This window comes from Pseudomonas sp. BF-B-26, from assembly GCF_019956495.1.
GTDB lineage: Bacteria > Pseudomonadota > Gammaproteobacteria > Pseudomonadales > Pseudomonadaceae > Aquipseudomonas.
Genome location: NZ_JAHBDP010000124.1, coordinates 1 through 115,343, shown reverse-complemented (window position 1 = coordinate 115,343; position 115,343 = coordinate 1). Strand labels below are relative to the sequence as shown.

Genomic DNA, 115,343 nt, shown 5'->3' with positions numbered 1-115,343 from the left:
GTGCGCGATGGGAAACAGGGGTAGAAGGCTGCTTTGTGGTGAGGGGATTTATCCCCTCACCACATTAGATTGCTTCAGCAGTTAATCAGCGTGCAGTCAGTTCGATCACGCAGCATGGGCCATTGCTGGAGACTTCCAGCAGGCCGGCGTTACCGTCGAGTTGCAGGCAATCATGGCGACCGAGTTGTGAGGCACTGTTACCGACCTTCACTTCAAGTTCGTCGGTGACACTGAATACGAGCACGGTGCCTGCCGAGCTGAAAAACCGCTGCTCGCCATCCAGCCACTGCAACCGCGCGCTATAACGCTGCGGTGCATAAATCAGGTTGAAGTCGCGGATCGGCCCACCGAGCAATGTGCAGGAAACCTGGCTCTCGCCGCTGAACGCAAAGGGCTCCAGCGGTAACAATGGCCGAGTGTCCTGACCATCAACCCGCAAGGTCATGCCGTCGCCTTGCAGCACAGTGATCACTCGCTCATAGCCGGCGAATGTCGAGAAGCCGCCCGACTCGCCGATGTCGGCAATCGACAGACGCCAGCCGAAACCCTCAAGGCCGGCACCTCCATCACGGGTGATTTCTTCAGTGCTGCCGCCGCCGTTTTTCCACGGCATGCGCGGGTAATCTTTTGCGCGTAGAACCTTTACTTGATTCATTTATGAAACCGACCTTCCAGACGATGACGGGAACCGGGGTGGATCAAACGGGCGGCGGTCACTGGCTGACGGCCGGACCAGGTGCGGCGGCGAATCAGCAGGCACGGCTCGCCCTTTTCAATCTGCAGCAACTTGCACTCGCTGGCTTCGGCCAGAATCGCTTCGACCACGTGCTCGCCTTCAGTCAGCGGCGCGACCTGGTTCAGATAGGCGTATGGCGTTTGCAGGGTGAAGTCCTGCTTGAGGTAGTCCGGTGCTACCAATGCGTTGACGAAACGGTCTTCGATTTGCACCGGGATATCATTTTCAAAATGCACGATCAACGAGTGAAAGACTTTCTGGCCTTCACGCATGTCCAGGGCCAGTGCCCGCTCGGAACCGGCAGCCTCTTCTTCGAGGGTAATGACCTTGCAGGTGTGGCGATGGCCACGGGAGGCGATTTCGTCGGCGATGTTGTGGACTTCAAACAGCGCGGACTGACTTTTCGGCTCGGCGACGAACGTGCCGACACCCTGCATGCGCACCAGCAGACCGTCGGCGGTCATCTCGCGCAGGGCGCGGTTGATGGTCATACGACTGAAGCCCAGCTGGTTGACCAGTTCGCTTTCCGACGGAACGCGGTAGTGCGGCGGCCAGTTTCCACTGTCGATTTGCTGGGTGATCATCTGTTTGACGCGGGCGTACAAGGGCGCCGGACTGTCGCCCAGATTGGCGCTCAGATTGGCATTCGGCGGCAATGTGGCAGACGGAGTTGGCACGGTTAATCCTTGTTCATTTGTTAGAGATTGCTAGCTTGCCGGAGTTTACCGAGCAGGCAAACGTCTGTATATGTATATACAAATAACACACGATGGGGTGCTGAACCATGTCCGCCTTCTTTGCCGAACGCGCGCTGCTGCCTAGTGGATGGGCCAACAATGTACGTCTTGAGGTCAGCGCCGATGGCGTGTTGACCCATATCCAGGCCGATTCCAACGCAAATGGCGCAGAACGGCTTAGCGGTCCGCTGCTGCCGGGTATGCCGAATTTACACTCCCACGCCTTCCAGCGCGCCATGGCCGGACTGGCGGAAGTGGCGGGTAATCCGAATGACAGTTTCTGGACCTGGCGCGATTTGATGTATCGCCTCGTCGGAAAAATCAGCCCGGATCAACTCGGCGTCATCGCCCGTCAGCTGTACATCGAAATGCTCAAGGCCGGTTACACCTCGGTCGCGGAATTTCATTATGTACACCACGACACCAACGGCCAGCCTTACGCGGACCCGGCCGAGCTGGCCCTGCGCATCAGCCAGGCCGCCAGTTCCGCCGGGATCGGCCTGACCCTGCTGCCGGTGCTCTACAGCCATTCCGGTTTCGGCGGCCAAGCCCCGAACGACGGCCAGCGCCGCTTTATCAACAGCACCGAAAACTACCTCAAGCTTCAGTCGCGCTTGCAGCCGATCCTGGCGCAGCAACCGGCGCAGTCGCTGGGTTTGTGTTTCCACTCGTTGCGCGCGGTAACACCGCAGCAGATCAGCGAAGTATTGGCGGCCAGCGACAAGCAGTGCCCGGTGCACATCCACATCGCCGAGCAGCAGAAAGAAGTCGATGACTGCGTGAGCTGGAGCGGCCGTCGTCCGCTGCAATGGCTGTACGAGAACACCGAAGTCGATCAGCGCTGGTGCCTGGTTCACGCCACCCACGCCAACCCGGAAGAAGTCACGCTGATGGCCAAGAGTCGCGCCATCGCCGGCTTGTGCCTGACCACCGAAGCCAACCTGGGCGATGGGATTTTCCCGGCGGTGGATTTCCTCGCTCAGGGCGGGCGCATGGGCATCGGTTCCGACAGCCATGTGTCATTGAGCGTGGTGGAAGAATTGCGCTGGCTGGAATACGGCCAGCGTCTGCGCGACCAACGCCGTAACCGTTTGTATGGCGCGGATCAGCCGATGGTCGGCCGCACGCTGTACGACGCGGCGCTGGATGGCGGCGCTCAAGCGCTGGGTCAGTCGATTGGCGCGCTGGAAGTTGGCAAACGTGCGGATTGGCTGGTGCTGGATGGCAACGATCCGTACCTGGCGACAGCCAGTGGCGACGGGATTCTCAATCGTTGGTTGTTTGCCGGCGGTGATCGCCAGGTGCGCGATGTGCTGGTCAATGGCCAGTGGGTTGTGCGCGACGGGCGCCATGCGGACGAAGAAGAAAGTAACCGCGCCTTCACCCAAGTCCTGCGCGATCTCTTGGGCTGACACAAAAAAAAATGTGGGAGCGGGCTTGCTCGCGAAGGCGGCTTAACAGTCAACGAATATGTTGAATGTGATGGCCTCTTCGCGAGCAAGCCCGCTCCCACATTTGTTATTCGCGAGCCATTAGTTCGAGGTCTTGGCCATCTGCGTATCTGTCGCGCGCCAGATCAGCCGCGTGGTGTCGTAACCTTGCTGACGCGCCTTGCTCAGCAGTTCCTCACGCACGACGCCATTGACCGTCGGGGTCCGGGACAGCAGCCACAGATACTTGCGGCTCGGATCGCCAACAATGGCGGTCTTGTAGTCATCACTGACGTACAACACCCAGTACTCTCCCTTCGCCGCACCCGGAATCAGCCGCGAAAACCAGGTATCGAACTCGACCCACAGCTTGTCGGTTTTGCCCGGTTCCTGTGGCCAGGCCACGCCTTTGGCCTCTTCCCATTGCCAGTCCGCCGTCAGGCAGCGATTGTGCACCAACACCGTGCCGTCAGGCTTGAGCGTGTAATGGGCTTCGGATTGCGCGCAGTTGCGCTGGAAATACATCGGCAGACGAGCCAACTCGTACCAGGTCCCTTGGTACTTCTTGAGATTGACGCTATTGGCAGTTTTCGGTGCCAACGGATCTACGCCAGAGGTGGCGCAGCCGGCCAAAACCAGGCCGGCTAAAAGGACTATCAGTAACCGCTTCATTGTTTTTCTCCCGTGGGCGTATAACCCCGGTTTACTTCAGGCCTTGGCCGGAAAACATCAGCACTTTGTCACCGGCGTACTGCACGCTGATAAAGCTGTTCTTGTCGCCCCAGGTACAGCTGGACATGCCGAGCGCGCCCGAGCAATCGGCGGGCTTGCCCAGCAAGGCTTCTACTTCGGCCTTGGGCATGCCTGACGACAGCTTCGAGTAGTTTTCCTGATTGATCTTGCTGCAAGCGGCCAACAACACGCAGAACGAAAGCAGGGCGATAGAACGCAGCGACATGGTGTAGCTCCTGGGGCGAAGGGGAATGGCATGGCTGCCAAGCTGAAGCTTAGAAGAGAAAACCCCTATCTGGTTCCCTGGGCGGCCGGCTATTTATCAGGCCGCTCGTCTGCCTTATTTGGAAAATCTGCAACTTTACTTTCGCTATTGGGTATTTCGTCGGTTTTCGCAAAAACCGCCTAATCTTTGGCGTCGGCCAGTCGACATAAAAGCAGCGCAACGCCCACGACTGTGGCAAATTGACGCCCCTTTGTTGACCAGCCCCTCCGCGGTAGCTCATTTAATGACCAGAAACATGAAGTTCAGCCACAAGATCTTGTTGGCTGCCGCCCTCGTGGTGGCCGTTGCATTCGCTTGTTTCATCCTCTTCAACGACTACCGCCAGCGGCAAACCCTGCGCAGCAGTACCGAATCCTCGATGCAGGAACTCGGCAGCCTGACCACCAGCAACATCCAGACCTGGCTGGAAAGCCGCATGCAGTTGCTGCAATCGCTGTCCCAGCAGATCGCCGTGGACGGTAGCGCCCAGGCCAACCTCAAACGCGCTATCGACCTGCCCGCCTACACCAGTAATTTTCAGTTGAGCTACTTCGGTGGCACCGACGGCGTGATGTTCTCGGTCCCGGCCGGCAATCGTGCAGCGGATTACGACCCCCGCGCCCGTGGCTGGTACAAGGCGGCCAACGGTGCGCAACAGACCATCGTCACCGAACCTTACATCGCCGCGTCGTCGGGCAAACTGGTGATCACCGTTGCCACCCCGGTGAAATATCAGAATCAAATGATCGGCGTCGCTGGCGCAGATATCGACCTGTCCAGCGTCAGCGCGATCATCAACTCGCTGAACTTCGGCGGCCACGGCCACGCGTTTATCGTCAGCGCCGACGGCAAGATCCTGATCCACCCGGACAGCAAACTGGTGCTCAAGAGCCTGACCGACGCCTACCCGAACGGCGCGCCGAAAGTCAGCCCGGGCATGAAAGAAGTCGAGATCGAAGGCAAACGTCAATTCATCTCCTTTACCCACGTCAACGGTGTGCCCTCGGCAGACTGGTACGTGGCGCTGGTGCTGGATCAGGACACCGCATTCTCGATGCTCAGCGAGTTCCGCACCTCGGCGATCATCGCCATGGTCATTGCCGTGGTGATCATCATCGCGCTACTGGGCATGCTGATCAGCTTCCTGATGCAGCCGCTGCTGACCATGGGCCGCGCGATGCATGACATCGCCGAAGGCGAAGGTGACCTGACCAAACGCCTGACGATTCACGGCCAGGACGAATTCGGTGCACTGGGCACCTCCTTCAACCGCTTTGTGGAGCGTATTCATACGTCGATTCGCGAAGTGTCCTCGGCCACCGGCCAGGTCAACGAAGTCGCCTTGCGTGTGGTGGCGGCGTCGAACTCGTCGATGTTCAACTCCGACCAGCAAGCCTCGCGCACCAGCAGCGTGGCCGCCGCCATCAACGAACTGGGTGCTGCCGCCCAGGAAATCGCCCAGAACGCCGCCCTCGCCTCTCAGCATTCGAGCGATGCTCGTGCATTGGCCGAGGACGGCCAGCAAGTCGTCGATAAAACCATTGCGGCGATGCAGCAGCTCTCGGCGAAGATCAGCGATTCGTGCGGCAACATCGAAACGCTCAACAGCAACACCGTGAACATCGGGCAGATTCTGGAAGTGATCACCAGCATCTCCCAGCAGACCAACCTGCTGGCACTCAACGCCGCCATCGAAGCGGCCCGAGCCGGTGAAGCCGGTCGCGGTTTTGCCGTGGTCGCGGACGAGGTGCGCAACCTCGCGCACCGGACTCAGGATTCGGCGCAGCAAGTGCAGAAGATGATCGAGGAGCTGCAAGTCGGCGCCCGGGAAGCCGTGATCACCATGACCGACAGCCAGCGTCAGAGCGAAAGCAGCGTTGGCATCGCCAACCAGGCGGGTGAACGTCTGGGCAGCGTGACCCAGCGTATCGGTGAGATCGACGGGATGAACCAGTCGGTGGCCACTGCGACGGAAGAGCAGACGGCGGTGGTGGAGTCGATCAATGTCGACATTACCGAGATCAACACGCTGAATCAGGAAGGCGTGGAGAACTTGCAGGCGACGTTGCGTGCGTGTGCGGATCTTGAGCAGCAGGCGGCGCGGTTGAAGCAATTGGTCGGAAGCTTCAGGATTTAAGCCATTCTTGCGGGCCCCTTCGCGAGCAAGCCCGCTCCCACAGTGGATTTGCGTCGATCACAAGTCCACTGTGGGAGCGGGCTTGCTCGCGAAGGCGGCATCAGCCGCGATGAAGATTTAGAACCTTGAACCAGGCGCTGAAAGAAACTCAATTTCCTCAGCCGTAGATTCGCGTCCCAACACCGCATTGCGATGTGGAAACCGTCCAAACCGCGCAATGATCTTCTGATGCCGCTCGGCATAATCCAGGTTGTCCGCAAACACCGCACGATCCGCCTCGGGTTGCTGTTCAACCAGCTCGATAAACCGCGAAACCGCTTCGTTCTGCACCGCCAGATTCTCGCAATGCTCAAACACCAGGTAGATGAATACCCGTTGGATCGGCTGCAACTGCCGATCGAAATCCGCAGCAATGCCTTGCGCCACCAGTGCCTGAGCCCTGAGGTCGCCTGAAAAGGATTTGGGAGTGTCGCGAAAGATCATTCGCGGGAGCTGATCGAGCAGCAGCACCAGGGCCAGCCAACCTTCGGGGCGTTGCGCCCACTCGGTCAATCCGCCGGCCAGTGCCTGCTCGACCCAGTCCCCGAAACGCGTCTGCGCTTCGAGGTCCTGGCTGTCGCGCTTGCCGAACCATAACTTGCCCTTGTCAGCCGCTATTTCGCTGGGGGATTCGAATGTTCCGAACCACCATTCGAGCAACGGCTGCCAGGGCGCGCTCATGGTTTATTCCTTGTGGTAAGCCGTGACGCGCTCGACTTCTTCTTTCGAACCGAGGAACACCGCGACACGCTGGTGCAAGCCGTCAGGCTTGATGTCGAGGATGCGCTGATGGCCATCGGTGGAAGCGCCGCCAGCCTGTTCAACCAGGAACGACATCGGGTTGGCTTCGTACATCAGACGCAGCTTGCCCGGCTTGGACGGCTCGCGGCTGTCGCGTGGGTACATGAACAAGCCACCACGGGTCAGGATCCGGTGCACGTCGGCGACCATCGCGGCGACCCAGCGCATGTTGTAGTTCTTTTTCAGCGGGCCTTCTTCGCCCGCCAGCAATTCGCTGACGTAGCGTTGTACCGGCGCTTCCCAGTGACGCTGGTTGGAGGCGTTGATCGCGAATTCCTGAGTGGACTGCGGAATCTTGATGTCCTCATGGGTCAGGACGAAGCTGCCCATTTCGCGGTCCAGGGTGAAGCCTTTTACGCCGTCGCCCAGGGTCAGGATCAACATGGTCTGTGGACCGTAGATCGCGTAACCGGCAGCCACTTGCTCAGTGCCTGGCTGCAGGAAAGCCTTTTCGTTCAAAGGCTCGTTTTGGCTCAGGTATTCGTTCGGGCAACGCAGCACCGAGAAGATAGTACCGACCGGCGCGTTGATATCGATGTTCGACGAGCCGTCCAATGGGTCGAAAACCAGCAGGTACGCGCCTTTCGGGTATTTGCCCGGGATCTGGTAGGCGTTGTCCATTTCTTCGGACGCCATGCCAGCCAGGTGACCGCCCCATTCGTTGGCTTCGAGCAAGATCTCGTTGGAGATCACGTCGAGTTTCTTCTGCACTTCGCCTTGGACGTTTTCGGTGCCCATGCTGCCCAGAACACCACCGAGGGCGCCTTTGGACACGGCGTGGTTGATCTCTTTGCAAGCACGCGCCACCACTTCGATCAGGAAACGCAGATCGGCAGGGGTGTTGTTGCTACGGGTCTGCTCAATCAAATAGCGACTCAGGGTAACGCGGGACATGGAAGGCTCCGGTGGAATGGGGGGCTAAAAACCCGCGCAGTTTAACGCGAGTCAGGGCGCATTTCCTCCTATCAGACGTGTTACATCCAATAGAGTTCATGCGCCCGGTTGAGCGTAGTTCGAATCCGGGTTCTTTACCGACCGATAAACCGCCTTCGCGAGCAGGCTCGCTCCCACAGGGTCCGCATTCCACTGTGGGAGCGAGCCTGCTCGCGATTGGGTGCGCAGCACCCGCCTTCAAGGCTTGACCGGCGGCTTGCGCAACAGACTGAACGCCATCGCGCCCAGGAACAAAACACTGAGCAGCAACACCGCCCACAGCCCGATTTTCTTCCAGTTTGTGTCGATCGTCGCAGCCGTTGTCACGGTCGACGCGGGTGTGGCCACCGCCCCGCCGTCCACCGTAGCCTTGCCCAATGTCGCCAACTTCGCAGCGCTGTAATCCGGAATCAACGTCGACAGCGGCAGGCTCGCCGCCTTCACCGTGGCACTTCCCAGCGCGAGCGTATAAGGCCCCGCCCCGCGCGCCAGGAACACCAATTGAATGGAGCGCACGGCGAATCGCACTGTCGGCGCCTCTGCCCCCAGACCGCCGCCGCGCTCGTCCACCGTCAGCTTCAACTGCTGAACGATTTGCCCCGACAGCTGCAATTCGTTCTGCACCACGTCCTGGCCATTCTGGGTCAAGCGATAGAGCAAACCGCTGCTCATCGGCTGCCACGGCAGGCTGCTTTCCCGACGACCGGACAAGGTCACGGGCGCCAAACTGTTGGGCTGACTCAACTCGACCTGCAAGCGCTCGACATTCAGTCCCATGGGTAATTGCCAGGTGTATTCACCGGCCTTTACGCTGCTGCCGGCCAGCGGTTGCGACCAGACAAGCGGTAACGGCAGATTGCGGGTCTTTGCGCTTTGCAGCTGCGCCGAAGTCAACGTCGGTGCCGATTGCGGCGTGCTCCACAGCAAGCGCAGATAGCGGGCCGACTGACCCGGCAGGGCGACTTCATGTTGCTCGACCTGTTCGTCAGCAAACGTCAGACGTGCCACCTGACCTTCACCCCAAGACTGCCAATGCTGCAAGTCGTCGCTGGCTTCGATGGTGAAACGCTGGAAGCCGTCGCGTTCGCTGGTCCAGTCGAGGATCAACTGCTGCAACGGAGCTTTGATGCTGCTGGCGTCGAGCAACCAGCCGCGCAGCATTTCTTCGCCCGCCTCCAGCTGACTGGACGGTTGTACTTCGACCAGCGTGCCGTTGGCGCTCGATTGCACCCGCACGCTCGGTGCATGCTCGGTGGAGTCTGCCGAGTTGTACAGCGGGAACCATTTCACGTCGGTCAGGGTACGGTTTTCGCTGGTCTGCGCCGGCGCGCGCGCCAAGGAATACGCCTGCGCCTCTCCGGCGGCATTGAACACGCGCACATCGCTGAGATCGGTTTGCCGCGCATTCAATTGCACGCTCAATGGCAATTCGAGGCGATACCACGGACCTTCGCCGCTGACCGACAACGGCACCTGCGTGGCGAAGTCCGCCAGTTTTTCCTGGGCACTGGCCGACAGCGCCACACCCAGCGCAACAGCGCCCAACCAGACCAGGTTCAGCTTCTGACTCAAGACGACACTCCTTCGGTTTGCGGGGCCGGTTTTTCAGCCTCCGGCTCAGCATCAAAGCGCTTGGGCGGCAACGGGGCGAAATAGCCCACCACCAACAACAACACGCCAACGCCGATAAACGAGACGATCCGGGCGAGTCCGCCGCGGTTACTCAATTCGACAAAGAACAGTTTGGCCACCACCACACCAATCAGCGCCGCACCGATCAGCCAGACTTCACGGCGATGACGCAGATGACCGCCGATCATCAGACTCAGCGCCATCAACGTCCAGACGATGGACAGACCGGCCTGCACCAGCATGGATTCGAGCAACGCATCCAGCTCGAACGGCACACCGCCCCAATGGTGGGCCGTGCGCATCACCAGCGCCGTGAAGAACACAAACAGCGAGGCGCCAGCGATCAGTTGCGTGGCGTGTTCAGCATAGTCCTTGCGAATCGCCAGTTGCGTCACGGCGCTGCGGGACCATACGTAGACGCCGAACAGCGCAAACAGCAGACCCAGCTCCAGCGGGTTGATCAGCGGTACGTAAGGCAACGGCTCGGCGGTGCCGTCGCTGACGATGTTCGCCAGCCAGAACCAGCCGAGCATGAGCAATGCCAATGGTGCGGCGGCATAGACACGGTATTCGCGGGTATAAGTCGACACCGGCCATGGCCAGGCACGAGGGGCCGCCGCGAGTACCAGATACAGGCTCGGCAGAATCGCCCAACCCAACCAGCGCCAGGCGTTGTACTGCTCGGACAACAGCAACAGGCCGTAACGCAGCTCCAGGGCCAACACACCGATCAACAGCCAGCAGCCGAGCACGTGCGCGGTACTGAGGGCGCGGGCCGGTAACATCGGCGCCAGACGCCGCAGGGAGATGAAGTGCACAACGAACACGGCCGCCCATACCAGCCAACCAAAATTGGCCGCCGGGTGATAACGCGAGTGCCACGCAGCCAATAACACCAAACCGGCCGCAGGCATCAGCAAGGTGCAGAGCAAGCCCAGCGACGACCATTTCAAACGCAACGCCAACACCGTCCACAGCGCCACGCTCAGCGCCGCAACGGCCAGCAACAACGTCGCTTGCAGATTCAACGGTGCGAAGCGCAGCACCTCACTGACCCACGCCAGCGCCCACCAACCCGCGCCCCACACCAGCAGCACTTCAGACAAACGCTGCAAACTCAGCCCATCGAAGGCCGACGCATGATTGCCGAGCTGCAAGCGCCAGGCGCCGACCATCGCAGCCAAACCCAACACCAGCGGCGTCCAGAAACCGCTGTGAGCCAGAGGCTTCAATCCTTCACTCGCCAGCGGGCCGAGCAAATCCGGCCCGGCCATCAGGAACGCCGCGCCACCGATCACCTGCAACAGCAAACCGAAGACAAAACTCACGCGCTGCTTCAGGTACAGACTCAGCCAGATGATGAACAGACCGCTGGCCGCCCATACTGCACTCGCCGTTTGCCAAGGCAGGACGAACAGCACCGCCAGATTGATCAACACCAGACCTGCCAACAGCACCACCGACAAGCCGCGCAGCAATCGCACGTCGCTTCGGACCATCTCATCGCGCGCCGCCAGCAACATGCCAGCGATCAGCGCCAGGCCGATCAACGACGCGCTCAGCAATCCGCTCCAACCCGCACTGAACACGGCGCCAGACTCACCGCTCGAACCTTGCAGCCGCAGCAGGAACAACGCACCACCAAGCAACTGCACGGCGAATGCGGTGAACAGGAAGGTGCGCGACTGCAGACGCAAGCCAACAAACAACGTCGCCAACCCCGCCAGCGCCCAACTGATCGCCGTACCGTGAGTGAAGAAGAACAACGGCGCCAGCAGATAAAGGAAGGTCAAACCGAGGCAGGCCAACACGGGCAGCCCTTTGCGCTCCCAGTCCGACGTCTGCTCGGGCAAGGCTTTGCGCAACTGGTAGAAGCTGAACAACAACGCCACGCCGAGCATCAACGCACCGAGCGGCGCACCGTCGAGCAGGCTGCTTTCGCCGATCCGCAGTTCACTGAGGAAGGCCAAAGCCGAGCCCAGTTGCAGCAGCAAGGCAAAGGCTCGGGCCAGCGGTCGTTGCTGACGCAGGCCCAGCCAGAAGATGCCGGCGCCTTCGACGGCCCAGGCAGCAGCGGTCCAGCGTGCATCGAGCCCCAACGGAATCGCCAGGCTGGCGAAGATCACCCCCAGCGCCAGGCAGGTTTCCGCCAACAGCAACGCTCGTCCGCCCATCAGCAGCCGCGCCAGCCCCATGTAAATCATGCCCAACGCCAACGCGCTGAAGGCTGCGGCGAATTCCAAGTGCTGGACCAACGCGAACTGCAAGCCGAAGCCCACCAACGGAGGACCGAACAACATCGTGCCGTCGACGTAATCGCCCTTGCGCGCCGACCAATGCAACAGCGCTTCACGGCTGTCGTCCTCGGGTGCATCGCTCATTTCCAGCAACTTGCGCCGGGCGAACAGCAGACCGATGGCCAGGTACATCAGGAAGAACACAATCAGGAACGGCTCGGTACTCCATAACAACTCCGGCGCATAGGAACGCAGGCCCCAGGCGAAACTGATGCCGAAGGTGCCGACGAAGCCGATCAGGTTGAGCAGCCGCCAGGCCTTGAACCAGGCGATGGCGAGGATGCCGGCGTTGAGTAAAGCGAAATAGCTGAACAATGCGACATGGTTGCCGGCGCCGGTGGAGGTCAGGATCGGCGCGGCAAAACCGCCCAACGCCGCAGCGGCAGCCAGGCCCAAGGCATCCTGAGTGATAGCGAGGATCGCCGAGAACACCGTCACCGCGACCAGCAGGCCTAACGCCGCCGTAGGGTCGAGCAGCGGATGCAGGCGCATCGCGGCAAACACGGTCAGGTACAGCACCGCGATCCCGGTGCCCTGCAACATCAACGCGAAATGGCTGTTGCGTGTTCTAAGCCACCAACCCAGCCCCAGAAGCCCCAATGCCGCCGCCGCAACACCGGCGTAACGCAACTCGATCGGCACCACCATGCCTTCGGTGGCGTAACGCAGCAGGAAGGCCAGGCCGAGAAACAACAGCACCACGCCGACCCGCAGCACCGTGTTGCCGCCGAACAGCCAGTTGCGGGCGCCACTGATGGCGCGATCGATGAAGTTCGGGCCACGCGGGATGGCGGGTTGTTGCGATTCGCGGGCGACCGGTTCGGGTTTCCAGGTATCGACGGGCACTGGACGACTCGCTTCGGCGGCCGCCGCGGTAATCGGTTCCAGTTCGGGAGGGAGTTCCCAGATCAGCTCCGGGGCTTCGACAATGGTTTCGTCGAGCGTGAATTCAGGAAGCGGCTCGGGTTCGTGGGATTCAGGCGTCTTGACGCCTGACACTTCCAGCAATGACAGTCGTTGCTGCACTGCATTCAGCGCGATCTGAGCCTGATCAAGTAGCTTACGTTGCTCGGCGGCCTGTGAACCCAGGCGGCCAATGCGAATGGCCTGGCCAATACCCAACCCGAGCAGCGCGCCCAGCAGCGCATCGCTGAACGACTCGTCGAGTACCCAGCCCAGCACCATCCCTATCAGCATGAACATCCATTGCATGGTCGATATCCCTAAGCGGCCCCGCTGCGGGGCGAATCCGGGCGATACAGCGTCTGGTTCAGTCTAGTGACCAGTCACCCGGAATCCAGTGTGAGAGCAGATTGCATCTGCACCACAAATCCAATGTGGGAGCGGGCTTGCTCGCGAAAGCGGTTGGTCAGTCAACATGAATGCTGAATGATCAACCGCTTTCGCGAGCAAGCCCGCTCCCACAAAGGGTCAAGTTGGCGCTTAGTATATCGGCCAGGCCCAACAACCGACGGGCCTTGCTCGCAATTATTGCTAAAAGTTACTCCAAAGCTTTCCAGATATCCGTGGCGTACTCGCGAATGGTCCGGTCGGACGAGAACCAGCCCATCCTGGAGGTGCTCAACACCGCCGAACGCCACCATTCCTTCGAATCGTGCCAATGGGCTTCTACCCGCATCTGCGCTTCCCAATAGGAGTCGAAATCGGCGCAGACCAGGAAGCGATCGTAGTCGATCAGCGAATCGATCAATCCTGTGTAACGGGAAGGATCATCCGGCGAGAACACCCCGCCGCGTATCGCTTGCAAGACGTCATTAAGCCGATGGGAGGCCGCAATATCCGGCGTCGCATTGAACTCATGGTTCTGCTTGCGCGCTTCAACCTGCTGAGCGCTAAGGCCGAAGATAAACATGTGTTCCACGCCGATGCGTTCGCACATTTCGACGTTGGCGCCATCGAGGGTGCCGATGGTCAGCGCGCCGTTGAGGCCGAACTTCATGTTGCTGGTGCCCGAAGCCTCGAAGCCTGCGGTGGAAATCTGCTCCGACAAATCCGCTGCCGGGATGATGCTTTCCGCCAGACTGACGTTGTAGTTGGGCAAGAACACCACTTTGAGCAAACCGCGCACCGTCGGGTCGTTGTTCACCACCCGGGCGATGTCGTTGGTCAGTTTGATGATCAGCTTGGCCTGGTGATAACTGGCCGCCGCCTTGCCGGCGAAGATCTTCACCCGCGGCACCCAATCGACTTCCGGCTCGGCGCGAATCGCCTGGTACAGCGCGACTGTGTGCAGCAGGTTGAGCAGCTGCCGTTTGTATTCGTGGATCCGTTTGACCTGCACGTCGAACATCGCGGCCGGGTTGACCGCGACCCCCAGCCGTTCGTGAATGATGTACGCCAGGGCTTTTTTGCTGTGCAGGCGCTGCTCGGCGAAAGCCTTGCGGAACGCGGCTTTCTCGGCGAATGGCTCCAGGCCGAGCAAACGCTCTTCGGCGTTGTCCAGCAGATCCGGGCCGAGGGCGTCGACCATCATCGAGGTCAGCTCCGGGTTGGCCTGGTAAAGCCAGCGGCGGAAGGTGATGCCGTTGGTCTTGTTGTTGATTCGGTCCGGGTAGAGCTTGTGCAGTTCGGAGAACACCGTTTTGCGCATCAGCTGCGTGTGCAGCCCGGACACGCCGTTGACGCTGTGGGAACCAAGGAACGCCAGGTTGCCCATGCGCACGCGGCGGCCGTTGTCTTCTTCGATCAGCGACACCGCGCGCAGGACCTCGAAGTCATGGATACCCTTGGCCCGCAGCGAATCGATGTGCTGGGCGTTGATCAGGTAAATGATCTGCATGTGCCGCGGCAGCATCCGCTCCATCAAACCGACCGGCCAGGTTTCCAGCGCTTCCGGCAGCAGCGTGTGGTTGGTGTAGGACAGCGTATCGACGGTGACTTGCCACGCGGCATCCCACGCGACGTCATAGACATCGACCAGTTGCCGCATCAGCTCGGCCACGGCAATCGAGGGGTGGGTGTCATTGAGCTGGATCGCGGCATGATCGCCCAGGGTCAGGACCGAGGTGTGCATGTTGCGATGGCGGCGCAGCAAGTCCTGCAAGGACGCGGCGACGAAGAAATACTCCTGACGCAGGCGCAGCTCCTGGCCCGCTTCGGTACTGTCCGCCGGGTAGAGCACCCGGGAAATGCTTTCGGCCCGGGCGACTTCTGCCACGGCGCCCAAGTGGTCGCCGGCATTGAAGCGTTCCAGGTGCAAATCTTCCATGGCCCGGGCGCGCCACAGGCGCAGCGTGTTGACGCTCGCCCCGCGCCAGCCGACGACCGGCGTGTCATACGCAATCGCGCGAACGGTTTCCGCTGGCGTCCAGACTTGCTTGGACTTACCGGTGTCGTCGGTGACGGTTTCGACACTGCCGCCGAAACCGATCGGGTAAACGACCTCTGGCCGTTCGAACTCCCAAGGGTTACCGAAATCCAGCCAGTGCTCGGTCTGCTCCTGTTGCCAGCCGTCGACGATGGCCTGGCGGAACAAGCCGTGTTCGTAACGAATGCCGTAACCGTGGCCGGCAATGCCGAGGGTCGACATGCTTTCCATGAAGCACGCGGCCAGACGACCGAGGCCACCGTTGCCCAGCGCGGCGTCGGGCTCCAGCAGGCGGATGCGCTCGAGGTCGACGCCGAGTTCAGTCATGGCCTCGCGGGCGACGTCCAGCAGGCCAAGGTTGCTCAGGCTGTCGTAGAGCAGACGGCCGATCAGGAATTCGAGGGAGAGGTAATAAACCCGCTTTTGACCTTTGCGGTAAATCTGCCGGGTGTGATCCATCCAGTGCTCGACCATGTGATCGCGCGCCGCCAGGGCAATGGCTTCGAACCAGTCGTGGTCGAAGGCGTGATCCGGGTCTTTGCCCACCGCGTAGGTGAGTTTGGTCAAGACGGCGTCGCGAAATGCGGCCACCTCTGCTTCGCGAACAAGTGGTTCTTGAGTCATTGATAGGACCTCGAGCGAGCGTGGAGTAGTTGAGCCTAGACGGTCTGACAGGCCGTTGGAACTCTGGTTCGGCAGTTTTTCCCGTTAGTGTGAGATAGATCGACATTACCTTGCCGCGCACCGGAAAGAATGCAGGGGCCGTGCCGGGTTACAGGTGTTATTGGGCGGAATACGAAAAAATCTGGCGAAAGGTTGTTCAAAAATCCACCAGTCCCGGTATGATCGCGCGCCCTGATGCACGCTGGTAACAACCGATGATGAAGTCCAACCTGATCGCCGCCGCGGAGATCGACCGCCTCGATACCTGGGCCAAGTACTCCGCCCCGATGTGTGGTTCGTGCGTTTCCAGCTGCTGCACCCTGCCGGTCGAGGTCAAGATCAAGGATCTGATCCGTATCGGCATCGTCGATGAATTCGAGCGCGGCGAGCCGCCGAAGAACATCGCCAAGCGTCTGCAGAAGGAAGGGATCGTCGAGCGTTACAACCAGAAGTCCGAGATCTTCACCCTTCAGCGCATGAGCAACAACGATTGCCTGTACCTGGATCGTAAGAGCCGTCTGTGCACTATTTATGAAAAGCGTCCGGATACTTGCCGCAACCACCCGAAAATCGGGCCGCGGCCGGGGTATTGCGCGTATAAGCCCAAAGAAGTGGCGCGCGAGACCAGCGAGAGCCGCCGCACCCTCGAAAAGTTCTGATCGAGGCTAAGGGCCGATTCTGCGTCGTTCTTGAGCCCCCCCCCTCACCCCAGCCCTCTCCCCAGTGGGGAGAGGGGGAAAGGGAGCAGATCTTCAAGCTTTTCAAACCTGAGTTCGACTCGATATTTCAGGTCGATGTATCTCGAAAGAACAACTCGGTCAGTCCCCTCTACCCCTTGGGGAGAGGGTTAGGGTGAGGGGTCGATCCCAAGTCATCCCAAGATTCTGAAAACTCCACCATCAATTTTCCCTTCCCCAAACAAACAAAAACGCCCCCGACCTTGCGGTCGGGGGCGTTTTTTTAGCAGTTAACTAAGTCGAAACTCAGTTACCGGCTTTCTTGGCAGCGCGGGTACGCTCGCTTTCACCCAGGATCTTCTTACGAAGACGGATGGACTTAGGAGTGACTTCGCACAGTTCGTCTTCTTGCACGAACTCAAGCGCTTGTTCCAGGGTGAAACGGATAGGCGGAACCAGAGCGATGGTTTCGTCTTTACCCGAGGCACGCATGTTGTCGAGCTTCTTGCCTTTGGTTGGGTTAACGCCCAGGTCGTTGTCGCGGCTGTTGATGCCGACGATTTGACCTTCGTACACGTCTTCACCGTGACCCAGGAACAGTTTGCCGCGAGCTTGCAGGGTTTCCAGCGAGTAAGTCAGCGCCTTACCGGTAGCAACCGAAACCAGCACGCCGTTCTGACGGCCGGACATGTCGCCGGACTTCATCACGTCGTAACGGTCGAAGATCGAGGTCAGGATGCCTGCACCGGAGGTCAGGGTCAGGAACTCGTTACGGAAACCGATCAAGCCACGAGCCGGGATGTTGTACTCAAGGCGCACACGGCCCTTGCCATCCGGAACCATGTTGGTCAGGTCGCCTTTACGGATACCGATCTGTTCCATGATTGAACCTTGCGATTCTTCTGGCAGGTCGATGGTCACGTTTTCGTACGGTTCGTGCTTTACGCCGTCAACCATGCGGATGATCACTTCCGGACGACCAACACCCATTTCGAAGCCTTCGCGACGCATGGTTTCGATCAGTACCGAGAGGTGCAGCTCACCACGGCCGGAGACTTTGAACTTGTCGGCGGTGTCGCCTTCTTCAACGCGCAGGGCAACGTTGTAGAGCAGTTCTTTGTCCAGACGTTCCTTGATGTTACGGCTGGTGACGAACTTGCCTTCTTTACCGCAGAAAGGCGAGTCGTTTACCTGGAAGGTCATGGAAACGGTTGGTTCGTCAACGGTCAGCGGCTTCATTGCTTCGACGTTCAGTGGGTCGCACAGAGTGTCGGAGATGAACAGCTGGTCGAAGCCGCTGATGCAGACGATGTCGCCGGCAGCTGCTTCTTCAACGTCGATACGGTGCAGACCGTGGTGACCCATCAGCTTCAGGATACGACCGGTACGCTTCTTGCCGTCGGCGTCGATAGCGACAACCGGAGTGTTCGGCTTGATGCGACCACGGGCGATACGGCCAACGCCGATAACACCCAGAAAGCTGTTGTAGTCCAGAGCGGAGATTTGCATCTGGAACGGACCTTCACGGTCGACTTTCGGCGCAGGTACGTTGTCGACGATCGACTGGTACAGCGGGGTCATGTCTTCAGCCATGTCGGTGTGTTCCAGACCGGCAATGCCGTTCAGGGCCGAGGCGTAGACGACTTTGAAGTCCAGCTGTTCTTCGGTAGCACCGAGGTTGTCGAACAGGTCGAAGATCTGGTCCAGAACCCAGTCCGGACGCGCGCCTGGACGGTCAACCTTGTTGATCACCACGATTGGACGCAGGCCGGCTTCGAAAGCCTTCTTGGTCACGAAACGGGTTTGCGGCATAGGGCCGTCTTGAGCGTCAACCAGCAGCAGAACGGAGTCAACCATCGACATTACGCGTTCAACTTCACCGCCGAAGTCGGCGTGGCCCGGGGTATCCACGATGTTGATGTGGTAGCCGTTCCAGTTGATGGCGGTGTTTTTCGCCAGAATGGTAATACCGCGCTCTTTCTCCTGGTCGTTGGAGTCCATCACGCGCTCGTCGTTGAGCTCGTTGCGCTCCAGGGTGCCGGATTGACGCAAGAGTTTGTCTACCAGGGTGGTCTTACCATGGTCAACGTGAGCAATGATGGCGATGTTGCGTAGATTTTCGATCACTTGTGTATCTCGATCAGAGGATTCGGTGTGCTGACAAGTCTTGGCAGCGATTTACAGTAGAGTCAGGCCTTGCCGTTACAGCTTGACGGCAGAGTCGGGGGGCCGGTGACGCAGGCCACAGGCGTACAGCCCCGGGCTCTTAGCTCGGTCGATAAACGCGCACATTGGCATGCCCCTCACTGAGCAAATGGTGGGCATGCAGGCGACTCATCACGCCTTTGTCGCAATACAGCAGGTACTGGCGAGTAGGGTCCAGTTCCTTGAAACGAGCGTTCAATGCATAAAACGGCATCGTTTGTACCTCAATGCCAACGAGGCTCAGCGGGTCGTCTTCAGCGGCATCCGGATGACGGATGTCGATGACGATCTGACCAGCCAGCGCTTCACTGACTTCTTCGATCTGCAAGTCCTGGCCCAATTCGTCGATCACGCGATCGATCGGCACCAGTTTGGCGTTCTCGAGCGCACGCTCAAGTACTGCCATGTCGAACTGTTGTTCTTCGTACTCCACGCGTGGACGCTTGGCGTGGGTCTTGGGGTTCACCGAGATGACCCCGCAGTATTCCGGCATGTGCTTGGCGAAGTCGGCAGTCCCGATTTCGTTGGCCAGGTCGATGATGTCCTGCTTGTGACTGGCGATCAGCGGACGCAAGACCAGCTTGTCGGTCACGCAGTCGATCACGGACAGGTTCGGCAGCGTCTGGCTCGACACCTGGGAAATCGCTTCGCCGGTGACCAGCGCTTCGATCTCCAGCCGATCGGCAATACGGGAAGCAGCGCGCAACATCATACGCTTCAAAACTACGCCCATATGACTGTTATCGACTTTCCCGAGAATTTCTCCCAGTACTTCCTCGAAAGGCACACTCACAAATAACACGCGTTGGGAGCTGCCGTACTTCTTCCAGATGAAGTGCGCGACTTCCATAACGCCCAGTTCATGGGCTCGTCCGCCCAGATTGAAGAAGCAGAAATGGCTCATCAGGCCGCGGCGCATGATCTGGTAAGCAGCAACAGTGGAATCGAAGCCGCCGGACATCAGCACAAGTGTCTGTTCCAGGGCACCCAGCGGATAACCGCCGATGCTGTTGTGCTGGTTGTGGATCACGAACAACCGTTTGTCGCGAATTTCGAGGCGAACTTCGATTTCCGGCTCTTTCAGCGAGATTCCGGCGGCGCCGCACTGACGACGCAGTTGGCTGCCGACATATTTCTCGACGTCCATCGAACTGAATTCATGCTTGCCGGCACGCTTGCAGCGCACCGAAAAGATCTTCCCGGCCAACGCATCACCAAAGTGCTGCTTGCACTTGGCGACGATGTCGTCGAAGTCACCCAACGGGTATTCGTCGACCTGAAGGAAATGCGCGATGCCCGGCATGCAGCTCAGGCGCTCGGTCATCTCCTTCAGGGCTTTGGGCTCGCTGACGCGGGTTTCCAGCTCGAGATTGTCCCACACACCGTTCACCACCACGGCCGGGTCCAGGTCGCGGAGCACGGTACGGATGTTTTTGGCCAACTGGCGGATGAAACGCATCCGTACCGGGCGGCTCTTGATGGTGATCTCGGGGAAGACTTTTACGATTAGTTTCATGAAAACAGCGCGCGCTGGGCCAGCCGAAAAAGGGGGGCGCGGATTATAGCGGAAATTGCTCAAGGTTTAACCAGTTAATGTGCAGAAGGTTTTTCGCGCACCAAAACAGGTCATTTACCGAATTTGACGCTACATTACGGGGCGCTATTTCCAGCTTTGCTGCGCTTTGCACCTTTATAAGCGTGAAATTGGGGCAAAAAACCCATGGTGGGGCACTGGCATGCAATTTGCTCCCTTGTGAGGCAGGTTGCCTTGGCAGAGTATTCGCGCCGGCATCACCCACATTCTAAGGGCATCCACTACTAAGCCCGAAGCCACCCGGAGGACACTATGTCGAAGTCGGTTCAACTCATCAAAGATCATGACGTCAAGTGGATTGATCTGCGCTTCACGGACACCAAAGGCACTCAGCACCACGTGACCATGCCGGCTCGCGACGCGCTGGATGAAGCTTTCTTCGAAGAAGGCAAAATGTTCGACGGTTCCTCCATCGCTGGCTGGAAAGGCATCGAAGCCTCCGACATGATCCTGATGCCGGACGACAGCACTGCCGTTCTCGACCCGTTCACCGAAGAGCCAACCCTGATCCTGGTTTGCGACGTGATCGAACCTTCGACCATGCAAGGCTACGACCGTGACCCACGTGCGATCGCCAAGCGTGCCGAGGAATACCTGAAGTCGACCGGTATCGGCGACACCGTATTCGTGGGTCCAGAGCCTGAATTCTTCATCTTCGACGAAGTGAAGTTCAAGTCCGACATCTCCGGTTCCATGTTCAAGATCTACTCCGAACAAGGTTCGTGGATGTCCGACCAGGACGTGGAAGGCGGCAACAAAGGCCACCGTCCAGGCGTCAAAGGCGGCTACTTCCCGGTTCCTCCGTTCGACCACGACCACGAAATCCGTACCTCCATGTGCAACGCTATGGAAGAAATGGGCCTGGTCATCGAAGTTCACCACCACGAAGTGGCGACTGCCGGCCAGAACGAAATCGGTGTGAAGTTCAACACCCTGGTTGCCAAGGCTGACGAAGTTCAGACCCTGAAGTACTGCGTACACAACGTTGCTGATGCATACGGCCGCACCGCGACCTTCATGCCTAAGCCTCTGTACGGCGACAACGGTTCGGGTATGCACGTTCACCTGTCCATCGCCAAAGATGGCAAGAACACCTTCGCTGGCGAAGGCTATGCCGGCCTGTCCGACACCGCCCTGTTCTTCATCGGCGGCATCATCAAGCACGGTAAGGCTCTGAACGGCTTCACCAACCCGTCGACCAACTCCTACAAGCGTCTGGTCCCAGGTTTCGAAGCTCCGGTAATGCTGGCCTACTCGGCTCGTAACCGTTCCGCTTCGATCCGTATTCCTTACGTGTCCAGCCCTCGCGCTCGCCGTATTGAAGCCCGCTTCCCGGATCCAGCAGCTAACCCGTACCTGGGCTTCGCTGCACTGTTGATGGCTGGCCTGGACGGTATCCAGAACAAGATCCACCCTGGCGATGCTGCTGACAAAAACCTGTATGACCTGCCGCCTGAAGAGGCGAAAGAGATCCCACAAGTTTGTGGCAGCCTAAAAGAAGCCCTGGAAGAGCTGGACAAAGGTCGTGCGTTCCTGACCAAAGGCGGCGTTTTCAGCGACGACTTCATCGACGCTTACATCGCTCTGAAAAGCGAAGAAGAAATCAAAGTACGTACCTTCGTACACCCACTGGAATACGAGCTGTACTACAGCTGCTGATCCGGTAGCGCCTGCGCAAGCGGCGTGACAAAAAAGAGGCCTCCTTCGGAGGCCTTTTTTGTGGGCGTAAGTTTTCAGGCAAAACGCTTTTGCATTTTTTTGAAAATAGTTCTGTGAAACTTCCAAGCAATTTTCATTTACTGTCCCGGGACTTTTCGGAAGGACCATCAGATGAAATCAGCATCGACCCCTCTTTATTCGCTAGCGTTGTTTCTTGCGACGCTAACACCTGCCTGGGCCGCGACTGATAGCTCCCATTCCGCTGATGAGAGCAAACACTGGCGGGTGGAAAAATCTTCCGATGACAGCCGGTTTCAAACGGCCCTTCTCAGCGGAAATACGCGCTATGACGGCAAAACCGGCGAAGCCCTATTGGCGATAAGTTGTCATCCTGATAACCCGATGAGAATGTCCCTGACTATCCCGACACAGCGTCTTGGCTTCAATGCCGATGATTATGAAGGCCCGGGCGCACCGGCAAACGGACCATTGCGCCTGACAACCGGCGCGCGCACGCCCATCAGCTATCTGGTTAGCGGTTCGGGCTCGGTAAGGAGCCTGCAAGAAGACGGTTGGGTATTCGAGTTCGGTACGAGCATCGACAAGCGCGAGTTGCATTACTGGCTCACTAAGACTGCCCATGGTCAGCGTGCAACGTTGACACTGCCTTCGCGCAAGAGTGATACCCCGCTGATTGCAGAGTTTGTATTGCCAGAAGACGACAGCGGGTTGCGCAAGGTTATCGGGCCTTGCATGGAAACATCCAGATGAGCCGCTCCGCAATTTCTGACAAGCAATCGATCCATCTCCCATGACATTCACAGTTTCGTCCGGCATCAACCCATTTGAGTTGCTCGTAGCCTGTACCGACTTACCTGCACTCAACGGATGGAACAATGAAGATCTACATGCTCACAACCCTGCTTGGCACCCTGGCCGCAGGCGCCCTGTCGGGCTGCAACCCAGCAGCACCGACGGCGGCAATCGAACGTATTGTTTTACTGCAAAGCAGCGCATCCTGGGACGACACGCCTTACATCGCCTACCCGAAGACGGCACCTGAGCTGTCGCTCCTGAAACTCAAGATACCTGCAAACACTGCGCTCGACTGGCACACCCATCCAATCCCCAATGCAGCGTACATTCTTGCCGGCGAGCTGACAGTTGAGAGCAAGGACAGCGGCCAGGTCCGACGCTTCAAGCAGGGCGATGCGGTGGCCGAAATGGTCAACATCACCCATCGCGGCAAAACCGGTGACAAGCCGGTAGAACTCATTGTGTTCTATGCTGGCAGCCAAGGTATTCCACTGTCGGAGTAAACCTTGATACCCACAGGGAGTCTGGATGCGGTCACTTTTGATATTTCTGCTGCTGTTTTTCGCTTGCCCTGTGATGGCGCAGATCTACAAGTACACCGACGCCGACGGCAACACCGCCTACAGCAATCAACCGCCCGATGGCATGAAGGCTCAGCCGGTCGAGTTGCCACCGCTGAACAGGGTTGAGCCCCAAGCCGCTTCTGCGCCACCTGTCGAAGGCACCAGCCGTGAACAACCGCTTAGCGCTTACGAGGTGCTGGAACTGACCAACTTGCCGACCACCGAAGCGCTGCGTGCCAACAACGGCACCTTCACCGTCAATGTGCTGATCAAACCGCGCCTGCAAGGTCCTCATCTGTTCAGGCTGTTGCTGGACGATCAGCCTTACGGCCAGCCGAGCAACGTGCCGATCCTGCAACTGGTCAATATTGATCGCGGCACACACAGCCTCGCGGTGCAGGTGATCGACGGGGAAAACATCGTTCAACAAAGTCCCGCCGTGACGTTCACCGTACAACGGGTGCACAAGCCGTGAGGCTGTGGCTCCTGATCACCTGCCTGATCGCCCTGCCGGTGACAGCGGAGGTGTTCACCTACGTCGACGCCCAGGGCAATCGGGTTTACACCGACCAGCCAGGTTCCGGCAATGCCAAGCGTGTGCCGATGGCAACGAGCAATCGCATGTCCGCCAAGCCCGGCGGCGCAGCACCGGTGACGGCTGGAAAAAAGGCCGAAACAAAACCACTGTTCCACTACGACATGTTGAGAGTACTGGTGCCGGAGCCAGATGCCACGGTACGCAGCAATGCTGGCGAGATTATCGTCAGCGTCACCAGCGAACCCGGCCTGCAGCGAGGCCATCGCTACCAACTGCTACTCGACGGCCAACCCACCGCAGCGCCCGGCCTGAGTCCGGTGTTCGCCCTGAGCAACATCGATCGCGGCAGCCATAACCTCTCAGTGGAAATCCTCGACGAACAGGGCCGCACGGTCGAACGCACCGCCAACCAGCCGTTTCACATGCTGCGCATCTCCCTCGCGCAGAAGCGCCAGGTCAAACCCTGCGCCCTCACCGATTACGGCCAACGGCCGGAATGCCCGCTCAAAGACAAACCCGTAGTAGAAGAAAAAAATCCTTTCCTGCGCTTCTTCTAACGCCGTTCAGGTTTGCGCACTATATTGGTGCAATTGGTTGCACCGTACCCATATACCAACCCATTTTGGTTCGAAAGTACCCGTCAAAGCTGGCAGAACGCCACGCAAACGAGCGTCAAACGCCCGTTTCAGGCCTTAAACGCTTCTTTTCGGAGCCTTGGTTTGGTTTTTGCATTTTCCTCGTATCGGCGCGTTATTCACGCGCATGCCCTGCTCCAAAAGAGGGAGTAGGGCGTGCTCACCGTAAATGGCGATCGCGCAAAGCCCCACGAGACGCAAGACTAGGCATGAGGAGAGAAGTTTGGTTGCTCCAAATGAACGACGAATAACGACGGATTGCGTCTCGTGGGGCTTTGCCCTTCGGGTTGGCGCTGTGATCGCGCCATGCTGCGTTGTAGGACTTGAAAAGGGAAAGCCATTCTCTGCGTCCTACGCCTTGCCTGGCGCGATCACAGCGCCAACGCGATTCGCCATTTACGGTGAGCACGCCCTACTATGACCATTAGCGACGCACTGCATCGATTGCTACTCGACAACCTGACCACCGCCACCATTCTGCTCGATGCCGAACTGCGCCTCGAGTACATGAACCCGGCGGCGGAGATGCTCCTGGCCATCAGCGGTCAGCGCAGCCATGGGCAGTTCATCAGTGAGTTGTTCACCGAATCCACCGAGGCGCTGAACTCCCTGCGCCAGGCGGTCGAGCAGGCACATCCGTTCACCAAGCGCGAAGCGATGCTCACCGCCCTCACCGGCCAGACACTGACCGTCGACTACGCGGTAACGCCCATCCTGGCCAACGGCGCCACCATGCTGCTGCTGGAAGTCCACCCCCGTGACCGCTTGCTGCGAATCACCAAGGAAGAGGCGCAGCTGTCGAAACAGGAAACCAGCAAGATGCTGGTGCGCGGCCTCGCTCACGAGATCAAGAATCCTCTCGGCGGGATTCGCGGCGCGGCGCAATTGCTCGCCCGCGAACTGCCGGAAGAAAGCCTGCGCGACTACACCAACGTGATCATTGAAGAGGCCGACCGCCTGCGCAATCTGGTCGATCGCATGCTCGGTTCCAATAAGCTGCCGTCACTGGCGATGTGCAACGTCCACGAAGTGCTGGAACGCGTTTGTCATCTGGTGGAGGCCGAAAGCCAGGGCTGCATCACTTTGGTGCGCGACTACGACCCAAGCATTCCCGACGTGTTGATCGACCGCGAACAGATGATTCAGGCCGTGCTGAACATCGTGCGCAATGCGATGCAGGCCATCAGCAGCCAGAACGAGCTGCGCCTCGGCCGCATCAGCCTGCGCACCCGCGCCATGCGCCAGTTCACCATCGGCCACGTGCGCCATCGCCTGGTGACCAAGATCGAAATCATCGACAACGGCCCGGGCATTCCCGCGGACTTGCAGGAAACCATCTTCTTTCCCATGGTCAGCGGCCGTCCGGACGGTACCGGGCTGGGCCTGGCCATTACCCAGAACATCATCAGCCAGCACCAGGGCCTGATCGAATGTGACAGCCATCCAGGCCACACCACCTTCTCGATCTTTCTGCCACTGGAACAAGGAGCCACATCGACATGAGCCGTAGTGAAACCGTGTGGATCGTCGATGACGACCGTTCTATCCGTTGGGTCCTGGAAAAAGCCTTGCAGCAAGAAGGCATGACCACGCAAAGCTTCGACAGCGCCGATGGCGTGATGAGTCGCCTGGCGCGCCAGCAGCCAGACGTGATCATCTCCGACATTCGCATGCCGGGTGCCAGCGGTCTGGACCTTCTGGCGCGGATTCGCGAACAACACCCACGGCTGCCGGTCATTATCATGACCGCTCACTCCGATCTGGACAGCGCTGTCGCGTCCTATCAGGGCGGCGCGTTTGAATACCTGCCGAAACCGTTCGACGTTGACGAAGCGGTGTCACTGGTCAAACGCGCGAACCAGCACGCCCAGGAACAGCAAGGCCTGGAAGTCCCGGTCGCCTTGACCCGCACCCCGGAAATCATCGGTGAAGCGCCGGCGATGCAGGAAGTGTTTCGCGCCATCGGGCGCTTGAGCCACTCCAACATCACCGTGCTGATCAACGGCGAATCCGGTACCGGTAAAGAGTTGGTGGCCCACGCGCTGCACCGTCACAGTCCGCGTGCGGCTTCGCCGTTCATTGCGCTGAACATGGCGGCGATCCCCAAAGACCTGATGGAATCCGAGCTGTTCGGCCATGAGAAAGGCGCGTTCACTGGCGCGGCCAACCTGCGTCGCGGGCGTTTTGAACAGGCTGACGGCGGCACGCTGTTCCTCGATGAAATCGGCGACATGCCGGCAGACACCCAGACTCGTTTGCTGCGGGTGTTGGCGGACGGCGAGTTCTACCGCGTCGGCGGTCATGTGCCAGTGAAGGTCGATGTGCGAATCATCGCCGCGACTCACCAGAATCTGGAAACCCTGGTGCATGCCGGGAAATTCCGTGAGGACTTGTTCCACCGCCTCAACGTGATTCGCATCCACATTCCACGGTTGTCGGACCGTCGCGAAGACATCCCGACCCTCGCCAAGCACTTCCTCAGCCGTGCCGCGCAAGAACTGGCGGTGGAGCCGAAGCTGCTGAAAAGCGAAACCGAGGAATACCTGAAGAACCTGCCGTGGGGCGGCAACGTGCGTCAGCTGGAGAACACCTGCCGCTGGATCACGGTGATGGCTTCGGGTCGCGAAGTGCACATCAGCGACCTGCCGCCGGAGCTGCTGAACCTGCCGCAGGATTCGGCGCCGGTGACCAACTGGGAGCAAGCGCTGCGCCAGTGGGCTGACCAGGCGTTGGCCCGTGGCCAGTCGAGCCTGCTCGACAGCGCCGTGCCGGCGTTCGAGCGGATCATGATCGAAACCGCCCTCAAACACACCGCCGGCCGCCGCCGTGATGCCGCCGTTTTGCTGGGCTGGGGGCGTAATACCCTGACGCGCAAGATCAAGGAGTTGGGGATGAAGGTTGATGGTGGGGATGATGATGAGGGGGATGAAGGCTAGCAGCCTTTAGTTTTCTGCTGACTGTCAGAACCAATCGCGAGCAGGCTCGCACACAGATGTTGTGCAAGAGCATCATTTTTTGGTCAACATCGAACCAATGTGGGAGCGGGCTTGCTCGCGAAAGCGGTGTATCAGGCGACATTAATGTCGACTGACACGGCCTCTTCGCGAGCAAGCCCGCTCCCACATTTAGAGCTCCGTGCACCGCGTCAATGCACCGTGAACCGCAATCGTGCATGACAATCGACCCAAAACCCCGCCTTCATCTGCAAGAAAACCCCTATCGAAAAAACACGAAAGCCCCGGAATACGGGGCTTTCGACGTTTCAGCGCGACATTCTGTTTCAACTTGTTAAAACCTGGCACGCCCCCTGCAACAGTCCATTCAGTGATTCAGTTCACTACCCAGTTTCGGGGACCTTGGTACAGGCAGGCCGGGGATTCCCCTCTTTACACCGGGCTCACACCGCACAAGCGACGAGCCCAAGCAGTTTTGGGGCCCTTGATACAGGCAGGTCAGGGGTTCCTTCTTTACACCGGGCTCACGGCGCAATGCGCGAGCCCTGCCGTTTTGGGGACCTTGGTACAGGCAGGCCGGGGATTCCCTCTTTTATTGCTCTCGGAGATGGATCTCCAGCCGCCAGCGGTCATCGACCTCGCTACCGGCCCACTCGCCCTGCAGTGGCCGGGCCGCCACCACCGTCAGCAACAACCCCCCATCACTCAAACGCACGCGCCAGTTCACGCTCTTGTCGTTGATTTTGAGCTGACCTTTCTGTGCCTTTCCTTCAGCTTCGAACAGCAACGCGAGGCTACCGTCGACGAACTCGCCGTGAGCCTTGGGTTCGTTGTTGAACCACACCACCAGCCCATCGTTCGTGACCTCGACCTGCTGCAATTCGCTGGGGTCGGGAGTGGTCAGGCGACCGATCATCAACCCCACCATCACCCCGACAATCGCCAGCGAAGCCATCACTCGCGGGAATAGCTTCGAACGCGGGTCAGCTTCAGGCGTAGAATGCCGCTCATCTTTACCTTCGGAGCCGTGCATGTTTCACGTCATCCTTTTCCAACCAGAAATTCCGCCGAATACCGGCAACGTTATCAGGCTGTGCGCCAACAGTGGCTGCCACCTGCATTTGATCGAACCGCTGGGCTTCGAGATGGACGACAAGCGTCTGCGCCGGGCCGGCCTCGATTACCACGAGTATGCCACCCTGCAGCGCCACGCAGACCTCGCCAGCTGTCTGGAAAGCCTCGGTCATCCTCGGCTGTTCGCCTTTACCACCAAGGGCTCGCGGCCGTTCCACGATGCCAGCTTCGCCGAGGGCGATGCGTTCCTGTTCGGCCCGGAAAGCCGTGGCTTGCCGGCAGAAGTACTCGATGCCCTGCCCGGCGAACAGCGCCTGCGCCTGCCGATGCGTGAAGGCTGCCGCAGCCTGAACCTGTCGAACACCGTGGCGGTCGCCGTGTACGAAGGCTGGCGCCAGCTCGGTTTTAAATAACACACATAACAAATGTGGGAGCGGGCTTGCTCGCGAAGGGGTCATAACATTCAACATCATCGTTGCCTGTTACACCGCTTTCGCGAGCAAGCCCGCTCCCACATTGGACTAGCTTTGACTCAGGACCGCTTACTGAACGGTTGGAGTCTCGCCAGCCGCCTGCATGCGTTGCAGCTCTTGCGCGTACAGCGCGTCGAAGTTCACCGGGGCCAGCATCAGCGCCGGGAACGAACCGCGGGTGACCAGGCTGTCCAGGGTCTCGCGAGCATACGGGAACAGGATGTTCGGGCAGAACGCGCCGAGGGTGTGGCTCATCGAAGCGTCGTCGAGGTTCTTGATCAGGAAGATCCCGGCCTGTTGCACTTCAGCAATGAACGCCACTTCTTCACCGTTTTTCACGGTAACGGACAACGTCAGTACGACTTCGTGGAAGTCGCCTTCCAGAGACTTTTGACGAGTGTTCAGATCCAGACCGACGCTCGGTTCCCACTGCTGGCGGAAGATTGCCGGGCTTTTCGGTGCTTCGAAGGACAAGTCACGTACATAGATGCGCTGCAAGGAGAATTGCGGTGCGGTTTCTTCTTCGCTAGCTGCAGTGTTCTGTTGGTCAGTCATCTCAGATCCTTTCTGATCTTGGGGTCTTATAGGGAAGGCATTCAGGCCTTGAGCATGGCGTCGAGCTTGCCGGCGCGCTCAAGGGCGAACAAATCATCACAACCACCCACATGGGTGCTGCCGATCCAGATCTGCGGCACGGACGTACGTCCGGCCTTCTGAGCCATGGCGGCACGCACCTGCGGCTTGCCATCGACCTTGATCTCTTCGAAGGCCACGCCTTTGTTCTCGAGCAGGTACTTGGCTCGCGAACAGTAAGGGCAGTAATCGCTGGAATAGACGACGACGTTGCTCATATCACTTCACCAGCGGCAGGTTGTCGCCTTTCCAGCTGGAAATACCGCCGGAAAGCTTGGCGGCGGTGAAGCCGGACTTCATCAGTTCGCGGGCATGCGTGCCAGCAGTCTGGCCCATGGCGTCGACCAGGATGATGGTCTTGGCCTTGTGCTTTTCCAGTTCGCCAACGCGAGCGGTCAGTTTGTCGTGAGGAATGTTCACCGCGCCAACAATGTGACCGGCGGCGAAGTCCTTGGTCGAACGAATGTCGATCACAATACCCGCGTCCTTGTTGACCAGCCCGGTCAGTTCACCGGTGCTCAGGCTGCGGCCGCCGCCTTGCATCTGATAGGCCAAAAGCAAGGCCGCCAGTACGACGAAGATACCCACGAGAATGTAGTGGTTGGTGGCGAATTGGATCAGATGTTCAACCATCGAAGGAAGTTCCAGGGCGTTAAAATGTCGGCCAGTATACACAGCCACTATGGTGGGCCAAACCCCGTCCGGCGGTGACGTGGCCGGAACTTCGCTTTAAACTGCCACTCCCTTTTCCATCGCCCTCTTTTAACTCAGCCACGAGTGGAATCCATGACTACCACGCCTAAACCTTTGGTCCTGATTATTCTCGACGGCTTCGGTCACAGTGAGAGCCCTGAATCCAACGCCATCTTTGCGGCGAAGAAGCCCGTACTGGACCGTCTGTGGGCCACCGTGCCGAACGGCCTGATCTCGGGCAGCGGCATGGACGTCGGCCTGCCGGATGGCCAGATGGGCAACTCCGAAGTCGGCCACATGAACCTCGGCGCCGGCCGCGTGGTGTATCAGGACTTCACGCGCGTGACCAAATCGATCCGCGACGGTGAGTTCTTCGAAAACCCGACCATCTGCGCCGCTGTCGATAAAGCCGTCGCTGCCGGCAAAGCCGTGCATTTCATGGGCCTGCTGTCCGATGGCGGCGTTCACAGCCACCAGGATCACCTGATTGCCATGGCCGAACTGGCTTTCAAGCGCGGCGCCGAAAAAATCTATCTGCACGCTTTCCTTGATGGTCGCGACACGCCGCCGAAAAGCGCTCAGTCGTCCATCGAACTGCTGGATGCAGCCTTCCAGGCCCTCGGCAAAGGCCGGATCGCCAGCATTATTGGCCGTTACTTCGCCATGGACCGCGACAACCGTTGGGACCGCGTGTCCCAGGCTTACAACCTGATTGTCGATGGCAACGGCGAATTCAACGCCGCCACCGCTCAGGAAGGCCTGCAAGCCGCGTACGAACGCGGCGAGAGTGACGAATTCGTCAAAGCCACCAGCATCGGTGAGCCGGTGAAAGTCGAAGACGGCGACGCCGTGGTGTTCATGAACTTCCGCGCTGACCGCGCCCGCGAACTGACCCGCGTGTTCGTCGAAGACGATTTCAAGGAATTCGAACGTGCCCGCCAGCCAAAACTGGCCGGCTTCGTCATGCTGACCCAGTACGCCGCCAGCATTCCCGCCCCATCGGCCTTCGCCGCGGGCAGCCTGGACAACGTGCTGGGCGACTATCTGGCGAAAAACGGCAAGACCCAGCTGCGCATTGCCGAAACCGAGAAGTATGCCCACGTAACCTTCTTCTTCTCCGGTGGCCGTGAAGAACCGTTCCCGGGCGAAGAACGCATCCTGATCCCGTCGCCAAAAGTCGCCACTTATGACTTGCAGCCCGAGATGAGCGCCCCGGAAGTCACCGACCGCATCGTTGATGCCATCGAAAACCAGCGTTACGACGTGATCGTGGTCAACTACGCCAACGGCGACATGGTCGGCCACAGCGGCGTGTTCGACGCAGCGGTAAAAGCCGTTGAATGCCTCGACCTGTGCGTTGGCCGCATCGTCGATGCGCTGGAAAAAGTCGGTGGTGAAGCCCTGATTACTGCCGACCACGGCAACGTCGAGCAGATGTCCGATGAAACCACCGGCCAGGCGCATACCGCCCACACCACCGAACCGGTGCCGTTCATCTATGTCGGCAAGCGTGACTTCAAGGTTCGCGACGGCGGCGTGCTGGCGGATGTGGCACCGACCATGCTGATGTTGATGGGCCTGGAAAAACCGGCGGAAATGACCGGCACGTCGATTCTGGTGTAACCCGCCCTATCAAACACCGCCAAAACCCTGTGGGAGCGGGCTTGCTCGCGAATGCGGTGTATCAGTCGACATCAACGTTGCCTGACACACCGCATTCGCGAACAAGTCGAATCGTCGCACCGCCGCTCCCACATTGGTTTTCGGTGTTTTTCTGTCCGGTTATCACACAACCCCAATTGGGCGTTTTTTTTGCAGCGCTTGGCGGGCATACTAGGCCCGTCCCTTTCCCTGGTGTCGCCCGCCTCTATGCTTCGCGTCCTGATAGCCCTTGCTCTGACATGCCTGCTCCAACCGGCCTTTGCTGACGAGCGCGCGCAAACCCAACAACAGTTGGACGCCACGCGTCAGGACATTGCCGAGCTGAAAAAGCTGCTGGGCAAGCTCCAGGAAGAAAAGTCCGGTGTGCAGAAAGACCTCAAAGGCACCGAGACCGAGATGGGCAAGCTCGAGAAGCAGGTCGAAGCCCTGCAAAAAGAGCTGAAGAAAAGCGAATCCGAGTTGCAGCGACTCGATGCCGAGAAAAAAAAACTCCAGAGCGCGCGCATTGAACAGCAGCGACTGATCGCCATTCAGGCCCGCGCGGCCTATCAGAACGGTCGTCAGGAGTACTTGAAGCTGTTGCTCAACCAGCAGAACCCGGAAAAATTCGCCCGCACCCTCACCTATTACGACTACCTGAGCCAGGCCCGCCTGGAGCAGCTGAAGAATTTCAACGAAACCCTGCGCCAACTGGCCAATGTCGAAAAAGACATCGCCATGCAACAGGCGCAATTGCTGGTGCAGAAAAGCAGCCTCGACAGCCAGCGTGAAGAACTCGACAAAGTCCGCAAGGAGCGCCAGCAAGTCCTGGCCAAACTCAGCGACGACGTGAAGGCCCGGGATCAGAAGCTGGCGGCCCGCGAGCAGGATCAGGCAGACCTGTCTAAAGTCCTTAAAACCATTGAAGAAACCTTGGCCCGTCAGGCCCGAGAGGCAGAAGAAGCGCGGCAAAAAGCGCTGATCGCCCAGCAGGAAGCCGAAAAAAAGCGTTTACGTGAGGCCCAGGCTGCAGCAGATGCTGAGGCCACTGATGCCCCACGCAAACCCGTTAAATCGACACCCGGCGCCCTGGTATCAAGTTCAGGTGAGACCTTCGGCGGCCCCTTTGCTTCAAGCCGGGGAAAACTTCCCTGGCCAGTCGATGGTCGACTGCTGGCACGCTTTGGCGAAACCCGTGGCGACGACGCCCGCACCAAGTGGGACGGCGTGATGATCAGCGCCTCCGCCGGCAGCCAGGTGCACGCCGTGCATGGCGGTCGCGTGGTGTTCGCCGACTGGTTGCGAGGCGCCGGGCTGCTGGTGATTCTCGACCACGGCAACGGTTTTTTGAGTCTTTATGGTCATAACCAGACGCTGCTCAAGTCTGCGGGTGACGTGGTAAAAGCCGGTGAGTCCATCTCCACTGTGGGTAGCAGTGGCGGGCAGGACACGCCAGCGCTGTATTTCGCTATTCGTCAGCAGGGTCACCCGAGTGATCCAGCGCAATGGTGCCGCGCGCAAGGATAGGCGTTGAGTCACCTACATTAGGAGTTCGTTCGACATGCTGCATTTGTCCCGCCTTACCTCGCTGGCCCTGACGATCGCCCTGGTGATCGGCGCGCCTCTGGCGTTTGCCGCTCAACCTGCTCCGGCGGTCGCGCCTGCGGGCACTGCTGCGACCACCAAGGCGCCGTTGCCTCTGGAAGAGTTGCGCACTTTTGCCGAGGTCATGGATCGGATCAAGGCAGCCTATGTCGAGCCGGTGGACGACAAGACCCTGCTGGAAAACGCCATCAAAGGCATGCTCAGCAACCTCGACCCACACTCCGCCTACCTGGGCCCGGAAGACTTCGCTGAATTGCAGGAAAGCACCAGCGGCGAATTCGGCGGCCTGGGCATCGAAGTCGGTGCCGAAGACGGTTTCATCAAGGTGGTTTCGCCGATCGATGACACCCCGGCCTCCAAGGCGGGCATTCAGGCCGGCGACTTCATCGTCAAGATCAACGGCCAGCCGACCCGCGGCCAGAGCATGACCGAAGCCGTGGACAAGATGCGCGGCAAGATCGGCCAGAAAATCACCCTGACCCTGGTGCGCGACGGCGGTGCGCCGTTCGACGTGACCCTGGCCCGCGCCATCATTCAAGTGAAGAGCGTGAAGAGTCAGCTGCTGGAATCCGGCTACGGCTACATCCGCATCACCCAGTTCCAGGTCAAGACCGGCGACGAAGTCTCCAAGGCCCTGGCCAAGCTGCGCAAGGACAACGGCAAGAAGCTCAAAGGCATCATCCTCGATCTGCGTAACAACCCCGGCGGCGTGCTGCAAGCGGCGGTGGAAGTGGTCGACCACTTCATCACCAAGGGCCTGATCGTTTACACCAAGGGCCGTATCGCCAACTCCGAACTGCGCTTCTCCGCCACCGGCAAGGACGAAAGCGAAGCCGTGCCAATGGTCGCGCTGATCAATGGCGGCAGCGCCTCGGCCTCAGAAATTGTCGCCGGTGCCTTGCAGGATCAGAAACGCGCGGTGGTCATGGGCACCACCAGTTTCGGCAAAGGCTCGGTACAAACCGTGCTGCCGCTGAACAACGACCGCGCACTGAAGATCACCACGGCGCTGTATTACACGCCGAACGGCCGCTCGATCCAGGCTCAGGGCATCGTCCCGGACATCGAAGTGCGCAAGGCCAAGATCACCAACGAGCAGGACGGCGAGTACTTCAAGGAAGCCGATCTGCAAGGTCACTTGGGCAATGGCAACGGCGGCGCCGACAAACCGACCAGCTCCAGCGGCAAAGCCAAGGCAATGCCGCAGGATGACGACTACCAATTGGCCCAGGCCCTGAGCCTGCTCAAAGGGTTGAGCATCACCTCCGGCCGCTGAGATGCGCCTGCGGTTATCACTCGGTCTGCTGTGTTGTCTGGCGGGTGTCGCTCACGCGGCGCCTGCCACAACAGCGGCCACACCTCAAAAGGCCTATCTAAGCCTGATCATCGATGACCTGGGGCAGAACCTGCCCCGGGATCGCCGCGTGCTGGCCCTGCCCGGCCCGGTCACCGCGGCGATCATGCCGGACACGCCCCACGCCACCGAATTCGCCCGCGAGGCCCATCGCGCTGGCAAGATTGTCATCCTGCACATGCCCATGGACCCGGCCACTGGCCCGTTCGCCTGGCACCCAGATTTGCCCATCGACGAACTTGAGAAACGCCTGAACGCAGCGTTCAAGGTCGTGCCCTACACCGCTGGCATCAACAACCACATGGGCAGCCGCATGACCGTTCAGCCGGCTGCCATGGCTTGGTTGATGGCGGACTTGCAGCGTCGGCGCAAACTCTTCGTCGACAGCCGCACCAGTGCGCAAACCGTGGCGGCCGCCGAAGCACAGAAGATTGGTCTGGCGAGCGTTTCGCGGGATGTGTTCCTGGATGACGAGCCCACTGAAGCCGCGATATTTACTCAGCTGCAGACGGCAATCAGCCTGGCGCACAAGCAGGGTTCTGCGGTGCTGATCGGGCACCCGTATCCGCAGACTCTGGCAGTTCTGGAGCGTGAACTGCCCAGGCTCAGGGCGCAGGGAATCGAGTGGATTGATATCAGGCAGATGATCAGCGTGCGCGGCAATCGCGCAACAGCTGCACACGGCAAGGACGGGCTTTACCGCATCCCTCCTGCCCGCTGATTGATCGGAACTTCTGATCTCACGATAACTATATATGTCTCTTGGTACTCAGCCTAATGCCACGATAGTGCTTATCTGAATTCCCAAGGAACAGTCATGAGAAATAAACTTACGATAATTAAATACTGCACTTTTTTGGTACTTTTGCTGTCCCAAGTCTCGAACGCAGGTGATCTCGGCGAGGGACTGACCAACCAATCAAATTCGATACTTTTGAAAAACAATGATGCTAAATACAACCATTGGAATGGCATTGGCAAAATTTTCAAAGACAGCAAACCACAGTGTGTGGCCAGCCTGTTAGATACCCGAGACGAAGACAACAATGCACGGGGCCCGGCTTATCTGCTCACAGCAGGACACTGTGTAGCCCAAGGTCTGGATCACCCTGTCACCGATATACCTTTTGAGGCAAGCGTGACATTTAACTTCTTCATCGATACCTCGGATAAATACAAGAGCTACAAAATTCATAAAGCAAACTGGGCTAGTATGTCCACCACTGACATTGCTATTTTGGAGCTGGACACCCCTCTGTCTACGCTACTTGAAGATGGGGTGACACCACTGAAGCTGGCATACAGAACCTCCAGGATAGCTAGCGATATACTTATTGTCGGCGCACCAGATAATCTTCCAGAATCCGGTCTGCGCCTAGCTGCTTGCTATCAGGAATCAACAGAAGCAACGCTTGTGTTGAAATGGTGGGTCTTTCCGAACACCCTGAAAAACAGGTGCAAGGGTATTCGTCATGGCGATTCCGGGAGCCCTGTCCTTGATCGTGAAACAGGAAGTATTGTCGGCGTGTTATTTGCTTCTACATTTGTATCGACGCTAGATGAATTATGTTTCAACACCGCTTGTGAAGTGAAAAATGAAAAAACCGAGTTATCTCCTGAAACCAATTACAGCCACACGACCGATTACTTACCAAGTTGTTTTGTAAAAGGAATTTTCAGCACCACATCCAGCTCTTGCACGCTGGAACCAACGTTCAATTTAGAACTGAACAATTACGCCCCATTGAGATACGCCACCGTACCATCTACTGAAAACCCGACGCTGCCTACATGGGGTCTGGATTTTTCGATGGACAAGCCTTACTACCGCTTTAAAACTGTCCGCGACGCCAAGGACTGTTTGTCCCCTCACTACTACAGCGACGTAATAAGCACCACCGGTGCTTTGATCAATACTCCTACAGGTCGCAAAGCAGGCATGTATTTTCTCTGCGTACTGGGCGTCGAATCAGCAGAGCAGACTCCGACAGCAGGGCTACTGAGAACCGTCTGGATTTCTCCAGCACAACTCGTAGAGGCAGAACCCGTCAGAATGGCAGAACCCATAATTACGTTGGGAGCCGACTGGAATTACAATGTCACATGGCGTCATTCGTTACCTTTGTATTTTAATAGCTTCTACTACGCCGGCCCGACAGACACAACAAACTGCGGTGACATAAAGCGTGAAGATTATACTTATGCTTATGGAAATAACGCAGTGACTTTTACTGCCGAGCAGCTTCCTCTAACACTCTGCAGCTACAATAACAGCCTGGACTCCCGATCCTCTGCGGTACGCACCGACTTGCTGACACTGCCTTGACACGATCTGACAGCTTCAACTATCCATATAACTCGACCGACCCACTAAGCACCGAAATTAACCAAATTAAATTTATCGCCAAGGAATGGCCATGAACTACACGCGCACCGTATTAATCGGCTGTTTATTCAGCAGCTTCCTTAGCCCTGTCCAGGCAGCCCCAAGAGATATTGGTGAAGGACTCAGAAATAATTCCATATCGAAAGCACTGAAAAATAGCGAACAACCATATTCGCTCTGGAATGGTATCGGCTACCTGACCACCCAAGACAGTGCATGCATGGCGACCCTTATCGACACCAGAAATTTTGAGCACAAAGCTGTTGGACCTGCTTATTTAATCACCAGCGGTCACTGCGTAACAGCCGAAATCGGAACGTCCAAGCTAAACCAGACATTTGATGCGAGCATAACTTTCAATTACTTCTATGACACGCCCGACAATCATAAGACATATAAAGTTCGAACAGCCAATTGGACCAGCATGGTCGGCACGGACATGGCTTTACTTGAAGTCGATAAACCTCTTGCACTGCTAATTGAAAACGGAATTGTCCCGCTCAAACTTGCACCCCTCCCGCCCCTGGACAGGCATGACGTACTCAATGTGGGCGCACCTGGAAAATTCGTGGAGAAGGGGCTGCGCTTGAGCGCATGTACTCAAGAGGTTTCCAGAACCATGTCCGACAGCATCTCAAGATTCCCCGGGGGCTTAACGAATCAGTGCGCTGATTTACACCCAGGAAGCTCTGGAAGCCCGATGCTGGATCGTCGTACAAACGAGATCATCAGCATTACCTCAGAAAAAGGCTATAGCTACGCGGCAAATTTTATCTCCGACTGTTTTATTAATGGAGTCTTCACAAACAACTCAGAAAACTGCACATTACGGGAAGTTGATATTACTGTCGAACTACCGAGTCTTTTCACAACACATGCATACTCTCATTGGAATTCAGCGGGGAAAGAAATTTTACCTACGTGGGATTACAAGTTCAGTATCAACAGCCCTTACTATCGCTACAAAACCACACGCGACGCCATAAATTGCCAAGACCCCAGCCGGTACAGTGCCGCTATTAGTTCGACAAGTCCTCACATAAACAGCGCTATTGGCCCTCAGACTCGCATGCACGTCTTGTGCATTATTGGTGTGGAGTCACAAGAGCAGAAGCTCTCCAGTGGATTACTACGAAATACTTTCACGCACGCTGTCTATCTGGCAGAGCCGGCTCCTGTACCGAATATTACTCTGAGCTCCAATCGGCACATTAACATCACATGGGAAAATTCATATCCAGAATATACCACCCACTTTTTTCACTTAGGCCCGGCCGACTCCACACAATGCGGCAATCATGATGATCCGCGTTACAAAACCATAGCCGGCAGCGGAGTTTTATACTCATTCTCACCTGTCAAACTCTGCAGCTACGCCCGCCGAGATACTGAACCACACCTATCCGCGATACGCTTTGACGTGATCACCCTTCCTCCAATCGAGCTGAATACAACATCCACTACAAATACCGCGCCATGATGTCGTCGACCACGCCTTCCTTGCGTAACTGATCCAGCGCAGCCTGAAGCTTTGCCACCACCTCATCCGGCACGTCCTTGTTCAACGCCAGGTACAACTCGGCGCTGTTGAAGCGCAGCACAGTCTTGAGCCCGTTCACGCCGTCCTGGCGCGCCAGATAGCGGCCTGCCGGATCACCCGTGGCCCACAGGTCGATCTGGCCGTTGACCAGTTTTTTGGCGTTGTCTTGATCGCGCAGTACAACGATCGGTTTCAATCCTTGCTTGGCCAGCGTCTCGGCAATCGCATCGCCCTTGTAGGCGCCGATCTTGTACTTGCGCGCCTGATCCAGCGTCTCGAGCGTGATCTTGCTGTCCGCATTGGCCAGCATGATCCAGTCGTCCGGACCAATCGGGCCGACCCACTTGAAGAGTTTCTCGCGGTCCGGCAAACGCGCCATCACGAACACGCCATAACCGGGTTTTTCCAGGGCGAGTTTGTAGATTCGCTCCCAAGGGAAACGCAGCGTCAGGCTGTAAGGGATGTCGGCACGTTTGAACATCTCACGGACAATGTCCACGGCAATGCCGTTGATGTTCTCGTCCTGAGCGAAGTTCTTGCCGTTCTTCGCCATGTTGTACGGCGGGAAGTTTTCCGTCAGCAACACCAGACCGGTGCCGGGATTTTCTGCGGCGTGAACTCCGTTGATGAACAACAGAGAAGCACTGGCGAGGACAAGAAGAAGGCGTTTAAGCATGTCTGGCTACCGAGATCCATGGCGTGCCCAAGAGTGCCTTGAGCCCGCCATGCTGTCCACTGGCCTGTACCGTTTGTTTAACGCATCACGATGCCGCGATGAGCCATGTAGGCCTTGGCTTCCTGAACGGTGTATTCGCCGAAGTGGAAAATACTCGCCGCCAGCACCGCGCTGGCGTGGCCTTCGAGGATGCCGTCGGCCAAGTGCTGCAGGTTGCCGACACCGCCGGAAGCGATGACCGGAATCCCCAGCGCATCGCTGATGGCGCGGGTGACGCCCAGGTCGAAGCCGTTTTTCATGCCGTCCTGGTCCATGCTGGTCAGCAGGATTTCACCGGCACCGAGACCTTCCATCTTCTTCGCCCACTCAACGGCGTCGAGACCGGTTGGCTTGCGACCGCCGTGGGTGAAGATTTCCCAGCGCGGGATTTCGCCCGGACCGGAAACCTTCTTGGCGTCGATGGCGACGACAATGCACTGCGAGCCGAAATGCTGAGCCGCTTCGCCGACGAATTCCGGGTTGAACACCGCAGCGGTGTTGATCGAAACCTTGTCCGCGCCGGCATTCAACAAGTTGCGAATGTCCTGCACGGTACGCACACCGCCGCCCACGGTCAGCGGGATGAACACCTGGCTGGCCATGCGTTCGACGGTGTGCAGCGTGGTATCGCGGCCATCGACGCTGGCGGTGATGTCGAGAAAGGTAATCTCGTCGGCACCTTGCTCGTCGTAGCGACGGGCGATTTCCACCGGGTCGCCGGCATCGCGAATATTCTCGAACTTGACGCCCTTGACCACCCGGCCGTTATCCACGTCCAGGCAAGGGATGATGCGTTTGGCCAGCGCCATGGTCAGTCCTCAGCCTTTGTACAAATCGCAGAAAGCTTGCGCTTCAGCGACATCGAGGGTGCCTTCGTAAATCGCCCGGCCGGTGATGGCGCCGATGATGCCTGGCGCCTTGGCGTCGAGCAGCGACTTGATGTCACCCAGATTGTGGATACCGCCGGAAGCGATCACCGGAATCTTCGTCGCAGCGGCCAGGGCGGCGGTGTACGAAACGTTGCAGCCCTGCATCATGCCGTCTTTGGCGATGTCGGTATAAACGATCGCGGATACGCCATCAGCTTCGAATTGCTTGGCCAGGTCGATCACCTGAATAGTGCTGATTTCAGCCCAGCCGTCAGTGGCAACAAAACCGTCTTTGGCATCCAGACCGACGATCACCTTGCCCGGGAACGCGCGGCAGGCCTCAGCAACGAAAGCCGGATCTTTCACGGCTTTGGTGCCGATGATCACGTAGCTCACACCCGCTTTGACGTAGTGTTCGATGGTTTCCAGGGAGCGGATACCGCCGCCGATCTGGATCGGCAGGCTCGGGTAGCGCTTGGCGATGGCGGTGACCACTTCTCCGTTGACCGGCTGGCCTTCGAAGGCGCCGTTCAGGTCGACCAGATGCAGACGGCGGCAACCGCCTTCCACCCACTTGGCAGCCATGCTCACCGGGTCATCGGAGAACACCGTGGAATCTTCCATGCGGCCCTGGCGCAGACGAACACAGGCACCGTCTTTAAGATCGATAGCGGGAATAATCAGCATCTGGCAAACCTTCAAATTCGATTGTTCAGCTTCGCTCGAAAATCAGTTTTTCTCGAGCGCCCACAGGTCGCTTTCGATGCTTTCGAACCTCTCTTTGAGGTGCGTCTGCACATCGAAAATCGCCCTGTTGTAATAGTGCGGCGCAATTTCACGGGTAAACAGCTCAAGGATTTCAGCCGCCTCGAACGAACCCAGGTCCAGCTCGAAGCGGTCTTCCATGAAGCGTTTGATCTTGTGATTGGCCTCGTTCTCCTGTTCAGGAGTGAGGGTCAGGATCGGCGGCTTCTTCTTGACGGCCATTTACCAGCGACCATCCCACGCGGCGAAGTTCTGCAGCAATTGCAGGCCATGGGTATGGCTCTTCTCCGGGTGGAACTGCACCGCGAACCGCGAGCCATCGGCCAGCGCTGCAGCGAAATCGACACCGTAGTGACCGCCACCCACCACTTGCCGCGGGTTGCCGGCAGCGATGTAGTAGCTGTGCACGAAATAGAAACGCGCCAGGTCCGGAATGTTGTGCCACAGCGGATGGGTGACCGTCTGCTTCACTTCGTTCCAGCCCATGTGCGGCACTTTCAAGTGTTCGCCGTCTTCGTGCAAATCCTTGCCGAAGAACTTCACCGCGCCCGGAAACAGGCCGATGCAGTCGACGCCGTCGTTCTCTTCACTGCTGTCGAGCAAGGCTTGCATGCCGACGCAGATGCCGAGGAACGGGCGATCCTGGCTGACTTCACGCACCAGCGAATCGAAGCCCAGGCGACGGATCTCCGCCATGCAGTCGCGAATCGCGCCGACGCCGGGGAAAACCACCCGGTCGGCTTCGCGAATCACAGCGGCATCGCTGGTGATCAGGACCTTGCCGGCACCCACGTGCTCGAGGGCTTTGGCCACCGAGTGCAGGTTGCCCATGCCGTAATCGATAACCGCGACCGTCTGCATTACAGAACGCCTTTGGTCGACGGCATCTGACCGGCCATGCGGTCATCCAGCTCCACAGCCATGCGCAGGGCGCGGCCGAAAGCCTTGAACACGGTTTCGATCTGGTGGTGAGTGTTGGTGCCGCGCAGGTTGTCGATGTGCAGGCTGACGAGCGCGTGGTTGACGAAGCCCTGGAAGAACTCCTGGAACAGGTCAACGTCGAAGCCGCCAACGGTGGCACGGGTGTAGGGAACGTGCATCTGCAGGCCAGGGCGGCCGGAGAAGTCGATCACCACGCGCGACAGCGCTTCATCGAGCGGCACGTAGGCGTGGCCGTAGCGACGGATGCCTTTCTTGTCGCCGATGGCTTTGGCAAAAGCCTGCCCCAGAGTGATACCGACGTCTTCCACCGTGTGGTGGTCGTCGATATGCAGGTCGCCCTTGCTGACAATATCCAGGTCGATCAGCCCGTGACGGGCGATCTGGTCCAGCATGTGCTCAAGAAAAGGAACACCGATATCAAATCGGGCCTTTCCGGTGCCATCCAGGTTGATCGAGGCTTTGATCTGGGTTTCCAGAGTGTCGCGCTCGACTGACGCCTTACGTTCGGCCATCACCAGCTCCGCAAAATCATTGGGCGAAAAAAGGCAATCATTATAGGGGCGCGGGCGCCAAACAGAAACACGGGAGGTGATATGACTGACGGAGTGAATCCCCTGTTGTCGGGGATAGACATGTCCATACAAGCCATTTGCATACACTACAAAACAAATGTGGGAGTGATGGTGCGACGATTCGACCTGCTCGCGATGAGGCCCTAACATTCAACATCTCTGTCGACTGTCAGGCCGCTATCGCGAGCAGGCTCACTCCCACAAGGGGTGATGCGTTTACTTAACTTAGTGGAACAGTACTGCCGTTTTCTGCAGAGTCACCCAAACACCCCACGCCAACGGAATACCCACCACCAGCCATGCAGCCACTGCCAAAGGCTTGGTGCCCGCATCCGCTTTCCACTCCAGTACGGTGCTGCTGTCAGCCCCTTTGTCGTGGCCCAGCGCCTGTTCGGCGGCCAGTTCAGCGTCGGTCATGAAGTACTTGTCAGCCACCGGACGCACCAGCAGGTTGCAGATGAACCCCAGCACCAGCAGGCCCGCGAGGATGTACAAGGTGATGTCGTAAGCCGCGGCGCGTTCAACGCCGATGCTCAGCTGATACTCACGCAGGTAGTTCACCAACACCGGACCCAACACGCCCGCCGCCGCCCAGGCCGTCAGCAGACGACCGTGGATCGCGCCGACCATTTGCGTGCCGAACAGGTCCGCGAGATACGCAGGAACCGTCGCAAAACCACCGCCGTACATCGACAGGATGATGCAAAAAGCCGCCACGAACAGAGCAACGTTGCCCAGGTGACCGAGGTTCGGGATCAGCGCGTACAGGGCAAAACCCAGGGCGAAGAACACGAAATAGGTATTTTTGCGGCCCAGGTAGTCCGAGAACGAGGCCCAGAAGAAGCGGCCACCGATGTTGAACAGGCTCAGCAAACCGGTGAAACCGGCAGCAATCGCCGCGATCGAGGCCAATTGCGAAGCGTCCAGTTGACCGAATGTCAGGCCGTTACCCAACAACGTGCCAGCGAACACTTCCTGCAACAGCGGAGAAGCCATGCCGAGAATGCCGATACCCGCCGAAACGTTCAGGCACAGCACCAGCCACACCAGACGGAATTGCGGGGTTTTCCACGCCACATTCACGTGGACGTGACGGTGGGTGATCATCGCGTTGGAAGCTTTCTTCGCCGGAGCGGTCCAGCCTTCAGGCTTCCAGCCGGTTGGCGGAACGCGGTAAGACAGTGCGCCACCGATCATGAACACGAAGTAGATCGCGGCCATCACCAGGAAGCTCTGCCATACGCCGACGCTGGTTGGCGAAGCGAAGTGGCCCATCAAGGCTGCGGCCAGCGGAGCACCCACCATCGCGCCACCACCGAAACCCATGATCGCCATGCCGGTCGCCATGCCGCGCTTGTCCGGGAACCACTTGATCAGAGTCGATACGGGCGAGATGTAACCCAGGCCCAGGCCGATACCGCCAATGACCCCGGAGCCGATCCACATCAGCCATATCTGGTGGGTATAGACCCCCAACGCTGAAATCAGCAGACCGCCACACCAGCACAGGGCCGATACAACGCCAGCCTTGCGTGGCCCGGCGTGTTCCAGCCAGCCGCCCCAGATGGCGGCCGAGCAACCGAGGAAGATGAAGAACAGGGTGTAGATCCAGCCGAGCATCGAGATCGGCCAGTCGCATTGGGACGAGAAGACTTGCGAGATGAAGCTCATGTCCGGCGCGCAGGCCACTGCCTTGGTCACGCCCAGGGCTTTGGACAGTGGCAACCAGAACACCGAAAAGCCGTAGGCCATGCCGATGCACAGATGGATGGCCAACGCGGCCGGTGGTACCAGCCAGCGGTTGAAACCGGGCTTGGCGATGATGCGTTCCTTGGACAGGAACGCGGGCTGGTCGGCTTTGAGGCCGTCCGCCGTGATGCTCGTGGTCATGGTGTATCCCCCAATTATTAGAATGGTTCGTCAGCGCTCCTCACCCCCAGCCTTTATGCGCACGCATGACTGTTTTTGAGGTGAAGCTCCATTTTGGTGCGACATCGCGTCGCAGAAGGACGGACGAACCAGCAAAGGTTACCATCTGTACGTGACAGAAAAACCAAAGTGATATCACCTTTTGTATGTCATCAGTTCTCGTACCACTGAAGGAGCCCTCATGCCGATCATTGTCGAGCCGCTAAACGAAGCCACTTATCAAGATCAGCAAGATCTGCAGAAGATCTACCGCGATGCTCCGGACTGGCTGTTTGCCCCGTTTGCCGGGGAATTGCAGTTGATCGAAGGCTGCCTGCTGGACGGTTCGCTGATCGCCGGCCGCTTCAACGATCGACTTTTGGGCGCGGCACGTCTGCAACGGCACTCGGATGTCTGGCACCTGTCCCAACTATGCGTACGAAAAATTACCCGTCGTCGTGGCGTGGCCGAGCGACTGGTGAACGAAGCGCAGAAAATGGCGTCGCAATCGGGCGCGACATTGCGTTTGCTGGCGCCTGCCGGGCATCTGGAAGCACAAGCCCTGGCGGCCAAACTGAAAATACCGCTGGATGTGTTGCCGAGGTGATCGCTGACCGGTCGTCCGCTGCGGAGCGCTATACTCCCCGGCTAAATTTCGAATTCGACTAACTACAAGGACTCGCCCATGAAAGCGTTCGGCAAAATCCTGGGTCTGGTACTTCTCGGGCTATTGCTGATCATTGTGGCGCTGGGCTTTGCCCTGACCCACCTCTTTGATCCCAATGACTATAAAGACGAGATTCGCCAGATAGCCCGCGACAAGGCCCACATCGAGCTGACGCTCAATGGCGATATCGGCTGGAGCCTGTTCCCATGGCTGGGCCTGGAATTGCACGAAGCCACGGTCGCGACCCTGGCCAAGCCCACCGAGCCGTTCGCTGATTTGCAGATGCTCGGCTTGTCGGTCCGTGTGCTGCCGCTGCTGCGCCGTGAAGTGCAAATGAGCGATGTGCGCGTCGAAGGCCTGAACCTGCGCCTGACCCGCGACAAGGACGGCCACGGCAACTGGCAAGACATCGGCAAGGTACCGGCGCCGGCTACCCCGGCCACACCGCCCGCGACTACTGGCGAACCCCCGACCGAGACCACCGCCCAAGCGGAAAAACCGGCCCAGCCGATTCGCCTGGACATCGACAGCCTGACCGTCAACAACGCCCGCGTTGAATACAGCGACGAAAGAACCGGCAAGCAATTCAGCGCCGAAAGCATCCAGCTGAGTACCGGCCCGGTGCATGACTCCACGAACATCCCGGTCAAACTCACTGCGTTCCTGGGCACCAACCAGCCGGTCTTGCGTGTCCGTACCGAGCTCAACGGCGAGCTGCGTTTCGAGCGCGCACTGCAACGCTACAAATTCGAAGACATGAAACTCTCTGGGGAAGTGGCTGGCGATCCGCTGCAAGGCAAAACCATGACCTTCGCCGCCCAGGGGCAGTTGCTGCTGGATAAAGCGGCGAACGTCGCCGAATGGACCGGCATCAAGATCTCTGCCAACCAACTGCGCGCATTGGGTGAACTGAAGGTCAACGACCTCGACAAAACCCCGCAAATCAGTGGCGGCCTGTCGATCGCCCAGTTCGATCTGGCGAAATTCGTCGACAGCATTGGCCAGCAGCTTCCGGCGATGGCTGAAGGCAGCCTGAGCAAAGTCGAACTGGTCAGCCGCCTTGCCGGCACGCCGACCAGCGTGATCCTGGACGACATCAACCTCAAAGTCGACGACAGCACCTTCAGCGGCCGCATCGCCGTCGAGGACTTCGCCAAACAATCGCTGCGGGCGAACCTCAAGGCCGACACCTTCAACGTCGACCGTTATCTGCCACCCAAATCCGCCGAAGCCAACAGCGCGACGCAGGTGCGTAAGGCCGAAGTGGCCAGCACCGAAGCCGAAGCCATGGCTGGCCCGGGCAACACCCCGCTGCCGCCAGCACCGACCAAAGACGCGTGGAGCACCGAGCGCCTGCTGCCGGTGGAGCGCCTGAGCAAACTCGACGTAGACGCCGACCTCACCTTCGGTCAGTTGACCCTCGATAAATTGCCGATCCAGAACGCTGCGCTCAAGGCCTCGGGCCAGGGCGGTCTGCTGACTCTGGAAAGCCTTCGCGGCGACCTGTACGACGGCAACTTCGACGCCAAAGGTACGCTCGACGTGCGCCAACAGGTGCCAGCGCTGAACATACAGACGAGCATCAGCAAAGTACCCGTGGAAAAAATCCTCGAAAGCCAGGGTAAAAATCCGCCGGTCAATGGCCTGGTGACATTCAACAGCAACCTGACCGGCAGCGGCAACAGCCAGAAAGCGCTGATCGAAACCCTCAACGGCAATGCCAGTTTCATCATCAACAACGGCGTGTTGCTCAATGCCAACCTCGAACAACAGCTGTGCAAAGGCATTGCCACCCTGAACCGTAAAACCCTTAGCGGCGAGCCACGGGGCAAGGACACACCGTTCCAGGAGCTCAAGGGCAACCTGACCTTCCGTAACGGCGTGGCCAGCAACCCGGACCTGAAAGTGCGCATCCCGGGCATGACCGTCAACGGCGACGGCGACGTCGATCTGCGGGTGCTGGGCATGGATTACCGCGTGGGCGTTATCGTCGAAGGCGACAAGAGCGACATGCCGGACCCGGCCTGCCAGGTCGGCGAGAAGTTCGTCGGCATCGAGTGGCCGCTGCGCTGCCGTGGCCCGCTGGAACTGGGCGCCAAGGCTTGCCGCCTCGATAACGAACGCATGGGCCAGGTCGCGAGCAAACTGGCCGGCGAAAAAATCAGCGAAAAAATCGACGAGAAGCTTGGCGACAAAGTCAGCCCGGAACTGAAAAACGCGTTGAAGGGGCTGTTCAAGCGATGAGAGCCGAGCAGTTTTCATCGGCGGTGCTGGACTGGTACGACCGTCACGGCCGCCACGACTTGCCTTGGCAACAAGGCATCACCCCGTATCGGGTGTGGGTCTCGGAAATCATGCTGCAGCAGACTCAGGTCAGCACCGTGCTGAACTACTTCGACCGCTTCATGGCCTCGTTGCCGACGGTCGAAGCCCTGGCCGCTGCGCCGGAAGACGAAGTCCTGCACCTGTGGACAGGTCTCGGTTACTACACCCGTGCGCGCAATTTGCAGAAGACCGCGAAGATTGTCGTCGCCGAGCACGGCGGCGAGTTTCCGCGGGATGTGGAAAAGCTGGTTGATCTGCCGGGTATCGGCCTGTCTACGGCAGGCGCTATCGCCAGCCTGAGCATGGGCCTGCGGGCGCCGATCCTCGACGGCAACGTCAAACGGGTGCTGGCGCGCTTTACCGCGCAAGAGGGCTATCCGGGCGAGCCCAAGGTCGCCAAACAGCTGTGGGCCAACGCTGAGCGCTTCACGCCGCATGATCGGGTCAACGCCTACACCCAGGCGATGATGGATCTGGGCGCGACGCTCTGTACCCGCAGCAAACCAAGCTGCCTGCTCTGCCCGCTCGAAAAGGGCTGCGAAGCGCACATGCTCGGCCTGGAAACGCGCTACCCGATCCCCAAACCGCGTAAAGCCGTGCCACAGAAGCGTACGCTGATGCCGATGCTCGCCAACGGTGACGGCGCGATTCTGCTTTACCGTCGCCCTTCTACGGGCTTGTGGGGCGGTCTATGGAGCCTGCCGGAACTCGATGACCTCGACGACCTGCAACATCTGGCTTCGCAGCATTCGCTGGAGCTGGGCAGCCAACAGGCGCTGCCGAGCCTGGTCCACACCTTCAGTCATTTTCAGTTGTCCATCGAACCCTGGCTGGTTCAGGTCCAGGAGGCCGGCCATCACGTGGCCGAGGCCGACTGGCTCTGGTATAACCTCGCCACCCCGCCGCGCCTGGGCCTTGCCGCCCCGGTCAAAACCTTGCTCGAACGCGCGGCCGCCGTATTGAACGCAGGAGAGTCGTCATGACCCGCACCATCATGTGCCGCAAGTACAAAGAAGAACTGCCCGCCCTGGAGCGTGCTCCATTTCCTGGCGCCAAAGGTCAGGACATTTTTGACCACGTCTCGGCCAAAGCCTGGGCAGACTGGCAAAAGCACCAGACCCTGCTGATCAACGAAAAACGCCTGAACATGATGAACGCCGAAGACCGCAAATATCTTCAGGGCGAGATGGACAAGTTCTTTTCCGGCGAGGAATACGCCAAGGCTGACGGCTACGTTCCGCCGGCTGAATAATCCCGCTTTTTCGAGGGTCGGAACGTAAGCGACGGTAATAATTAAAATTTTTTTGAAAACTTTCTTGACGACCCCCTGAAAAACCAGTTTAATGCGCCCCGTTGCCCAGATAGCTCAGTCGGTAGAGCAGGGGATTGAAAATCCCCGTGTCGGCGGTTCGATTCCGTCTCTGGGCACCAAATACCGAAAACCCTGAATCGCAAGATTCAGGGTTTTTTTATGCTCGCGATTTGATCAGACCTCGCGCAAGTCGTCTCTCTTCGGCTAGTTTTCACTACCCCAATGGAAGACCAGATTGCGAGCAGCACCGCTTCCTACCTCCGCCGTATCACGCCGCTCCTCACCATTACGTGTCGCGACGACGGTGTACTTGCCGGGTGGCAGCTGCACGTAAACCAACGGGCCGGCCTCACTCAGCGTCAGCACGGGCGACCCCGGGGTTTTCTGAATGACCAGATTCACATCTGGCACATACTCATCCTTCGGCCCGGTGGAGAAGGTCATGTGCAGGTTGTAGCCCTTCGTATGTTGAATGGCTTTAGCCTCATCCTCTCCGATCCCTCCGGACAGGTAAGTAATCCCGTTTTGCTGTTGCTGCTGGACTTGCACACCTGTGCTGTCAATCGGTTCAAGACTGGCGGCGTTAAGCACGACTGGAAACATCAGTACGCCGACGGCGGCGATGGGCAGCATGAATGAATGGACGTTCTTCATGATGGTGACTCCCGGGTTGCTCAGAACCCAATCGTTACTCTTCTTAGATTTGTTACAGAATGTTCAAGTTTTAGATCGATTAGCACTTGAGCTAACTGCGAATCGGACTACGTGATGTATTCCTCATGCACGTGCTGTCGTCGGCCCGGTCCTGCAAAGCAAACTCGCCTTTCCTTCCGATTTACCAGCAACGCCCGGCATCGCGGACTATCACTCTCTTGCCATCCTCTTCCGCCTGTTTCCTTCAGCCGCGGAAAATGTCATGAGCCCTCTCAAACCCGGTAACACTCAAGATTCACAGATCACTTCACTGCTCGGCAATCTTGGCGAATTGATCCGTGAAGCGCGTCAGAAGGTGCTGCGAGCGGTCGATACCGTCCAGGTGCAAACCTGTTGGCAGATCGGACGGCATATTGTGGAGTTCGAGCAGGAGGGGGCTCGGCGGGCGGGATATGGGAAGCAGTTACTGGCGACGCTGGCGAAGAGTCTGACAGCAGAGTTTGGCAAAGGCTTTGACATCTCCAACCTTCGCTACATGCGCCTGTTCTATCAAGCATTCCCAATTCGTGACGCACTGCGTCACGAATTGAGCTGGACCCACTACCGCAGATTGCTACGAGTCGAGAACGATCACGCTCGCCATTGGTACATGAACGAGTCAGCGATGCAGAACTGGTCAAGTCGCGCCCTCGAGCGCCAGATCAATACCCTCTATTACGAACGCTTGCTGGCAAGTCGCGACCGGCCGGCCGTCAAACAGGAAGCCGCCACCCATATCGAGCAAATGAACGCCAGCCCTCGGGATTTCATCCGCGACCCAGTGCTTCTGGAGTTTCTCGGCCTGCCCAATGCGGGCTTGATCCAGGAAAGCGAACTTGAACAAGCCTTGATCAATCAACTCCAGGGCTTCCTGCTCGAACTGGGCAAAGGCTTCGCCTTCATCGCTCGCCAGCAACGCATCAGTACCGAGAGCAAGGACTTCTACATCGATCTGGTGTTCTACAACTACCTGCTCAAGTGCTTCGTCATCTTCGACCTCAAGCGCGGCGTACTGACCCACCAGGATGTCGGCCAGATGGACATGTACGTGCGCATGTACGACGACCTCAAGCGCGGACCGGAGGATGGTCCCACCGTCGGCCTCATTCTCTGCGCGCAAAAAGATGAATCGGTGGTGCGTTATTCAGTGCTGCAAGGCAACGAACAACTGTTCGCCAGTACCTACAGACTGGTACTGCCGAGCGAGGAGGAACTTCGCACAGAACTGGATCGGGAATGGGCGGTGCTTGAGGAGCGATTACTCAAGCAGAGGCTCCGATAAGCACGGGCGGATTGTTCATACGCTGCGCGAAGACTATCGTTGGCAGCTACCCGCAAAGGTCCGACGCCGATGAATTTGCAGGACATGCCCTCACTGGCACCCACTCAAACCGAGTTGCCACCGCGCACATCTACGGCAGGCGAACCGTTCAAGGAGCTCGCCGCAGACGGCTACAGCCTCGGCGGTTTTGCCTGGAGACACCCCCGCCAGGACGCAACCCGCCCGGTCGTCATCATCAACGCCGCCACCTCCGTCCGCTGCCGCCATTACTCGCGCTTCGCCGATTACCTGTTTGCCAACGGCTTCGACGTGATCACTTACGACTACCGTGGCATCGGCGAATCGCGACCCGCCTCGCTGAAAGGGCTTCGGGCTTCATGGTCAGATTGGGGCGCGCTGGACTTCGAGGCGATGCTCAAGCGCGCTCAGCGTGAATTCCCCGGGCAACCCATCGATGTTGTCGCCCACAGCTTTGGAGGCTGTGCAGCGGGCCTGGGAGCTTCCGGCCATATGATTCGACGTCTGCTGACCGTCGGTGCGCAATTCGCTTACTGGCGCGATTACGCGCCCGCCCATCGCTGGCGGATGTTCGGCAAGTGGCATCTGGTGATGCCATTGATGACATTGCTTTGCGGCTACTTCCCCGGAAAACGTCTCGGCTGGCTAGAGGACACCCCCGCCGGCGTGGTTCGCGACTGGAGCATGCCCACCGCGCACTACGAGAAACGCCCCAGCGGTCGCGTCCTTCACGCAAAATCCGGGCGACTGCCCTTCTCATCCGTCACCGCACACACCCTGGCCATCAGCATCAGCGACGATCCTTACGGCACGATTCCAGCCATCGAACGGCTGCTGGGTTACTTCACCAACAGCACGAACGCCCACCTGCGAATCGCCCCCGAAGACATCGGCGAACAAGAAGTCGGACATTTCGCCTTTTTTCGTAGCCCATACCAAGCCACACTATGGCCCATTGCATTGTCCTGGCTGCAGACCGGCAAACTGGCCCCCGACACACCAGGGCGGCTCGTGCCACGCAACTGACTGATGCGCCCACTCAACGGAATACGGAACGACGCCCATGGCATCCGCCAACAAGCAGAACAAACGCGCCACTCGCGCCAAAGCCAAGGCCAAGCAGAACCGCACCCAACGGGCTGCCGCGCCGGTCGAGCTGGACCCGAACGACGACCGCATCGACTTCGAATCGGTGGACCTGACCGACCTGTTCAAAGAAATGATCGACGCACAAAAGATCAGCCAGCAAGCCATGTGCAAGGTCTTCCTTGAACACCCGCTACTCGCGCTGGTGCTGGAGCAGGAAGGTGAAGAAACAGCGACAGACTTTATCGTCGCCGCGCTGATCGAATACCGCCAATGGTCCACCGAAGTGGACGAAGCCGGCGCACTGGCGTGGATCGAATCCCCGGCCTTCCAGACTGACTACGTGGCGGCGTCCGACGCCATCGCGGCCCAAACACAACCGAAAGCGAACTGAATTCAATGGCCTCCCTGAACAAGCAACAGAAACGCGCCAAACGCGCCAAGATCAAAGCCAAACAAATCAATATCCACGGCAGAAAACCCGCCGCACTGGACGATGACCTGGGCGAAATCGGCGAGCCGATCCCGGAATACACCCTGGCGATGTTCAGCAAAATGCACGACGCAGAAGCCACCAGCCGCAACGACATGCTGCTGACCTTGCTGTCGAACCTCGCCGGAATCATCAGCGACCATCCAGAACTGCTGGACATGGAAAACGCCGACAACGAAGCCATGGCCGCCACTCACCTGGCCGCCGACATGCTGATCGATTACCGCATGTGGGCCGACGGCATGGACCGCGACACCGCCCAGGCCTGGCTGACGGATCCGCAGTTCATCACTGACTTCGGCACGGCGCTCGACAGCTATCGCGAGTCGCTGGATGCTCAGGAAGTAAAGGCTGAGTAAACACTCGCCTCAGAAACAAAAACGGCCGCTTGTCATCACTGACAGCGGCCGTTTTGCGTTATGCGGTGCGAATCAGTTCAGCACCACCGCACCCATCTTCTGCAGCTTGCGACGACGAGCCACAAACAAACCGGCAGCCACCACCAGCAAACTCAGCAGACCGGTCGCGAGGATCTCCACCCGATGCGCTTCCTGGAACAGCATGATGGTCAGGGCCGCAACGATGAAGATGATCACCGCGTAGGTCAGGGCCGGGAACAGCCACATGCTGAAGGCGATTTTTTCACCGCGTGCCATGCGCTGCTTGCGCATACGCAATTGCGAGATGGCGATCACCAGGTACACCAGCAGCGCGATAGCGCCGGAGCTGGCCAGCAGGAATTCGAACACGGCGGCTGGGGCCACGTAGTTGGCGAAAACCGCGATGAACGCAGCACCGGTGGACAACATGACGGCCCAGTACGGCGTGCCGCTCTTGTTGGTGCGCTGGGAAACGGCCGGTGCATCACCGCGCTTGCCCAGAGAGAACATCATGCGCGAGGCGGTGTACAGCGCCGAGTTCAGGCAGCTGGTCACAGCAACCAGCACCACGATGTCGACGATCAGCTTGGCATTCGGGATGCCCATGCGCTCAAGCACAGTCTGGTAGGAGCCGACGGCTGCCAGTACCGGGTCGTTCCATGGCACCAGGGCCACAACGATGAAGATCGACACGAGGTAGAACAAGCCAATCCGCCAGATCACCGAGTTGGTGGCCTTGGAGATTTGCTGGCCAGGGTTCTTCGATTCCGCGGCCGCAATGGTCACGATCTCGGTGCCCATGAAGGAAAACATGGTGGTCAGGATCGCGCCCAACACCGCGCCCATGCCGTTTGGCAGGAAGCCCTGGGTGTCAAACAGGTGCGAAACGCCGCTGACCTGGCTGGTCGGCAGAAAGCCGAAGATCGCCAGAATGCCGAGGCCGATGAAACCGATGATCGCCACGACTTTGACCAGGGCGAACCAGAATTCGAATTCACCGTAGTTCTTCACGCTGAACAGGTTCGTCACCGTCAGCAGCAAGGTGATGATCAAGGTGAAGGCCCAGATCGCCACATTCGGGAACCAGGCGTGCAGGATGGTCGCGGCGGCGTTGGCTTCCAGCGGAATCACCAACACCCAGAACCACCAATAGAGCCAGCCGATGGTGAAACCGGCCCAGTGACCGATCGCACGATCGGCGTACGTCGAGAAGGAGCCTGTGTCCGGCGAGGCCACGGCCATTTCGCCGAGCATGCGCATCACCAGCACCACCAGCATACCGGCGGCAGCGTAGGCCAACAGCACGGCCGGGCCTGCAGCAGCGATGGCGTGGCCGGAGCCGACGAACAGGCCGGCACCGATAACCCCGGCGATCGACAGCATGGTCACATGACGCGGTTTGAGCCCCTGTTCGAGGCCATTGGAGCTTGGGGTACTGCTCATTGAAACTACCTTTGTAAGGAAAAGCGATGACGTTCACCCGGCGTGGCGTTCCTTCTCGTAAAAAGAAACCAACGGGGCGTTCCGTATTCTGCACGCAATAATTGCGCCAAAATGTTACAGAACGCCCAAGCATGGGGCTCTCCGCCAGACCGGGCAGTCATCGCAAGTCATTGAGATTAATGGCAATTCGCCAGAGCGTTACCCTGCGACCCACTTTAAGAACAAAACAGCGCACCAGAAACACACCCAAAAATATAGCGACGCACAATAAAAGTGCGGTTCAGGAACGTTTGGCCGGTTAGCGCTTCCAACCCCCCGGCAAAGCTGGCAACATCGCGCCCTTTTTTGGAACAGCCCCAGCCTTTTTATTGACAGGCAGGGTTCAAACGGCTGTTCGGTTGATAGCAGCGCGACAGTCTGCTGTACCGATGCGACAACCTGCCACAGACCACCCGTTTACCGCCCGTAGCGCTGTTGGCTGCCATTCAGACGCTATGCTAGCTTGGCCGCCTCGCCAGGAAGGCCGCCAATAGCAGGAGCGAAATACTTATGAGGAACGCACATGGCTGAGGCCACGCCCGCGCTTGAAATCCGCAACTTGCACAAACGCTATGGACAGCTTGAGGTGCTCAAAGGCATCTCGCTGACCGCCCGCGACGGCGACGTGATCTCGATCCTGGGTTCTTCCGGTTCCGGCAAGTCCACCTTCCTTCGTTGTATCAACCTGTTGGAAAACCCGCATCAGGGCCAGATCCTGGTGGCCGGCGAAGAACTCAAGCTCAAAGCCGCCAAGAACGGCGAACTGATCGCAGCCGATGGCAAGCAGATCAATCGCCTGCGCAGCGAGATCGGTTTTGTATTTCAAAACTTTAATCTCTGGCCGCACATGAGCGTGCTCGACAACATCATCGAAGCGCCGCGCCGGGTACTCGGCCAGAGCAAGGCCGAAGCCATCGAAGTCGCCGAAGCCTTGCTGGCCAAGGTCGGCATCGCTGACAAACGCCACGCCTACCCGGCGCAACTCTCCGGTGGCCAGCAACAACGCGCCGCCATTGCCCGCACGCTGGCAATGCAGCCCAAGGTGATCCTGTTCGACGAGCCCACCTCCGCCCTTGACCCGGAAATGGTCCAGGAAGTACTTAATGTCATCCGCGCATTGGCCGAAGAAGGCCGCACCATGCTGCTGGTCACCCATGAAATGGGCTTCGCCCGTCAGGTTTCCAGCGAGGTGGTGTTCCTCCACCAGGGCCTGGTCGAAGAGCAAGGATCGCCACAGCAGGTGTTCGAAAACCCGCTTTCGGCGCGCTGCAAACAATTCATGTCCAGCAACCGCTAACGGAGCTACCCGCATGCAGAACTACAAAAAGATCTTCCTGGCTGCTGCCGTCACCCTGGCCTTCAGCGCCGGTGCCGCCGCCGAGACCTTGAAGATGGGCATCGAAGCGGCCTACCCACCGTTCAACAACAAAGATGCCAGTGGCAATGTCGTCGGCTTCGACAAAGAAATCGGCGACGCCCTGTGCGCCAAGATGAAAGTCGAATGTACCGTGGTTACGTCCGACTGGGACGGCATCATTCCGGCCCTGAACGCCAAGAAGTTCGACTTCCTGATCTCCTCGATGTCGATCACCGACGAGCGCAAACAAGCGGTGGACTTCACCGACCCGTACTACTCCAACAAGCTGCAATTCATCGCGCCGAAAAACGTCGACTTCAAAACCGACAAGGATTCCCTGCAAGGCAAAGTGATCGGTGCACAACGTGCGACCCTCGCTGGCACCTGGCTGGAAGACAACATGGAAGGCGTTGAAATCAAACTCTACGACACCCAGGAAAACGCCTACCTCGACCTGACCTCCGGTCGTCTGGACGGCATCCTGGCGGACAAGTACGTCAACTACGAGTGGCTGAAAAGCGACGCCGGCCGTGCTTATGAGTTCAAAGGCGACCCGGTGGAAGAAAGCGACAAGATCGGTATCGCTGTACGTAAAGGCGATGAGATTCGTACGAAGCTGAACGCCGCACTGAAAGAAATCGTCGCTGATGGCACCTACAAAAAGATCAACGACAAGTACTTCCCGTTCAGCATCTATTGATTCTGACCTGCCGGGCCGGTGCCGTTATTTGACGGCGCCAGTCCTTGGTATTGCCTGCGTGATTTGAAAAGAAATCCATGACTATCGATCTCTACGGATTCGGCCCGGCGCTCGCCGCTGGCGCGCTGATGACTGTGAAACTGGCACTCTCGGCCTTGTGCCTGGGGCTGGTGCTCGGTCTGCTCGGTGCTTTGGCCAAGACTTCCCCGTACAAGCCGCTGCAATGGCTTGGCGAAACCTACTCGACCATCGTGCGCGGTGTCCCGGAACTGCTGTGGGTGCTGTTGATATACCTGGGCACCGTCAACATGATGAATGCACTGGGCGATCTCTTCGGGCACCCCGATTTGGCCCTGAGCCCCTTTGTCGCTGGCGTGGTTGCGCTCGGCTTGTGCTTCGGCGCCTATGCAACGGAAGTGTTTCGCGGCGCAATCCTCGCGATCCCCAAGGGCCACCGTGAAGCCGGCATGGCATTGGGCCTGTCGAAATGGCGCATCTTCACTCGGCTGATCATGCCGCAGATGTGGCGGATCGCCCTGCCAGGCTTGAGTAATTTGTTCATGATCCTGATGAAAGACACAGCCCTGGTATCAGTGATCGGCCTGGAAGAAATCATGCGTCACGCACAGAACGCCGTGACCTTCGCCAAACACCCGTTCACGTTCTTTATGGTTGCGGCCTTCATGTATCTGGGCCTGACAGTGCTCGCCATGACTGGCATGCACTATATGGAAAAACGCGCCGCCCGTGGCTTTGTGAGGACGACGTAATGGAATGGGAAGTCATCTACAAGTGGCTGCCAAAGTTTATCCAGGGTGCCACCCTGACGCTGGAACTGGTCGGTATCGCCGTCGTACTCGGCCTTCTGCTGGCCATTCCGTTGGGCATCGCGCGCTCTTCCAAGCTTTGGTATATCCGTGCGTTCCCCTACGCCTACATCTTTTTCTTTCGTGGCACACCGCTGTTGGTGCAGCTGTTCCTGGTCTATTACGGTCTGGCGCAATTCGACGCTGTGCGCGACAGCTTCATGTGGAAGTACCTGCGAGATCCGTTCTGGTGCGCCACGGCCACCATGACGTTACACACAGCCGCCTACATCGCGGAGATTTTGCGTGGCGCGATCCAGGCGATCCCGCCCGGTGAGATAGAAGCCGCACGCGCCTTGGGCATGTCCCGGACGAAGGCGTTGTTTTACATCATCCTTCCGCGAGCAGCACGGATCGGCCTCCCGGCTTACAGCAACGAAGTGATCCTGATGCTCAAGGCCAGCTCTCTGGCGAGCACCGTCACCCTGCTGGAGCTCACCGGCATGGCCCGTACAATCATTGCCCGCAACTACCTGACAGTGGATATGTTCTTCACGGCTGGCGTGTTCTATCTGGTGATGTCGTTTGTACTGGTGCAGGCGTTCCGTCAATTGGAGCGCTGGCTGCGCGTCGATGCCTGCCAAGGGCGTTGATTCCCACGTGCTGACGGGCGAGGCCCTACTCGCCCGCTTCACGGCGCTGGATGCTTTTCTGATCGAGTATCAGGCGTTATGGAAGCCTCGTCCGTTCACTCATCTGCGGCTTCCGTGGGAAGCGTCCTACCCCGAGTTGTCTGTATGGCTACGCGGCAGGTCATTGGACGATGCGGAAAATGCTCATAACCAACCCGCTCTTCTGGAGGCGCCGGAGCCATTCGCTTCACTGGCGGCGTTTTCCCTTGAGCTGAGCGCTGTAGGTGAATTGCCGCCTGATGCACTCGAAGCCGCTGGCCATCGGCTGAATGTCGATGTGCCGGGGCGCAAGTGGCAGCAGATCGAGGCGTTTGCCAGTCGACTGGAATTTTCTGAGTCGCCGAAACATTGGCTGGATTGGTGTTCAGGCAAAGGACATCTGGGGCGACGCCTGTTACAAACCGGTCAGCACCTCACTTGCCTGGAATATGACCAAGCATTGGTCATCAGTGGCCAGGCACTCAGTCAGCGTCATCATTTGCATGCCCTTCACGTCGAGCAAGACGTGCTCGCGCCGGGGGCGGCCTCTTTATTGAAGGCTGACCACACGCCAGTAGCGCTGCACGCCTGCGGTGATCTTCATGTGCGGCTAATGCAACTCGCGAGCGCCACCGGTTGCAAGCAGCTGGCCATCGCCCCCTGCTGCTACAACCGGATCAGCGTGAGCGAGTATCAGACGCTTTCCTCTGCGGGCATGCGATCCGACCTACAACTGTCGCTCGAAGATCTCTCGCTGCCGATGAACGAAACCGTCACTGCCGGCGCTCGCGTCCGACGTCAGCGTGACACCTCCATGGCCCGGCGCCTGGCCTTCGACCTGCTACAACGGCAACTGCGCGGCGTTGACGAGTACCTGCCCACCCCTTCCCTCCCCAGTGCCTGGCTGGATAAATCCTTTGCCGATTACTGCCATCATTTGGCCGCGCTCAAGGAGTTATCCACAACCGGACCGCAAGATTGGGCAGCACTCGAAGCTACCGGTTGGCAGCGACTGGCTGAAGTACGCAATCTGGAGCTAGTGCGCGGACTTTTCCGACGCCCGCTGGAGCTGTGGCTGGTACTTGATCGAGCCCTTTTCCTCTCCGAGCAAGGGTATGCGGTTCGCCTCGGCACCTTCTGCGAAAGCACGCTCACCCCGCGTAATTTCCTGATCCTCGCTGAGCGCCCTTAAAACGCCTCAACCTGTGGATAACTCTGTTGATGAAATTATCGTGGATCCAATATATACGGCTGTTTCGGGCTAGAAACACAACTGTTCAATTTTCGTACACCTGTAAAAAAAGCGGCAAAACAGGTATTTGCGAGCAAATGAGAACGGGTCCACAAATTTGCCTCTAAGCAGGTGCGGTACAGATCCCGTTGTGCATAAGCATTAAGGCAAAACAACATAACGACCTGCGAAACCTCAACTATCTTTGCCAAACGCCAGATTTTCCTGGCGTTCAAACAGCAAGGAGCTGGGAAAATCATGAGCACATTGAACAGTGCGCAGGAAGCCGTCGATACCGTCGCCAACCAAGCCATTGATGCTGCGCTGCAGCAAACCTTCGCGGTGGGCGGCGCCATCATCAACAACGCAACAGGCGAGGTCATCGCCGCGCTGCACAACAACGTGCTGATGCCTTTCCCCGGCAACGGCACCACGTACTTTCTACCTCATGACCCGACCGCCCACGGCGAGCGGCAATTGGTGGACTGGTACTACGAAAACGTCGCGCCATTGAACCTGCCACCGCCCAATCAGTTGACCGTCGTCACCACGCTAGACCCGTGTGCCATGTGCGCCGGTTCGCTGCTGACTGCAGGATTTAACGTCGCCGTCAGTGCGATCGATGACTACGCAGGCATCAACTACAACAGCCAGTTCACCTTTCCGTCGCTGCCGCCGCAGATCCGCCAACAGGCGCAGGCCACCTGGGGTTACTACGCGATTGCGGCGCCGGTCAGCCGGGCCTATCAGGGCTCGACCAGTCCGGTTTTTGCTGGCCAGACCATCGACTCGGCGGCTTACTTCCTCACCAGCTCGATTTTCTCCGCCAGCGTCAACACCGTGCGCGAGGCCAGCAACAACAGCGGTTTGCCACCGGATCAACTGCAAAACCCGGCAAACCTCCCGGCCAACAGCAAAGTCCGCCAGGCACTGACTGCGCTCAGCCCGTTTGCGCTGACCGTGCAATCGACGAACCCGCGTGACCCCGGCGCAGAACTCGCACCACCACTGTTACAAACCGCGCAGCACAGCCCGGTGTTCAACTCAGTGGCACTCATCGACCCGTTCGGCAACCTGCTGGTGTGCCTGGGAGGCGTCGAGAACCAGTCGCCGATTCGCACAGCGTTCATGGAAACCACCCGCAACTACGCGGTCCTGCGCTGGACCCTGATGAACGACCCCGACCCCGTCGTGCGCGCCGAGGCCGGCCAATACCTGACCCATCCGAAGTACGGCACCTTCGTCTTCCTCTACGCCCCCGACCCCACCACCCCGCAGGCCGTGATGACCTTCGGCGCGTACGGCTCGACCATGGAAGGCCCCGTGCCGCAGAGCTATCCGTCCAACCTGCAATACGTGTTGCTGCCGGGTAATACCACCCCGCAAGCCTTGTCGACACTGGCCCAGAACCTGCCGCCGTTCTACACCCAAAGCGTGCAAGTGGCGCCCGCGCAGGTGCTGAGTCAGGACCTGATCAACGCGGTTAAAAACGGCGTGTAACGCTTTAAAGCAATCGCATTGGCCGGCCCCGCAGAAGCGTCCGCGGGGCGGGCCTGACGCCTGCGCAAAAATAGTCTGAATTCAGGGGTTTACAGAACCAACCCAATCGCTATAATCGTCGCCCAACACGCCGGTATAGCTCAGTTGGTAGAGCAACTGACTTGTAATCAGTAGGTCCCGGGTTCGACTCCTGGTGCCGGCACCACATTAGGCTCCATTGCATTCTACTGAATGCTCTGGAAGCCCCGAAAACCCGCCCTTTGGCGGGTTTTTTCGTTCCAGAACCCTCTGTCGGGATCCAACAAAATCCCCCTTCCCCGAGGGTATGTTAGGGGTACTGCGATTTTCCGGTCAGGAGCGCGTACCCCTATGCCACGTCTAGCGATCCCTCTCAGCGACCTGCAATGCCGCACGGCCAAAACCCGCGAGCGCGCCTACAAACTGTTCGACGGTGGCGGCATGTACCTTTTCGTCAAACCCAATGGCGTGAAGACCTGGCGCTTGAAGTACACCAAGCCCAGCGGCAAGGAAGGTACGCTCATCATCGGCAATTACCCCATCGTTACCCTTTCCGTCGCACGACGTAAGCGAGACGAAGCCAAGGCGCTGCTGCTCGACAACCTCGACCCAATGGAAGAAAAGAAGAAGGCCAAGATCGTAGCCCAGCGGGCGGCACTGCTTTTCGAAACCGTCGCCCTGGAGTGGCACGCTGATATGTCCCGCCGCTGGACCGAAGGCCACGCGAAAACCGTAATGAGCCGACTGCGCACCCACGTCTTCCCGCTAATCGGCCAACGACCCATCGCTGAACTCGATACCCACGACCTGCTAGAGATCACCCAGCGCATTAAGGAACGCGGCACCATGGATGTGGCGTTAAGGGTACAGAACTACTTATCCACCATCATGCGCGGGGCCAAAAGGGCTCGGCAGATCACCATGAATCCTGCACTGGATCTGGCAGGCTCGATTCACGCGCCGCGCACAGTCCATCGCCCGGCCCTTTCCCTCAACCGCCTACCCGAACTGCTACACCGTATCGACAACTACAACGGCCGCGAGCTGACGCGCCTTGCCGTCCTGCTCACGCTACATGTATTCGTCCGCTCCAGCGAACTGCGCTTCGCTCGATGGAGTGAGTTCGACTTCCAACGCGCCATGTGGGAAATCCCCGATACGCGCGCACCGATTGAAGGGGTACGCAACTCCACACGCGGGACCAAGATGAACGGCGACATTCAAATGGTTCCGCTATCGCCGCAGGTCATCGAAATACTGGAGCGCCTGCGCAGCCTCAGTCGCTTTTCAGAGTTAGTGCTACCGGGCGACCACAAGTACTGGAAGCCCATGTCCGAGAACACGGTGAACACCATGCTCCGCAACGTCGGCTATGACACCAGCAAGGACGTGTGCGGCCACGGCTTCAGGACCATGGCCTGTAGCGCCCTACTGGAGTCCGGGTTATGGACCGACGCAGCCATCGAAAGACAAATGAGCCACAAGGAACGCAACCGCGTGCGCGCCGCGTATATCCACAAGGCCGAATTCCTCGAACAGCGCAGGCTGATCATGGCGTGGTGGAGTAACTACATCGACGCCAACCGCCATGGGCATGTGACGCCCCACGAATTCGCTCACCCGGTCGGCGACAACATTACCGCCCTACAAAATAACCGTGGCGCATCCAAACGTGGGTAAGCCAATAAGATCACCGCAGTCCGCCTTCCACGCGGGTCCATCCAAGCGGGGCTGCAAAGCCGCCCTGCTTGGATGGACCTCATGTAAAAAATCTAAAGCCCACGCAAATTATCTGTGGAAAACCATAGATTTCCACCGGTGGATAATTTCATCCACAGCCGCAGAGTTCCCGAAAATTCGAGCCTTGACCCAAATTATCCACAGGCGTAGAAAAGATCGGGCAAAGCGCTGTCGTTGACAGCAACCCAGGTAGCCAGAACCTTTAAGGCTACGCCACGTGGTGGTTCTCCCAAAGTGCGATTAGCGTCTGGCGGCTCGCACGGTCACAGCGATGTGATGGATGCCTACTTCTACCAGAGTGCCACTGCGGCAACTCATCCCCCTTTATAGCTGCCCTGCAGCAACCTATCCGCTTGGCCATTTCATTGCGCCAACCTGCGCCCGTCTCTTTCTTCCGGAAAGAGACGGGCGCTCCTACCGCTGCTGCAGCCCAACTCGTACAAGGCTTTGCGGCATTCCCCCTCGTGACAATCGGCGTGACAAACACCGAAGTCACCGGCAACAGCGATGCAGATGATGGTGCCGCAGCCCACGGAATGGACCGCACCTGACTGACAGTCAGGCATGCCCCGGTCATCGCATCACTGCCTTCACCCGACTCAGGATCTCGCGGTGCTGGTCTCGTCAACCAGTGCAGCCTCCACCCGCCCACTTCCTCGGAAGTGCTCAGGAGGCCAGATCATGAGATGCCCAAGCTCCCGGTCGTAAAGAGCCGCCAGTCCCGCGTTAGTGGACAACCCTCACAGGTCGCAGGGGCCTTGATCCCTGATAACACTCAACATTCTTGGCGGGATGACGTGGGGAAAGCTTCAAAGATTTGGCTTCGACAGGAATTTGATCATGGCACTGGTAGGTAAACGTGACGGGCGCAATTTTGGCTATGGCCGGCAACTGAGTTATGCCGGGCCACAGGCGCTACGCGATCTGTTTGGCGGCGGGCATTACGGGACGGTCAAAGCACACAGTGATCGTTGGCTGGCGTTTGTACGCTGGTGTCGGTCGGAGGATGGCCCGGGAATTAATGACGCACGGCAGATTGATCGGCAGACCCTGCTGGATTACGCGGAGCATCTGCGTCACCTGGTTGAGCGCAGCGATCTCGCCATCACCACTGCGCAAAACCGATTGTCCAGCGTCAATCGGACCCTTGCAGCGCTTCGCGGTGATCAGTATGTGAAAGTACCGAGTCCGAGCAAGGCGCTAGGAATGCGGCGCACCAGTGTTCGTCGTTCGGTGCCGCAAGGCCAAGACCGCGAACATGTGAAGAGGGTCGTAGAGGTGCTTTGCGCACACCAGCAGCCGCGTGCCGCGGCCATCGCTCAGTTAGCGCGAGCCACCGGCATGCGCTTACGTGAGGCCATTTTGGCCGACCTTCCGCGCTTAAAACGTGAGGCCGAACAATACGGCAAGATCAACATCCAGGATGGCACCAAGGGGGGCCGCTCAGGTGCCTCGGCACCTCGCTGGATCAGGGCGGATGATCATATTCGCGAGGCGCTGAGATTCGCCGAACAGGTCTCACCCGATGGTAGCCGCAACCTACTTGCACCGAACGAAACCTACCTCGATTTCCAACGGGGAATCGTCCGTCCTGCACGGGACATCCTCCATCAGTACAACCTCAAAGGCTTCCACGAATTGCGGGCAGCCTATGCGTGCGAACGCTATGAGCAAATCACCCACCATCCTGCCCCCATCAACGGTGGCCATTGCTATCAACTCGACCGACGTCTCGATCAGGAAGCCCGAGTACAAATCAGCTATGAGCTGGGGCACAACCGTATCGTCGTGGTGGCCGCTTACATTGGTGGTCTCGCATGAGCACGGTATTCGATATGGATCTGTTCCTGACGGGCGTCCTGACCGGGTCTCATACCACGCGCCAACGCCACCTGCGCCAGGCGAAGGCCATCCAAACAGCGATCGCTGAGCGCTGGCAACGCGACAATCCATGGACTTGGCAGAGAAAACACCTTGCGTGGTTTTTGAACCACCATCTAAACCAGCACACTCAATCGACGCGCTATTACTATTTGCTGACCATGCAATTACTCACTCATCGCTTAGGAAAATCCTGGCAGTTCAACAGGGGTCAAAATCTTATCAGCGCCAACACTTTGCACCCCATGGTGGATGTCATGACGCAAAAGATTGGTACTAAGTAGCGATTGCCTGCTCGTCGTCGGTCCGGAGCTCGCCCAATACTGAGCGCACCGGACGAGGTGCACCGAGATGCAGGTAACGTAGTTCATCCATCAAGGCACTCCAAAGTGAAGGGCCGCCCTTTTCCAGCACCTCCGCGCGCAAAGACGCTTCCTTGCTCGGATGCGTATGCCGAACGCCCCAGGCAGCCATATGTGCGAGCAGAGGTACAAGCTGTATTGCCGCTTCCGTGAGGCTGTAAATTCCTTTCTGCTGATGTTTCGGATCCGGACATCGTGTCAACAGCCCAGACGCGGCCAAGTGCTTCAGCCGACTTGCGAGGATGTTCGTGGCTATGCCTTCCTGGTTTTGCTCCAGCAAGGCGCCATAACTGCGTCTGTTCTCGAACATAACATCGCGGATAACAATCAGGCTCCAGCGGTCGCCGATCTGCTCAAGCGTCAGGTTGATCGGGCAGCCCGATCGTCTTGTTTGCTGCACTGCTGTTCTCCTTAAATTTCCACTTGCACTATGCAAGCAGCGCGAATATTATTCAACCACTTGCACTTTGCAAGCTCAGAAAGAGTCGAACATCTGGGCTTTTCAACACGGGTAACAGTGGCAATTCGGTGCTGCGTATGGCCGAAATGACGGTAACAGCGACATGGCACGATGAGCTGGCGTTTCGCTGAAGATCATTACAGTTGTACGGACCAACATACCCCCACCACACGGCCGTGGGAGATGGCGAAATTTAATCCGCCTACTCTCTCCTCAACCCAACAGATAACGAAGAGAGGACAAACCAATGAGCACCGAAGAGAGAAACAGGAATTTCGTGCTGGAAGCGTTTGATACGCTTTTCAACAAGCGCGACTATGCCGCGGCCGAACGCTTCTGGTCGCCCGACTATATCCAGCACAGCGCCTATATCGCGCCCGGTCGCGAAGGCCTGTTTGATCTCGTCAAGGCAGCGCCCGCCGAGTTTCGCTACGAAAATGGGCTGGCCGTGGCCTCGGGCGATTATGTCGTACTTCATGGCCGCTTCTCAGGATTCGGCGCCCCGACAAACTGGATCGTGGTCGACATAGTTCGTATCGAAAACGGCCAGCTCGCCGAACACTGGGATGTTATCCAAGACGAGGCCACGCGCGACGGTTCGAAAAGTGGGCTCCCGATGTTTGGCGATAGCTTTCCGAACTGATCCTACTGCGCCGCCCTTGGCGGCGGCCGCCAATTTTTCCTGAGGAAAATGACCATGACTGATGCAAAAACATTGCTGTTAGACCTTCTTGCCGTTGTTCCCGACGGCAAGAAATGTGCTGAGCTGTTCGCCGAGGACGGCGTGCTGGAACTCCCATTCCTCCATTCGCTCGGTATTCCGACCCGCCATCAGGGGCGCGAAGCCATCGCGAAACTCTATGATTTTGTCGGCGGCAACCTTTATCCCGGCTTCAGCTTCAAACCCGAAAATACCACGGTGCTGATCGACACGAAGGATCAGGTGTACGCCGAATATCTGTCGGAAGCGCGCGCGGCGTCGACCGGACGTCTCATCCATCACTTGTTCACGGGATACCTCGTTGTCGAGGGCGGCAAAATCAAGTTGCTTCGCGAGTCTCTTAATACGGTGGCGGCGGCACAGGCACTCTACCCAAACGGCGCTGCTGACATGCCGCCACCAGAGGCGGAGATTTTCTCGGTTCCTCCGGGATATGAAAGCTAGGGTTGCCGAGGCAGCTGGGGCAACGCATACATCGAAACGCACTTCATCGCCTCATTTGACCTCAACAACACCACCGAGGAAACACTCATGCCAATATTCCACGCCCACATTCCGGCCCAAAAATTCTCTAGCGAAGAGAAACGCGCGCTGGCGGATGCCTTGAATCTCGCTCTTCATGAAGCCATGGATACGCCCAAGGATGACCGTTTCGTCATCATCAGTGAGCACAAGGACGATGAGCTTTTCATCCATCCGACTTTTCCTGACATGAAGAGATCTGACAAGCGCATGGTCGTAACGGTAACGATAGGCACGAGCAGGACAGTGGAGCAAAAACGCAAGCTCGCGGAGTTGGTCACCCGTTACGCGGTAGAAAAGGCGGGCGTCAGTCAGGACGATATCAGCCTGATCATGTATGCCGTTCCCTTGGAGAGCATGAGCTTTGGCGGTGGCAAGCTGGTCTCTGACATTGACCTCTCCATGCCTTGGGTAAACAGGTAAAAGGACGAAGCTGCCCGGTTCTTGGAAATGGGGCAGCGAAACTGACTCGAAACCAATGTCTCGTTCGTTTCTCAGGTGTGGGGCTCATGCGGCTCCGATCCGACACCATGTTCTGGACGGGTATCGGGATGTATGCAGCTATCACTTCGACCATGGTGTTGCGCACGCGCACCGAGCTGCAGGCACTGTAGGCGGCAGTCCTTGCGCTCGTCCCCAAAGAGGTAGGCTATGACCAATTGGCATTTCTACGAGCCGGCACAGGGACATTCCCTGCGGCACGATCCGCTCAACGCCATCGTCGCTCCGCGCCCGATCGGCTGGATCAGTACTGTCTCCAACGACGGCGTACGTAACCTTGCTCCCTACAGTTTTTTTAACCTATTCAGCTACAAACCGCCGATTATCGGCTTTTGCTCGCTTGGCGCGAAGGACTCGCTCGCCAATGCGCGTGCGACCGGCGAATTCGTATGGAATCTGGCGACGCGAGAACTCGCCGAGGCGATGAACGCCTCTGCGGCGATGGCACCAGCGGACGTCGATGAATTCGAGTTGGCCAAGCTGGAGACGCTGCCCTCCGCAAAAGTACGGCCATCGCGCGTTGCGGCTAGCCCGGTGCAGTTCGAGTGCGTGGTCACCCAGATCGTGCAGCTTGAGGCGCAAGGCGGTGCGGCGCTCCCGGCGTGGCTGGTGTTGGGCGAAGTAGTAGCGATCCACATTGATCAGCAACTGATCAAAGACGGCGTGTATCAGACTGCGCAGGCGCGCCCGATCCTGCGCGGAGGTGGGCCGGCCGACTATTTCGAAATCGGCGCGGAGCAGCTCTTCACGCTTGAGCGACCAGGCAATTGACCTGGTATCGAGTGACCGAGGCAAAAGGGTGGAAGGCATGAACTGCCACTGCGCATAGGGTTTACGGCGCCGCCTGACCTCTTTCTACAAGGAGAACTTCCATGTTTCGACGTACCGATATCGCGTTCGAAGCCGAGGGCGGCGTCACGCTGCGCGGCTGGCTCTATATTCCCACCGGCGGCACCGCCCCCTATCCTGCCATCACGATGGCGCATGGTTATGCCGGCGTGAAGGAGCACGGCCTGGAGCCATTCGCTGAGAAATTTGCCTCCAACGGCTTTGTCGTCCTCCTGCACGATCACCGCAACTTCGGCGCCAGCGAAGGCACGCCGCGCCAGGATATCGACCCATGGTGTCAGATCGCTGATTGGCGGCGCGCGATCAGTTTCCTGGAAGACCAGGATGCCGTCGACGCGAAGCGCATCGGCTTATGGGGCACGAGCTATTCCGGCGGTCACGCACTCGTGCTTGGCGCAACCGAACGCCGCTTGCGTGCGGTCGTCGCGCAGGTGCCGACGATCAGCGGCTTCGAGCAAGGACTGCGCCGCATTCCGCCCGATGCTGTCGCCGCCATCGAGGATGCCTTCACGGCGGACGAGCGCGCGCAAGCACACGGCGAGCCGCCGCGTAGACAGATAATCGTCAGCGCTGATCCGGCCGTCCCTGCTTCGTACCGCACCAAGGAAGCCATTGAGTTCTATCTGCAGCCCGTACCCGACGGCGCCTGGGAGAACAGCGTCACGGTGCGCTCGACGCGCGCTGCGCGCATGTACGAACCGGGCACGTGGATTGCGCGCGTGTCCCCCACGCCGCTGCTGCTGATCGTCGCGCTGCAGGACACGATCACGCTGACCGATCTTGAGCTGGTCGCCTACGAACGCGCCCTTGAGCCGAAGCGCCTCGTGACGATCCCCGGCGGCCACTTCGATCCGTACATCACCAGATTCGATCAATCATGTACCGCCGCGCTGGACTGGTTCAAGGAACACCTCGCGTAACAGCGTCACTATCGTTACCGGGGCACACTACGGGCGCTGAAGGCACTGGTTCATGATGCCAATCCGCGTACAGTTTCTGTACGCATGCACATCCGAACGGGTCGCGATTGAAACGCTCCAGGGTGAAGTTGTGTAAGAGCGCAGACATGCGCGGTTCGAGACACCTATCAATGCTGCGCAGAAGGTGATTGGCTGGGATGTGATCTTTAAGGTGGAACGAGTAAAACAGCCGTTCCTGCCCACTCGATAACTGCCCCATCATGCTGTGTGCTTCCCTGCTGGCCAATGTAGAGATTTTGCCGCAGGCCGGGCAGGGGAGTTACTTTTTCAACAGAATCGGCCAGAAGCAGCCATTCGTGAATGGCCGTTTTCGACCGAGGCTGTGTAAAAACGTTTTAGAGCAGGTATGACGGTCGGCGCCAGAACGAAAATCGCGCTCCTACGCAAATTTTAGGCCTGTCCGACCAGCTAGGCGCTGGCAGATTTAACATAGCAACGCAGACTTCAAAACGGTGCATCCGTTTTTACACAGCTTGGGCCGACTTCTGCCGATCGGTTAGGCTGGAGTAGGGACGAATCATTTGGTGCTCTCTACCTCAGCCGTTCGATGAGCCGGCGTTGGTTTGACATTTATGATTGCGCCATGCGCGGTATCGACCAGATAGTTCACCGCTATTGCCCAGCTAAACCTCGTCGCCCCCTAGGCCAGCGGCGGGTAGTCGGTATAGCCCTCTTCCGAACCACTGTAAAAAGTGGAGGCATCCGCAGTAGCCAGCGGCGCATCAAGGAAGAAGCGTTCCGGCAGATCAGGGTTGCTGATGAACAGCGTGCCAAATGTGACTGCATCGGCCAGGTCGGTTTGCAGAGCCTGTTCCGCAGACTTCCGATCATAACCAACATTCAACACGAAAATCCCTGAGAACCGCTTGCGAGCCCCGGGCGCCAAGGGTTTCGCGCCTTCCGGCAGAGTCCCCGGTTCCATGAAATGCAGAATTCCAACGTTTCTCTTTTCCAGCGCTTCTACCGCGTACATGTAGGTCTGCTCGAGATTGGAGTCGCCCATGTCATTGTACGGAATGCGCGGCGACAGCCTGACCGAGATACGGGCCGGCCCGAAGACCTTGATCGCAGCGTCAGTGGCTTCAAGCAAGAACTTCGCCCGCTTCTCAATGGTACCGCCATACTCGTCGGTGCGTTTGTTTGAGCCGTCTTCCAGAAACTGCGCGGGCAGATAACCATTGGCACCGTGTACTTCTACACCATCAAATCCCGCATCTTTCGCGGCCTGTGCAGCTTTTTCGTAGTCCGCAATAGTGGACTTGATTTCATCAATGGTCAGTTCGCGTGGGGTCACCGAGGGTTTGATGCCTTCTGGCGTGAACGCCTGGCTATTGAAGGGAACTGACGATGGCGCGACCGGGAGTTCTCCACCATGAAAATCAGGATGAGATGCTCTACCCGTATGCCAGAGCTGGGCGAAAATGAGACCACCGGCTTCATGAACTGCCTGAGTTACCTTCTTCCAGCCCGCAATCTGTTCAGGAGTATAGATCCCTGGGGTATTCGTCCAACCGACGGCCTGGGCGCTGATCTGGGTGCCTTCCGTAAAAATAAGGCCCGCCGATGCGCGCTGTGCGTAATAGGTCGCAGTCAATTCGTTGGCCACCTGATCCTTGGATCGACCTCTTGTCATCGGCGCCATGAACACCCGATTTTTGAAGGTGAGCTCTTCGTTGTTTAAGGGGGTTAGAAGCTTAAAATTTTCCATACTTTCCTCAGAATAAATTTTATTGAATGTCCGCCCGTGCTTAACGATTTCTCAAGTGCGGCTCGACCAAAGAAATGCTTCTGTCGGATGCTCGATTGGCTGGCTGCAAGCCGCCGGCAAGAGTGGCGAACGAAGGGTCCGGTTCGGACCGCTTCCCTCAAGTGAGGACAATTGACAAGGTATCAATAATAAACCTAGCGTCAATTAGGCACTGTTCGTAGACCTAGTAGGTTTGAGGATACCTGCCGTCAGGAAATAGTCGGCGGCGTATGGGCTGTCGAGCCGTATACAGGGGCCTCGCGCGCAAGAGCAGTGGCGCTCTGCGTTCATGATCGAACAAGCCTGAGCAATCGATGTGAAGATTCGGTTGAAGTAGGTACCGAGATTGACTGCCCGCGCATGAAAGGCAAAAACTAGCGCACTGCCAACAACAAAAAGTGTTAGCAGAGTTCCATGCTTACCAGGTCGCACTGGTTCCATTGAGATCTTCGGTGTTTCTTAAGACATCGGATGACAAGTCCCGAAGCGCAGCATGGGCGGCCGACAACGCGTTTATGTAATCGAGTGAAGCAGCCTTCCCTACGTACTTGTCGTTCCGATTGCAGCGGCGTCGAACTTCTGCCGGGCAGCATCAACCTCCGGCAGCTTGGCGAGCGTCCATTCATGCAGTGCCCGAAAAGGTTGTTGCAGCGTGCGGCCCAGCGGCGTGACTCGATACTGCACCGCGACTGGCGAAAGCGAAATCACCTCGCGCGATACCAGGCCGTTGCGCTCCAGCCGACGGAGACATTGAGTGAGCGCTTTTTGGGTGACGCCTTGCAGGCGACGACGGATCGCGTTGAAGCGTTGCGGACCGTCATCAAGCACGGCTAACACCATCATCGACCATTTATCAGCGATCTGGTCGAATAAAGCTCGGCTAGGGCAGTCGGACGAGAAGCACAGCGGTTCGAGTTCAAGCATGGCGGTTTCCTTCTGTATAACCCAGGCGCTCTCAGGCGCTAGATTGACGCCAAGTTTACTGGATATACCGCGTCTGAGAACGCTTTCTTCTGTTGTAGTGTTGGCGCTGATTGGCAACCGTCCCCTGCCGATTGCAAATTGACCCAAGGCTGATTGCTGATTTTTGCCCCGGCAATTGAGAGTAAGTGAATCGCCCCTGAATCCCTGGAAACAGCCATTGTCCGCTCCTGGCCGTCTGCTGCCTGTCGCCACGGCAGCTTTTGGCGGATTCCTACCTATTCTCGACGGAGGGGATGATCAACAATGTTCGAATTCGGGAGGTTTACCATTCCGTATGCGGCTCTGAATTACTTGCAGACCGACAACGTGCTGACATCTAAAAAATCCCGAGTTCGATTCCACCGAACGCCATAACTAGCTGATTTATTTATAGTTACCTATCGGGGTACGCCAAATTTTCCACCGAGTTCCAGACCCGCAGAAAACCTAGCCCCGCAGAAAGCTACCGTTCGTCTGGTGCCGCACCATACAAAACGAAGCCCTCGTAGAAATATGAGGGCTTTGTTGTTTCTGGGGTGTGGAAATCAACTCCCTGGACGTCGCCAGATTGCCGCGACAAGACCATTGTCCTCGACGGTGCCTGTACGCCCACCCGTTACAATTTCACGTCAGTGCAACGTTGACGGGCTCTCACGTCTACCTATAATGCACCCCAACACACCCGCCAAGCCTAGGTTGACTCAGTCAGCAAGCTCAAATCGTGCGGGTTTTTTTTGCCTGGAGAAAAGCTACATGAGGCCCTTTGACAAACCGGCTCTCAGCGTAGAACAGCAATTGGAACTGCTAAAGCAACGAGGCCTACAAGTCGCCAACGACGACAGGGCCATGCGCTTCCTCGAAGTGGTCACGCTGTTTCGTCTGAGCCCCTATATGCGTCCCTTTCAGGAACAAGGGCCGGATCACACCTTCAAGTCGGATAGCACCCTGAAAGCGGTAGTCGACATTTATCGGTTCGATGGCTCTTTGCGGCGCATAACCATGGATGCCATTGAGCGGGTCGAAGTCGCCATACGAGCAACCATCAGTAACCACATGTGCCCCAAATATGGACCCGATTGGATTGCTGATGCTTCCGTATTCTCCTCGTCCTACTCGCATTGCGAGCTACTACGTCCCCTTCGCGAGCAGTTGAGCAAAGAACGAAAAAAATTCGGACGTGAGATTGATCGCATCAAAAGAGGTCGACAGGAAGATGGGCTTCAGCAACAGAGGATCGAAAACCGTATGCGCGATAACTATTTTCGGTACTACGGCGCGACCTATGCCCTTCCTGAACTACCGCCCGCATGGGCGATTCTTGAAGAACTCAGCCTCGGAACGGTATCCACCCTCTTTAATGCCATCGGCAGAAGTGCCGACAAGAAAGCTATTGCGGCCAGATTCCGCTTGCCATTCGATGTATTGGCTTCTTGGCTCCACACCCTGACCTTCATACGAAACTGCTGCGCACACCACTCGCGGCTATGGAACAGAGAACTCTCAATTCGACCTTCGCTTCCGAAAGAGTGGAATATCCCAAACGCAGCAGCCGACAGACCTCAGCCGAAGCAACGGCTTTATATTGTATTGACGATACTCGCGTATCTAACCGACTTGATAAGTCCAGACAGCCTTTGGAAGCCTCGTCTCGAAGAAATCATGGACCATCTGGAATCAACGAATTTGAGCCTAATGGGCTTTCCAAGTGATTGGAAACGTCAACCGCAATGGCTCCTCGAATAAAAATACGGCACGACAACAAAGCCCTCGTAGAAATACGAGGGCTTTGTTGTTCCCGGGGTTTGAGTTTCTATACCCCGAGGGTTTCGATCAGTCGAATTCCGTCGATTCCGAAAGGTGCTCCCAAGCGTCGATTTCCGCCTGAAGATGCGCAATCTTTTCGCGCACCAGCCTCACTGCATCCTTACCCAGTAACAAATGAACCGGCGGCTTTTGCGCAGCCACCAGAGTCAACAATGCCTGCGCCGCTTTGTGCGGATCGCCGGCCTGCTTGCCACTTTTTTCTTCACGCGCCTTGCGGACCGGATCGAACACCGCGTCGTACTCACTCAATGTGCGACTCGAACGGATCATCGAACGCCCCGCCCATTCGGTCCGAAACGAGCCCGGCGCCATGGCGGTCACGTGGATGCCCAGACTTTCCACTTCTTTGGCCAGCGCTTCACTCAAGCCTTCGAGGGCGAATTTGCTGCCGCTGTAGTAGGCGATGCCTGGCAACGTGATAAAGCCGGCCATGGAGGTGATGTTGACGATATGCCCGCTGCGCCGCTCACGCATACCGGGCAGAACTGCCTTGATCATTGCCACCGCGCCAAACACATTAACGTCGAACTGGCGCTGCATCTCGGTCAGAGGTGACTCTTCGAGGATGCCCTCATGACCATAACCGGCGTTGTTCACCAACACATCGATCTGGCCCACCTCGCGCAGAATATCGGCCACCAGCGGCTCAATCGCCGGAAAATCGGTGACGTCGAGCACGAACGCTTTGGCGCGATGGGCGTCCAGTGCTTCGAACGCAGCACGCTCAGTTTCGCGCCGCACCGTCCCCACCACCGTGTGTCCCGCCCCCAGCGCTGCTTGTGAAAAAGCCAGGCCGAAGCCTGAACTGACCCCGGTGATCAGGAAAACCTTGTGAACGTGGGCATTCATGGTGTGCTCTCCAATGAAAACGCCGTCGACATTGATCGACGGCGCTGGGGACAGATCAGGTCTTAGTGACCCGCGCTCTGCCCACCATCCACATGCAGGATCTCGCCAGTGACAAAGTTGGCGCTGTCCAGATACACAACAGCCTGCGCAATATCACTGATCTCGCCCATATGCCCAACCGGGTGCAGATTCCCCAGCGCTTCATGGGTTTCCTCGCCATGCATTGGCGTCTTGATGATGCCGGGGCTGACCGCATTCACCCGAATCCCGCGCTTGGCGTATTCAATGGCCAAGGATTTGGTCGCCGCGTTCAAGCCACCTTTAGTCAGCGAAGCCAGTACCGACGGCACACCGTCAATCGCGTGGTCTGTCAGGCTGGTGGTGATGTTGACGACGTGGCCTTTGCCTTGTTTTTCCATCTCGTTGATCGCGAGTTGGGTAATGTAAAAGAAGCCGTTCAGGTTCACCGACAGCACGTTGGCGTAGTCTTCCGCGGTGTACGCGGTGAACGGCTTGGCAACGAAAATCCCGGCGTTGTTGACCAGGGTGTCGACTCGGCCAAAACGTTCGATGGCTTCACGGATGACTTGCTGGGCGACTTCCGGGTTGCCGATGTCGCCGGCCACGGTGAGGATGTCCGGGTCGGTGGACGGTTTGATCGAACGCGAAGTGGCGACAACTTTGTAATCCAGATCACGGAAAGCTTTGACCATGCCTGCGCCGAGACCTTGGGAGGCACCAGTAATGACGATGACTTTTTTCGAATTGCTCATGATGAACCTCAACTAATAAATGATGGTTTGAAAAAGTAAGTAATCAGGCTTCGGCGGGGGCCTTCGCCATTTGTCTCAACATTTGTTCGTAGTACTCGACCGACTGCGAACCGGACACCAGATGACGACCGTTCAGCACCATGGCCGGAACCGAATTGATGCCGCGCTGGCGGTAAAACTCTTCAAGCTCACGCACTTCTTTGGCGAACGCGCCGGACGCCAACACCTCTTGAGCCGCCGCCGCATCCAGTCCCGCTTCAGCAGCCAGACCCACCAGCGTCTCGCGATCGCTCGGGTTCCGGCCGTCGGTGAAGTAAGCGCGCAGCAGGATCTTTTTCAGTGCGACTTGCCGCCCTTCCTGCAACGCCCACATCAACAACCGGTGAGCATCAAACGTGTTGTAGAAGTGGCTGCGTTTCTCCAGATCAAACTTGAAGCCGATGGCCGCGCCGCGTTCGATCTGCATCGCTTTGCCGGCGGCGACGTCTTCGGCGGTTCGTCCATACTTGCGCATCAAGTGCTCAACCGCTTTTTCGCCGACTGCCGGCATGTCCGGGTTCAACTCGAAGGGCTTGTAGGTCAGTTCCACCGCGACTTCACCGGCCACGTTCTCGATCGCCTGCTCCAGCGCCGTTGCGCCCAAGGCGCACCACGGGCACACCACGTCGGAGATGAAATCGATGGAGACGGTCGCGGTCATGACTTCCCCTCCCCCTCAGCCAGCTGCTTGCGGTACTGGGTGGTGGTGATGCCGGCGTAGCCCCAGTTATCGGTATCGACTTCTTCGATCACGATGTGGGTCAGGTGCGGATCCTTGTTGAGGACGCGTTGCAGGGTTTCAGTGATTTCGGCGATCACCTGAGCTTTCTGCTCAGAGGTAACGCCATCGCGGGTGATGCGTACGCTTACGAAAGGCATGAGGAATCTCCAAGTGACCTTCCCTTCGGAATGAATGGGTCGGCGTTGGAGTTCAATGTAGGGAGTTAGCTGGAGGGGATAAAGGTGGGGGCGGGAACATCATTAGTTACGTGGTGTAATGAGTTTTCAAGGGTTCGTACCGACCAAACAGGGGGGGGCTCTAAACGCAGAGGGTTAACATAGTAAAATCTCCTATTTTCTGAAGAAAAAACTTAATGTCTCAATCTGAAACCAATTGACCGCCCCCAGATTATCTTATTGGTATTCTTCGAGTACCTCACAGGACAGTTGCAGCGACTTACTTATCAGGTGATATTTTCTATTTTCTCGCAGCACAAACTAATCATTCCAATAACAATTCATGAACTCCCTATTAGCTTGTCGTACCGATCGTTCCTCGCCTTTCTCACCAAAAAACCAGATCCTATTTAATTTCTAACACAGATCCTGTTGACCAAATCATGCCAAATGGCTATCATTAAATTTCATTAATAAATCTGAACACACATGCACATCTATTTAGCCGTGATTAGCATTCTAATCTTAAGCCTTCCGATTTCGTTTGTACTTCAATATGCACATCACAAAAATAAAATCCCAAAAGAACTTATCCACCCAAAAACATATATCAACACTAAACTTGAAATCAAACTATCCGCAGTAATTTACACCATTATCTTAATAGTCATCCCTGTCACTATATTGATGAAGAAAGATGGGATTATTATACCGGAAATTTGGAACATCTCTTTAGCTGTAATCTGCCTAGGTTCGACGTTCATCTTAGCGTGGAGGCACTTCAAAGTTTCAAAGGTTTATAGTAAACACAAAAAACTAATTGTGTCAGCGACTGCCCTCCTAACTCTTATTGTTTCTGTAGTTGTTAGCGCGATCACTGATATGTTTATCAGCGAGATAACTTTGGCGGAAGCCTCAGCTTTCCCGGTAGCTCAAAAATGTTTTACGATCATAATGTCCATTTTTGCTTGGACCTACGTGGCAACCGCAATTGGTATGTTAGCCTATACAGTAATCGGGATTTGGTTGCTGATCGCTCCACAGTCAAGGCTCTCAAAAAGAAACACCAAATACATGGGCGAACCAATTAAAAGAACTATCAGCCAAAAGTTAAAATATGAATTATTTAAATTATTCTCAATATATTTTGGGTTGCTATTAGCAATTATAATAATACCTACTTACGCTGCGAAAATTGTATCCAGCGACTGGTTTAATAAAGCTTCTCGCGAACTATTAGTACTTTCTTCATTTCATCTCCCCCCTAGCGTATGCGGCCTAACCGATGTTACAGGAAGCTCGATTACTCAAATACGTTATAAGTATGCCATTGTGGCTGTTCCAGATGCAAAAACAGGATATAAATTTTCAACTGCCAAGTGCAATCCTAAAATTGAAAACATGACTAATCGCTAGCAATATATACGCCTCAACTTAAGCCGCAATCCAGAGCAAACCCCAAACAACTAACATTGTCCAGATCACTCTATAGAGGCTTGATTTTCATAGAAATAGTACAAAACCCAATACAACAACGCATATGCAATTCGTGCAAAAGACTTCAGCATGTATTCTTTAGCTTTATCGCCCTTTGGGGCGCCCTCCATCCACCTAACAAAGCTACAATTAAACATTGTCTTGATTAGATATATTGTGGCTGATCAATAAATATTGCCCAACCATAAATCACTGAAACATTTACCCCACGCCATCACCTAGCCACGATTGCGCACCCTCCCTCCTCAAGCTACCGTCAAGTCATCGCTGCCAATTCAGCGACCGGGCCTGATAACCCGAGTAAGATACAGGCGCACAAGCGCCCCAATCACGATTGCTGGCGTTTTTTTATGCCTGCATTTCCGTGCAATGGCGGCTGTGCGTGGGAGACCTTCGGGTCTGCCGGGTTCCTGTATCTCCGGTTTATCAGCCCGCGCATAGCTGCCACCCATTCGCCTGATAACGAACGTGGTAGCTCTAACTTTGATTCAGGAGTTTTTGCTAATGCCCGCTATCGATCCGTCCAAAATTTGCGTTACTGCTTCAATGGTCACCCCCCACCACCGCCCAAAAACCGGAGGTGCCCAATGACCAACCCCCAAGACCTGAAAACCATCGGCCTCACCCCTTTCTCCTACCACGGCAACCAACCGCTGTTCCGCATCAACGCCGGCGTCCCGGTCATCCAGGCCCTCTCCCACGCCTCCGACCTGCTCCACATCGCCAAACTTCTCGCATCTGACGCCGCCATGGTTCGTGACACCGACCGGCATGCCTGGGCGTCGCATTTTTTGCAGGATATGAGTAAGGCGATCATCGATGACGTAGCGAAGGTGCTCGATGCACCGGGTAACAACCGAACCAGTAACGTCGCGCCCTAAACAAATCGCACACAAGAAAAAGCCCCGAATCAATCGTAATGCTGTTCACTTAAGACATTCTTCAGTCGAGCTAGAGCCTGTGGCGAGGGGATTTATCCCCGTTCGGCTGCGAAGCAGTCGTAATCCAGACAACTTAGTCTGTCTGAAAAGACACTGGGGCCGCTTCGCAGCCCAACGGGGATAAATCCCCTCGCCACAAATGTGGACGCCGCGCTTAAGTGAACAACGATTGATTCGGGGCTTTTTGCGTAAGTCGGTCATCGACCCACTGGCTGATTCGGGTGATATCGATCACTCACGCTACTGTCTATCGGCTCCTCCCCCCGAACCGACTGAGCCACAGCTTCGATAATGGCGGCCCAAATATCCGGCCTTGCCAGCACAGGCATTTCCTTTGCCAATACGTTGCTCAGCTTCCCTTCGTTCTGCTCTATGGATCGCAAGAGCCGATCAGCCTGTTGATCAGGCATCTCAACGACCTCCTTGATTGCCTGCCTGGCCCTTATGTGACTGCGCAAATACCGCGACTCTTCACGCATCTGTTCGGTGATGGTGCGGCGAATGACGTTAGACATGAAAACAACGTGTGGCCCCAGATTCGGATAGCGCCACACCGGGCGGGCCTGATCCTGGCCTGTGAATTCAATATTCGAGACCACGCCGTCAGGATATTGCGTACGAGTGTTGGCGAATGCTACCTGGTCTCGTACGCCTTGCATGAGCGGTTTTGAAACCTGATCCAGCACGCTGTCGTAAAGACGCCGCTCAGCAGAGTCGTCGGTGATAACTGCTGAAATCGGAAGAATCACCGGGTCTGGAATGGCCCCATCACGCCGCAAAATGTCATTAATCAGGAAGCGATGGACCCGGCCGTTGCCGTCGGCCAGCGGATGGATATACACGAAAGCGCACGCTGCTACAGCACTGCGCATGACTGGGGATTGCCCTTGAGTACGATTCAGAAAGATGCGAATGCCTTCCAGCATCCGCTCCAGATCGCTTTCCGGGGGTTGGGCACCGTCGAACTGACCCCAACCGCATAAAAACGATTTTACTTGCTCAAAAACGATCATAAATCTGGCTTTATGCACAAAACCGTTTCGAATCCGGACATTCCCACTGAGCCCCTCACGCAATGAAAACCCGCAACGCCGCCCCCTTTCATCCAAAAAAAAGCCCCGAACCAGTCGGTAATGCTGTTCACTTAAGCGCGGCGTCCACATTTGTGGCGAGGGGATTTAGCGAAACGTCGCACCGCCCCGTTGGGCTGCGAAGCGGCCCCAGCGTCTTTTCAGACAGACTAAGTTGCCTGGATTACGGCTGCTTCGCAGCCGATACGGGGATAAATCCCCTCGCCACAGGTTTTAGCTCGACTGAAGAATGTCTTAAGTGAACAGCATTACGAACCAGTCGGGGCTTTTCCTTTCTCAGCCTTACATCAGGCCTCGATAGCGCAACCGATCATCAGAAAATGTTGATCGGGTAATCCACGAACACACGCACTTCGTTACCGCTGGAGTTGTACTCACTCGATTTCTGCGAGACACGCAGGATCGAGCTGCGCAGTTTCACGCTCAGGTCTTTGGCCGGGCCGCTTTGCACGACGTATTTGAACTGGTTGAAGATTTCGCGCTCGGTGCCGCCTTCGCTGGTGGAGGTGGTGATGTTGTCGCCGCGCACGTAGGCGAAGTTGTAGCTCAGGCCTGGAATGCCGAAGGTGCTGAAGTCCAGGCCGTAGCCCAGTTGCCAGCTGCGTTCGTCTTCGGCGTTGAAGTCGGACCAGTAGGAGTTCGCCAGGTAGATGGTGTTGCCGCCGTCGCCGACGCGACCTTGATCCTTCTGGTAGCCGCCGTAGGCATAGCCCAGGTTGCTGTCGCCGGTGCTGCGCTGGTGGGCGAGCGTGAATGAGTGCGCGCCGGTGGCGAAGGTGGCGGCCAGGCTCCAGATTTTGTTGTCGTCGCCGGTCGCACCGCTTTCGCGAACGTAGGAATCGTCCAGCTTGGTGCGGTAGCCGTTGAAGTCCAGGGTCAGGGACTGATCCTTGTCGATCGGGAACACGTAGTTGGCGTTCACGTATTGCTTCTTCAACACGTCTTCGACGTCGGAAGCGTACAGCGCAGCCTTGAACTGTTCGGTGAACTGGTAACTGCCGCCCAACACGTTGATCGACTTCAGGCCGCCGCTGTCATGGCCTTCAGCGCTTTTGCGCGATTCGGCGGTGAAGCGACCGGCGTTCAGCTCCAGGCCTTTGATCTCTTTGGAGGTGATCAGCGTGCCGGTGTAGCTTTCCGGCAGCAGACGCCCGTTGTCATAGCTCAACACCGGCAGCACTGGCATCTGGTCGCCGTAGGTCAGGACAGTGCTGGATACGCGGAATTTTACCGCGCCTCCGGCTTTGGCCAGGTCGCCGGCCGGGTTACCGCTGTCGCCTTCCTTGAAAAAGTCGATGCCTTGGCCGCCGCTGTGGCTACCACGGTCCAGACGCAAGGCGTACAGACCGAAGGCATCAACGCCCACGCCGACGGTACCTTGGGTGAAGCCCGAGGTGTAGGTGCCGATGGCAGCCTGACCCCATTCACGCTGGTCGTCGTTGCCGTCTTTTTTGTCGCGATTGATGTAGGCATTGCGCAGCAGCACTTTGAGGCTGCTGTCTTCAACAAAACCCTTGGATTCGGCCTGGTCGTTAGCCATGACCTGTGTAGCACTCAAAATCCCCAGAGCGATCAGGCTGATTCGCTTGTTCAACATTTTGTTCTTTTCCTTATGATCGGTTGATACGCACTGTGTCGAACGGCTGAAACGGCGCTATCGCGCTCTTTTTTCACCCCAAACAAAAAGGCCCGCGCACGAAGAAATCGTGGCGGGCCTTTTTGTTATTTTTATGAGTCGTGGCGGTTGGCCACAGGCGTGGGGCGAATCCTAGCCGCGCCCTTAACGATGTGTCAATTTCATGAATCGTCTGTAAATAGGCGAAAAACGTCTAAGAAATCACTGGTCGACGTCAATGGGCGCAGCCGTCGAGGCCACAGGCTTGAAGCGCCGATGATGACCCTTGTGCGGGCAGCGACTGACTCAGCCATGCCGCGAACGCTTGCGGCTTGCCGAGCCACGGGCCGATATCGATCAGGGTAAATTGGCCATTGCGTTCCAGGGCGAAGGTCGGGAAACCCTGACCGCCGACTTCGGCCAGCAACGCTCGACTGTCCTTGATGTGGCGATCGGTTTCAGCTTCCTTGAAAGCAGCCTGGAACGCTTGAGGTTCCAGTCCGATGTCTTTCGCGAGTTCTGACAACACCGCTTCATCGGCAATGCGTCGACCTTCCTCGTAGTGAGCACTCTGCAAACGCCCCAGCAACTCCAGTCCTCGGCCGGTGATCTGCTCGGCTGCCAGCACCGCGGCAATCGGCGGTGCGGAATCGAACACCGCTGTCTCATCGCGCAGCAATCCTTCGAAATACGCCTCGCCGAACGGCTGGCCGGTGTACTCGGCAATGCGACGGTCGTGGGGCATCACGTAGTTGCGCAGTTGTGGCGAGACGGTCTGGCGGTTGGCGCCAGTCATCATGCCGCCGCCGTGGGCGATCACTGGCAACACCGCCTGAGCGGCTTGCACCAGCGGTTTTGCGCCATAGCACCAGCCGCACAACGGGTCGTAAATGTAGTGAAGGATCATGGGAAGACTCCGGCAAAAGCGTAGGAAAACGAGATGCCGGCAGATTAGTCCTCCGCCCGTTTCTGAAAAACGCTGGAATGGCTTTCAGTCTGTTTCATGAATCGGTCGAATGGCCTCATGACCCCACTGCAGCCATCTCGACACAATTAGAAATAATCAAACAGCGGAACTTTTCAAGAATAATTAACGTAGGTAAATAACAAGCATTACCATTCGCACCCTCGAATTTCTCCACCCTTTCGGATGCGCTTCAGATGCCTGCCCCCTTTCGCCTCACGCCCGTCACCCTTGGGCTTTCTGCATTTCTCTCGGCCGGTTTTGCCTGCGCCGCCGCCACTGTTTTACCCGAGACGTCGATCAGTGCCGAAGTTGAAGCCGATGACCCGCGTGTGAAGGAAACCAGCACCGCAACCCGTACCGCCACGCCAGTGCGCTACGTTCCTCAAGCCATCGACTCGATTAAAACCGCGAACGTCGTGGATTACGGCACCAACGATCTGGGCACCGCGTTGAGCGGCATCCCCAACGTCAGCAGCGGCGCCGACACTCGCTTCGACAGCCTGCGCATCCGCGGTTTCGACGCCAGCAACGACTTCTACCTCGACGGCATCCGTGACGACAGCCAATACGTGCGCGATTTGCACAACATCGAACGCATCGAAGTGCTCAAAGGCCCGGCCGCTGTTTTGTATGGCCGTGGCAGTCAGGGCGGGATCGTCAATCGGGTCAGCAAACTGCCTGAATTCGGTCGCCGCTCGACCCTCGAAGCCCAGGGCGGCAGCGATGATTTACGCAGCCTCTACGCCGACCTCAGCACCGACCCGAGCGAGAACATCAGCCTGCGCCTGAACATGGGCAACATGGATCAAAACAGCTTCCGCGATGGCGTGAGCGGCAATCGCCAACTGTTCGCTCCGTCGATGAGCTGGCAACTGACGCCGGACCTGAACTGGCTGGTGCAGTACGAATACAGCCGCTACAACCGTACGCCGGATCGCGGTATCCCCGGGGTAAACGGACGCCCGGCGGACGTAGGACGGGATACGACCTACGGCAGCGAGCACGATTTCATCGACGACAAGTCGCAATCCCTGCGCTCGAAGCTCAGTTATGAGCTCAGCGACAACTGGCAGCTGCGCCACACCCTCGGCGTATTCAAGCTCAACAGCGATTTCGACAACACCTACCTGACGGGCTACACCCCGGCGACCAACAAGGTCACGCGCCAGCACTGGCAACAGGACCTGACCACCCGCAATGTCTACAACAACGTCGAGCTGGAAGGCGGTTTCGACACGTTCGGCCTTGAACATCGCTTGCTGACCGGTATCGAAATCGGCAGCCAACGGCGCGATCCGACGTTGTACAACGCGGCCACCGGGCCCGGGACTCAGCCGGTGCCAGCGCTGGACCTGTACAACCCCGACCGCAATTTGCGCCATACCGGGCGGATGCAAGTGTCCAGCAGCACCCACACCGAAGTCGAAAGCCGTGCGGTGTATGTGCAGGATCAACTGCGCCTGAACGATCAATGGCAACTGCTGGCGGGTTTGCGTTACGACACCTTCGACATCGAGTCGACCAACAAGCTGCGGGACATTTCCGAAGATCGCGACAGCCATAGCACCAGCCCGCGTGCAGGACTGGTGTGGACGCCGCTGCAGAATCATTCCTTCTACGCCTCCTGGACCAAGACCTTTTCCCCGGTCGGCGGTGGTTTGATCGGTATCACCCCAGGCGCCGCCGGCAACAGCAACGACCTGAGCCCCGAGCTGACCAAGCAAAAGGAAATCGGCGTGAAGAGCGACTGGCTCGATGATCGCCTGAGCACCACATTGGCGATCTACGAACTGGAACTCTACAACCGCCGTACCAGCGATCCCGACAATCCGACCGTCACCTTAATGACCGGCCTGCAACGTTCCCGCGGGATCGAGCTGACTGGCACCGGCAAAATCGCCGGCAACTGGTACGTGCGCGGTGGCGTGGGTGTGCAGGACGCGACGGTCGTAAAGGACAACAACGGCTTTGAAGGCAAGCGCATCAGCAACGTGGCCAAGCACAACGGCAGCCTGTTCCTGACCTGGAAGCCGGAAATGGGCTGGTACGCTGAAACCGGCCTGACCCTGGTGGGCCAGCGTTACGCCGACAACCTCAACACCACCGTGCTGCCAGGTTATGGCCGTTGGGATGCATTGGCCGGGTTCCGGCAGAAGGATTGGGACCTGCGCGCGGCGCTGAACAACATCAGCGACAAGACCTATTACTCGTCGGCCACCCGTGCGGCGCAGATTCAGCCGGGTGAACCGCGCAGCGTGGTCGTGACCGGGACCTACAGCTTTTAAACACCGCAAAACCCTGTGGGAGTGAGCCTGCTCGCGATAGCGGCCGGGCAGTCAACATCGATGTCGACTGATCCACCGCCATTGCGAGCAGGCTCACTCCCACATTTTGATCTCCAGTGATCACGAAAAAACCTCCGCCCATAAAAAAGCGCCGCCATCCCGGCAGCGCTTTTACCAATCCTTTGTTTTTTCTTCTTATCCTTCCATCACATCCCACAACGCTTCCAGCTCCGCTTCGCTGAATAAACCAGCGGGGTAGCGTTCGATCATCGTCCGGCGCGGATCAGGTTCTCTGATCTGACGCGTTCCATTGGACTTCAACCAGTGCGCCAGGACCTGGAGCGATTCGCTGTTTACTGCCAGGGGATGCAACGCCCGCTCGCTCACCACATTCATTTCGGCGTTCATTTCCGCGCTCTCTCCTGGATTGTGAGCGGCTAACTTATCCAAGGTTTATGACAGAACATCGCAGTTCTCCCCCTCCCTGTTACACCCTGAGCGATACAAGAGCTGTGCCAAAGTTTCGCAACTGTCGACAAGCGGATACAAAAAAGCCCGCAGTCCTGTAGGGCTGCGGGCTTTGTGCTAAACCGTGAGCGAAAACGTTTGCCTGGACTATTTTGCAATCAACTCAAGCTGTTACAACCGCACTCACTCTTTGTGGGGGGCTGGCTGTTGTTGGGTAAGGCAGTGGATGTTACCGCCTCCCAGTAACAGTTCGCGGCCGGGCACCATTACCACTTCATGCTGCGGGAACAGTGCCTGCAACATCTCTTTTGCCGGGCCATCCAATGGGTCGTCGAAGCTTGGCGCGATGATGCCGCCGTTCACGATCAGAAAGTTCACGTAGGAACCGGCCAGACGCACGGTCGGATTACGCTCCTGAGTCCCGTCCACCGGATCAACCCCCGCGCACTCTTCTTCGGTCGCATACAGCGGCCCCGGAATCGGCATCTTGTGCACCGTGAATGGGCGACCCTTGGCGTCGGTGCTGCTTTCCAGCACTTTCATTGCCGCCTGGCAGCGCGGGTAGTTCGGGTCCTGCGGGTCATCGGTCCAGGCCAGCAACACTTCGCCCGGACGCACGTAGCAGCAGAAGTTATCCACATGGCCGTCGGTTTCGTCGTTGAACAAACCGTCCGGCAGCCAGATGATTTTATCCACAGCCAGATTCGCGCTGAGCACCGCTTCGATCTCTGCACGGTTCATGTGCGGATTGCGATTGCGGTTGAGCAGGCATTCTTCGGTGGTGATCAGTGTGCCTTCGCCATCGACGTGGATCGAACCACCTTCAAGCACAAAGCCCTCGGTGCGGTAGCGCTGGCTGCGCTCGATCTCGAGGATTTTGCCGCCGACCTGGGAATCGCGATTCCACGGCGAGTACAGCCCCCCGTCGAAACCGCCCCACGCGTTGAAGTCCCAATTCACACCACGGACTTCGCCGCCGTTATTGATGACAAACGTCGGCCCCGTGTCGCGAACCCAGGCGTCGTCGCTGGACATTTCCACCACACGAATATTCGGCACGTCCAGACGGGCGCGGGCGTTTTCGTATTGGCCGGCGGAAACCGCCACGGTCACCGGTTCGAAACGCGCAATGGCTTTGGCTACCGCGACGTGCGCGGCTTGCGCCGGTTTGCCACCCAGACGCCAGTTATCCGGGCGCTCGGGCCAGATCATCCAGGTCTGGGTTTGCGGCGCCCATTCGGCGGGCATGTAAAAGCCGTCGGCGCGAGGCGTGCTGTGCAAAGTGGTCATGACAATCAGGACTCCAGGGAACCGTCGAGGGTTTTCAGTGTGCCATACAGGTTCGGGCGACGATCACGGAACGAGCCCCAGGCGCTGCGGATGTGTTCCAGTTCGTCCAGATCGAAGCTCTGAACCAGCACGCCTTCTTCAGTTTCGTTGAGCTCTTGAACCTTCTCGCCGAACTGGTTGGCGATGAACGACGAGCCGTAGAACGTAATGTCGTAGCCGTCCTGCTCTTCGTTGCCGATGCGGTTGCTGGCGATCAGCGGCATCAGGTTGGCGCCGGCATGGCCTTGTTGCACGCGCTGCCAGTGATCGCGGGACGAAATGCTCTTGTCGTGTGGCTCGCTGCCGATCGCGGTCGGGTAGAACAGAATTTCCGCGCCGAGCAACGCCATGCTGCGGGCGCATTCCGGGAACCACTGGTCCCAGCAGATGCCCACGCCGATTTTCGCGTAACGGGTGTTCCAGACTTTGAAGCCAGTGTCGCCCGGATTGAAGTAATACTTTTCGTGGTAGCCAGGGCCGTCCGGGATATGGCTTTTACGATAAATCCCGAGGTTGCTGCCGTCGGCATCGATGATCGCGATGCTGTTGAAACGCGCGCGGCCCGCCAGTTCGTAGAAGCTGATCGGCAGAACCACTTGCAGCTCCTTGGCGACTTTCTGGAAGTGCTTGATGGCGACGTTGTCTTCAACGGTCGTGGCCAGTTGCAGGTAATCCGGGTTCGGCTTCTGGCAAAAGTACGGAGCCTCGAACAGTTCCTGGATCAGGATGATCTGCGCGCCTTGCGCCGCGGCCTCACGGACCAGCCGCTCAGCGGTCTCGATGTTGGCTTCAAGGTCCCAGGAACAGGCCATCTGGGTGGCGGCGACGGTAACGATACGGCTCATGAATCATCTCCGGGGCAATTGCTTGAGGGTCGAGCGTGGCATCGACCAATGACAGAAATGGGAAGCACCGGGCGTGGTGAGGCCACACCGGGGCAGCGGTGACTTTATAGCCGATAAAAATCGGCTTTTAAAGCTTAAAATAATCCACCTGTCGAAATTAACTCAATTAATCCAGATAATAATCGAACTTTACGCTATCCCTGTGGGAGCGGGCTTGCTCGCGAAAGCGGTGCGTCAGTCAAAGTAGATGTCGACTGACACGGCCCTTTCGCGAGCAAGCCCGCTCCCACAGGGGATGTGTGTTTACAGGCCCTCTGCGAGAACCTGCGACAGCATGTCCACAAAGAAATCCACGCTCCGGCGCGAGGTCACCATCGGCGGTTTGATCTTGAGGACGTTCAGGTAATCGCCCGTCGGCTGCATGAAGATCCCCAGCTCGCGCAACCGATCACACAGCGCCGAGGTTTCTTCGGTTGCCGGTTCCAGGGTTTCGCGATTGCGGATCAACTCGACGCCCAGATAGAAGCCGGAACCATGCACCGCGCCCACCAACGGATGAATATCGATCAGCGCTTCAAGCCGTTCCTTGAAATACCCGCCCACGACCTGAGCGTTTTCCCAGAGCCTTTCTTCCTCTATCACATCCAGCACGGCCATGCCGATCTGGCAACTGACCGGGCTGCCGCCGGCCGACGAGAAGAAGTAACCCTCAGCCTCCAGCGCTTCGGCGATTTCCCGACGGGTGATCACCGCGCCCAACGGCTGGCCATTGCCCATGCCTTTGGCCATGGTGATGATGTCCGGCACCACGCCTTGTTCTTCGAACCCCCAGAAAAAGTTGCCCATGCGGCCGTAACCGACCTGCACTTCGTCGGCGATGCAGACACCGCCCTGAGCACGAACCAGCGTATAAACCTGTTGCAAATACCCCGGCGGCAGCGAGATACCGCCGGCATTGCCGTACACCGGTTCGCAGATGAAACCGGCCAGCTGACGCTTCTGCTCGGCAATTTTCGCCAGGTTGTGTTCGACGCTGCGCACGTAGTCCGGGGCGCTATCCGGGCCACGGAATTCGCCGCGATAGGTGTTCGGCGCGGTGACCGGATGCACCCAGTCCGGACGGCTGCTCAAAGCCTTCGGGTTGTCGGCAATCGAGGTCGAGACCGCGTCCGCGCCCACTGTCCAGCCGTGATAGGCCTCGAGCACGCTGAGCATGTCGCGACCACCGCTGTAGGCCCAGGCCAGGCGGATTGCCAGGTCATTGGCCTCGCTGCCGCTGTTGACCAGGAATACCCGGTCCATGGAGTCCGGCGACAGTTTCAGTAAACGCTCGGAGAATTCGGCAACCGCCGCGTAGTTAAAACGCGAGTTGGTATTGAGCAGCGACCACTGACGACTGGCGACCGCCGCCATGCGCGGATGACCGTGGCCAAGCACCGCGACGTTGTTGAGCATGTCGAGGTAGGAACGGCCTTGCATGTCGATCAAGTGATTGCGCCAGCCGCGTTCGATACGCGGCGGGTCGACGTAATAGTGCTTCTGGGTACGGGCGAAACTGGCGTCACGGCGCGCCAGCAACGTCTGCGAATCGAGCTCCTCTTCGGCGTCACAGGCCAGTCCCAGCAGCACCGCCGGTGACGGGCACAACGCTTGCCAGGCAGCCGCGCGAGACGGCGTGCAAAACAACGGCGCCGTGAACGAAGCGCCGCGACACAACTGCACGATCAACGGCCCGCTGACCGAACCCAGCACCTGGCCTTTGACCAGCGCTGCGCCCGTGTGCAGCGACGGCGTCACGCCCCACAGGCGAACACTCAGTTGCGGGCCGTCCAGTTGCAGCACACCCGCCGCTGGCTGATGCACCACCCCGGCAAACGGTGATTCGACCGCCGTGCCGTGGGGCACTCGCAATTCGACGTGCAATGGGCAGGTGTCGGGTTCGCTGGCGCTGTCCGGGCGGGTGCGGGACAAGCGATATTGCCCATAACGACTGGCCGCCAAACCGTGAGCCACGGCAGCTTCGGTCAGCAGCCGCTGATCGATCCCCTCCTGCTCCCAATTGCCGGCCTCGAAATGCGGACTGAGCACGCCCAAATCGATCAACGCAAACTCACGCCCCACCAGGCTCGGCAGCAGCGGCGCGAAACCTTCGCTGCCGATGCCCGGCAGGTTCTGGCCGACCGCGGTCAGGATCGCGGCTTCCATCAACGCCAACGGCACCGATGTAGCGACGCGGAAAATCTCCCACTCGTGGGTGAGGTTGTCGCGGCTGTATTCGTTGCCCGGATCGATGCTGACCTGCTGTTCGCCGCTGAGCACCAACACCGCCGCACGAGCGACGATCAGTGGCCAGAGCGCCAGTAGCTCTTCATGCGTGAGCGGATTGACCGCGTGATAGGCCTGAACCGCCGGCAAAATGTAGAACGGATCGCCATCAGCGTGGTGCAGCAGCGCCGCGCAGGTCACCGACAGATCAGTGATGCGCCAGGTACGAACCAGGTCGCCGAAATCGATCACCCCCTGCAATTGCCACTGACGTTGCGAATCTCGCTGCCACACCACGTTGTCGTCAGTGATGTCCATGTGAATGGCCTGCACCGGCAGCTTATCCACAAGCGGCTGCAAATGACGCTCGGCCTGTTCAGCCGCATCAGCGATCAGCCGGCGTTGATGCTCGTCAGTGATGACCGGCAGCAAATGCGCGATCAACGCGTTGGCGTGGCGGGCGTCCCATTGAAGCGTGCGCTCGAGGCCCGGATGGTCGAAACCGGCCAGCGCCAGGTCCATTTCACCGCAGAGTCGACCAAAACCGGCCACCACTGAACCGGGCAGATGATCCAGATGTGTGAGCGACTGGCCTTCGATGTAATCGAGCAGGCGCACATGCACCGGTTGGCCGCCGACTTCCAGCGAGAGAAGGTCTGCACCGTTTTTGGCGGCAATCACTCGCGGCACATGCACATCGGGGTGTTCACCCAAATGCTTGAGTCCGGCGTGCTGGGCGTGCAGCTCCTGCGCCGAGTAATCACCACGGCAGATTTTCAGGACAAAACGCCCCTGGTCGCTGTCGACCCGATAGTTAAGATCCTGCTGGCTGCCAAGGGCCTGCAACCTTCCACTCAGGCCGTAATGTCCCTTCAGCAGCTCAAGCGCTTGCTCCGCAGACACTTGCGGGCTGGGCAAACTGGCGCGATGAATCAACGTGGCGAGTGGCATACAACGACCCCTGAAATTTTATTAGGCGCTTATATCGCCACTGCTTTGGGTGATACGCAACCCCTTCGCCTGCCAGAACCCCTCCTGAGGCTCGACAAATCAGTGAACGGATCAGGAAAAAAATCACTCCACTCGCGCCCGCCGCCACTTTGCGCAAGAATGTCGCCCATCAATGCCTATTGCTGGAGAAAGCCATGAAAGTAGTCACCACCGACCTGCCCGGTGTTCTGATCATCGAACCCAAGGTATTTGGTGACGAGCGCGGTTTCTTCTATGAAAGCTTCAATGCCAAGGCTTTCAAGGAAGCGACTGGCCTGGAGACGAATTTCGTTCAAGACAATCATTCCCGCTCGCAAAAAGGCGTATTGCGCGGCCTGCATTACCAGCTGGAAAACACTCAAGGCAAACTGGTTCGGGTCACCGCCGGTGAAGTACTCGACGTGGCCGTGGACATTCGCCGCAGCTCGCCCCATTTCGGTAAATGGGTGGCTGTGCGTCTGTCCGCCGAGAACCATCGCCAACTCTGGGTCCCGGAGGGTTTCGCCCACGGTTTCGTGGTGCTGAGCGACTTCGCCGAATTTCTCTACAAAACCACCGACTACTACACCCCGTCCGCCGAGCGCAGCATTCGCTGGGACGACCCGGACCTGGCCATTGATTGGCAACTGGACGAAGCGCCACAACTGTCCGGCAAAGATCAGGCCGCGGCGTTCTTCAAGGATGCTGAAGTCTTTTCCTGAAACACCGTCTGAATCATCACCGCGCAAGCGTGCCTGACCCACGGCGCGCAGACTGCGCCCGCAAGCCTAGGCATAATGCGCCTGTACCCACAGGCGCTCGATGCTCATGACTCCGACCCTCCCCCGCAGACCCCGTTGGCGCAGCCTGGCCCTGCTCGCGCTGTGCCTGGCACCGTTGCTGTGGCCGCTGGAGCATCTGGCCGAGCGTTATTACCGCAGCGAACTGGCCGGGCAGAACCGTCAGACCCTCGACCTTTACGTCGCCAACCTGCTGGGCACCCTGCACCGCTATGAAGTGTTGCCGCAGATCCTCGGCGATCTACCGGCCCTGCGAGCCGTCCTCGGTGCGCCCGACGATGGCGTCACCCAGGGCAACGCCAATCGCTTGTTAAAAAACATCAGCGCCCAGACCGGCGCCGAAGTCATGTACCTGATGGACACCACGGGCAAGACCCTGGCCGCGTCCAACTGGGACAAACACGACAGTTTCGTCGGGCGTAACTTTTCCTTCCGACCGTATTTCAGCGAAGCCATGGCCGGGCGGCTTGGGCGCTTTTTCGGTTTGGGCACAACATCGGCCAAGCGCGGCTATTTCTTCGCCGCCGCCGTGCGTAACGGCGAAAAGATCATCGGCGTGCTGGTGGTCAAGGTCGATCTGGACCACACCGAAAGCCTCTGGGGCAAAACCCCGGAACAACTGCTGCTGACCGACCATAACGGCGTGGTCATTCTCACGTCGCGGCCCGAGTGGCGATTCCGCTCGACCCGCCCGTTGGGCGAAGAAGAAAGCAAGGCTATTACTGCGATTCAACCTTATCCGACCCGCGATCCCAAACCCTTGCGGCTCAACCCCAACGCCTGGCTGACACAAACCCAGTCCATCGCAGAAACCGGTTGGAACGTCAGCATCCTCGCCCCACGTACTTTGATCGATCGCCCGGTACGCACGGTCGTCGCCATCGGCGGCGCGACGTTGTTGGTGTTGATGTTGCTGCTGGGGCTGATGATGCAGCGCCGCCGTCATTACCTTGATCGAATCGCCTTCGAAGCCAAGGCCCGTCGCGAGCTGGAAGGCCGGGTAGCCGAGCGGACCAGCGACCTCGAAGGCCTCAACCGTCGATTGAAACAGGAAGTGCTGGAACGCGAACAGGCCCAGCAAGAGCTGGTTCGCGCTCAGGATGATCTGGTGCAGGCCGGCAAACTGTCGGCCCTTGGTACCATGTCGGCGAGCATCAGCCACGAATTGAATCAACCGCTGGCGGCGATCCGCAGCTACGCAGAAAACGCCGAAGTGCTGCTCGATCATCAGCGCACTGAAGATGCACGCGGCAACCTCAAGTTGATCAGCGAACTGACCGGGCGCATGGCCTCGATCATCGCCCACCTGCGCGCCTTCGCCCGGCGCGATCGCCACGCCCCGGAAAGCGTCGCCCTGCAACCGGCGCTGGACGATGCGCTGGCGCTGCTGGCCAAGCGTCGACGCAGCATGGAAGTCGAGCTGATCCGCGATTTGCCGGCCGCCACCCTGTGGGTCGAGGCCGGGGAAACCCGTCTGCGTCAGGTACTCGGCAATCTGCTGGCCAACGCTTTGGACGCCCTGACGGAAAAAGGCCCGCCGCGCAAGCTCTGGTTGAGTGCCCAATCGACTGCCGACGGCGTCAATCTGTACATTCGCGACAATGGCCCCGGGTTCTGCCTGGAGGCACTTGGCCGCGCCAGCGAGCCCTTCTACACCACCAAGACCCGCACTCAGGGGCTTGGGCTTGGGCTGGCGATTTGCGAAACCCTGATGCGCGCCTTCGGTGGTGAACTGTCGTTCTCCAACCACAAGGAAGGTGGCGCCCTGATTACCCTGAAGCTGCGTGCAGGCGCACCGGGTGTGAGCTTGCAACCGTCCGAGGACCGAAGTGCATGACCATCGACAACCGCATCCAGGTCGTGTTGATCGACGACGATCCGCACCTGCGTCAGGCCTTGAGCCAGACTCTGGACCTCGCTGGCCTGAAAATCCTGCCACTGGCCGAAGCCAAGGGCCTGGCCGCGCAACTGGAACGTGACTGGCCCGGTGTGGTGGTCAGTGACATCCGCATGCCGGGCATGGACGGCCTCGAATTGCTGACTGAACTGCATGCCCAGGACCCGGAACTGCCGGTGCTGCTGATTACCGGTCACGGCGATGTGCCGCTGGCCGTGCAAGCCATGCGCGCCGGGGCTTATGACTTTCTGGAAAAACCCTTTGCCAGCGACGCCCTGCTCGACAGCGTGCGCCGCGCCCTGGACCTGCGCCGGCTGGTGCTGGACAACCGCAGCCTGCGTCTGGCCCTGAGCGATCGCAATGAGCTGAGCGCCCGACTGGTCGGGCAATCGGCGCCGATGCTGCGCCTGCGCGAGCAGATCGGTGCATTGGCGGCGACCAAGGCCGATGTGCTGATCCTCGGCGAAACCGGTGCCGGTAAAGAAGTTGTCGCACGTGCATTGCACGATCTGTCGAGCCGTCGAAACGGTCCGTTCGTGGCGATCAATGCCGGCGCTCTCGCCGAGTCGGTCGTAGAAAGCGAGCTGTTCGGCCACGAGCCAGGCGCCTTTACCGGCGCGCAAAAGCGCCGCATCGGCAAGTTCGAATTCGCCAATGGCGGCACGTTGTTTCTTGATGAAATCGAAAGCATGAGCCTGGATGTGCAGGTGAAATTGCTGCGCTTGCTGCAAGAGCGGGTCGTCGAGCGCTTGGGCGGTAATCAGTTGATCCCGCTGGACATCCGCATCATCGCTGCGACCAAGGAAGACCTGCGTCAATCCGCCGATCAGGGCCGCTTCCGTGCCGACTTGTATTACCGCCTGAACGTCGCACCGCTGCGTATTCCGCCGCTGCGTGAGCGTGGCGAAGATGCGCTGATGCTGTTCCAGCACTTCGCCGATGAAGCCAGTGCTCGTCACGGTCTGCCACCCCACGAGTTGCAACCGGGACAACGCGCCCTGCTGCTGCGCCACACCTGGCCGGGCAACGTGCGGGAATTGCAGAACGCCGCCGAACGCTTTGCCCTGGGCCTGGAATTGGCCCTGGACAATAGCGCAGCGGATGGCGCTGTCGGCATGACGGTCGAGGTGGTCAGTGGCGGTCTCAGCGAACAAGTGGAAAACTTCGAGAAGAGCTTGATCGCCGCCGAACTGGCGCGCTCTCACAGCTCGGTGCGCAGCCTCGCCGAAGCCCTTGGCATCCCACGCAAGACCTTGCACGACAAACTGCGCAAGCACGGGCTGAACTTCGCCGACAGTGGCAGCAGCCACACCGACGAACCCGATTGAGCTACCGTCCAATCATCATCTTCAAACAAGAGATCCATGCATGAGCCGCGACAGCCGTCATCTGGAATCAGTCCTCCATCGCGACATTCCCCTGACGCGGGACATGGGCCTCAAAGTGCTCGATTGGCACGACCAGCAACTGCGCCTGCACTTGCCGCTGGAGGCCAACGTCAATCATAAAAGCACGATGTTTGGCGGCAGCCTGTATTGCGGCGCGGTGCTGGCCGGTTGGGGCTGGTTGCATTTGCGTTTGCGTGAAGAAGGGGTTGAAGGCGGGCACATCGTGATTCAGGAAGGGCAGATCAGCTACCCGCTGCCGGTGACCATGGACGCGACAGCGATTTGCCATGCACCGAGTGCGGCGGTGTGGAAGAAGTTTTTAGCGATGTATGGGCGGTATGGACGGGCGCGGTTGACGCTGCATTCGCGGATCGTCAATGCCGACAGTGATGACGATGCGGTGACGTTTACCGGGCAGTACGTCCTGCATCGGTGATCGTTCCCACGCTCTGCGTGGTAATGCCTCTAGGGACGCTCCGCGTCCAGTGACGCGGAGCGTCACGGGCTGCATTCCCACGCGGAGCGTGGGAACGATCTTAGCGGCGAGCGAGTTCCAACAGTTTTTCGCGCCACGCAGCCTTCGCCGGCAGCGCCAGGAAAAACGCATTCAACAACGATTCCCGCGCCGGATAACTGAACGGCGCACCGCTCAAATCCAGCACTTCACCGCCCGCCCCTTCCAGCACACCTTGCGCCGCCGCCGTGTCCCACTGCGAAGTCGGCGCCAACCGCGGATAACAATCCGCCGCCCCTTCCGCCAACAAACAGAACTTCAACGAACTGCCGATGTTAGCCAATTGCAGCTCACCCAGACTGTCGCTCAACCCGGCCAGCAGGCGCTCCTGCTCAGGACTGGAATGCCGACGGCTGGCAACCACGGTAAACGCTTCACCCTCAGCAGGAACCTCGCGAACCTGAATCGGCAAAGGCTGCGCGTCTTTGTCGCCACGCCATGCGCCCAGACCCGCACCACCGACGTAGAAGCGCCCGTTGGTCGGCATCGACACCACGCCAAACACCACTCGCCCCTGCTCGATCAGCGCGATGTTGACGGTAAATTCTTCGCTACCGGAGATGAACTCCTTGGTCCCGTCCAGCGGGTCCACCAGCCACCAACGCTGCCACCCGGCGCGCACGCTCTGGGGAATGTTGGCGTCTTCTTCGGACAGCACCGGGATGCTCGGGTCCAGCGCCGTCAGCCCGGCCAGAATCACATGGTGAGCGGCCATGTCGGCGGCCGTCACCGGAGAATCATCGGATTTTGCAGTCACGGCGACGTTGGCACGCCAGAACGGCAGAATCGCTTCGCCAGCTTTCAGCGCCAGTTCAACAACAGGCGCCATCAACGGATGGGGGAAAATCATGGCTGGAACACTCCACGCTGAGTCAGCAGATCACGGGCCAGATACAGTGCTGCCAATGCACGGCCCTCGGTGAATCGCGGGTTCTGGGCCAGGGCCGACAACTCACGCAGGTTGATTTTGTCCACGCCCATCGGCTCGGGCTCATCGCCTTCAAGGCTTTCTTCGTATAGATCAGTGGCCAACACCACCTGGATCTTCTGGCTCATGTAACCGGGGGACAACGACAACTCAGTCAAATGCTCCAGTTGCCGCGCGCCGTACCCGGCCTCTTCCTTGAGCTCCCGCTCGGCCGCCGCCAGCACGTCCTCGCCCGGCTCGATCAAGCCTTTGGGCAAGGACAGCTCGTATTCATCGGTGCCGCCGCAATACTCTTCAACCAGCACCGCGTGGTCCGCATCCAGCATTGCCACGATCATCACCGCGCCATAACCGACGCCCTTGCCCACCAGTCGCTCATACGTGCGCTCCACGCCATTGGAAAAGCGCAACTTCAGCTCTTCGACGCAGAACAAACGGCTGGTGGCGACGATCTCGCGGGCGAGGACGGTGGGTTTCTGGCGCATGAGCGGCTCCTTGGCGATAGCGCGTTACTATACCCGGCCTATCCTGATTGTTTACGTCGGATATCTTTTTTACCGCTGGAGAAGTTTTTATGTCCCTGCTGCCCTGGCGCGACATCGACACCGTTCTGCTGGATATGGACGGCACGCTGCTGGACCTGCATTACGACAACCATTTCTGGATGGAGCACCTGCCCCAGCGTTACGCCGAATTGCACGGGGTGAGCCGGGCGATGGCCGAGATGGAATTGCAGCCGTTGTTCGAACGCAACGCCGGCCAGTTGCAGTGGTATTGCCTGGATTTCTGGAGCGCCGAGCTCAAGTTGTCGGTGCGCGAACTGAAACTGGAAACCGCGCATTTGATTGCCCTGCGTCCGGACGCGGACACCTTTCTGGCCGCCATCAAACGGGCCGGCAAGCGCGTGGTGCTGATCACCAATGCGCATCGCGATTCGCTGTCATTGAAACTGGAAAGAATCGAACTGGCGCCGTACTTCGAGCGGTTGATCAGCTCGCATGATTACGGTTTTGCCAAGGAAAACCCGCAATTCTGGGATGCCTTGCAAGCGGACATCGGTTTTGATCCGGCGCGCAGTCTGTTTATCGACGATACGTTGCCTATCCTGCGTAGCGCGCGGAATTTTGGGGTGGCGCATCTGTTGGCCGTGAGTGAGCCGGACAGCCGTAAAGGGCCGAAGGACACGGCCGAGTTTGCGGCGGTTGGGGATTATCGGGAGTTGATTGCAGGGCTTTAGACCGAGTCGCCTGCTTCGCGAGCAAGCCCGCTCCCACAGGATCTGTGTCGTTCGCATCCATCGTGGACGACACAGATCCTGTGGGAGCGGGCTTGCTCGCGAAGGGCATCACACGGCCTCGAGACTTACTCAGGAATCCGCAACGACTGCCCCGGATAGATCTTGTCCGGGTGAGACAGCATCGGCTTGTTGGCCTCAAAGATTTTGTTGTACTTGTTGGCGTCGCCGTACTCAGCCTTGGCAATCGCGCTGAGGGTGTCGCCCTTTTTAACGGTGACGAACCGCGCCGCCTGAGCAACCGGGCCCGTCACGGTGATCTGGTCATCCACACTACCGACACCGGCAATATTGCCCACCGCCAGCAGGATTTTTTCCTTCTCTTCCTGACTGCCGACTTCGCCGGTCACGGTGACTTTGTCGCCATCCACCGTCGCCTGCACATTCGGGTTACCCAGGCCGACCTTGCTGATGTGTTCTTTCAACTGCTCGCTGGCATTGGCGTTGCCTGGCGTCAGCAAGTCGATAAGTTTTTCGCCTGCTTCTTTCACGAAGCTAAAAATACTCATGGTGCGCTCTCCTTGGGTTTTGGGTTCCAGACGCAAAAGCCTAGACCAAGGCTGTTACCTGCGGTTCCAACCCGACCAATGACGCCGCTTCCCCCCAAGCGCTAGAATCCGAGCCTTCCCGCGCCCTGGAGCGAAGATGGACATCAAGCAACTTAAATTCCTCATCGCCCTCGATGAAACCCGGCATTTCGGCCAGGCCGCTGCGCGTTGTCACATCACCCAGCCGACTCTGTCCATGCGCCTGCGCAGCCTCGAAGAAGAACTCGAGTTGCCGCTGGTCAATCGCGGTCAGCGCTTCGAGGGTTTCACCGCACCGGGTGAACGGGTGCTGGCATGGGCGCGCACCGTGTTGGCGGCCTACGACGGCTTGCAGGCAGAGGCGGCGGCCTGTCGCGGCAATCTGGTCGGTACGTTGCGTCTGGGCGTGGTGCCGCTGTCGAGCTTCGATCCGTTGCCGCTGATGCAACGCCTGCACGCCGAACACCCGAACCTGCGCTTCGAACTCTCGGCCCTGAGTTCTGAACAAATCCTCGAACAACTGGCAAACAATCGCCTGGATCTGGGCGTGTCGTACCTGGAGCGGCTGGACGGCGAACGCTTCGATTCCCTGGCATTCAGCGAAACCCGCATGGGCCTGCTCTATGATCAGCGCTTCTTCAGTTTCGGCGAGGCGCCGCTGAGTTGGGAATCGCTGATCGAACTGCCGCTGGGCATGCTCAGCAGCGGCATGCATTTTCGGCAGTCCATCGACCACAACTTCCACAGTCGCGGCCTCACCCCGCAGCCGTTGCTGCAAACCGATGCCGTCCACCAATTGTTACAAGCGGTGCACGGTGGATTCTGCTGCGCCGTGATGCCGCTGGACGGTGGCCTGGAAAAACTCACCGATCATTTGCGCCTGCACCCCATCGAAAATGCTCAAACCCTCGCCCGGCTGGGGCTGATCATGCGTCGCAGCGCCCCGCGTTCGGCGCTCGCGGAAGCCTGTTTCGCGATATTTCAGCAATCGCTGCCGAGCTCTTGATCGACGCCATCTATCGGCAGATCAGTATTTGCGATTAGACGCGACAAGTTGACACGCCTAGGCTTAAAGCAGCCTAACCCTTCGGTGATACCTCATGAACGCCAAGCGCCCTGCCTGCGCGGCGCCAGCCCTCGAAACGCCAGCGCCCGCCGCAAGCCAGACATACAGTTACTGCGACCTTCAAGACACCGAATCGGCCAGCACCGCGCTGGCCGAAGAAGTCGCGCTGGCGATCGCTTATAACGGCATCAGTCAGGCGGTCATGTTGGTGACGCCGACGGACCTTGAAGACTTCATCGTCGGCTTCAGCCTCGGCAGCGGCATCATCGAAGACGCTTGCGACATTTATGACCTGCAACTCAGCGGCTCGGGTTCAGCGCAATACGCGCAAGTGACCATCGCCAACCGCGCTTTCTGGAACCTCAAGCAACAGCGTCGGCAAATGGCTGGCACCAGCGGTTGCGGGCTCTGCGGCGTGGAAGCGGTGGAGCAGGCATTGCCAGACCTCAAGGTGTTGCCCGGCGCACCCTTGCCGCCCGCCGAATGGCTGGATGGCTTGCGTCAGCGCATCGGCGCGTTCCAGCCTCTTGGCCAGTACTCCGGCGCGGTGCACGCCGCCGTGTTCATGAACAGTCAGGGCCAATTGCTGCTGGGTCGCGAAGACATCGGCCGACACAATGCCCTCGATAAACTGATTGGCGGACTGATCCGTCAGAAGATCCCGACCACCGGCGGGCTGGTGATTGTCACCAGCCGTTGCAGTCTCGAACTGATCCAGAAAGTGTTGCGCGCAGGTATCCAGACCCTGGTCAGCCTGTCGTCGCCCACGGGTCTTGCCGTGCAATGGGCCCGTCGCCACAACCTCAATCTCATCCACCTGCCGCAGAAAAGTGCGCCGCGGGTCTACAGCCCCGCGACGGAGAACCCAGCGTGAGTCAACATCAACAAGCCGACCAGAAACCCGTTCCGCGTTATAAGCCCTACAAAGGTCCAGCCGGTGGCTGGGGCGCGTTGGCCAGCGTTGCCCGGGCCTGGTTGACCAGCGACAACGCGCTGAAAAACCTGCGCATGATGCTCAAAACCAACAAAAACGGCGGGTTCGACTGCCCCGGTTGTGCCTGGGGCGATTCCAATGAAGCCGGCATGGTGGCGTTCTGCGAGAACGGCGCCAAAGCAGTGAACTGGGAAGCGACCAAACGCCGTGTCGACGGTGCGTTCTTTGCCAAACACAGCGTCAGTTCATTGCTGGAACAAAGTGACTACTGGCTGGAATATCAGGGTCGCCTGACCGAGCCATTGAGCTATGACGCCGAAACCGATCGCTACAAGCCGATCAGCTGGGACGCTGCGTTCTCCCTGATCGCCAAACATTTGCAGGGCCTGTCGAGCCCGGATCAGGCTGAGTTCTACACCTCGGGCCGCGCCAGCAACGAAGCGGCGTACCTGTATCAATTGTTCGTGCGTGCCTACGGCACCAATAACTTCCCCGATTGCTCGAACATGTGCCACGAGGCCAGCGGTGTGGCCATGGCGCAAAGTGTCGGCGTCGGCAAAGGCACCGTCACCTTCGACGACTTCGAACACGCCGACGCGATTTTTGTCTGGGGTCAGAACCCTGGCACCAACCATCCGCGGATGCTCGAACCGTTGCGCGAAGCGGTGAAACGCGGCGCTCAGGTGGTGTGCATCAACCCTTTGAAGGAGCGTGGCCTGGAACGCTTCCAGCACCCGCAACACGCGATCGAAATGCTCACCAACAGCGACAAACCGACCAACACCGCGTACTTCCGTCCGGCATTGGGCGGCGACATGGCGATCATGCGCGGCATGGCCAAGTTCCTGCTGCAGTGGGAGCGTGACGCACAGAAGGAGGGTGAGCTTGCCGTATTCGACCACGACTTCCTCAATGAACACAGTGTCAACGTGCTGGAATACCTGGGCATCGTCGACGACACCTCGTGGGAGCAGATCGTCGAACAATCCGGACTGACGCTGGTTGAAATCGAGCAAGCGGCGCGGATGTACGCCAATGGCAAGAACGTGATCATGTGCTGGGCGATGGGCATCACCCAGCATCGCCATTCGGTGGCGACCATCCAGGAAATCGCCAACCTGATGTTGCTGCGCGGCAACATCGGCCGGCCCGGCGCCGGTCTGTGCCCGGTGCGCGGCCACAGTAACGTGCAGGGCGACCGGACCATGGGCATCAACGAGCGTCCGCCGGTGGCGTTCCTCGATTCCCTGGAGCGTCGCTTCAAGTTCAAGGTGCCGCGTGAAAACGGTCACAACGTGGTCGAGGCGATCCATGCCATGGCCGATGGCCGCGCGAAAGTCTTTATCGGTCTGGGCGGCAACTTCGCCCAAGCCACCCCAGACAGCTCACGGACGTTCCAGGCCCTGAGCAACTGCGACCTGACCGTGCAAATCAGTACCAAGCTCAACCGCAGCCATCTGGCCCACGGTAAAGAGGCGCTGATCCTGCCGTGCCTGGGCCGCACCGACATCGATATCCAGACCGAAGGCCCGCAAGCGGTGACCGTCGAAGACTCGTTCAGCATGGTTCACGCCTCCAACGGCCAGTTGCAGCCGCTGTCGAAGCAGATGCGCTCGGAGCCCGCGATCATCGCCGGCATCGCCGCCGCGACCTTGGGCAGCGAACCGGTGGACTGGAACTGGCTGGTAGCCGATTACCGGCGCATCCGCGACCTGATCGCCGACACCATTGTGGGTTTCAAGGACTTCAACGAGAAGATCCAGAACCCGGGCGGGTTCTACCTCGGCAGCAGCGCCGGTGCTCGCCGCTGGAATACCGCGTCGGGGCGCGCCAATTTCCGTCCGAACGTCCTGCCCAAAGATCTGGTGCACGAACGCACGCGCGCCACCGGCGTATTGCCGGACCTGATTATGCAGTCGATGCGCTCTCACGATCAGTACAACACCACGATTTATGGGCTTGATGACCGCTATCGCGGCGTGAAAGGTCAGCGTGATGTGTTGTTCGTCAACGAAGCCGACATCATTCGCCTGGGGTTCAAGCCGGGGCAGAAGGCTGACATCGTTTCGATCTGGGATGACGGCCGTGAGCGTCGGGTGAAGGGCTTTACGCTGCTGGCGTTTGATATCCCTGCCGGGCAAGCGGCGGCTTATTACCCGGAAGTGAATCCGCTGGTACCGCTGGAGAGCATCGGGGATGGCAGCCATACGCCGACATCGAAGTTTGTGGCGATCCGGTTGGAAGCGGCGAGTGAAACCGGACTCATCATGGCCAAGTCGGCCTGACGCAGCGTCTGATCTACCGCAATCGCGAGCAGGCTCGCTCCCACATTTGATCTGTGTCGTACACAAATCCACTGTGGGAGCGAGCCTGCTCGCGATTGCGGTGGAACATTCAACGAATCTTGCGGATCAGTCACTTTCCAAACGCCCACAAAAAAGGCCGTTCTGCATGAAAACGGCCTATCCGAAGTAGCTAAAGACCGGCGAAAAACACTTAAGTTCCAGCTAAAAAACAGTAACTTATAGAAATGTGCTCAAGTCGTGTTACTCGTCGGATTTCGATTGTCAGGACCATGACACGGCCTCAGGATCGCGCCGTCATCCCCTTGAGGTTCCTCTATGAAGTTCTCCTCGATTCTCTTGTTGTCCCTTGGCCTGGTCAGTGGCTTCGCTTCTGCTGGCGGCACCACCGAAGCAGGTGTGGGCGGCGCATTGGGCGGGGTTCTGGGCTCGGTCGTCGGTCAGTCATTGGGCGGCAGTACAGGTTCCACCATTGGCGCGGCCCTGGGCGGCGCGGGTGGTAGCGCAGTTGGCGCAGACAAACACAGTCGTGGCGAAGCCGCCATTGGTGGTGCGTTGGGCGCAGCAGGCGGTAACGTGGTCGGCCGCAGCATGGGCGGCACCACCGGCAGCCTGATCGGCTCCGCAGCAGGCGGCGGCGTCGGTGGCGCGCTGGGTAATCACATGGGCAACAGTAGCAATGACGATGATGATGATCGTCGTTCTTATCGTGGCGACCGTGGTGATCGTGGCTACTACCGTGACGACCATCCGGGGCGCGGTCATGCCTATGGCCACCGCAAGCATCACCATCGCTATCGCGACTGAGGCTTGAATCGCCTCGTTTGCCGATGCATCAAAAAATCGCAGCCCAAGGGCTGCGATTTTTTTCGCCCGTCAAACCACCAACCGCTGAAGCGCCCCGCGCAACCCGGCAGGAATCGCCACTGGCTGATTCGATGTCCGATCCACAAACACATGCACAAAGCGCCCTGCCGCGCAGGCTTCGTCCTCCCCGGCCTTGAACACCGCCAGCTCGTACTGCACCGAACTGTTGCCCAATTTGCCCACCCGCAAACCGATTTCTATCCGGTCAGGGAAGGCAATGGAAGCGAAGTAATCGCAGGCCGAACTCACCACAAAGCCCACTACTTCGCCGTCATGGATATCCAGACCGCCGACTTCGATCAGGTAGGTGTTCACTGCCGTGTCGAAGAAGCTGTAGTAGGTGACGTTGTTGACGTGACCATAGGCGTCGTTATCGTGCCAGCGAGTGGTGATGGGCTGGAAGTGGGGATAGTCGGTGCGTTGAGTCATCAATGCGGTCCTTTCATGATCGTTCCCACGCTCTGCGTGGGAATGCAGCCCGTGACGCTCTGCGTCACACTCAGGAGCGGACGCAGAGCGTCCATGGAGGCGTTCCCACGCAGAGCGTTGGGAACGATCAGCAGAAGTGAAGTCTACCGATCCGCAAACCCTTTACCCACCGCCGCCAACTCCCCGATCAACCGCGCCGGGTTCCACTGATCACCCTGCTTCGTCTCAAGCGCCAGCAACCGCTGGTGAATATCCGCCAGCCCTTGTTGATCCGCCCAGGCCATCGGCCCGCCCTTGTCCGCCGGGAAGCCGTAACCATTGAGGTACACCAGATCGATGTCGTGCGCCGATTCGGCAATCCCTTCCTGAAGGATCTTCGCCCCTTCATTGACCAGTGCCAGCAAGCAGCGCTCCAGAATCTCCTCGGGGCTTATCTCGCGTCGCTGGAACCCTAGTTCTTCGCTGACCTTCAGCACCAGCGCATCGACTTCAACGTCGTGCTCAGCCTGGCGACTGCCCGGCTCATAGTGGTAATAGCCATTGCCACTCTTTTGACCGAAACGACCCAATTCGCACAGACGATTGTCCACCTGAACTTCGGGCGCATCTTGCCCAATGCCGGCCAACTGCCGAGCGCGCCACTCCAGATCGATGCCGACCACGTCGTACATGCGGAACGGCCCCATGGCAAAGCCAAAACCTTGCAGCACCGCATCGACTTGATAGGGATAAGCGCCTTCGAGCAACATCTTGCGCGCTTCGAGCACATACGGATGCAGCATGCGGTTGCCGATGAAACCATGGCAGTTGCCCGACACCACGCTGACCTTGCCCATGCGCTTGCCCAGTGCCAGAGCCGCCTCAAGCACCACCGGAAAAGTCTGGGCACCGCGAACGATTTCCAGCAGTTTCATGATGTGCGCCGGGCTGAAGAAGTGCAGGCCCAGGACCTGTTGCGGACGGCGAGTAGCCGCAGCGATGGCATCGATATCCAGCGCCGAGGTATTGCTGGCCAGAATGGCTTCAGGTTTGAGCAGACCGTCCAGTTCACGGAAGATTTTCTGCTTGAGTTCGAGGTTTTCGTACACCGCTTCGATCACCAGATCGACCTCGCGGACCGCCGCGTAGTCAGCAGCCGCCGTTACCCGTGCCAGGCGAGCGTCCGCCTCGGCCTGATCGATCCGCCCCTGACGCACACTGTGGGCGTAGGTGTCCGCCACGCTAGCCAGCGCCTGTTCAAGCATCTGTGGATTGTTATCGACCCACTGCACCGGGACGCCGGCGTTGGCCAGGCACATGACAATGCCACGGCCCATGGTGCCGGCGCCAATGACGGCGGCGCGCTGAATAGTGAACGGTGTCTGGCTCATGGTTATTCTCTTGTTGGCGATCCAAAGACAGCCTTCACCATAGTCAGCCACCGCGGGTTTTTGAAATTTATTCCTGTGATGAGCGACATTCAGGGGATGGATGACCGCCCACTTGATCGTTCCCACGCTCCGCATGGGAATGCAGCCCGGGACGCTCCGCGTCCCCTTCTAAAGCCGAACGCAGAGCGTCCGTTGAGGCATTCCCGCGCAGAGCGTGGGAATGATCTAGCGTGGCAAATGCGCCTCGGCCCACGTCCGGACTTCGGCATACGGATAGTCCTCCAGCGCCGCAAACCCGGGAATCGACCGTGCCTTGAGCTTGGTGAACAGCGGCACACCGATGCCGCATAAAAACCGTGTCACGCGTTCCGCCGATGGAGTGTTGCCGGTGTACTGCGCGTGCCTGTGGATAAAGTCCCCGCACAACGCCTCGAAATTTTTATCCACAAGCGCCGGTAATTCCGGTGGCGTCGGCAACCGCGCCACATCCCCGTGGCACACCGAACAATGCCCGCACTGCTGCGGCGCATTTTCATCGCCGAAGTACTCGGCCAGGCGATAACCCAGGCAATGGTCCGTGGCGAACAGATCCAGCATGGCGTGAATCCGCGCGATCTCGGTTTGTTCATGGCGGGTGAAGTAGGCGTGCAACTCTTCGCTCAAGGCTTGGGCATCAAAGTCGGTTTGCAGCAGGCTGTAGACCTCGGTCATCTGCTTGCTTTCGAGCTCGACCCAGCCCTTTTCCTGGAAATAATCCAGCGCCTTGACCACACGATTACGCTCGGCCTGATGCTGCTCATACAGCGCATCGAAATTCACCGTGGCCCAGGTCCGTGCGCGGTTTGAGGTCTGGATGATCGCCGCGACGAAGTCCTTGCGCTCACCCTCGAAGCGGGCCAGCAACGCCTCGGGTTCCTGCAAGTATTTGAAGCGGTATTCAGCGTAATAGGCGTAACGCGGCGCAATGATTGCACGCAGTTCCAACTGCACCAGCAAGGTCTTGAGCGGCAATTGGCGGATGTTGCTGTGGTCCGCCAACGGCCCCAACAGAAACTCCCACTGCCCCTCGGGCGCGGCGGCCTGCAACTCGTCGAGCACATGGCGGATGCCATCCAGCTCAGGCGTGTCGCCGTAGACGAAGTTTTCCAGCACGTTGAGGCTGTCGCGGTTGGCCAATACCAGGCAATCGGACGGCTGCCCGTCACGCCCGGCGCGGCCGATTTCCTGGCTGTAGTTTTCGATGGATTTGGGCAGGTCGAAATGCACCACGTTGCGGATATCGCTCTTGTCGATGCCCATGCCGAACGCGATGGTCGCGACGATGCAATTGGACTGCCCGCCCATGAAACGGCGCTGGATTGCTTCGCGCTGTTCGTGGGGCAAACCGGCGTGATACGCCTCGGCCTGAATGCCGTTGCGTGTCAAATGTTCAGCAATGTGCTCGGCGGTTTTCTGCAAGGTGACGTAAACGATGCTCGGCTGGTCGGGACGTTCGCTCATCCATTCGACCAGGCGTCGGCGTTTGTCCTGACCGCGCACCGGTTCCACTAACAGATTGAGGTTCGGCCGATAGAAACCGGTGGTTACTACGTCTTCGGGGGCAATGGTGAACTTGGCCTCCATGTCGGCGATCACTTTGGGTGTCGCGGTGGCGGTCAGCAGCAGCGCTTGAGGGATGTTGAACTGGCGCTGATAGTCGGGAAGCTTGAGGTAATCGGGGCGGAAGTTGTGGCCCCATTCCGAGATGCAGTGCGCCTCATCCACCACCAGCAACGAGATGGGCACTTGCTGCAAGAAATTGCGGAAACGCTCGTTCTTCAGGCGCTCCACGGAGATCATCAAAATCTTCAATTCGCCGGACTTGGCCCGAGCCATCACATCGCTGGCGTCATCGCGGCTCTGGGCCGAATCGATACTGCCCGCCGCAATGCCGTGGCGCTGCAGGAACGCCAGTTGATCCTGCATCAACGCCAGCAGCGGCGAGACCACCAGCGTCAGGTGCGGCAGCAGCAAGGCGGATAATTGATAACACAGGGACTTGCCCGAGCCGGTGGGGAAAATCGCCGCCGCCGAACGCCCGGCCAACACCGCGCTGACCGCCGCTTCCTGGCCGGGTCGAAACTGTGGATAACCGAAAACCTGTTCCAGGGTGTTGTGCATAAGCTGTCACTCCGTTGACCGCTGCGAAGCCCAAAGCCTAGCCGGCAAACGCAGCGAGTCGAGAAAAGGTCGGGGACCAAAACGATACGGGATGATACAGCTTCGAACGATCGTCAGCAGACGATGAGGCTACGGCTTGGCACGCGAGGGCAGAAGGGCTCGCCGAGGCCACACGTAGCCATTGCATACCTAATTCCTGTTAAGCGTTGGGCGGACATTTGGAAACGTCCTACTGATTCTGGCGCGCACCATACAGAGGTTTGATGGGTTGGGCCTGACAACCCCGTAGGAAATCTGCCGTGTAAGGGTTTGGGCGTAAAAAACCTTGGGAAACACGTAGGTTCGGTCCGAAAAGGCAGGAAAAACCCCTACAAAACCTGTCCATCGAAGCCGTATTGCCGCGCTGCGTCGCCACCTTCATAGTTTGCGGCGCGGCTGAAATCAGGGTGTCGGCCTGCCGGCGAGATTGCCCGAATTCCTATAGGACTGACCTCAATGCAAGACCGCTATCGTCCCCTCAAAACCAGCTACAGCGAAACGCCCGTCCTCGTCATCGACACCACGGCCAGCACTGGCGCCGTCCTCGACGCCGCACACCAACGTCTGCGCGCAGCCAGCGATTTGCTCGAAACGCTTTATTGTCTGTGCTTCAAACAGGCCGATGTTAAAGACATTCCTCATATCGTGAATGCGCTTTATCTATTAACGCAGGATGGCTGCGAACTACTGGAAGTTGCCAAACAAAGGATAGGACATTAAAACCCCAAACATATACTACAACCCCGGTAACAACTAACCACTTCATTATCCAACTCACTAAAACTAGTCTGCAGGCTCTTAAACCAAGCAAGAGCACAACAATGACTACATTAACTATTTTCTTTTGCGGTACCGGCTCGACCAAATTCGACAACCAAAACCCGACTTACTGGAATGGCGAACTGGTTTCGGCACTCGCCTCCCATCATGCTGGCCGAGAGTTTGCCGAATGGATCGTGGTCGACGGTCCCGGCACCAGCAACCTGCAAGCTGATGAACTGTTCACTCAATCCAAGGACTATGGCCTGAGCGGCACGCTGTTCGGCAGCGGCTGGGAGGAGAACGTCAAGCACGCCATCAACATCATCAAAGGCCAGTGTGACTGGCAACGTGAAAAACTGACCGAGACCGAATACAACCGCCTGAAGGCTGCGGGCATTCCAATCGAAGACGTGATCGTCGAAGGTTCCTGGCTGTGGCGTAAATACAACTACGGCGACCGCAGCGTGACCCAGCAGAAGTTGCAAGAACAAATCATTAAAACGTTTCGCAAGGACGGCGTTATTCCAACCAAGGTCAACTTGGTTGGCTGGAGCCGCGGCGGTATTAGTTGCCATATGCTGGCCAATGCCATGTTCAAGGACAGCGAACTGAAGAACATCCCGGTCAATATCTTTGCGATTGATCCGGTACCGGGCATCGGTAACTTTCAGGAAGACAAAGTAAAACTGAATGCCAACGTAAAAGAATACGTCGGCTTCTACGCCCGAGACGAGCGCTCCAAAGGCTTCAGCTGCGTCATCCCGCAAACGGCCACCGGCACCCGAACCCACATTTACCCGATGCCCGGCCGCCATGGCACGCTGGTTGGCAACGCCGCAGCAGACGGTGTCAGCGGCCCTAAAGTGCTGGCCGAACCCGGCCTGATCGTCCGCCACTTTGCCGAAGTGTGCCTGAAGCGCTGGGGCGTGCCGCTGAACAAAACCCTCAACCTGAGCGCGGCCGACCTGCAGAACCACCACAACACCATGGCCAGCGCCGCCGCGAAATACAAAGCGATGGAAAAGTGCTCGTACACCTACTTCACCGAGCTGGACCAGGGCGAGCGCTACGTTTCGCTGGGCAGTAATGGGGTCAGGTTCTCGGCAGTGAAAGGCACGATCTATGCGCCGGCGACCGGGCTGAGCACTGACCTTCTGGATGTGGCTTCGTATCAGCATATTCGTTGAGGTGATGGGCGCGGGAGGGTGGAAAGTGCGAGAACATTCGTCGCGAAAATTCCTATAGAAAGGGCCTAGCCGAGGTTCGGCCCGATCCTACAAGCGGGGACTCTTTATCGTCTATCGCTGCCCGGCTGCTGACACCTATAGTCGGGCTGTCGCTGCCAAATCAGCGACTCGGGCTTGGTCACCTGAATAGAGATCTCATTCCGCTTCCGTTGTATGCTGCGGCACCTCAAGTGCCTGCACGCTATATGGTGGCTGTGTTCGGGACGCCTTCGGGCGTACCGGCAAAGTGAGTTCTCACCGGTTTGACCAACCCGAACACAGTCCGCCTCCCATCGCTTGGTCACGATGGTGGTGGTTTCTCCTGATGCACTTGAGAATTCTCACTATGAATAAATTGAACCCATTCCCCGATCGCTACCGCCCCCTCCAAACCAACCTCACCGATTCCCCACCCCTGATCATCGACACAGAAGCCAACCCGCAAGACATCCTCGAAGCCGCCCTCCAGCGAATCCGCGCTTCAAGCGACCTTCTTAAAACCCTACATTGCCAATGCTTCAAAAACGGTGACGTGGAAGACATCCCGCACATCACCCACGCCGTCTACCTGTTGACCCAGGACGGCTGCGACCTGCTGAAAGTCGCGCAACAACGCATGATGGGCTGGAAAGCACCCACCTGACGCAGAGCCAGGATCGTTCCCACGCTCGGCGTGGGAATGCCTCAAGGGACGCTCCGCGTTCCAGCTCTCGAAAGGGACGCGGAGCGTCCCGGGCTACATTCCCACGCCGAGCGTGGGAACGATCAAAACCCGGGGATAACCTTGAGCAAGTTTTTTGATGAGCTGATGGAAAGCGTGCAACAAATGAACGAGATCGTACGAGGTGAGCGCCAGCCTTCCCGCGAATTCCATGTTCGCAGCTCTGATCGACATCCAACGCATCGCAAAATCAGGCTTAATCCGTCTCACGAAATGGCCCTGAACAGAAGACGCCCCATGAACCTCGCCCCCAACTTCCCCGACGACCACGCCATGCACCTGCTCATGCAGTTGCTGCACGAAGAACTCGGTCTGCCCGAACGCAAAACCATCAGCCTCGACACCTCGATCAACTTTGATCTGGGCTGCGATGGCGCGGACGCTCGGCATCTGATGGAAGCATTGGAAGAACAATTCGCCATCGACTTCATCGACTACGACGCTTATCGGTATTTCCAGCCCGAAGGCTTTGACGTATTCCTCAAGCGCCGGGCCAAGGGGCGCGGCGATAAGGCCCCGCTGACCATTGGAATGATTTACCAAGCGATCAAGTTACAACGGTGGGATACGCAGAAATTGGAAGGCATCGAGCCTAACGCATAAGTGCCATTATTCTGGTCGTTTAACGACAATTCAGATGGAATATTGGTAGTTGTGCGTTTGACGGTTAAACCGAGCACCCACAAAAAAGCCGCCCCGAAGGGCGGCTTTTTCATTCGCTAAATCCAAGCCTTACAGCTTAGGCCCAGCAGCCTTGATCGCGTCGCTCACTTCAAACTTCTTGAAGTTCTCAACAAACAACCCAGCCAGTGCTTTAGCCGCTTCATCGTAAGCAGCCTTGTCAGCCCAGGTGTTACGTGGGTTCAACAGGCCAGTCTCAACGCCCGGTACGGCCAACGGCACGTCGAGGTTGATGGTGTCGAGGTGTTCGGTTTCAACACCGATCAACGCGCCGCTCTGGATCGCTGCGATCACGCCGCGAGTGGTCGGGATGTTGAAGCGTTTGCCGACGCCGTAGCCGCCGCCGGTCCAGCCGGTGTTGACCAGGTAGACCTTGGAGCCGAAGCCGCGGATGCGTTTGATCAGCAGTTCTGCGTATTCGCCAGCCGGACGCGGGAAGAACGGTGCGCCGAAGCAGGTGGAGAAGGTCGATTTGATACCGCTGCCGGAACCCATTTCGGTCGAGCCCACCAGTGCGGTGTAGCCGGACAGGAAGTGGTAGGCCGCTTGTTCTTCGCTGAGGATCGACACTGGCGGCAGTACGCCGGTCAGGTCGCAGGTCAGGAAGATCACAGCGTTTGGCTCGCCACCGAGGTTTTTCTCGGAGCGCTTGGCAACGTGCTCCAGCGGGTAGGCGGCGCGGCTGTTCTGGGTCAGGCTGACATCAGCGTAGTCGGCATGCTTGGCGTCGTCGATAACGACGTTTTCCAGGACTGCGCCGTGCTTGATGGCTTTCCAGATGACCGGCTCGTTCTTCTCGGACAGGTCGATGCACTTGGCGTAGCAGCCGCCTTCGATGTTGAAGACAACGCCTTCACCCCAGCCGTGCTCGTCGTCACCGATCAGGTAACGGCTTTCATCGGCCGACAGGGTGGTCTTGCCGGTGCCGGACAGACCGAAGAACAGGGTCACGTCGCCCGCTTCGCCGATGTTGGCGGCGCAGTGCATTGGCAGTACGTCGGCAGCCGGCAGCAGGTAGTTCTGCACCGAGAACATGGCTTTCTTCATTTCACCGGCGTAACGCATGCCGGCGATCAGCACTTTCTTCTGAGCGAAGTTGAGGATCACGCAACCGTCGGAGTTGGTGCCGTCACGCTCTGGCACGCACTCGAAGTTGGCAACGTTGAGCACTTGCCACTCATCACGGCCAGCCGGGTTGTACTTTTGCGGGTTGATGAACAGGCAACGGCCAAACAGGTTCTGCCAGGCAGTCTGGGTGGTCATCTTCACGGCCAGGTAGTGGTCTTCGGACGCACCTACATGCACGTGGGAAACGAAGTGCTCTTGCGCATTGTTGAACGCTTCAACACGGTCCCACAGGGCATCGAACTTGTCGGCCGGGAACTTGCGGTTGATCGGGCCCCAGGCGATGGAAGCCGAAGTGGACGGCTCGTCAACGATGAAACGATCGACTGGCGAGCGGCCGGTGCGGTGACCGGTGCGAACAACCAGCGCGCCGGTATCGGCAAGCTCGCCCTCACCGCGACTCAGAGCTTCTTTTACCAGATCATCAACACTCAGATCGGTGTACACGGCGTTATTGGCTTGCGTCATGAGATTCCCCGTCGGCCAGTGGCCGAGTGTGCTCCAAACGTTTTGTAGTAGAAAGTCGTGCACTACTACCGCGACAAAAAGTGGGCCGGATTATGCCAGAAAAGCCCAAAAATAGTAGGGCCCTCCCGTCAGAACGGCGTTATTCCGGCACAAACCAGTGAATTTACCTGCGCTGAACCGTTTTAGTGACGGGTATCTGACGGCGTATCAACACCCGCCCCGGCGAATAATTGAGCGATATCGGCAGCGTCGAACAGGTAGCGCTCGTTGCAAAACTGGCAATCAATCTCAATGTTGCCGCCATGTTCGATCACGAGCGACTGGGCATCTTCCAGACCCAAACTGACAAGCGCATTGGCAGAACGTTCGCGCGAGCAGCTGCAACGGAAGCGCAGTTTCTGCACATCGAACAGACGAACCTGCTCTTCGTGGTAGAGACGATGGAGGATGGTTTCGTTGTCCAGGCTCAGCAATTCATCAGCGGTCAGGGTGCTGCCCAACGCGGTGATGTGCTGCCAGCTGGCGGCGCGTTCTTCTTCGTCTTTCAAGCGATCAGCAGGCAGTTGCTGCAGCAACAGGCCACGGGCGCGACGACCATCGGCGTACAACCAGAAACGCGTACCGACTTGTTGCGACATCACGAAGTAATTAGTGAAGCACTCCGACAGGGTTTCGCCATCGAGGTCGACGATGCCCTGGTAACGCTGGCCCTGGGTCGGGTCGACGGTCAGCGCCAATACGCCGTTGGGCATCAGGTCGGCGAGGGTCGCGTCGGGGGCGATCTGGTCGGCTTCGTATCGGGCCAGGCCACGGATTTCGCGCTCGCTGGAGCACTCGATCATCAGCAGCGGGATCGGGCCTTCGGAACGGGCCTGGAGAATCAGCAAGCCATCGAACTTCAAGGTGCCGACCAACAACGACGCCGCCGCCATCAGCTCGCCAAGCAGTTGTGCAACCGGCTCCGGGTACGGGTGTTTAGCGAGGACTTCGGCGTAGCTACGCTCCAACGCAACCAGCTCGCCGCGGGTGTCGCTGTCATCGAAGATGAAGCGTTGGGTGTAGTCGGTATCCGGTAAATCGGTCATAGGTCTGGGTATCTGAAGTAATGACAAAAATGATTTCAAACAGCGAGAAATTGCGCCTCTGCGGCACCATTCGGGTGCGCGATGTTCAGCCGTGAGGGGCATTTTATGAACAATCCGGGTTTGTTCCAAGCAAGGTGGAACGCATGCCGGGCGCTTATGCAGTTTCTTGCCTCTGGTGCTGCTGGCTTTCTGGTTATGGCCTACGGCTCAGAAGCTGTGGGTGGTTTTCGACGAGTGGCACTTTCACCCATCCAACGCGCTGCTGGCGAATGACCCGATATGGCTACATGTTTGGCCAATTGCAAGTCTGTGGCCTTTCGATGTGGTGGTTGGGGCTGCTTTTTATCCGCATGTTATTCGCCAAATTCGCTGGCCAGGCGAGTGCTGCGCACTCGTTCGCGAGCAAGCCCGCTCCCACAAGGACTGCGCAGTACCTGTGGGAGCGGGCTGGCTCCGGGCGGCGATCCGACGAAGGCTGCTTCACAGGCAACACAGAAGCTAACTGATTTACTCGTCGTTACTGCTTCCACGAAACTTGAACAAATCCCGTCGCTGTTTCTTGCTCGGTTTGCCATCAGTGCTCACGCCCAGCGCACCGGCCTTACGCATGGCCGCAGCCGCCTCGCGCTTGGCGATGCTGGCGTCGGTTTCGGCGTAGAGCGCCTGCGCCTCTGGTGCGCCACGGCGTACGATCGACAGCGCCTGAACCACCACCGTGCGCTCCTCGAACCCTGTACGAATCTGAAACTCGTCGCCGATCCTCGGTTCCTTGCCCGGTTTGCAGCGCTCGCCCCGGCAATGCACCTTGCCGCTTTCAATCGCCGCCTTGGCCAAGGCACGTGTTTTATAAAAACGCGCGGCCCACAACCATTTATCGAGACGGACTTTGTCGTCCTCTTCGCTTTTTTGTGCCATGGAATTTCCTCATTCTGAAATATTGCTGAACTGTACTACCGTTTCTGTCGTGCCATGAATTACGCCGGCTCGGATTACAATGCACACGTTCCAGCGCCTCCCTTGAGGGCTGGAAATCCGGGCCGTAGATATCTGTCGCCTTTTACCCATTATTCTGCGTGAATACCGCGAATTCGGCCGCGTGCGGCCTGAGCGGTTTCTACCGGTTGAGCACCTTTGAAGACATTTGACCATTTGACCGTTGTCGGTCTGCGCGAGTGGGTGGCGCTCCCGGATTTGGGAGTCGCGGGCCTGCGCGCAAAAATCGACACCGGCGCCAGCACCTCCAGCCTGCATGCCACCGATATCGAACCGTTCGAGCGCGACGGGGAACAGTGGGTGCGCTTTACTGCTCACTTGGGCACGGTGGTGCAACTGCGTCACCGGCGCTGCGAAGCACTCCTGGTGACGATGAAAACCATCAAAAGCTCCAACGGCCACGCGCAGATGCGTTACGTGGTCAGCACCACCCTGGCCCTCGGTGATCGGGTCTGGCGGGTCGAATTCACCCTCGCCTGCCGCAAGTCCATGCGTTATCGCCTGTTACTCGGTTCCAAAGCCTTGATCGACGGCCAATTGGTGGTCAATCCGGGCATTAAGTACGTACAAGACAAGCCGGTGTTCCCGGTATCTACCTCCTCCACAGGTGTTGCATGAAGATCGCTGTGCTGTCGCGGAACCCGCGTCTGTATTCCACTCGTCGTCTGGTCGAAGCCGGTACCGAGCGTGGCCATGAAATGGTGGTGATCGACACCCTGCGCGCCTACATGAACATCGCCAGCCACAAGCCGCAGATCCACTACCGCGGCAAGCCGCTGGAGGGTTTCGATGCGGTGATCCCGCGGATCGGCGCGTCGGTGACGTTTTATGGCTGCGCGGTGTTGCGTCAGTTCGAAATGATGGGCGTTTTTCCACTCAATGAATCGGTGGCCATCGCCCGTTCGCGGGACAAACTGCGGTCCCTGCAATTGCTGTCACGCCGAGGGATCGGTTTGCCGGTCACCGGGTTTGCCCACTCCCCGGATGACATTCCCGACTTGATCGAGATGGTCAACGGTGCGCCACTGGTGATCAAGGTGCTGGAAGGCACCCAGGGCATCGGCGTGGTGCTGTGTGAAACGGCGACGGCGGCGGAGTCGGTGATCGAGGCGTTCATGGGCCTGAAGCAGAACATCATGGTTCAGGAGTACATCAAGGAGGCCGGCGGGGCGGACATTCGCTGCTTCGTGGTGGGCGACAAGGTGATCGCGGCAATGAAACGCCAGGCCAAGCCTGGGGAGTTTCGCTCCAACCTGCATCGCGGCGGCAGTGCCAGCCTGATCAAGATCACACCGGAAGAACGAATGACGGCGTTGCGCGCGGCAAAGGTCATGGGGCTGGCGGTGGCGGGTGTGGATATCCTGCGCTCCAATCACGGGCCGTTGGTGATGGAAGTGAACTCGTCGCCTGGGCTTGAAGGGATTGAAACCACCACCAGTAAGAACGTGGCGGGGATCATCATTGAGCATCTTGAGAAGAATGGTGGGCCGAATATGACGCGCACCAAAGGGAAGGGTTAAACCCTGAAATTTATGGCGGCCGGGAGGCCGCCTTCGCGAGCAAGCCCGCTCCCACAGGGTTATTGGTTGGCCGCAAAAGTCTGGTCAACACATAACCACTGTGGGAGCGGGCTTGCCCGCGAAGGGGCCATCAGCAACACCGAAGATACCGGCGTTTAGACGGCATCCCGCGGCAACATCAACCCAAGCGGCAACCGCACCCGCGCTTCCAGCCCGCCACCGGACCGATTGCGCAGCTCAACATTCCCGCCATGCATCGAAGCAATCCGCTTCACGATCGCCAAGCCCAACCCGGTCCCCTTCC

Annotated in this window: 107 protein-coding genes and 2 tRNA genes; 61 read left to right on the top strand and 48 right to left on the bottom strand. The window is 58.3% G+C overall.

All coding sequences use genetic code 11. The features are described from left to right. Positions 1-85: 85 nt before the first annotated feature. Complete coding sequence (locus KGB03_RS27850) at positions 86-655, bottom strand: HutD family protein (protein WP_111449405.1); 570 nt, start codon at positions 653-655, stop codon at positions 86-88. After that, complete coding sequence (gene hutC / locus KGB03_RS27845) at positions 652-1,320, bottom strand: histidine utilization repressor (protein WP_236713266.1); 669 nt, start codon at positions 1,318-1,320, stop codon at positions 652-654. Before hutC ends, KGB03_RS27850 begins: the two co-directional genes overlap by 4 nt. A gap of 200 nt (positions 1,321-1,520) precedes the next feature. Here hutC and KGB03_RS27840 point away from each other — a divergent pair, with 200 nt between their 5' ends. Next, complete coding sequence (locus KGB03_RS27840) at positions 1,521-2,885, top strand: formimidoylglutamate deiminase (RefSeq protein WP_223530424.1); 1,365 nt, start codon at positions 1,521-1,523, stop codon at positions 2,883-2,885. A 120-nt stretch (positions 2,886-3,005) separates the two neighbouring features. Here KGB03_RS27840 and KGB03_RS27835 read toward each other — a convergent pair whose 3' ends face one another. Both KGB03_RS27835 and KGB03_RS27830 read right to left on the bottom strand, forming a co-directional pair. Then, the gene (locus tag KGB03_RS27835) at positions 3,006-3,575 is read right to left on the bottom strand and encodes a lipocalin family protein (RefSeq protein ID WP_192409874.1); all 570 of its coding nucleotides are present in this window, start codon (positions 3,573-3,575) and stop codon (positions 3,006-3,008) included. A 31-nt stretch (positions 3,576-3,606) separates the two neighbouring features. Next, a complete protein-coding gene (locus KGB03_RS27830) occupies positions 3,607-3,861 on the bottom strand; it encodes a hypothetical protein (RefSeq protein WP_111449408.1) in 255 nt (84 codons plus the stop codon). A 30-nt stretch (positions 3,862-3,891) separates the two neighbouring features. Between KGB03_RS27830 and KGB03_RS27825 the strand changes: the two genes are divergently transcribed. Beyond that, entirely contained in the window at positions 3,892-4,044 is a 153-nt protein-coding gene (locus KGB03_RS27825; protein WP_158539665.1) for a hypothetical protein, read from the top strand. Positions 4,045-4,144: 100 nt separating this feature from the next. Next, a complete protein-coding gene (locus tag KGB03_RS27820; RefSeq protein WP_223530422.1) occupies positions 4,145-6,037 on the top strand; it encodes a methyl-accepting chemotaxis protein in 1,893 nt (630 codons plus the stop codon). A 117-nt stretch (positions 6,038-6,154) separates the two neighbouring features. Here the strand turns inward: KGB03_RS27820 and KGB03_RS27815 are convergent, their stop codons facing one another. The 5 genes from KGB03_RS27815 to KGB03_RS27795 all read right to left on the bottom strand — a co-directional run bounded on the left by KGB03_RS27815 (position 6,155) and on the right by KGB03_RS27795 (position 15,691). Next, entirely contained in the window at positions 6,155-6,757 is a 603-nt protein-coding gene (locus KGB03_RS27815) for a DUF924 family protein (protein ID WP_223530420.1), read from the bottom strand. 3 nt (positions 6,758-6,760) lie between these two features. Then, positions 6,761-7,771: a class 1 fructose-bisphosphatase gene (locus tag KGB03_RS27810; RefSeq protein ID WP_218536864.1), complete on the bottom strand. Its 1,011-nt coding sequence runs from the start codon at positions 7,769-7,771 to the stop codon at positions 6,761-6,763. Positions 7,772-8,008: 237 nt separating this feature from the next. Then, positions 8,009-9,382 carry a DUF3999 domain-containing protein gene (locus KGB03_RS27805; RefSeq protein ID WP_223530418.1) on the bottom strand — a complete coding sequence of 458 codons (1,374 nt, stop codon included), beginning with the start codon at positions 9,380-9,382 and terminating at the stop codon, positions 8,009-8,011. Then, positions 9,379-12,951: a DUF2339 domain-containing protein gene (locus KGB03_RS27800; RefSeq protein ID WP_223530416.1), complete on the bottom strand. Its 3,573-nt coding sequence runs from the start codon at positions 12,949-12,951 to the stop codon at positions 9,379-9,381. The genes KGB03_RS27805 and KGB03_RS27800 overlap by 4 nt, the downstream gene beginning before the upstream one ends. 289 nt (positions 12,952-13,240) lie before the next feature. After that, the gene (locus tag KGB03_RS27795; RefSeq protein ID WP_223530414.1) at positions 13,241-15,691 is read right to left on the bottom strand and encodes a glycogen/starch/alpha-glucan phosphorylase; all 2,451 of its coding nucleotides are present in this window, start codon (positions 15,689-15,691) and stop codon (positions 13,241-13,243) included. A gap of 254 nt (positions 15,692-15,945) precedes the next feature. On the opposite strand from KGB03_RS27795, the gene KGB03_RS27790 reads away from it, so the two are divergent. Then, positions 15,946-16,389 (top strand): YkgJ family cysteine cluster protein, encoded by a 444-nt coding sequence (locus KGB03_RS27790; RefSeq protein ID WP_008149447.1) that lies wholly within the window; start codon positions 15,946-15,948, stop codon positions 16,387-16,389. A gap of 324 nt (positions 16,390-16,713) precedes the next feature. On the opposite strand, the gene typA is transcribed toward KGB03_RS27790, so the two are convergent. Together typA and thiI are read right to left on the bottom strand one after the other, a co-directional pair. Then, entirely contained in the window at positions 16,714-18,534 is a 1,821-nt protein-coding gene (gene typA / locus KGB03_RS27785) for a translational GTPase TypA (RefSeq protein ID WP_008149445.1), read from the bottom strand. Positions 18,535-18,673: 139 nt separating this feature from the next. Further along, positions 18,674-20,128, bottom strand: coding sequence for a tRNA uracil 4-sulfurtransferase ThiI (thiI, locus tag KGB03_RS27780; RefSeq protein WP_111449415.1), 1,455 nt, complete (start codon positions 20,126-20,128; stop codon positions 18,674-18,676). A gap of 330 nt (positions 20,129-20,458) precedes the next feature. Here thiI and glnA point away from each other — a divergent pair, with 330 nt between their 5' ends. From glnA to ntrC, 7 genes are all read left to right on the top strand, one after another. Continuing rightward, positions 20,459-21,865, top strand: a complete 1,407-nt coding sequence (glnA, locus tag KGB03_RS27775; protein ID WP_111449417.1) for a glutamate--ammonia ligase — start codon at positions 20,459-20,461, stop codon at positions 21,863-21,865. A 171-nt stretch (positions 21,866-22,036) separates the two neighbouring features. After that, positions 22,037-22,636 (top strand): hypothetical protein, encoded by a 600-nt coding sequence (locus KGB03_RS27770; RefSeq protein ID WP_218536860.1) that lies wholly within the window; start codon positions 22,037-22,039, stop codon positions 22,634-22,636. Between the two features lie 125 nt (positions 22,637-22,761). Beyond that, entirely contained in the window at positions 22,762-23,184 is a 423-nt protein-coding gene (locus tag KGB03_RS27765; RefSeq protein WP_375154709.1) for a cupin domain-containing protein, read from the top strand. A 25-nt stretch (positions 23,185-23,209) separates the two neighbouring features. Further along, positions 23,210-23,719, top strand: coding sequence for a DUF4124 domain-containing protein (locus KGB03_RS27760; RefSeq protein WP_223530412.1), 510 nt, complete (start codon positions 23,210-23,212; stop codon positions 23,717-23,719). After that, positions 23,716-24,339: a DUF4124 domain-containing protein gene (locus KGB03_RS27755; RefSeq protein WP_223530410.1), complete on the top strand. Its 624-nt coding sequence runs from the start codon at positions 23,716-23,718 to the stop codon at positions 24,337-24,339. Before KGB03_RS27760 ends, KGB03_RS27755 begins: the two co-directional genes overlap by 4 nt. Positions 24,340-24,834: 495 nt before the next feature. Continuing rightward, positions 24,835-25,920, top strand: a complete 1,086-nt coding sequence (gene glnL / locus KGB03_RS27750) for a nitrogen regulation protein NR(II) (RefSeq protein WP_010464561.1) — start codon at positions 24,835-24,837, stop codon at positions 25,918-25,920. Then, positions 25,917-27,353: a nitrogen regulation protein NR(I) gene (gene ntrC / locus KGB03_RS27745; RefSeq protein ID WP_008149434.1), complete on the top strand. Its 1,437-nt coding sequence runs from the start codon at positions 25,917-25,919 to the stop codon at positions 27,351-27,353. The genes glnL and ntrC overlap by 4 nt, the downstream gene beginning before the upstream one ends. Before the next feature lie 610 nt (positions 27,354-27,963). Here ntrC and KGB03_RS27740 read toward each other — a convergent pair. Continuing rightward, complete coding sequence (locus tag KGB03_RS27740) at positions 27,964-28,404, bottom strand: hypothetical protein (protein WP_046052179.1); 441 nt, start codon at positions 28,402-28,404, stop codon at positions 27,964-27,966. Here KGB03_RS27740 and KGB03_RS27735 point away from each other — a divergent pair. Next, positions 28,403-28,858: a tRNA (cytidine(34)-2'-O)-methyltransferase gene (locus KGB03_RS27735; protein WP_007949025.1), complete on the top strand. Its 456-nt coding sequence runs from the start codon at positions 28,403-28,405 to the stop codon at positions 28,856-28,858. The two genes, KGB03_RS27740 and KGB03_RS27735, sit on opposite strands and share 2 nt — an antisense overlap. A gap of 129 nt (positions 28,859-28,987) precedes the next feature. On the opposite strand, the gene secB is transcribed toward KGB03_RS27735, so the two are convergent. The 3 genes from secB to KGB03_RS27720 are packed head-to-tail and all read right to left on the bottom strand — an operon-like array spanning position 28,988 to position 30,184. Further along, the gene (gene secB / locus KGB03_RS27730; RefSeq protein ID WP_223530408.1) at positions 28,988-29,473 is read right to left on the bottom strand and encodes a protein-export chaperone SecB; all 486 of its coding nucleotides are present in this window, start codon (positions 29,471-29,473) and stop codon (positions 28,988-28,990) included. Between the two features lie 41 nt (positions 29,474-29,514). Further along, complete coding sequence (grxC, locus tag KGB03_RS27725) at positions 29,515-29,769, bottom strand: glutaredoxin 3 (RefSeq protein WP_008149430.1); 255 nt, start codon at positions 29,767-29,769, stop codon at positions 29,515-29,517. Position 29,770: 1 nt separating this feature from the next. Beyond that, positions 29,771-30,184 carry a rhodanese-like domain-containing protein gene (locus tag KGB03_RS27720; RefSeq protein WP_111449421.1) on the bottom strand — a complete coding sequence of 138 codons (414 nt, stop codon included), beginning with the start codon at positions 30,182-30,184 and terminating at the stop codon, positions 29,771-29,773. A 153-nt stretch (positions 30,185-30,337) separates the two neighbouring features. Here KGB03_RS27720 and gpmI point away from each other — a divergent pair, with 153 nt between their 5' ends. The 6 genes from gpmI (at position 30,338) to KGB03_RS27690 (ending at position 38,710) form a co-directional block, all read left to right on the top strand. Further along, positions 30,338-31,867, top strand: coding sequence for a 2,3-bisphosphoglycerate-independent phosphoglycerate mutase (gene gpmI, locus KGB03_RS27715; RefSeq protein WP_218536856.1), 1,530 nt, complete (start codon positions 30,338-30,340; stop codon positions 31,865-31,867). Positions 31,868-32,113: 246 nt separating this feature from the next. Continuing rightward, positions 32,114-33,412, top strand: coding sequence for a murein hydrolase activator EnvC family protein (locus KGB03_RS27710; protein ID WP_192409864.1), 1,299 nt, complete (start codon positions 32,114-32,116; stop codon positions 33,410-33,412). Between the two features lie 34 nt (positions 33,413-33,446). Next, positions 33,447-34,766, top strand: a complete 1,320-nt coding sequence (locus tag KGB03_RS27705) for a S41 family peptidase (RefSeq protein WP_218536854.1) — start codon at positions 33,447-33,449, stop codon at positions 34,764-34,766. A gap of 1 nt (position 34,767) precedes the next feature. After that, complete coding sequence (locus KGB03_RS27700) at positions 34,768-35,565, top strand: divergent polysaccharide deacetylase family protein (protein ID WP_223530406.1); 798 nt, start codon at positions 34,768-34,770, stop codon at positions 35,563-35,565. A 96-nt stretch (positions 35,566-35,661) separates the two neighbouring features. Continuing rightward, positions 35,662-37,170 (top strand): trypsin-like serine peptidase, encoded by a 1,509-nt coding sequence (locus KGB03_RS27695; RefSeq protein WP_223530403.1) that lies wholly within the window; start codon positions 35,662-35,664, stop codon positions 37,168-37,170. Between the two features lie 91 nt (positions 37,171-37,261). Beyond that, positions 37,262-38,710 (top strand): trypsin-like peptidase domain-containing protein, encoded by a 1,449-nt coding sequence (locus KGB03_RS27690; protein WP_223530401.1) that lies wholly within the window; start codon positions 37,262-37,264, stop codon positions 38,708-38,710. On the opposite strand, the gene KGB03_RS27685 is transcribed toward KGB03_RS27690, so the two are convergent. The 7 genes from KGB03_RS27685 to KGB03_RS27655 all read right to left on the bottom strand — a co-directional run bounded on the left by KGB03_RS27685 (position 38,691) and on the right by KGB03_RS27655 (position 44,523). Further along, on the bottom strand, positions 38,691-39,446 hold the full coding sequence (locus tag KGB03_RS27685; protein WP_192409860.1) for a substrate-binding periplasmic protein: 756 nt from the start codon (positions 39,444-39,446) through the stop codon (positions 38,691-38,693). The two genes, KGB03_RS27690 and KGB03_RS27685, sit on opposite strands and share 20 nt — an antisense overlap. A gap of 77 nt (positions 39,447-39,523) precedes the next feature. Next, positions 39,524-40,294, bottom strand: coding sequence for an imidazole glycerol phosphate synthase subunit HisF (gene hisF / locus KGB03_RS27680; protein ID WP_084318197.1), 771 nt, complete (start codon positions 40,292-40,294; stop codon positions 39,524-39,526). A gap of 9 nt (positions 40,295-40,303) precedes the next feature. Then, complete coding sequence (gene hisA / locus KGB03_RS27675) at positions 40,304-41,041, bottom strand: 1-(5-phosphoribosyl)-5-[(5-phosphoribosylamino)methylideneamino]imidazole-4-carboxamide isomerase (protein ID WP_223530398.1); 738 nt, start codon at positions 41,039-41,041, stop codon at positions 40,304-40,306. Positions 41,042-41,083: 42 nt separating this feature from the next. Beyond that, entirely contained in the window at positions 41,084-41,341 is a 258-nt protein-coding gene (locus KGB03_RS27670) for a DUF2164 domain-containing protein (RefSeq protein ID WP_008024930.1), read from the bottom strand. After that, entirely contained in the window at positions 41,342-41,980 is a 639-nt protein-coding gene (gene hisH, locus KGB03_RS27665) for an imidazole glycerol phosphate synthase subunit HisH (RefSeq protein WP_074872718.1), read from the bottom strand. It abuts the gene before it with no gap. Beyond that, entirely contained in the window at positions 41,980-42,573 is a 594-nt protein-coding gene (gene hisB, locus KGB03_RS27660; RefSeq protein WP_003218037.1) for an imidazoleglycerol-phosphate dehydratase HisB, read from the bottom strand. The genes hisH and hisB overlap by 1 nt, the downstream gene beginning before the upstream one ends. Positions 42,574-42,858: 285 nt before the next feature. Next, positions 42,859-44,523 carry an OFA family MFS transporter gene (locus tag KGB03_RS27655; RefSeq protein ID WP_008149415.1) on the bottom strand — a complete coding sequence of 555 codons (1,665 nt, stop codon included), beginning with the start codon at positions 44,521-44,523 and terminating at the stop codon, positions 42,859-42,861. Positions 44,524-44,743: 220 nt separating this feature from the next. On the opposite strand from KGB03_RS27655, the gene KGB03_RS27650 reads away from it, so the two are divergent. The 5 genes from KGB03_RS27650 (at position 44,744) to KGB03_RS27630 (ending at position 48,964) form a co-directional block, all read left to right on the top strand. Then, on the top strand, positions 44,744-45,148 hold the full coding sequence (locus tag KGB03_RS27650; RefSeq protein ID WP_223530390.1) for an acetyl-CoA sensor PanZ family protein: 405 nt from the start codon (positions 44,744-44,746) through the stop codon (positions 45,146-45,148). A 78-nt stretch (positions 45,149-45,226) separates the two neighbouring features. Further along, on the top strand, positions 45,227-47,452 hold the full coding sequence (locus tag KGB03_RS27645) for an AsmA family protein (protein WP_223530389.1): 2,226 nt from the start codon (positions 45,227-45,229) through the stop codon (positions 47,450-47,452). After that, complete coding sequence (mutY, locus tag KGB03_RS27640; protein ID WP_223530387.1) at positions 47,449-48,516, top strand: A/G-specific adenine glycosylase; 1,068 nt, start codon at positions 47,449-47,451, stop codon at positions 48,514-48,516. The genes KGB03_RS27645 and mutY overlap by 4 nt, the downstream gene beginning before the upstream one ends. Next, positions 48,513-48,785: an oxidative damage protection protein gene (locus tag KGB03_RS27635; RefSeq protein WP_008149405.1), complete on the top strand. Its 273-nt coding sequence runs from the start codon at positions 48,513-48,515 to the stop codon at positions 48,783-48,785. Before mutY ends, KGB03_RS27635 begins: the two co-directional genes overlap by 4 nt. A 103-nt stretch (positions 48,786-48,888) precedes the next feature. Next, a tRNA-Phe gene (locus tag KGB03_RS27630) sits at positions 48,889-48,964 on the top strand. A gap of 85 nt (positions 48,965-49,049) precedes the next feature. On the opposite strand, the gene KGB03_RS27625 is transcribed toward KGB03_RS27630, so the two are convergent. Beyond that, a complete protein-coding gene (locus KGB03_RS27625; RefSeq protein WP_218536846.1) occupies positions 49,050-49,499 on the bottom strand; it encodes a carboxypeptidase regulatory-like domain-containing protein in 450 nt (149 codons plus the stop codon). 262 nt (positions 49,500-49,761) lie between these two features. Between KGB03_RS27625 and KGB03_RS27620 the strand changes: the two genes are divergently transcribed. The 4 genes from KGB03_RS27620 (at position 49,762) to KGB03_RS27605 (ending at position 52,776) form a co-directional block, all read left to right on the top strand. Continuing rightward, a complete protein-coding gene (locus KGB03_RS27620; protein WP_223530385.1) occupies positions 49,762-50,820 on the top strand; it encodes a YhcG family protein in 1,059 nt (352 codons plus the stop codon). Between the two features lie 69 nt (positions 50,821-50,889). Continuing rightward, positions 50,890-51,864 carry an alpha/beta fold hydrolase gene (locus tag KGB03_RS27615; protein ID WP_223530380.1) on the top strand — a complete coding sequence of 325 codons (975 nt, stop codon included), beginning with the start codon at positions 50,890-50,892 and terminating at the stop codon, positions 51,862-51,864. A 37-nt stretch (positions 51,865-51,901) separates the two neighbouring features. After that, entirely contained in the window at positions 51,902-52,318 is a 417-nt protein-coding gene (locus KGB03_RS27610) for a hypothetical protein (protein WP_223530372.1), read from the top strand. A 5-nt stretch (positions 52,319-52,323) separates the two neighbouring features. Next, entirely contained in the window at positions 52,324-52,776 is a 453-nt protein-coding gene (locus tag KGB03_RS27605) for a hypothetical protein (protein WP_218536843.1), read from the top strand. Between the two features lie 72 nt (positions 52,777-52,848). On the opposite strand, the gene gabP is transcribed toward KGB03_RS27605, so the two are convergent. Further along, the gene (gene gabP / locus KGB03_RS27600) at positions 52,849-54,240 is read right to left on the bottom strand and encodes a GABA permease (RefSeq protein WP_223530369.1); all 1,392 of its coding nucleotides are present in this window, start codon (positions 54,238-54,240) and stop codon (positions 52,849-52,851) included. A 562-nt stretch (positions 54,241-54,802) separates the two neighbouring features. On the opposite strand from gabP, the gene KGB03_RS27595 reads away from it, so the two are divergent. The 10 genes from KGB03_RS27595 (at position 54,803) to KGB03_RS27550 (ending at position 64,467) form a co-directional block, all read left to right on the top strand. Beyond that, on the top strand, positions 54,803-55,576 hold the full coding sequence (locus KGB03_RS27595) for an ABC transporter ATP-binding protein (protein ID WP_046045546.1): 774 nt from the start codon (positions 54,803-54,805) through the stop codon (positions 55,574-55,576). Between the two features lie 13 nt (positions 55,577-55,589). Beyond that, positions 55,590-56,336: an ABC transporter substrate-binding protein gene (locus KGB03_RS27590; protein ID WP_111449438.1), complete on the top strand. Its 747-nt coding sequence runs from the start codon at positions 55,590-55,592 to the stop codon at positions 56,334-56,336. 77 nt (positions 56,337-56,413) lie between these two features. Beyond that, positions 56,414-57,106, top strand: coding sequence for an ABC transporter permease (locus KGB03_RS27585; RefSeq protein ID WP_223530358.1), 693 nt, complete (start codon positions 56,414-56,416; stop codon positions 57,104-57,106). Further along, a complete protein-coding gene (locus KGB03_RS27580) occupies positions 57,106-57,795 on the top strand; it encodes an ABC transporter permease (protein WP_218536839.1) in 690 nt (229 codons plus the stop codon). Before KGB03_RS27585 ends, KGB03_RS27580 begins: the two co-directional genes overlap by 1 nt. Further along, positions 57,776-59,005: a methyltransferase gene (locus KGB03_RS27575; RefSeq protein ID WP_223530356.1), complete on the top strand. Its 1,230-nt coding sequence runs from the start codon at positions 57,776-57,778 to the stop codon at positions 59,003-59,005. The genes KGB03_RS27580 and KGB03_RS27575 overlap by 20 nt, the downstream gene beginning before the upstream one ends. 297 nt (positions 59,006-59,302) lie before the next feature. Further along, the gene (locus KGB03_RS27570; RefSeq protein WP_223530354.1) at positions 59,303-60,544 is read left to right on the top strand and encodes a nucleoside deaminase; all 1,242 of its coding nucleotides are present in this window, start codon (positions 59,303-59,305) and stop codon (positions 60,542-60,544) included. Positions 60,545-60,673: 129 nt separating this feature from the next. After that, a tRNA-Thr gene (locus KGB03_RS27565) sits at positions 60,674-60,749 on the top strand. A 164-nt stretch (positions 60,750-60,913) separates the two neighbouring features. Next, positions 60,914-62,242 carry a tyrosine-type recombinase/integrase gene (locus KGB03_RS27560; protein WP_102680696.1) on the top strand — a complete coding sequence of 443 codons (1,329 nt, stop codon included), beginning with the start codon at positions 60,914-60,916 and terminating at the stop codon, positions 62,240-62,242. Positions 62,243-63,142: 900 nt separating this feature from the next. After that, positions 63,143-64,123, top strand: coding sequence for an integrase domain-containing protein (locus tag KGB03_RS27555; protein ID WP_102680697.1), 981 nt, complete (start codon positions 63,143-63,145; stop codon positions 64,121-64,123). After that, positions 64,120-64,467 carry a hypothetical protein gene (locus KGB03_RS27550; RefSeq protein WP_223530352.1) on the top strand — a complete coding sequence of 116 codons (348 nt, stop codon included), beginning with the start codon at positions 64,120-64,122 and terminating at the stop codon, positions 64,465-64,467. Before KGB03_RS27555 ends, KGB03_RS27550 begins: the two co-directional genes overlap by 4 nt. On the opposite strand, the gene KGB03_RS27545 is transcribed toward KGB03_RS27550, so the two are convergent. Then, positions 64,460-64,945 (bottom strand): winged helix-turn-helix transcriptional regulator, encoded by a 486-nt coding sequence (locus tag KGB03_RS27545; RefSeq protein ID WP_223530350.1) that lies wholly within the window; start codon positions 64,943-64,945, stop codon positions 64,460-64,462. The genes KGB03_RS27550 and KGB03_RS27545 overlap by 8 nt on opposite strands. A 307-nt stretch (positions 64,946-65,252) precedes the next feature. Between KGB03_RS27545 and KGB03_RS27540 the strand changes: the two genes are divergently transcribed. From KGB03_RS27540 to KGB03_RS27520, 5 genes are all read left to right on the top strand, one after another. Beyond that, complete coding sequence (locus KGB03_RS27540) at positions 65,253-65,648, top strand: nuclear transport factor 2 family protein (protein ID WP_192343066.1); 396 nt, start codon at positions 65,253-65,255, stop codon at positions 65,646-65,648. A 54-nt stretch (positions 65,649-65,702) separates the two neighbouring features. Further along, positions 65,703-66,170 (top strand): nuclear transport factor 2 family protein, encoded by a 468-nt coding sequence (locus KGB03_RS27535; RefSeq protein ID WP_223530348.1) that lies wholly within the window; start codon positions 65,703-65,705, stop codon positions 66,168-66,170. Between the two features lie 87 nt (positions 66,171-66,257). Next, a complete protein-coding gene (locus tag KGB03_RS27530) occupies positions 66,258-66,671 on the top strand; it encodes a tautomerase family protein (protein WP_223530345.1) in 414 nt (137 codons plus the stop codon). Positions 66,672-66,899: 228 nt separating this feature from the next. Then, positions 66,900-67,520, top strand: a complete 621-nt coding sequence (locus tag KGB03_RS27525; protein WP_223530343.1) for a flavin reductase family protein — start codon at positions 66,900-66,902, stop codon at positions 67,518-67,520. Positions 67,521-67,621: 101 nt separating this feature from the next. Next, entirely contained in the window at positions 67,622-68,518 is an 897-nt protein-coding gene (locus KGB03_RS27520) for an alpha/beta hydrolase (RefSeq protein WP_223530341.1), read from the top strand. Between the two features lie 700 nt (positions 68,519-69,218). On the opposite strand, the gene KGB03_RS27505 is transcribed toward KGB03_RS27520, so the two are convergent. Both KGB03_RS27505 and KGB03_RS27500 read right to left on the bottom strand, forming a co-directional pair. Beyond that, on the bottom strand, positions 69,219-70,286 hold the full coding sequence (locus KGB03_RS27505) for an alkene reductase (RefSeq protein WP_223530339.1): 1,068 nt from the start codon (positions 70,284-70,286) through the stop codon (positions 69,219-69,221). A 579-nt stretch (positions 70,287-70,865) separates the two neighbouring features. Then, complete coding sequence (locus KGB03_RS27500) at positions 70,866-71,249, bottom strand: winged helix-turn-helix transcriptional regulator (RefSeq protein WP_223530337.1); 384 nt, start codon at positions 71,247-71,249, stop codon at positions 70,866-70,868. Positions 71,250-72,041: 792 nt separating this feature from the next. On the opposite strand from KGB03_RS27500, the gene KGB03_RS27495 reads away from it, so the two are divergent. Further along, positions 72,042-73,031: an Abi family protein gene (locus KGB03_RS27495; protein ID WP_111449443.1), complete on the top strand. Its 990-nt coding sequence runs from the start codon at positions 72,042-72,044 to the stop codon at positions 73,029-73,031. A gap of 87 nt (positions 73,032-73,118) precedes the next feature. Here the strand turns inward: KGB03_RS27495 and KGB03_RS27490 are convergent, their stop codons facing one another. From KGB03_RS27490 to KGB03_RS27475, 4 genes are all read right to left on the bottom strand, one after another. After that, a complete protein-coding gene (locus KGB03_RS27490; RefSeq protein WP_223530335.1) occupies positions 73,119-73,961 on the bottom strand; it encodes an oxidoreductase in 843 nt (280 codons plus the stop codon). Positions 73,962-74,023: 62 nt separating this feature from the next. Next, positions 74,024-74,734, bottom strand: coding sequence for an SDR family NAD(P)-dependent oxidoreductase (locus KGB03_RS27485; protein WP_223530332.1), 711 nt, complete (start codon positions 74,732-74,734; stop codon positions 74,024-74,026). Positions 74,735-74,777: 43 nt separating this feature from the next. Then, on the bottom strand, positions 74,778-75,434 hold the full coding sequence (locus tag KGB03_RS27480) for a DsbA family oxidoreductase (protein ID WP_192409843.1): 657 nt from the start codon (positions 75,432-75,434) through the stop codon (positions 74,778-74,780). Beyond that, the gene (locus tag KGB03_RS27475) at positions 75,431-75,652 is read right to left on the bottom strand and encodes a tautomerase family protein (RefSeq protein WP_149416692.1); all 222 of its coding nucleotides are present in this window, start codon (positions 75,650-75,652) and stop codon (positions 75,431-75,433) included. The genes KGB03_RS27480 and KGB03_RS27475 overlap by 4 nt, the downstream gene beginning before the upstream one ends. 507 nt (positions 75,653-76,159) lie before the next feature. Here KGB03_RS27475 and KGB03_RS27470 point away from each other — a divergent pair. Continuing rightward, entirely contained in the window at positions 76,160-77,086 is a 927-nt protein-coding gene (locus KGB03_RS27470) for a hypothetical protein (protein ID WP_223530330.1), read from the top strand. Between the two features lie 668 nt (positions 77,087-77,754). Further along, a complete protein-coding gene (locus KGB03_RS27465) occupies positions 77,755-78,048 on the top strand; it encodes a DUF3077 domain-containing protein (RefSeq protein WP_223530328.1) in 294 nt (97 codons plus the stop codon). Positions 78,049-78,305: 257 nt separating this feature from the next. Here the strand turns inward: KGB03_RS27465 and KGB03_RS27460 are convergent, their stop codons facing one another. The 3 genes from KGB03_RS27460 to KGB03_RS27450 all read right to left on the bottom strand — a co-directional run bounded on the left by KGB03_RS27460 (position 78,306) and on the right by KGB03_RS27450 (position 81,721). Beyond that, positions 78,306-79,121 (bottom strand): Fic family protein, encoded by an 816-nt coding sequence (locus KGB03_RS27460; protein ID WP_223530326.1) that lies wholly within the window; start codon positions 79,119-79,121, stop codon positions 78,306-78,308. Positions 79,122-79,512: 391 nt separating this feature from the next. Next, positions 79,513-80,796 carry an OprD family porin gene (locus KGB03_RS27455; protein ID WP_223530317.1) on the bottom strand — a complete coding sequence of 428 codons (1,284 nt, stop codon included), beginning with the start codon at positions 80,794-80,796 and terminating at the stop codon, positions 79,513-79,515. A 253-nt stretch (positions 80,797-81,049) separates the two neighbouring features. Next, positions 81,050-81,721: a DsbA family protein gene (locus tag KGB03_RS27450; RefSeq protein ID WP_223530315.1), complete on the bottom strand. Its 672-nt coding sequence runs from the start codon at positions 81,719-81,721 to the stop codon at positions 81,050-81,052. Between the two features lie 254 nt (positions 81,722-81,975). On the opposite strand from KGB03_RS27450, the gene KGB03_RS27445 reads away from it, so the two are divergent. Continuing rightward, complete coding sequence (locus tag KGB03_RS27445) at positions 81,976-84,066, top strand: TonB-dependent receptor (protein WP_223530313.1); 2,091 nt, start codon at positions 81,976-81,978, stop codon at positions 84,064-84,066. A gap of 195 nt (positions 84,067-84,261) precedes the next feature. Here the strand turns inward: KGB03_RS27445 and KGB03_RS27440 are convergent, their stop codons facing one another. The 4 genes from KGB03_RS27440 to KGB03_RS27425 form a co-directional block, all read right to left on the bottom strand. Next, positions 84,262-84,474, bottom strand: a complete 213-nt coding sequence (locus KGB03_RS27440) for a hypothetical protein (protein ID WP_046052216.1) — start codon at positions 84,472-84,474, stop codon at positions 84,262-84,264. A 243-nt stretch (positions 84,475-84,717) separates the two neighbouring features. Continuing rightward, complete coding sequence (gene aguA, locus KGB03_RS27435; RefSeq protein WP_192409832.1) at positions 84,718-85,824, bottom strand: agmatine deiminase; 1,107 nt, start codon at positions 85,822-85,824, stop codon at positions 84,718-84,720. A 5-nt stretch (positions 85,825-85,829) separates the two neighbouring features. After that, positions 85,830-86,708 carry an N-carbamoylputrescine amidase gene (aguB, locus tag KGB03_RS27430; RefSeq protein ID WP_218536826.1) on the bottom strand — a complete coding sequence of 293 codons (879 nt, stop codon included), beginning with the start codon at positions 86,706-86,708 and terminating at the stop codon, positions 85,830-85,832. Positions 86,709-87,011: 303 nt separating this feature from the next. Further along, complete coding sequence (locus KGB03_RS27425; protein ID WP_223530311.1) at positions 87,012-89,924, bottom strand: aminotransferase; 2,913 nt, start codon at positions 89,922-89,924, stop codon at positions 87,012-87,014. Between the two features lie 194 nt (positions 89,925-90,118). Here KGB03_RS27425 and rfbC point away from each other — a divergent pair, with 194 nt between their 5' ends. The 4 genes from rfbC (at position 90,119) to KGB03_RS27405 (ending at position 94,463) form a co-directional block, all read left to right on the top strand. Next, complete coding sequence (rfbC, locus tag KGB03_RS27420; RefSeq protein ID WP_223530309.1) at positions 90,119-90,664, top strand: dTDP-4-dehydrorhamnose 3,5-epimerase; 546 nt, start codon at positions 90,119-90,121, stop codon at positions 90,662-90,664. Between the two features lie 106 nt (positions 90,665-90,770). After that, a complete protein-coding gene (locus KGB03_RS27415) occupies positions 90,771-92,579 on the top strand; it encodes an ATP-binding protein (RefSeq protein ID WP_111449455.1) in 1,809 nt (602 codons plus the stop codon). Next, on the top strand, positions 92,576-93,967 hold the full coding sequence (locus KGB03_RS27410; protein WP_218536823.1) for a sigma-54-dependent transcriptional regulator: 1,392 nt from the start codon (positions 92,576-92,578) through the stop codon (positions 93,965-93,967). Before KGB03_RS27415 ends, KGB03_RS27410 begins: the two co-directional genes overlap by 4 nt. A gap of 40 nt (positions 93,968-94,007) precedes the next feature. Beyond that, positions 94,008-94,463 carry a YiiD C-terminal domain-containing protein gene (locus tag KGB03_RS27405; protein ID WP_111449457.1) on the top strand — a complete coding sequence of 152 codons (456 nt, stop codon included), beginning with the start codon at positions 94,008-94,010 and terminating at the stop codon, positions 94,461-94,463. A gap of 100 nt (positions 94,464-94,563) precedes the next feature. On the opposite strand, the gene cysQ is transcribed toward KGB03_RS27405, so the two are convergent. Then, complete coding sequence (cysQ, locus tag KGB03_RS27400) at positions 94,564-95,391, bottom strand: 3'(2'),5'-bisphosphate nucleotidase CysQ (protein WP_223530307.1); 828 nt, start codon at positions 95,389-95,391, stop codon at positions 94,564-94,566. After that, positions 95,388-95,954: an ADP compounds hydrolase NudE gene (gene nudE / locus KGB03_RS27395; RefSeq protein ID WP_111449459.1), complete on the bottom strand. Its 567-nt coding sequence runs from the start codon at positions 95,952-95,954 to the stop codon at positions 95,388-95,390. The genes cysQ and nudE overlap by 4 nt, the downstream gene beginning before the upstream one ends. A gap of 89 nt (positions 95,955-96,043) precedes the next feature. On the opposite strand from nudE, the gene yrfG reads away from it, so the two are divergent. Further along, the gene (yrfG, locus tag KGB03_RS27390; RefSeq protein WP_223530305.1) at positions 96,044-96,706 is read left to right on the top strand and encodes a GMP/IMP nucleotidase; all 663 of its coding nucleotides are present in this window, start codon (positions 96,044-96,046) and stop codon (positions 96,704-96,706) included. A 125-nt stretch (positions 96,707-96,831) separates the two neighbouring features. On the opposite strand, the gene lysM is transcribed toward yrfG, so the two are convergent. Then, positions 96,832-97,272, bottom strand: a complete 441-nt coding sequence (gene lysM / locus KGB03_RS27385; protein WP_008149329.1) for a peptidoglycan-binding protein LysM — start codon at positions 97,270-97,272, stop codon at positions 96,832-96,834. Between the two features lie 136 nt (positions 97,273-97,408). Between lysM and KGB03_RS27380 the strand changes: the two genes are divergently transcribed. The 4 genes from KGB03_RS27380 to KGB03_RS27365 all read left to right on the top strand — a co-directional run bounded on the left by KGB03_RS27380 (position 97,409) and on the right by KGB03_RS27365 (position 102,400). Continuing rightward, positions 97,409-98,296 carry a LysR family transcriptional regulator gene (locus KGB03_RS27380; RefSeq protein ID WP_111449462.1) on the top strand — a complete coding sequence of 296 codons (888 nt, stop codon included), beginning with the start codon at positions 97,409-97,411 and terminating at the stop codon, positions 98,294-98,296. A 94-nt stretch (positions 98,297-98,390) separates the two neighbouring features. Continuing rightward, positions 98,391-99,230 (top strand): formate dehydrogenase accessory sulfurtransferase FdhD, encoded by an 840-nt coding sequence (fdhD, locus tag KGB03_RS27375; protein WP_192409824.1) that lies wholly within the window; start codon positions 98,391-98,393, stop codon positions 99,228-99,230. Further along, positions 99,227-101,575 (top strand): FdhF/YdeP family oxidoreductase, encoded by a 2,349-nt coding sequence (locus KGB03_RS27370; protein WP_192409823.1) that lies wholly within the window; start codon positions 99,227-99,229, stop codon positions 101,573-101,575. Before fdhD ends, KGB03_RS27370 begins: the two co-directional genes overlap by 4 nt. Before the next feature lie 336 nt (positions 101,576-101,911). Continuing rightward, complete coding sequence (locus KGB03_RS27365) at positions 101,912-102,400, top strand: glycine zipper domain-containing protein (RefSeq protein ID WP_111449465.1); 489 nt, start codon at positions 101,912-101,914, stop codon at positions 102,398-102,400. A gap of 69 nt (positions 102,401-102,469) precedes the next feature. Here KGB03_RS27365 and KGB03_RS27360 read toward each other — a convergent pair whose 3' ends face one another. From KGB03_RS27360 to KGB03_RS27350, 3 genes are all read right to left on the bottom strand, one after another. Next, the gene (locus KGB03_RS27360; protein WP_223530302.1) at positions 102,470-102,889 is read right to left on the bottom strand and encodes an acyl-CoA thioesterase; all 420 of its coding nucleotides are present in this window, start codon (positions 102,887-102,889) and stop codon (positions 102,470-102,472) included. Between the two features lie 143 nt (positions 102,890-103,032). After that, positions 103,033-104,259 (bottom strand): 3-hydroxyacyl-CoA dehydrogenase, encoded by a 1,227-nt coding sequence (locus KGB03_RS27355; protein ID WP_223530300.1) that lies wholly within the window; start codon positions 104,257-104,259, stop codon positions 103,033-103,035. Between the two features lie 225 nt (positions 104,260-104,484). Next, complete coding sequence (locus KGB03_RS27350) at positions 104,485-106,419, bottom strand: ATP-dependent DNA helicase RecQ (protein WP_223530297.1); 1,935 nt, start codon at positions 106,417-106,419, stop codon at positions 104,485-104,487. A gap of 495 nt (positions 106,420-106,914) precedes the next feature. Here KGB03_RS27350 and KGB03_RS27345 point away from each other — a divergent pair, with 495 nt between their 5' ends. The 4 genes from KGB03_RS27345 to KGB03_RS27330 all read left to right on the top strand — a co-directional run bounded on the left by KGB03_RS27345 (position 106,915) and on the right by KGB03_RS27330 (position 109,770). Beyond that, positions 106,915-107,178 carry a hypothetical protein gene (locus KGB03_RS27345; protein WP_074872576.1) on the top strand — a complete coding sequence of 88 codons (264 nt, stop codon included), beginning with the start codon at positions 106,915-106,917 and terminating at the stop codon, positions 107,176-107,178. 101 nt (positions 107,179-107,279) lie between these two features. Then, positions 107,280-108,407 carry a hypothetical protein gene (locus KGB03_RS27340; RefSeq protein WP_223530295.1) on the top strand — a complete coding sequence of 376 codons (1,128 nt, stop codon included), beginning with the start codon at positions 107,280-107,282 and terminating at the stop codon, positions 108,405-108,407. 385 nt (positions 108,408-108,792) lie between these two features. Continuing rightward, a complete protein-coding gene (locus KGB03_RS27335) occupies positions 108,793-109,089 on the top strand; it encodes a type I-C CRISPR-associated protein Cas8c/Csd1 (protein ID WP_223530293.1) in 297 nt (98 codons plus the stop codon). A 315-nt stretch (positions 109,090-109,404) separates the two neighbouring features. Continuing rightward, positions 109,405-109,770, top strand: coding sequence for a DUF1493 family protein (locus tag KGB03_RS27330; protein ID WP_218536813.1), 366 nt, complete (start codon positions 109,405-109,407; stop codon positions 109,768-109,770). A gap of 129 nt (positions 109,771-109,899) precedes the next feature. Here the strand turns inward: KGB03_RS27330 and KGB03_RS27325 are convergent, their stop codons facing one another. The 3 genes from KGB03_RS27325 to KGB03_RS27310 all read right to left on the bottom strand — a co-directional run bounded on the left by KGB03_RS27325 (position 109,900) and on the right by KGB03_RS27310 (position 113,441). Then, on the bottom strand, positions 109,900-111,441 hold the full coding sequence (locus KGB03_RS27325; protein WP_111449477.1) for a phosphoenolpyruvate carboxykinase: 1,542 nt from the start codon (positions 111,439-111,441) through the stop codon (positions 109,900-109,902). 182 nt (positions 111,442-111,623) lie between these two features. After that, entirely contained in the window at positions 111,624-112,526 is a 903-nt protein-coding gene (hslO, locus tag KGB03_RS27320) for an Hsp33 family molecular chaperone HslO (RefSeq protein ID WP_008149293.1), read from the bottom strand. A 507-nt stretch (positions 112,527-113,033) separates the two neighbouring features. After that, entirely contained in the window at positions 113,034-113,441 is a 408-nt protein-coding gene (locus KGB03_RS27310; RefSeq protein ID WP_008149291.1) for an RNA-binding S4 domain-containing protein, read from the bottom strand. A gap of 234 nt (positions 113,442-113,675) precedes the next feature. On the opposite strand from KGB03_RS27310, the gene KGB03_RS27305 reads away from it, so the two are divergent. Further along, positions 113,676-114,137: an ATP-dependent zinc protease gene (locus KGB03_RS27305; RefSeq protein WP_191623570.1), complete on the top strand. Its 462-nt coding sequence runs from the start codon at positions 113,676-113,678 to the stop codon at positions 114,135-114,137. Further along, entirely contained in the window at positions 114,134-115,039 is a 906-nt protein-coding gene (gene rimK, locus KGB03_RS27300; RefSeq protein WP_008149287.1) for a 30S ribosomal protein S6--L-glutamate ligase, read from the top strand. Before KGB03_RS27305 ends, rimK begins: the two co-directional genes overlap by 4 nt. Before the next feature lie 155 nt (positions 115,040-115,194). Here the strand turns inward: rimK and KGB03_RS27295 are convergent. Continuing rightward, positions 115,195-115,343: ATP-binding protein (locus KGB03_RS27295; RefSeq protein WP_263293698.1), on the bottom strand; the 149-nt coding region annotated here is incomplete at its 5' end.

Coding starts and splice junctions, on each gene's coding strand:
- KGB03_RS27700 (WP_223530406.1), top strand. CDS start 34,768: ATGCGCCTGCGGTTATCACTCGGTCTGCTGTGTTGTCTGGCGGGTGTC.
- KGB03_RS27330 (WP_218536813.1), top strand. CDS start 109,405: ATGAACCTCGCCCCCAACTTCCCCGACGACCACGCCATGCACCTGCTC.
- KGB03_RS27505 (WP_223530339.1), bottom strand. CDS start 70,286: ATGGAAAATTTTAAGCTTCTAACCCCCTTAAACAACGAAGAGCTCACC.
- mutY (WP_223530387.1), top strand. CDS start 47,449: ATGAGAGCCGAGCAGTTTTCATCGGCGGTGCTGGACTGGTACGACCGT.
- KGB03_RS27335 (WP_223530293.1), top strand. CDS start 108,793: ATGAATAAATTGAACCCATTCCCCGATCGCTACCGCCCCCTCCAAACC.
- KGB03_RS27615 (WP_223530380.1), top strand. CDS start 50,890: ATGAATTTGCAGGACATGCCCTCACTGGCACCCACTCAAACCGAGTTG.
- KGB03_RS27460 (WP_223530326.1), bottom strand. CDS start 79,121: ATGATCGTTTTTGAGCAAGTAAAATCGTTTTTATGCGGTTGGGGTCAG.
- KGB03_RS27585 (WP_223530358.1), top strand. CDS start 56,414: ATGACTATCGATCTCTACGGATTCGGCCCGGCGCTCGCCGCTGGCGCG.
- KGB03_RS27535 (WP_223530348.1), top strand. CDS start 65,703: ATGACTGATGCAAAAACATTGCTGTTAGACCTTCTTGCCGTTGTTCCC.
- KGB03_RS27425 (WP_223530311.1), bottom strand. CDS start 89,924: ATGCCACTCGCCACGTTGATTCATCGCGCCAGTTTGCCCAGCCCGCAA.
- KGB03_RS27765 (WP_375154709.1), top strand. CDS start 22,762: ATGAAGATCTACATGCTCACAACCCTGCTTGGCACCCTGGCCGCAGGC.
- KGB03_RS27605 (WP_218536843.1), top strand. CDS start 52,324: ATGGCCTCCCTGAACAAGCAACAGAAACGCGCCAAACGCGCCAAGATC.
- KGB03_RS27720 (WP_111449421.1), bottom strand. CDS start 30,184: ATGGTTGAACATCTGATCCAATTCGCCACCAACCACTACATTCTCGTG.
- KGB03_RS27360 (WP_223530302.1), bottom strand. CDS start 102,889: ATGACTCAACGCACCGACTATCCCCACTTCCAGCCCATCACCACTCGC.
- nudE (WP_111449459.1), bottom strand. CDS start 95,954: ATGCGCCAGAAACCCACCGTCCTCGCCCGCGAGATCGTCGCCACCAGC.
- KGB03_RS27310 (WP_008149291.1), bottom strand. CDS start 113,441: ATGGCACAAAAAAGCGAAGAGGACGACAAAGTCCGTCTCGATAAATGG.
- KGB03_RS27530 (WP_223530345.1), top strand. CDS start 66,258: ATGCCAATATTCCACGCCCACATTCCGGCCCAAAAATTCTCTAGCGAA.
- KGB03_RS27550 (WP_223530352.1), top strand. CDS start 64,120: ATGAGCACGGTATTCGATATGGATCTGTTCCTGACGGGCGTCCTGACC.
- secB (WP_223530408.1), bottom strand. CDS start 29,473: ATGACTGACCAACAGAACACTGCAGCTAGCGAAGAAGAAACCGCACCG.
- KGB03_RS27655 (WP_008149415.1), bottom strand. CDS start 44,523: ATGACCACGAGCATCACGGCGGACGGCCTCAAAGCCGACCAGCCCGCG.
- thiI (WP_111449415.1), bottom strand. CDS start 20,128: ATGAAACTAATCGTAAAAGTCTTCCCCGAGATCACCATCAAGAGCCGC.
- KGB03_RS27625 (WP_218536846.1), bottom strand. CDS start 49,499: ATGAAGAACGTCCATTCATTCATGCTGCCCATCGCCGCCGTCGGCGTA.
- rfbC (WP_223530309.1), top strand. CDS start 90,119: ATGAAAGTAGTCACCACCGACCTGCCCGGTGTTCTGATCATCGAACCC.
- KGB03_RS27325 (WP_111449477.1), bottom strand. CDS start 111,441: ATGACGCAAGCCAATAACGCCGTGTACACCGATCTGAGTGTTGATGAT.
- KGB03_RS27580 (WP_218536839.1), top strand. CDS start 57,106: ATGGAATGGGAAGTCATCTACAAGTGGCTGCCAAAGTTTATCCAGGGT.
- KGB03_RS27490 (WP_223530335.1), bottom strand. CDS start 73,961: ATGAATGCCCACGTTCACAAGGTTTTCCTGATCACCGGGGTCAGTTCA.
- KGB03_RS27595 (WP_046045546.1), top strand. CDS start 54,803: ATGGCTGAGGCCACGCCCGCGCTTGAAATCCGCAACTTGCACAAACGC.
- KGB03_RS27670 (WP_008024930.1), bottom strand. CDS start 41,341: ATGGCCGTCAAGAAGAAGCCGCCGATCCTGACCCTCACTCCTGAACAG.
- KGB03_RS27790 (WP_008149447.1), top strand. CDS start 15,946: ATGATGAAGTCCAACCTGATCGCCGCCGCGGAGATCGACCGCCTCGAT.
- KGB03_RS27795 (WP_223530414.1), bottom strand. CDS start 15,691: ATGACTCAAGAACCACTTGTTCGCGAAGCAGAGGTGGCCGCATTTCGC.
- KGB03_RS27815 (WP_223530420.1), bottom strand. CDS start 6,757: ATGAGCGCGCCCTGGCAGCCGTTGCTCGAATGGTGGTTCGGAACATTC.
- KGB03_RS27345 (WP_074872576.1), top strand. CDS start 106,915: ATGCAAGACCGCTATCGTCCCCTCAAAACCAGCTACAGCGAAACGCCC.
- KGB03_RS27470 (WP_223530330.1), top strand. CDS start 76,160: ATGCACATCTATTTAGCCGTGATTAGCATTCTAATCTTAAGCCTTCCG.
- KGB03_RS27710 (WP_192409864.1), top strand. CDS start 32,114: ATGCTTCGCGTCCTGATAGCCCTTGCTCTGACATGCCTGCTCCAACCG.
- KGB03_RS27620 (WP_223530385.1), top strand. CDS start 49,762: ATGAGCCCTCTCAAACCCGGTAACACTCAAGATTCACAGATCACTTCA.
- KGB03_RS27415 (WP_111449455.1), top strand. CDS start 90,771: ATGACTCCGACCCTCCCCCGCAGACCCCGTTGGCGCAGCCTGGCCCTG.
- lysM (WP_008149329.1), bottom strand. CDS start 97,272: ATGAGTATTTTTAGCTTCGTGAAAGAAGCAGGCGAAAAACTTATCGAC.
- KGB03_RS27465 (WP_223530328.1), top strand. CDS start 77,755: ATGACCAACCCCCAAGACCTGAAAACCATCGGCCTCACCCCTTTCTCC.
- KGB03_RS27650 (WP_223530390.1), top strand. CDS start 44,744: ATGCCGATCATTGTCGAGCCGCTAAACGAAGCCACTTATCAAGATCAG.
- KGB03_RS27570 (WP_223530354.1), top strand. CDS start 59,303: ATGAGCACATTGAACAGTGCGCAGGAAGCCGTCGATACCGTCGCCAAC.
- KGB03_RS27685 (WP_192409860.1), bottom strand. CDS start 39,446: ATGCTTAAACGCCTTCTTCTTGTCCTCGCCAGTGCTTCTCTGTTGTTC.
- KGB03_RS27740 (WP_046052179.1), bottom strand. CDS start 28,404: ATGCACGGCTCCGAAGGTAAAGATGAGCGGCATTCTACGCCTGAAGCT.
- KGB03_RS27735 (WP_007949025.1), top strand. CDS start 28,403: ATGTTTCACGTCATCCTTTTCCAACCAGAAATTCCGCCGAATACCGGC.
- gabP (WP_223530369.1), bottom strand. CDS start 54,240: ATGAGCAGTACCCCAAGCTCCAATGGCCTCGAACAGGGGCTCAAACCG.
- rimK (WP_008149287.1), top strand. CDS start 114,134: ATGAAGATCGCTGTGCTGTCGCGGAACCCGCGTCTGTATTCCACTCGT.
- KGB03_RS27835 (WP_192409874.1), bottom strand. CDS start 3,575: ATGAAGCGGTTACTGATAGTCCTTTTAGCCGGCCTGGTTTTGGCCGGC.
- KGB03_RS27825 (WP_158539665.1), top strand. CDS start 3,892: ATGGCTGCCAAGCTGAAGCTTAGAAGAGAAAACCCCTATCTGGTTCCC.
- KGB03_RS27800 (WP_223530416.1), bottom strand. CDS start 12,951: ATGCAATGGATGTTCATGCTGATAGGGATGGTGCTGGGCTGGGTACTC.
- KGB03_RS27355 (WP_223530300.1), bottom strand. CDS start 104,259: ATGAGCCAGACACCGTTCACTATTCAGCGCGCCGCCGTCATTGGCGCC.
- KGB03_RS27495 (WP_111449443.1), top strand. CDS start 72,042: ATGAGGCCCTTTGACAAACCGGCTCTCAGCGTAGAACAGCAATTGGAA.
- KGB03_RS27350 (WP_223530297.1), bottom strand. CDS start 106,419: ATGCACAACACCCTGGAACAGGTTTTCGGTTATCCACAGTTTCGACCC.
- KGB03_RS27645 (WP_223530389.1), top strand. CDS start 45,227: ATGAAAGCGTTCGGCAAAATCCTGGGTCTGGTACTTCTCGGGCTATTG.
- KGB03_RS27830 (WP_111449408.1), bottom strand. CDS start 3,861: ATGTCGCTGCGTTCTATCGCCCTGCTTTCGTTCTGCGTGTTGTTGGCC.
- KGB03_RS27520 (WP_223530341.1), top strand. CDS start 67,622: ATGTTTCGACGTACCGATATCGCGTTCGAAGCCGAGGGCGGCGTCACG.
- KGB03_RS27455 (WP_223530317.1), bottom strand. CDS start 80,796: ATGTTGAACAAGCGAATCAGCCTGATCGCTCTGGGGATTTTGAGTGCT.
- KGB03_RS27340 (WP_223530295.1), top strand. CDS start 107,280: ATGACTACATTAACTATTTTCTTTTGCGGTACCGGCTCGACCAAATTC.
- cysQ (WP_223530307.1), bottom strand. CDS start 95,391: ATGATTTTCCCCCATCCGTTGATGGCGCCTGTTGTTGAACTGGCGCTG.
- hslO (WP_008149293.1), bottom strand. CDS start 112,526: ATGACCGATTTACCGGATACCGACTACACCCAACGCTTCATCTTCGAT.
- KGB03_RS27770 (WP_218536860.1), top strand. CDS start 22,037: ATGAAATCAGCATCGACCCCTCTTTATTCGCTAGCGTTGTTTCTTGCG.
- KGB03_RS27760 (WP_223530412.1), top strand. CDS start 23,210: ATGCGGTCACTTTTGATATTTCTGCTGCTGTTTTTCGCTTGCCCTGTG.
- KGB03_RS27840 (WP_223530424.1), top strand. CDS start 1,521: ATGTCCGCCTTCTTTGCCGAACGCGCGCTGCTGCCTAGTGGATGGGCC.
- KGB03_RS27380 (WP_111449462.1), top strand. CDS start 97,409: ATGGACATCAAGCAACTTAAATTCCTCATCGCCCTCGATGAAACCCGG.
- aguA (WP_192409832.1), bottom strand. CDS start 85,824: ATGACCACTTTGCACAGCACGCCTCGCGCCGACGGCTTTTACATGCCC.
- gpmI (WP_218536856.1), top strand. CDS start 30,338: ATGACTACCACGCCTAAACCTTTGGTCCTGATTATTCTCGACGGCTTC.
- KGB03_RS27635 (WP_008149405.1), top strand. CDS start 48,513: ATGACCCGCACCATCATGTGCCGCAAGTACAAAGAAGAACTGCCCGCC.
- aguB (WP_218536826.1), bottom strand. CDS start 86,708: ATGAGCCGTATCGTTACCGTCGCCGCCACCCAGATGGCCTGTTCCTGG.
- KGB03_RS27695 (WP_223530403.1), top strand. CDS start 35,662: ATGAGAAATAAACTTACGATAATTAAATACTGCACTTTTTTGGTACTT.
- yrfG (WP_223530305.1), top strand. CDS start 96,044: ATGTCCCTGCTGCCCTGGCGCGACATCGACACCGTTCTGCTGGATATG.
- hisF (WP_084318197.1), bottom strand. CDS start 40,294: ATGGCGCTGGCCAAACGCATCATCCCTTGCCTGGACGTGGATAACGGC.
- glnA (WP_111449417.1), top strand. CDS start 20,459: ATGTCGAAGTCGGTTCAACTCATCAAAGATCATGACGTCAAGTGGATT.
- KGB03_RS27475 (WP_149416692.1), bottom strand. CDS start 75,652: ATGCCTTTCGTAAGCGTACGCATCACCCGCGATGGCGTTACCTCTGAG.
- KGB03_RS27560 (WP_102680696.1), top strand. CDS start 60,914: ATGCCACGTCTAGCGATCCCTCTCAGCGACCTGCAATGCCGCACGGCC.
- KGB03_RS27575 (WP_223530356.1), top strand. CDS start 57,776: ATGCCTGCCAAGGGCGTTGATTCCCACGTGCTGACGGGCGAGGCCCTA.
- ntrC (WP_008149434.1), top strand. CDS start 25,917: ATGAGCCGTAGTGAAACCGTGTGGATCGTCGATGACGACCGTTCTATC.
- KGB03_RS27690 (WP_223530401.1), top strand. CDS start 37,262: ATGAACTACACGCGCACCGTATTAATCGGCTGTTTATTCAGCAGCTTC.
- KGB03_RS27450 (WP_223530315.1), bottom strand. CDS start 81,721: ATGATCCTTCACTACATTTACGACCCGTTGTGCGGCTGGTGCTATGGC.
- hutC (WP_236713266.1), bottom strand. CDS start 1,320: ATGATCACCCAGCAAATCGACAGTGGAAACTGGCCGCCGCACTACCGC.
- KGB03_RS27500 (WP_223530337.1), bottom strand. CDS start 71,249: ATGCTTGAACTCGAACCGCTGTGCTTCTCGTCCGACTGCCCTAGCCGA.
- KGB03_RS27440 (WP_046052216.1), bottom strand. CDS start 84,474: ATGAACGCCGAAATGAATGTGGTGAGCGAGCGGGCGTTGCATCCCCTG.
- grxC (WP_008149430.1), bottom strand. CDS start 29,769: ATGAGCAACGTCGTCGTCTATTCCAGCGATTACTGCCCTTACTGTTCG.
- fdhD (WP_192409824.1), top strand. CDS start 98,391: ATGAACGCCAAGCGCCCTGCCTGCGCGGCGCCAGCCCTCGAAACGCCA.
- hisH (WP_074872718.1), bottom strand. CDS start 41,980: ATGCAGACGGTCGCGGTTATCGATTACGGCATGGGCAACCTGCACTCG.
- hisA (WP_223530398.1), bottom strand. CDS start 41,041: ATGCTGATTATTCCCGCTATCGATCTTAAAGACGGTGCCTGTGTTCGT.
- KGB03_RS27555 (WP_102680697.1), top strand. CDS start 63,143: ATGGCACTGGTAGGTAAACGTGACGGGCGCAATTTTGGCTATGGCCGG.
- KGB03_RS27705 (WP_218536854.1), top strand. CDS start 33,447: ATGCTGCATTTGTCCCGCCTTACCTCGCTGGCCCTGACGATCGCCCTG.
- KGB03_RS27850 (WP_111449405.1), bottom strand. CDS start 655: ATGAATCAAGTAAAGGTTCTACGCGCAAAAGATTACCCGCGCATGCCG.
- KGB03_RS27590 (WP_111449438.1), top strand. CDS start 55,590: ATGCAGAACTACAAAAAGATCTTCCTGGCTGCTGCCGTCACCCTGGCC.
- KGB03_RS27820 (WP_223530422.1), top strand. CDS start 4,145: ATGACCAGAAACATGAAGTTCAGCCACAAGATCTTGTTGGCTGCCGCC.
- KGB03_RS27410 (WP_218536823.1), top strand. CDS start 92,576: ATGACCATCGACAACCGCATCCAGGTCGTGTTGATCGACGACGATCCG.
- KGB03_RS27610 (WP_223530372.1), top strand. CDS start 51,902: ATGGCATCCGCCAACAAGCAGAACAAACGCGCCACTCGCGCCAAAGCC.
- KGB03_RS27365 (WP_111449465.1), top strand. CDS start 101,912: ATGAAGTTCTCCTCGATTCTCTTGTTGTCCCTTGGCCTGGTCAGTGGC.
- KGB03_RS27485 (WP_223530332.1), bottom strand. CDS start 74,734: ATGAGCAATTCGAAAAAAGTCATCGTCATTACTGGTGCCTCCCAAGGT.
- KGB03_RS27525 (WP_223530343.1), top strand. CDS start 66,900: ATGACCAATTGGCATTTCTACGAGCCGGCACAGGGACATTCCCTGCGG.
- glnL (WP_010464561.1), top strand. CDS start 24,835: ATGACCATTAGCGACGCACTGCATCGATTGCTACTCGACAACCTGACC.
- KGB03_RS27405 (WP_111449457.1), top strand. CDS start 94,008: ATGAGCCGCGACAGCCGTCATCTGGAATCAGTCCTCCATCGCGACATT.
- hisB (WP_003218037.1), bottom strand. CDS start 42,573: ATGGCCGAACGTAAGGCGTCAGTCGAGCGCGACACTCTGGAAACCCAG.
- KGB03_RS27480 (WP_192409843.1), bottom strand. CDS start 75,434: ATGACCGCGACCGTCTCCATCGATTTCATCTCCGACGTGGTGTGCCCG.
- KGB03_RS27445 (WP_223530313.1), top strand. CDS start 81,976: ATGCCTGCCCCCTTTCGCCTCACGCCCGTCACCCTTGGGCTTTCTGCA.
- KGB03_RS27810 (WP_218536864.1), bottom strand. CDS start 7,771: ATGTCCCGCGTTACCCTGAGTCGCTATTTGATTGAGCAGACCCGTAGC.
- KGB03_RS27540 (WP_192343066.1), top strand. CDS start 65,253: ATGAGCACCGAAGAGAGAAACAGGAATTTCGTGCTGGAAGCGTTTGAT.